The sequence below is a fragment of the Neorhizobium sp. LMR1-1-1.1 genome (genome assembly GCF_040675795.1).
Taxonomy (GTDB): Bacteria; Pseudomonadota; Alphaproteobacteria; order Rhizobiales; family Rhizobiaceae; genus Neorhizobium; species Neorhizobium cellulosilyticum.
Map to the genome: position 1 here is coordinate 1 of NZ_JBEGHE010000020.1, position 91247 is coordinate 91247.

The 91247-nt window shown below is 57.2% G+C and carries 97 protein-coding genes, 10 pseudogenes and 1 other annotated feature; of the genes and pseudogenes, 52 read left to right on the forward strand and 55 right to left on the reverse strand.

Going from position 1 to position 91247, the window contains the following annotated elements; all coding sequences use genetic code 11:
- The first annotated feature begins 156 nt into the window (after positions 1 to 156).
- The gene (locus tag MRBLMR1_RS11185) at positions 157 to 288 is read left to right on the forward strand and encodes a DUF2934 domain-containing protein (protein ID WP_500064759.1); all 132 of its coding nucleotides are present in this window, start codon (positions 157 to 159) and stop codon (positions 286 to 288) included.
- 127 nt (positions 289 to 415) lie between these two features.
- Entirely contained in the window at positions 416 to 712 is a 297-nt protein-coding gene (locus tag MRBLMR1_RS11190) for a PRC-barrel domain-containing protein (RefSeq protein WP_206828246.1), read from the forward strand.
- A gap of 826 nt (positions 713 to 1538) precedes the next feature.
- On the opposite strand, the gene MRBLMR1_RS11195 is transcribed toward MRBLMR1_RS11190, so the two are convergent.
- Positions 1539 to 2540 (reverse strand): LacI family DNA-binding transcriptional regulator, encoded by a 1002-nt coding sequence (locus MRBLMR1_RS11195; RefSeq protein WP_500064760.1) that lies wholly within the window; start codon positions 2538 to 2540, stop codon positions 1539 to 1541.
- Between the two features lie 195 nt (positions 2541 to 2735).
- Here MRBLMR1_RS11195 and MRBLMR1_RS11200 point away from each other — a divergent pair, with 195 nt between their 5' ends.
- The 8 genes from MRBLMR1_RS11200 to MRBLMR1_RS11235 all read left to right on the forward strand — a co-directional run bounded on the left by MRBLMR1_RS11200 (position 2736) and on the right by MRBLMR1_RS11235 (position 12219).
- Entirely contained in the window at positions 2736 to 3761 is a 1026-nt protein-coding gene (locus MRBLMR1_RS11200) for an ABC transporter substrate-binding protein (RefSeq protein WP_500064675.1), read from the forward strand.
- Between the two features lie 78 nt (positions 3762 to 3839).
- A complete protein-coding gene (locus MRBLMR1_RS11205; protein WP_500064677.1) occupies positions 3840 to 6071 on the forward strand; it encodes an ABC transporter permease in 2232 nt (743 codons plus the stop codon).
- Positions 6068 to 7126 (forward strand): ABC transporter ATP-binding protein, encoded by a 1059-nt coding sequence (locus tag MRBLMR1_RS11210; RefSeq protein WP_148142981.1) that lies wholly within the window; start codon positions 6068 to 6070, stop codon positions 7124 to 7126. Before MRBLMR1_RS11205 ends, MRBLMR1_RS11210 begins: the two co-directional genes overlap by 4 nt.
- Positions 7127 to 7136: 10 nt before the next feature.
- The gene (locus tag MRBLMR1_RS11215) at positions 7137 to 7958 is read left to right on the forward strand and encodes an inositol monophosphatase family protein (RefSeq protein WP_148142980.1); all 822 of its coding nucleotides are present in this window, start codon (positions 7137 to 7139) and stop codon (positions 7956 to 7958) included.
- 105 nt (positions 7959 to 8063) lie between these two features.
- Positions 8064 to 9368, forward strand: coding sequence for a sn-glycerol-3-phosphate ABC transporter substrate-binding protein UgpB (gene ugpB, locus MRBLMR1_RS11220; protein ID WP_500064680.1), 1305 nt, complete (start codon positions 8064 to 8066; stop codon positions 9366 to 9368).
- Positions 9369 to 9436: 68 nt separating this feature from the next.
- Entirely contained in the window at positions 9437 to 10318 is an 882-nt protein-coding gene (gene ugpA, locus MRBLMR1_RS11225) for a sn-glycerol-3-phosphate ABC transporter permease UgpA (RefSeq protein ID WP_148142978.1), read from the forward strand.
- A 9-nt stretch (positions 10319 to 10327) separates the two neighbouring features.
- Positions 10328 to 11176, forward strand: a complete 849-nt coding sequence (ugpE, locus tag MRBLMR1_RS11230; RefSeq protein ID WP_500064682.1) for a sn-glycerol-3-phosphate ABC transporter permease UgpE — start codon at positions 10328 to 10330, stop codon at positions 11174 to 11176.
- The gene (locus tag MRBLMR1_RS11235) at positions 11176 to 12219 is read left to right on the forward strand and encodes a sn-glycerol-3-phosphate import ATP-binding protein UgpC (RefSeq protein ID WP_500064684.1); all 1044 of its coding nucleotides are present in this window, start codon (positions 11176 to 11178) and stop codon (positions 12217 to 12219) included. Before ugpE ends, MRBLMR1_RS11235 begins: the two co-directional genes overlap by 1 nt.
- Positions 12220 to 12244: 25 nt before the next feature.
- On the opposite strand, the gene MRBLMR1_RS11240 is transcribed toward MRBLMR1_RS11235, so the two are convergent.
- The 10 genes from MRBLMR1_RS11240 to iolG form a co-directional block, all read right to left on the reverse strand.
- Entirely contained in the window at positions 12245 to 13036 is a 792-nt protein-coding gene (locus MRBLMR1_RS11240) for a TIM barrel protein (protein WP_500064686.1), read from the reverse strand.
- 24 nt (positions 13037 to 13060) lie between these two features.
- Positions 13061 to 13858 carry a 5-deoxy-glucuronate isomerase gene (gene iolB, locus MRBLMR1_RS11245; RefSeq protein WP_183687062.1) on the reverse strand — a complete coding sequence of 266 codons (798 nt, stop codon included), beginning with the start codon at positions 13856 to 13858 and terminating at the stop codon, positions 13061 to 13063.
- A 23-nt stretch (positions 13859 to 13881) separates the two neighbouring features.
- The gene (iolE, locus tag MRBLMR1_RS11250) at positions 13882 to 14778 is read right to left on the reverse strand and encodes a myo-inosose-2 dehydratase (RefSeq protein WP_183687060.1); all 897 of its coding nucleotides are present in this window, start codon (positions 14776 to 14778) and stop codon (positions 13882 to 13884) included.
- A 10-nt stretch (positions 14779 to 14788) separates the two neighbouring features.
- Positions 14789 to 16621 carry a 3D-(3,5/4)-trihydroxycyclohexane-1,2-dione acylhydrolase (decyclizing) gene (gene iolD / locus MRBLMR1_RS11255; protein WP_500064689.1) on the reverse strand — a complete coding sequence of 611 codons (1833 nt, stop codon included), beginning with the start codon at positions 16619 to 16621 and terminating at the stop codon, positions 14789 to 14791.
- Entirely contained in the window at positions 16618 to 18543 is a 1926-nt protein-coding gene (locus MRBLMR1_RS11260) for a bifunctional 5-dehydro-2-deoxygluconokinase/5-dehydro-2-deoxyphosphogluconate aldolase (RefSeq protein ID WP_500064691.1), read from the reverse strand. Before MRBLMR1_RS11260 ends, iolD begins: the two co-directional genes overlap by 4 nt.
- 5 nt (positions 18544 to 18548) lie before the next feature.
- Entirely contained in the window at positions 18549 to 19673 is a 1125-nt protein-coding gene (locus MRBLMR1_RS11265) for a Gfo/Idh/MocA family protein (RefSeq protein ID WP_500064695.1), read from the reverse strand.
- Positions 19674 to 19683: 10 nt separating this feature from the next.
- A complete protein-coding gene (locus tag MRBLMR1_RS11270) occupies positions 19684 to 20463 on the reverse strand; it encodes an ATP-binding cassette domain-containing protein (protein WP_148142969.1) in 780 nt (259 codons plus the stop codon).
- Positions 20464 to 20465: 2 nt separating this feature from the next.
- Positions 20466 to 21572, reverse strand: coding sequence for an ABC transporter permease (locus MRBLMR1_RS11275; RefSeq protein ID WP_148142968.1), 1107 nt, complete (start codon positions 21570 to 21572; stop codon positions 20466 to 20468).
- 67 nt (positions 21573 to 21639) lie between these two features.
- Positions 21640 to 22563, reverse strand: a complete 924-nt coding sequence (locus MRBLMR1_RS11280; RefSeq protein ID WP_148142967.1) for a sugar ABC transporter substrate-binding protein — start codon at positions 22561 to 22563, stop codon at positions 21640 to 21642.
- A 145-nt stretch (positions 22564 to 22708) separates the two neighbouring features.
- Complete coding sequence (iolG, locus tag MRBLMR1_RS11285; protein WP_148142966.1) at positions 22709 to 23698, reverse strand: inositol 2-dehydrogenase; 990 nt, start codon at positions 23696 to 23698, stop codon at positions 22709 to 22711.
- A gap of 168 nt (positions 23699 to 23866) precedes the next feature.
- Here iolG and MRBLMR1_RS11290 point away from each other — a divergent pair, with 168 nt between their 5' ends.
- Positions 23867 to 24889: a LacI family DNA-binding transcriptional regulator gene (locus MRBLMR1_RS11290; RefSeq protein ID WP_148142965.1), complete on the forward strand. Its 1023-nt coding sequence runs from the start codon at positions 23867 to 23869 to the stop codon at positions 24887 to 24889.
- A 991-nt stretch (positions 24890 to 25880) separates the two neighbouring features.
- Here MRBLMR1_RS11290 and MRBLMR1_RS11295 read toward each other — a convergent pair.
- Positions 25881 to 26084 (reverse strand): hypothetical protein, encoded by a 204-nt coding sequence (locus MRBLMR1_RS11295; protein ID WP_148142964.1) that lies wholly within the window; start codon positions 26082 to 26084, stop codon positions 25881 to 25883.
- Positions 26085 to 26237: 153 nt separating this feature from the next.
- Here MRBLMR1_RS11295 and MRBLMR1_RS11300 point away from each other — a divergent pair, with 153 nt between their 5' ends.
- Positions 26238 to 26453, forward strand: coding sequence for a hypothetical protein (locus tag MRBLMR1_RS11300; RefSeq protein WP_206828225.1), 216 nt, complete (start codon positions 26238 to 26240; stop codon positions 26451 to 26453).
- On the opposite strand, the gene MRBLMR1_RS11305 is transcribed toward MRBLMR1_RS11300, so the two are convergent.
- The gene (locus MRBLMR1_RS11305) at positions 26447 to 26638 is read right to left on the reverse strand and encodes a hypothetical protein (RefSeq protein WP_148142962.1); all 192 of its coding nucleotides are present in this window, start codon (positions 26636 to 26638) and stop codon (positions 26447 to 26449) included. The two genes, MRBLMR1_RS11300 and MRBLMR1_RS11305, sit on opposite strands and share 7 nt — an antisense overlap.
- Before the next feature lie 192 nt (positions 26639 to 26830).
- Between MRBLMR1_RS11305 and MRBLMR1_RS11310 the strand changes: the two genes are divergently transcribed.
- The 3 genes from MRBLMR1_RS11310 to MRBLMR1_RS11320 all read left to right on the forward strand — a co-directional run bounded on the left by MRBLMR1_RS11310 (position 26831) and on the right by MRBLMR1_RS11320 (position 28028).
- Complete coding sequence (locus MRBLMR1_RS11310; RefSeq protein WP_500064704.1) at positions 26831 to 27280, forward strand: hypothetical protein; 450 nt, start codon at positions 26831 to 26833, stop codon at positions 27278 to 27280.
- A gap of 149 nt (positions 27281 to 27429) precedes the next feature.
- Positions 27430 to 27702, forward strand: a complete 273-nt coding sequence (locus MRBLMR1_RS11315) for a hypothetical protein (RefSeq protein WP_500064706.1) — start codon at positions 27430 to 27432, stop codon at positions 27700 to 27702.
- 50 nt (positions 27703 to 27752) lie between these two features.
- Entirely contained in the window at positions 27753 to 28028 is a 276-nt protein-coding gene (locus MRBLMR1_RS11320) for a BON domain-containing protein (RefSeq protein ID WP_206828220.1), read from the forward strand.
- 57 nt (positions 28029 to 28085) lie between these two features.
- Here MRBLMR1_RS11320 and MRBLMR1_RS11325 read toward each other — a convergent pair whose 3' ends face one another.
- Positions 28086 to 28382 (reverse strand): hypothetical protein, encoded by a 297-nt coding sequence (locus tag MRBLMR1_RS11325; protein WP_500064708.1) that lies wholly within the window; start codon positions 28380 to 28382, stop codon positions 28086 to 28088.
- A gap of 324 nt (positions 28383 to 28706) precedes the next feature.
- Between MRBLMR1_RS11325 and MRBLMR1_RS11330 the strand changes: the two genes are divergently transcribed.
- Positions 28707 to 28862 carry a hypothetical protein gene (locus MRBLMR1_RS11330; RefSeq protein WP_183687111.1) on the forward strand — a complete coding sequence of 52 codons (156 nt, stop codon included), beginning with the start codon at positions 28707 to 28709 and terminating at the stop codon, positions 28860 to 28862.
- A gap of 182 nt (positions 28863 to 29044) precedes the next feature.
- Here the strand turns inward: MRBLMR1_RS11330 and MRBLMR1_RS11335 are convergent, their stop codons facing one another.
- The 3 genes from MRBLMR1_RS11335 to MRBLMR1_RS11345 form a co-directional block, all read right to left on the reverse strand.
- Positions 29045 to 29224 (reverse strand): hypothetical protein, encoded by a 180-nt coding sequence (locus tag MRBLMR1_RS11335; protein WP_206828218.1) that lies wholly within the window; start codon positions 29222 to 29224, stop codon positions 29045 to 29047.
- A 352-nt stretch (positions 29225 to 29576) separates the two neighbouring features.
- The gene (locus MRBLMR1_RS11340) at positions 29577 to 30023 is read right to left on the reverse strand and encodes a hypothetical protein (protein ID WP_500064710.1); all 447 of its coding nucleotides are present in this window, start codon (positions 30021 to 30023) and stop codon (positions 29577 to 29579) included.
- 68 nt (positions 30024 to 30091) lie between these two features.
- The gene (locus MRBLMR1_RS11345; RefSeq protein ID WP_500064712.1) at positions 30092 to 30304 is read right to left on the reverse strand and encodes a hypothetical protein; all 213 of its coding nucleotides are present in this window, start codon (positions 30302 to 30304) and stop codon (positions 30092 to 30094) included.
- Positions 30305 to 30419: 115 nt separating this feature from the next.
- Here MRBLMR1_RS11345 and MRBLMR1_RS11350 point away from each other — a divergent pair, with 115 nt between their 5' ends.
- Positions 30420 to 30758: a ribosome modulation factor gene (locus tag MRBLMR1_RS11350; RefSeq protein ID WP_148142955.1), complete on the forward strand. Its 339-nt coding sequence runs from the start codon at positions 30420 to 30422 to the stop codon at positions 30756 to 30758.
- A gap of 341 nt (positions 30759 to 31099) precedes the next feature.
- Here the strand turns inward: MRBLMR1_RS11350 and MRBLMR1_RS11355 are convergent, their stop codons facing one another.
- Positions 31100 to 31375 carry a glycoside hydrolase family protein gene (locus MRBLMR1_RS11355; protein WP_404946248.1) on the reverse strand — a complete coding sequence of 92 codons (276 nt, stop codon included), beginning with the start codon at positions 31373 to 31375 and terminating at the stop codon, positions 31100 to 31102.
- Positions 31376 to 31604: 229 nt separating this feature from the next.
- Positions 31605 to 32930, reverse strand: a complete 1326-nt coding sequence (locus tag MRBLMR1_RS11360; RefSeq protein ID WP_500064715.1) for an aminotransferase-like domain-containing protein — start codon at positions 32928 to 32930, stop codon at positions 31605 to 31607.
- A 103-nt stretch (positions 32931 to 33033) separates the two neighbouring features.
- Between MRBLMR1_RS11360 and MRBLMR1_RS11365 the strand changes: the two genes are divergently transcribed.
- The 5 genes from MRBLMR1_RS11365 (at position 33034) to MRBLMR1_RS11385 (ending at position 37956) form a co-directional block, all read left to right on the forward strand.
- Positions 33034 to 34017, forward strand: coding sequence for a substrate-binding domain-containing protein (locus tag MRBLMR1_RS11365; RefSeq protein ID WP_148142953.1), 984 nt, complete (start codon positions 33034 to 33036; stop codon positions 34015 to 34017).
- Positions 34018 to 34082: 65 nt separating this feature from the next.
- Positions 34083 to 34970 (forward strand): ABC transporter substrate-binding protein, encoded by an 888-nt coding sequence (locus MRBLMR1_RS11370; RefSeq protein WP_500064717.1) that lies wholly within the window; start codon positions 34083 to 34085, stop codon positions 34968 to 34970.
- Positions 34967 to 35893 (forward strand): amino acid ABC transporter permease, encoded by a 927-nt coding sequence (locus MRBLMR1_RS11375; protein ID WP_148142951.1) that lies wholly within the window; start codon positions 34967 to 34969, stop codon positions 35891 to 35893. The genes MRBLMR1_RS11370 and MRBLMR1_RS11375 overlap by 4 nt, the downstream gene beginning before the upstream one ends.
- Positions 35890 to 36684: an amino acid ABC transporter ATP-binding protein gene (locus MRBLMR1_RS11380; RefSeq protein WP_500064720.1), complete on the forward strand. Its 795-nt coding sequence runs from the start codon at positions 35890 to 35892 to the stop codon at positions 36682 to 36684. Before MRBLMR1_RS11375 ends, MRBLMR1_RS11380 begins: the two co-directional genes overlap by 4 nt.
- A gap of 72 nt (positions 36685 to 36756) precedes the next feature.
- Entirely contained in the window at positions 36757 to 37956 is a 1200-nt protein-coding gene (locus MRBLMR1_RS11385; protein ID WP_148142950.1) for a M20 aminoacylase family protein, read from the forward strand.
- Positions 37957 to 38632: 676 nt separating this feature from the next.
- On the opposite strand, the gene MRBLMR1_RS11390 is transcribed toward MRBLMR1_RS11385, so the two are convergent.
- A complete protein-coding gene (locus tag MRBLMR1_RS11390) occupies positions 38633 to 39349 on the reverse strand; it encodes a pyridoxamine 5'-phosphate oxidase family protein (protein WP_500064722.1) in 717 nt (238 codons plus the stop codon).
- 80 nt (positions 39350 to 39429) lie between these two features.
- Between MRBLMR1_RS11390 and pdxR the strand changes: the two genes are divergently transcribed.
- The gene (gene pdxR / locus MRBLMR1_RS11395; RefSeq protein WP_500064724.1) at positions 39430 to 40875 is read left to right on the forward strand and encodes a MocR-like pyridoxine biosynthesis transcription factor PdxR; all 1446 of its coding nucleotides are present in this window, start codon (positions 39430 to 39432) and stop codon (positions 40873 to 40875) included.
- Between the two features lie 215 nt (positions 40876 to 41090).
- On the opposite strand, the gene MRBLMR1_RS11400 is transcribed toward pdxR, so the two are convergent.
- The gene (locus MRBLMR1_RS11400; RefSeq protein WP_500064726.1) at positions 41091 to 41576 is read right to left on the reverse strand and encodes a hypothetical protein; all 486 of its coding nucleotides are present in this window, start codon (positions 41574 to 41576) and stop codon (positions 41091 to 41093) included.
- Between the two features lie 1288 nt (positions 41577 to 42864).
- Between MRBLMR1_RS11400 and MRBLMR1_RS11405 the strand changes: the two genes are divergently transcribed.
- The 3 genes from MRBLMR1_RS11405 (at position 42865) to MRBLMR1_RS11415 (ending at position 46103) form a co-directional block, all read left to right on the forward strand.
- On the forward strand, positions 42865 to 43365 hold the full coding sequence (locus tag MRBLMR1_RS11405; RefSeq protein WP_148142947.1) for a YciE/YciF ferroxidase family protein: 501 nt from the start codon (positions 42865 to 42867) through the stop codon (positions 43363 to 43365).
- Between the two features lie 69 nt (positions 43366 to 43434).
- Positions 43435 to 45567: a catalase gene (gene katE, locus MRBLMR1_RS11410; RefSeq protein ID WP_183687028.1), complete on the forward strand. Its 2133-nt coding sequence runs from the start codon at positions 43435 to 43437 to the stop codon at positions 45565 to 45567.
- Between the two features lie 365 nt (positions 45568 to 45932).
- Positions 45933 to 46103 carry a DUF2934 domain-containing protein gene (locus MRBLMR1_RS11415; protein ID WP_148142945.1) on the forward strand — a complete coding sequence of 57 codons (171 nt, stop codon included), beginning with the start codon at positions 45933 to 45935 and terminating at the stop codon, positions 46101 to 46103.
- A 509-nt stretch (positions 46104 to 46612) separates the two neighbouring features.
- Here MRBLMR1_RS11415 and MRBLMR1_RS11420 read toward each other — a convergent pair.
- On the reverse strand, positions 46613 to 47212 hold the full coding sequence (locus MRBLMR1_RS11420) for an IS110 family RNA-guided transposase (RefSeq protein ID WP_500064730.1): 600 nt from the start codon (positions 47210 to 47212) through the stop codon (positions 46613 to 46615).
- On the opposite strand from MRBLMR1_RS11420, the pseudogene MRBLMR1_RS11425 reads away from it, so the two are divergent.
- Positions 47168 to 47399, forward strand: a pseudogene (locus MRBLMR1_RS11425) (LysR family transcriptional regulator); the annotation flags it as partial. The gene MRBLMR1_RS11420 and the pseudogene MRBLMR1_RS11425 overlap by 45 nt on opposite strands.
- A gap of 67 nt (positions 47400 to 47466) precedes the next feature.
- On the opposite strand, the gene MRBLMR1_RS11430 reads toward MRBLMR1_RS11425, so the two are convergent.
- The 7 genes and pseudogenes from MRBLMR1_RS11430 to MRBLMR1_RS11460 all read right to left on the reverse strand — a co-directional run.
- Positions 47467 to 47673, reverse strand: a complete 207-nt coding sequence (locus tag MRBLMR1_RS11430) for a hypothetical protein (RefSeq protein WP_500064732.1) — start codon at positions 47671 to 47673, stop codon at positions 47467 to 47469.
- A 31-nt stretch (positions 47674 to 47704) separates the two neighbouring features.
- On the reverse strand, positions 47705 to 47995 hold the full coding sequence (locus MRBLMR1_RS11435; RefSeq protein WP_500064734.1) for a Cif family virulence factor: 291 nt from the start codon (positions 47993 to 47995) through the stop codon (positions 47705 to 47707).
- 199 nt (positions 47996 to 48194) lie between these two features.
- The gene (locus tag MRBLMR1_RS11440; RefSeq protein ID WP_500064736.1) at positions 48195 to 48908 is read right to left on the reverse strand and encodes an amidohydrolase family protein; all 714 of its coding nucleotides are present in this window, start codon (positions 48906 to 48908) and stop codon (positions 48195 to 48197) included.
- Between the two features lie 100 nt (positions 48909 to 49008).
- Positions 49009 to 49440, reverse strand: coding sequence for an HD-GYP domain-containing protein (locus tag MRBLMR1_RS11445; RefSeq protein ID WP_500064761.1), 432 nt, complete (start codon positions 49438 to 49440; stop codon positions 49009 to 49011).
- A gap of 180 nt (positions 49441 to 49620) precedes the next feature.
- On the reverse strand, positions 49621 to 49887 hold the full coding sequence (locus MRBLMR1_RS11450) for a hypothetical protein (RefSeq protein ID WP_500064738.1): 267 nt from the start codon (positions 49885 to 49887) through the stop codon (positions 49621 to 49623).
- Positions 49888 to 50030: 143 nt separating this feature from the next.
- Positions 50031 to 50159 (reverse strand): annotated as a pseudogene (locus MRBLMR1_RS11455) (anti-sigma factor); the annotation flags it as partial.
- A pseudogene (locus MRBLMR1_RS11460) lies at positions 50156 to 50308 on the reverse strand (sigma-70 family RNA polymerase sigma factor); the annotation flags it as partial. The pseudogenes MRBLMR1_RS11455 and MRBLMR1_RS11460, both read right to left, overlap by 4 nt.
- Before the next feature lie 69 nt (positions 50309 to 50377).
- Here MRBLMR1_RS11460 and MRBLMR1_RS11465 point away from each other — a divergent pair.
- Positions 50378 to 50645 (forward strand): annotated as a pseudogene (locus MRBLMR1_RS11465) (DUF4394 domain-containing protein); the annotation flags it as partial.
- Between the two features lie 95 nt (positions 50646 to 50740).
- On the opposite strand, the gene MRBLMR1_RS11470 reads toward MRBLMR1_RS11465, so the two are convergent.
- The 5 genes from MRBLMR1_RS11470 to MRBLMR1_RS11490 all read right to left on the reverse strand — a co-directional run bounded on the left by MRBLMR1_RS11470 (position 50741) and on the right by MRBLMR1_RS11490 (position 55152).
- Positions 50741 to 51298: a fasciclin domain-containing protein gene (locus tag MRBLMR1_RS11470; RefSeq protein WP_148142941.1), complete on the reverse strand. Its 558-nt coding sequence runs from the start codon at positions 51296 to 51298 to the stop codon at positions 50741 to 50743.
- A 552-nt stretch (positions 51299 to 51850) separates the two neighbouring features.
- On the reverse strand, positions 51851 to 52858 hold the full coding sequence (locus tag MRBLMR1_RS11475) for an alpha/beta fold hydrolase (protein WP_206828194.1): 1008 nt from the start codon (positions 52856 to 52858) through the stop codon (positions 51851 to 51853).
- 3 nt (positions 52859 to 52861) lie between these two features.
- Complete coding sequence (locus MRBLMR1_RS11480; protein WP_206828193.1) at positions 52862 to 53578, reverse strand: anti-sigma factor; 717 nt, start codon at positions 53576 to 53578, stop codon at positions 52862 to 52864.
- Positions 53575 to 54117: a sigma-70 family RNA polymerase sigma factor gene (locus MRBLMR1_RS11485; protein WP_148142986.1), complete on the reverse strand. Its 543-nt coding sequence runs from the start codon at positions 54115 to 54117 to the stop codon at positions 53575 to 53577. The genes MRBLMR1_RS11480 and MRBLMR1_RS11485 overlap by 4 nt, the downstream gene beginning before the upstream one ends.
- Positions 54118 to 54702: 585 nt before the next feature.
- Entirely contained in the window at positions 54703 to 55152 is a 450-nt protein-coding gene (locus MRBLMR1_RS11490) for a DUF4172 domain-containing protein (protein ID WP_500064742.1), read from the reverse strand.
- A 378-nt stretch (positions 55153 to 55530) separates the two neighbouring features.
- Between MRBLMR1_RS11490 and MRBLMR1_RS11495 the strand changes: the two genes are divergently transcribed.
- Positions 55531 to 55674, forward strand: coding sequence for a hypothetical protein (locus tag MRBLMR1_RS11495; protein ID WP_183687016.1), 144 nt, complete (start codon positions 55531 to 55533; stop codon positions 55672 to 55674).
- A gap of 64 nt (positions 55675 to 55738) precedes the next feature.
- On the opposite strand, the gene MRBLMR1_RS11500 is transcribed toward MRBLMR1_RS11495, so the two are convergent.
- The 4 genes from MRBLMR1_RS11500 to MRBLMR1_RS11515 all read right to left on the reverse strand — a co-directional run bounded on the left by MRBLMR1_RS11500 (position 55739) and on the right by MRBLMR1_RS11515 (position 59601).
- Entirely contained in the window at positions 55739 to 56980 is a 1242-nt protein-coding gene (locus MRBLMR1_RS11500) for an FAD-dependent monooxygenase (RefSeq protein ID WP_148142938.1), read from the reverse strand.
- Between the two features lie 53 nt (positions 56981 to 57033).
- Positions 57034 to 57483: a MarR family winged helix-turn-helix transcriptional regulator gene (locus tag MRBLMR1_RS11505; protein WP_148142937.1), complete on the reverse strand. Its 450-nt coding sequence runs from the start codon at positions 57481 to 57483 to the stop codon at positions 57034 to 57036.
- A gap of 1201 nt (positions 57484 to 58684) precedes the next feature.
- Complete coding sequence (locus MRBLMR1_RS11510; protein WP_148142935.1) at positions 58685 to 58981, reverse strand: DUF982 domain-containing protein; 297 nt, start codon at positions 58979 to 58981, stop codon at positions 58685 to 58687.
- A 152-nt stretch (positions 58982 to 59133) separates the two neighbouring features.
- Positions 59134 to 59601, reverse strand: coding sequence for an Hsp20 family protein (locus tag MRBLMR1_RS11515; protein ID WP_148142934.1), 468 nt, complete (start codon positions 59599 to 59601; stop codon positions 59134 to 59136).
- Between the two features lie 456 nt (positions 59602 to 60057).
- Here MRBLMR1_RS11515 and MRBLMR1_RS11520 point away from each other — a divergent pair, with 456 nt between their 5' ends.
- A complete protein-coding gene (locus tag MRBLMR1_RS11520) occupies positions 60058 to 60219 on the forward strand; it encodes a hypothetical protein (protein WP_183687014.1) in 162 nt (53 codons plus the stop codon).
- A gap of 145 nt (positions 60220 to 60364) precedes the next feature.
- On the opposite strand, the gene MRBLMR1_RS11525 is transcribed toward MRBLMR1_RS11520, so the two are convergent.
- Entirely contained in the window at positions 60365 to 61426 is a 1062-nt protein-coding gene (locus MRBLMR1_RS11525; RefSeq protein WP_148142932.1) for an SDR family oxidoreductase, read from the reverse strand.
- Positions 61427 to 61521: 95 nt separating this feature from the next.
- Between MRBLMR1_RS11525 and MRBLMR1_RS11530 the strand changes: the two genes are divergently transcribed.
- The 13 genes and pseudogenes from MRBLMR1_RS11530 (at position 61522) to MRBLMR1_RS11590 (ending at position 69354) form a co-directional block, all read left to right on the forward strand.
- Positions 61522 to 61935, forward strand: coding sequence for a winged helix-turn-helix transcriptional regulator (locus MRBLMR1_RS11530; protein WP_404946231.1), 414 nt, complete (start codon positions 61522 to 61524; stop codon positions 61933 to 61935).
- A gap of 485 nt (positions 61936 to 62420) precedes the next feature.
- Positions 62421 to 62648 carry a hypothetical protein gene (locus MRBLMR1_RS11535; RefSeq protein WP_183687109.1) on the forward strand — a complete coding sequence of 76 codons (228 nt, stop codon included), beginning with the start codon at positions 62421 to 62423 and terminating at the stop codon, positions 62646 to 62648.
- Positions 62629 to 62772: pseudogene (locus MRBLMR1_RS11540) on the forward strand (IS110 family transposase); the annotation flags it as partial. The gene MRBLMR1_RS11535 and the pseudogene MRBLMR1_RS11540, both read left to right, overlap by 20 nt.
- Before the next feature lie 575 nt (positions 62773 to 63347).
- Entirely contained in the window at positions 63348 to 63638 is a 291-nt protein-coding gene (locus MRBLMR1_RS11545) for a hypothetical protein (protein ID WP_148147859.1), read from the forward strand.
- Positions 63638 to 63904, forward strand: coding sequence for a DUF1488 family protein (locus tag MRBLMR1_RS11550; RefSeq protein ID WP_148147860.1), 267 nt, complete (start codon positions 63638 to 63640; stop codon positions 63902 to 63904). The genes MRBLMR1_RS11545 and MRBLMR1_RS11550 overlap by 1 nt, the downstream gene beginning before the upstream one ends.
- A gap of 411 nt (positions 63905 to 64315) precedes the next feature.
- Entirely contained in the window at positions 64316 to 64543 is a 228-nt protein-coding gene (locus MRBLMR1_RS11555; protein WP_148147861.1) for a hypothetical protein, read from the forward strand.
- 479 nt (positions 64544 to 65022) lie between these two features.
- Positions 65023 to 65271 (forward strand): DUF4167 domain-containing protein, encoded by a 249-nt coding sequence (locus MRBLMR1_RS11560; RefSeq protein WP_148147862.1) that lies wholly within the window; start codon positions 65023 to 65025, stop codon positions 65269 to 65271.
- Between the two features lie 442 nt (positions 65272 to 65713).
- Positions 65714 to 66344 (forward strand): annotated as a pseudogene (locus tag MRBLMR1_RS11565) (glycosyltransferase); the annotation flags it as partial.
- A gap of 764 nt (positions 66345 to 67108) precedes the next feature.
- Positions 67109 to 67426: a PepSY domain-containing protein gene (locus MRBLMR1_RS11570; RefSeq protein WP_500064743.1), complete on the forward strand. Its 318-nt coding sequence runs from the start codon at positions 67109 to 67111 to the stop codon at positions 67424 to 67426.
- A gap of 29 nt (positions 67427 to 67455) precedes the next feature.
- Complete coding sequence (locus MRBLMR1_RS11575; protein WP_148147864.1) at positions 67456 to 68058, forward strand: general stress protein; 603 nt, start codon at positions 67456 to 67458, stop codon at positions 68056 to 68058.
- 68 nt (positions 68059 to 68126) lie between these two features.
- Entirely contained in the window at positions 68127 to 68663 is a 537-nt protein-coding gene (locus MRBLMR1_RS11580; protein ID WP_148147865.1) for a YciE/YciF ferroxidase family protein, read from the forward strand.
- 85 nt (positions 68664 to 68748) lie between these two features.
- Positions 68749 to 69006 (forward strand): annotated as a pseudogene (locus MRBLMR1_RS11585) (catalase); the annotation flags it as partial.
- A gap of 177 nt (positions 69007 to 69183) precedes the next feature.
- Positions 69184 to 69354: a DUF6894 family protein gene (locus tag MRBLMR1_RS11590; RefSeq protein ID WP_500064744.1), complete on the forward strand. Its 171-nt coding sequence runs from the start codon at positions 69184 to 69186 to the stop codon at positions 69352 to 69354.
- A 64-nt stretch (positions 69355 to 69418) separates the two neighbouring features.
- Here the strand turns inward: MRBLMR1_RS11590 and tnpC are convergent.
- The 5 genes and pseudogenes from tnpC to MRBLMR1_RS11615 all read right to left on the reverse strand — a co-directional run bounded on the left by tnpC (position 69419) and on the right by MRBLMR1_RS11615 (position 73226).
- A pseudogene (gene tnpC, locus MRBLMR1_RS11595) lies at positions 69419 to 71009 on the reverse strand (IS66 family transposase).
- A gap of 74 nt (positions 71010 to 71083) precedes the next feature.
- Positions 71084 to 71428, reverse strand: a complete 345-nt coding sequence (gene tnpB / locus MRBLMR1_RS11600; protein WP_500064745.1) for an IS66 family insertion sequence element accessory protein TnpB — start codon at positions 71426 to 71428, stop codon at positions 71084 to 71086.
- Positions 71425 to 71775, reverse strand: a complete 351-nt coding sequence (locus MRBLMR1_RS11605; RefSeq protein WP_500064746.1) for a transposase — start codon at positions 71773 to 71775, stop codon at positions 71425 to 71427. Before MRBLMR1_RS11605 ends, tnpB begins: the two co-directional genes overlap by 4 nt.
- A gap of 119 nt (positions 71776 to 71894) precedes the next feature.
- Positions 71895 to 72245, reverse strand: coding sequence for an NAD(P)-binding protein (locus MRBLMR1_RS11610; protein WP_500064747.1), 351 nt, complete (start codon positions 72243 to 72245; stop codon positions 71895 to 71897).
- A 12-nt stretch (positions 72246 to 72257) separates the two neighbouring features.
- Entirely contained in the window at positions 72258 to 73226 is a 969-nt protein-coding gene (locus MRBLMR1_RS11615; protein WP_148147867.1) for a DUF707 domain-containing protein, read from the reverse strand.
- A 220-nt stretch (positions 73227 to 73446) separates the two neighbouring features.
- Positions 73447 to 73501 (reverse strand) — a sequence feature (sul1 is cis-regulatory element that is thought to sense ions involved in sulfur or methionine metabolism; They are found in Alphaproteobacteria).
- 316 nt (positions 73502 to 73817) lie between these two features.
- Between MRBLMR1_RS11615 and MRBLMR1_RS11620 the strand changes: the two genes are divergently transcribed.
- A complete protein-coding gene (locus tag MRBLMR1_RS11620; protein ID WP_500064748.1) occupies positions 73818 to 73970 on the forward strand; it encodes a hypothetical protein in 153 nt (50 codons plus the stop codon).
- Between the two features lie 92 nt (positions 73971 to 74062).
- Positions 74063 to 74248 carry a hypothetical protein gene (locus tag MRBLMR1_RS11625; protein ID WP_500064762.1) on the forward strand — a complete coding sequence of 62 codons (186 nt, stop codon included), beginning with the start codon at positions 74063 to 74065 and terminating at the stop codon, positions 74246 to 74248.
- Between the two features lie 407 nt (positions 74249 to 74655).
- Here MRBLMR1_RS11625 and MRBLMR1_RS11630 read toward each other — a convergent pair whose 3' ends face one another.
- The 8 genes from MRBLMR1_RS11630 to MRBLMR1_RS11665 all read right to left on the reverse strand — a co-directional run bounded on the left by MRBLMR1_RS11630 (position 74656) and on the right by MRBLMR1_RS11665 (position 83609).
- Complete coding sequence (locus tag MRBLMR1_RS11630; protein ID WP_500064749.1) at positions 74656 to 75267, reverse strand: nucleotidyltransferase family protein; 612 nt, start codon at positions 75265 to 75267, stop codon at positions 74656 to 74658.
- A 12-nt stretch (positions 75268 to 75279) separates the two neighbouring features.
- Positions 75280 to 76317: a GTP 3',8-cyclase MoaA gene (gene moaA / locus MRBLMR1_RS11635; protein WP_500064750.1), complete on the reverse strand. Its 1038-nt coding sequence runs from the start codon at positions 76315 to 76317 to the stop codon at positions 75280 to 75282.
- Positions 76314 to 77213 (reverse strand): XdhC family protein, encoded by a 900-nt coding sequence (locus MRBLMR1_RS11640; protein WP_500064763.1) that lies wholly within the window; start codon positions 77211 to 77213, stop codon positions 76314 to 76316. Before MRBLMR1_RS11640 ends, moaA begins: the two co-directional genes overlap by 4 nt.
- A 73-nt stretch (positions 77214 to 77286) precedes the next feature.
- Positions 77287 to 79485 (reverse strand): aldehyde oxidoreductase molybdenum-binding subunit PaoC, encoded by a 2199-nt coding sequence (gene paoC, locus MRBLMR1_RS11645; protein ID WP_500064751.1) that lies wholly within the window; start codon positions 79483 to 79485, stop codon positions 77287 to 77289.
- 3 nt (positions 79486 to 79488) lie between these two features.
- A complete protein-coding gene (locus tag MRBLMR1_RS11650) occupies positions 79489 to 80439 on the reverse strand; it encodes an FAD binding domain-containing protein (RefSeq protein WP_206829090.1) in 951 nt (316 codons plus the stop codon).
- Entirely contained in the window at positions 80436 to 81074 is a 639-nt protein-coding gene (paoA, locus tag MRBLMR1_RS11655) for an aldehyde dehydrogenase iron-sulfur subunit PaoA (protein WP_148147872.1), read from the reverse strand. Before paoA ends, MRBLMR1_RS11650 begins: the two co-directional genes overlap by 4 nt.
- A gap of 310 nt (positions 81075 to 81384) precedes the next feature.
- Complete coding sequence (locus MRBLMR1_RS11660) at positions 81385 to 82632, reverse strand: cation:proton antiporter (protein ID WP_500064752.1); 1248 nt, start codon at positions 82630 to 82632, stop codon at positions 81385 to 81387.
- 62 nt (positions 82633 to 82694) lie between these two features.
- Complete coding sequence (locus MRBLMR1_RS11665; protein WP_500064753.1) at positions 82695 to 83609, reverse strand: EthD domain-containing protein; 915 nt, start codon at positions 83607 to 83609, stop codon at positions 82695 to 82697.
- A gap of 691 nt (positions 83610 to 84300) precedes the next feature.
- On the opposite strand from MRBLMR1_RS11665, the gene MRBLMR1_RS11670 reads away from it, so the two are divergent.
- Positions 84301 to 84531, forward strand: a complete 231-nt coding sequence (locus tag MRBLMR1_RS11670; RefSeq protein ID WP_206829086.1) for a DUF6894 family protein — start codon at positions 84301 to 84303, stop codon at positions 84529 to 84531.
- Between the two features lie 11 nt (positions 84532 to 84542).
- Here the strand turns inward: MRBLMR1_RS11670 and MRBLMR1_RS11675 are convergent, their stop codons facing one another.
- A complete protein-coding gene (locus MRBLMR1_RS11675) occupies positions 84543 to 85286 on the reverse strand; it encodes a Crp/Fnr family transcriptional regulator (RefSeq protein ID WP_500064754.1) in 744 nt (247 codons plus the stop codon).
- Between the two features lie 264 nt (positions 85287 to 85550).
- Between MRBLMR1_RS11675 and MRBLMR1_RS11680 the strand changes: the two genes are divergently transcribed.
- Together MRBLMR1_RS11680 and MRBLMR1_RS11685 are read left to right on the forward strand one after the other, a co-directional pair.
- Positions 85551 to 86765 carry a sensor histidine kinase gene (locus MRBLMR1_RS11680; RefSeq protein WP_500064755.1) on the forward strand — a complete coding sequence of 405 codons (1215 nt, stop codon included), beginning with the start codon at positions 85551 to 85553 and terminating at the stop codon, positions 86763 to 86765.
- The gene (locus MRBLMR1_RS11685) at positions 86762 to 86917 is read left to right on the forward strand and encodes a hypothetical protein (protein WP_500064756.1); all 156 of its coding nucleotides are present in this window, start codon (positions 86762 to 86764) and stop codon (positions 86915 to 86917) included. The genes MRBLMR1_RS11680 and MRBLMR1_RS11685 overlap by 4 nt, the downstream gene beginning before the upstream one ends.
- Before the next feature lie 175 nt (positions 86918 to 87092).
- On the opposite strand, the pseudogene MRBLMR1_RS11690 reads toward MRBLMR1_RS11685, so the two are convergent.
- Together MRBLMR1_RS11690 and MRBLMR1_RS11695 are read right to left on the reverse strand one after the other, a co-directional pair.
- Positions 87093 to 88409: pseudogene (locus tag MRBLMR1_RS11690) on the reverse strand (IS3 family transposase).
- 75 nt (positions 88410 to 88484) lie between these two features.
- Positions 88485 to 88808 (reverse strand): oxidoreductase, encoded by a 324-nt coding sequence (locus MRBLMR1_RS11695; RefSeq protein WP_183687000.1) that lies wholly within the window; start codon positions 88806 to 88808, stop codon positions 88485 to 88487.
- Positions 88809 to 88923: 115 nt separating this feature from the next.
- On the opposite strand from MRBLMR1_RS11695, the gene MRBLMR1_RS11700 reads away from it, so the two are divergent.
- The 4 genes and pseudogenes from MRBLMR1_RS11700 to MRBLMR1_RS11715 form a co-directional block, all read left to right on the forward strand.
- Positions 88924 to 89094 (forward strand): hypothetical protein, encoded by a 171-nt coding sequence (locus MRBLMR1_RS11700; protein WP_500064757.1) that lies wholly within the window; start codon positions 88924 to 88926, stop codon positions 89092 to 89094.
- A 230-nt stretch (positions 89095 to 89324) separates the two neighbouring features.
- A complete protein-coding gene (locus MRBLMR1_RS11705) occupies positions 89325 to 89948 on the forward strand; it encodes a hypothetical protein (RefSeq protein WP_500064758.1) in 624 nt (207 codons plus the stop codon).
- A 179-nt stretch (positions 89949 to 90127) separates the two neighbouring features.
- A complete protein-coding gene (locus MRBLMR1_RS11710; protein WP_206829098.1) occupies positions 90128 to 90343 on the forward strand; it encodes a DUF982 domain-containing protein in 216 nt (71 codons plus the stop codon).
- A gap of 276 nt (positions 90344 to 90619) precedes the next feature.
- A pseudogene (locus tag MRBLMR1_RS11715) lies at positions 90620 to 90950 on the forward strand (IS66 family transposase); the annotation flags it as partial.
- Positions 90951 to 91247 lie beyond the last annotated feature (297 nt).

Here is a 91247-nt window from a genome sequence, read left to right on the forward strand (position 1 = left end):
AGAAGTGGTGCGATGACGGCCCATTCTTCGTCGCTCAATTCGTGACGGCGCATGGCAATCTCCTTTCAAGGAGAGTGAATCACACACCGTCAACAAGATGAACCCCGTTTATGGGGACGCGGCCTAGCGGATATCTATGGCGGAAAGACAGGGTGGATCGCCAGACGGGCATATGAGATTTGGGAGCAAGCTGGTCGTCCGGACGGACAGGACAAAAAGCATTGGCAGCACGCCAGCGCGACATCATGCCCGCTTTGCGTGAAGCCGCGTCCCGGCAACGTGGACTAGACGAATTGCGGCATGACCCGATTTGATTCAAAAGGATTTTTTTGTAATGACCATCGCAAATAGCCCAGGAACAAACCAGCGAATTCGTGGTTCTTTCCCCGCAAACAAAACGCACGGAGGAAACGACATGGACCACACCAATCACGTTCGCCTGAACCCAGCGGAACTGACACCAGCTGTTCTCGAAGGTGCAACCATATATGGCGCGGACGACCATAAGGTCGGAAAGGTCGACCATATCCATGGGACAGGTCCCGGCAGTTCTGCAGTCATTGATGTCGGCGGTTTCCTTGGGATCGGCGCAAAACCTGTCGCTGTTCCGCTGACGGATCTTCAGTTCATGCGCGATCAGGATGGCGACGTCCATGCCGTGACTGCATGGACGAAGGATCAGCTCAAAGAAATGCCTGAGCATCATCACTGACTGACATCCACATGCAGGCCCGGCTCCAAAGCCGGGCTTTTTCTACATTCTTTCCCAAGTGCAATATTTCGCTCGGTCGGTCCTGCCGCCTTCGCTTTCGGAAGACTTGAAATTAGCCCTAATTATCAAAGTGGCAAATGTCGTGACCGATAGAACAATAGCAGTATCGAAGGCACCGAGCGCCACAGGGGCGCCAATTGCGCCGGTAGCCCGTAAACTCGCAACAGCCGCTGTCCCTCGGGTTCGCTTTTCCGACCAGGATCGCGCCACCGGCGATAAACCCGACACCTTTGACAAGTCCCTCGACTATGCGCAGTTGCCTCAGCGTTACCGGCCGTCACCGTCTCAGCCACTTGAATGAAGCCACAGGCCGCGATCGCCACCAGTGGAATGTTCACAAACCTGCACTTCGTTCCTCACGCGTTCGATCCCAACCGATAGGCAGAGCGAGCGGATGAGCAAAAACCAGTGCCGCAGATGAGGCATAGAATCGAGTTCTAGCCTGTGGCCCTGAACCGAAACGATCATTGCAATCCATCTCTGTAACAAAGCGACCGACTCCGCGGGTCGCAGATGTTGTAAGCGTACGATCAATCAGAAATGTTCATAAAAGTGGCTCGACTATAGTGAGGAGCCCCCGCATGGCTATCGAGAAGTTTGGGCCGGAGGATTGAAGGACAGCAATGGGCATGTCGACACAAAGCGAAGCTATTCGGAAAGGATAACGCATTCGAGACGAACTAATATCGTTGATCTTCACGCAGTTTCCTTGATTTTGGTTTTTAGGTATGCGGATAATTTAGCTGTGCGGTTGAAGGACAATTCTCTAACCACCGCGCACAGACCCGCGCCAGACCAGTTCCGGGGAAATCTGGGAAGCAATGCTATCCGTTTTGGCTGGATGCGTAAGCCACGAGACCGCCTCCTTCGCTATTTGGTCGACGGGTTGTGCGAATGTCGTCAGATCATAAGACGACCATGAGCACTGCTCGATGTAATCGAAACCAATTACACAAATGTCGTCAGGCACAGTGAGTTTAAACTGGTGACGGGCGGTATCCATAACACCGCAGGCAAGAAGATCGTTGGCGCAGAAGATCGCATCCGGGCGCGCTTCTCGCGTGAGAAGGCGTTGCGCCAGAATAACGCCGCTCTGATAACGGGTCGGACCGAAACGCTCTACGATGACCTCAACGCCGGCTTCGATCGCGGCAGCAACAAACCCTTCCTCACGAGCCATTAGACTTGGTGTTCCGACATCAGAATTCGCGAAGGCAACACGGCGACACCCGGCGCGCTGAAACGCGATAAATGCGCGGTGTGCGGCCTCCCGGTCATTTAGATTGATCATCAGCGCCCCTTCGCGCTCCTCGTCGCGATTGATAAGCACAAGCCGCTGACCGCTTTTCACACAAAGGTCGGTGATCGATTTGTCCGGCATTCCGGAGAGAATGATGGACCCATCGGCGCGATAGCTGATCGCCAGCCTGAGCGCATCATCGACGCTTTTATCGGAACGATCCGTGTTGATCAGCATGGCGATCTTGGAGACGGCTTGCAATTGATGGGAAATCGCCCGAATGAGGCTTGATCGATAAGGCGTGTCCATCTCAGAGACGATGAGACAGACAAGGCCACTTTCGTTGCGCATCAGCCCTCGAGCGAGGTGATTGACGTGATAGCCCAAGGCCTCCGCAGCCTCAATCACACGTCGCCGCGTTTCCTCCGAAACACTCGCTCCAGGCGTGAACGTGCGCGAGACGGCCGAACGCGACACGCCGGCACGATCCGCCACTTCCTTGGCGCTCACGAAGATCTTCTGGTTCACGTCTGCTTTCTCCCGCAAATTTTTCTGCCTCTTTTTGCAATCGCGTGCAACAATTTCGTGACGCATGGCGCGTATTAAAGCGCATTTTATGCAGTATTTCTTATTGACAATCCACAGATATGCGTGGAACCATTGCACACGCTTGCAAGAGCGGGATGATGTGGAGGCGTCATCCAAAAATCTGGGAGGATTATTATGCGTCTTGCTTTGATGGCATCGATCGCGGCTGCCGGCCTTTTGATGAATGCACCGGCATCGAAGGCTGCCGGAGACCTCAATCTCATATGTTCCGCCGATGTGGTGATCTGCGAAATGATGCAGCAGATGTTCGAAAAGGACACCGGCATCAAGGTCAACATGGTGCGCCTGTCGTCTGGCGAAACCTATGCGAAGGTCCGCGCCGAGGCCCGCAACCCGAAAACCGACATCTGGTGGGCCGGCACCGGCGACCCGCATCTTCAGGCCGCGTCGGAAGGACTGTCGCAGGAATACAAGTCGCCGCATCTCGATGAACTGCAGGACTGGGCAAAGAAGCAGGCGGAAAGCTCCGGCTACAAGACCGTCGGCGTTTATGCCGGTGCGCTCGGCTGGGGTTACAACACCGATCTCTTCAAGCAGAAGAACTACAAGGAGCCCAAATGCTGGGCCGACCTTCTCGACCCTTCGCTTAAGGGCGAGATCCAGATGGCCAACCCGAATTCCTCCGGCACGGCCTACACGGCGCTCGCATCGCTCGTGCAGATTATGGGAGAGGACAAGGCGTTCGATTACCTGAAACAGCTCAATGCCAATGTCTCGCAATACACGAAATCCGGCTCTGCACCGGTGAAGGCGGCAGCCCGCGGAGAAACCGGTCTCGGCATCGTATTCATGCATGATGCAGTGGCCCAGACGGTCGAGGGCTTTCCGGTCAAGTCGATTGCGCCCTGCGAGGGGACCGGCTACGAGATCGGTTCCATGTCGATCATCAAGGGTGCACGCAATCTGGACAATGCCAAAAAGTGGTATGACTGGGCGCTGACGGCGCAGGTGCAATCTCACATGAAGGACGCAAAATCCTTCCAGCTTCCGTCCAACAAGACGGCCGAGGTCCCGAAGGAATCGCCGCGCTTCGAAGACATCAAGCTGATCGATTACGACTTCAAGACCTATGGCGATCCGACCGAGCGCAAAAAGCTGCTCGAACGCTGGGACAAGGAAATCGGCGCCAACGCCAACTGATCCCATTTGTCTCTGCCGCGCTCGGCTGAAAGGGGCGCGGCATGATCGACTTGTCCTTTGATGAGGTCGCATCGAACCATGAACAATCGCAATCGCAGACTGGATATCGTGCTGGCGCTTGGCGCTGCCGCGATGCTGCTCCTTCCCTGGTATCGAATCGAACAGGGGTTTTATGCGTTTACCTGGCTTTCCGATTTCCCCGGAGAGCCTGCGGCAGCACCCGGTTTCCTGCAGATTTTTCTGCATGGCCGTGTCTGGTTGATCGCGGTCCTTCCAGCTTACGGATTGGCGCTTGCAGCGCGGTTCATTGTCGATCCAATGCGGCGTGGCAAAATGCTTGCCCTTGCCGGTGGTTTCGGCGTCGCCTTGCTTGCCCTGCAGGGTCTGGCGATCGGGGCCACCGGTTTCACCTGGACAATTAGCGAAACGGTCTTTGGTCCGCTTGCCGACGGCCAACCGTCGATGGGAGCGGGTGCGGTTCTTTCCGCCATCTGCTTCGTGCTGATGTTTGCCTTCGGCCTTGCCGAACGGGGCGTCATGCGCGGTGATGCCTTCGTGGTCGCCACCATTTCCATGCTGGTCTTCCTCGTCGCCGTCTTCGTGTTTTATCCGATCGGTTCGATGTTCATCGGTGCCTTTCAGGATTTCGACGGCTCGGTGAGTTTCGACGGTTTTTCCCGCAACATTGTCGATCCATCGATCTGGAGCCTCGATTGCGTCCTTGGCGGCGCGCGTTGCGGCGTGGCATGGCGCACGCTGTTTCTGGCCATCATGACGGCGGCGGGTTCGACAGCACTTGGCCTTGCCTTCGCGCTTGTCGCCACCCGCACGCGCTTTCCCTTTAAGAAGGGCCTTCGGCTTCTGACCATTCTGCCGATCATCACGCCGCCCTTCGTCATCGGCCTTGCCCTCACCCTCCTCTTCGGCCGTGCCGGCATCGTCACGCAGGGTCTGTCTTCGACATTCGGCATCGAACCGAGCCGCTGGCTTTATGGCCTGACCGGCATCTGGATCGCACAGGTTCTGTCATTCACGCCGATTTCGTTTCTGGTGCTGATCGGCGTGGTCGAGGGCGTCAGCCCGTCGATGGAGGAGGCTTCGCAAACATTGCGGGCCGATCGCTGGCGCACCTTCTGGCGAGTGTCCTTGCCGCTGATGAAACCCGGTCTCGCCAACGCATTCCTGATTGGCTTCATCGAAAGCATGGCTGATTTCGGCAATCCGCTCGTGCTTGGCGGCAGCCACGGCGTGTTGTCGACTGAAATCTTCTTTGCCGTCGTCGGATCGCAGAACGATCCGGCCCGTGCGGCCGTGCTCGCCATGATCCTGCTCGGTTTCACGCTGTCGGCCTTCCTCGCCCAACGCATCTGGCTGTCGGGCAAGAATTTTGCCACCGTAACCGGCAAGGGCGATAGCGGCGCCCATATCGCCCTGCCCCGGCCCCTGTCGATCGGCGTACATGCCGTGGTTATTCCGTGGATGATCTTCACGCTCGTCGTTTACGGCATGATCCTGTTCGGCGGTTTCGTCAAAACCTGGGGTCTCGACAACAGCCTGACGCTCGCGCATTACGCCAAGGCCTTTTCCATCACCTTTCGCGATCGCTCGCTGGTCTGGACCGGCGTCGCCTGGAACTCGTTCTGGACGACGATGGAAATAGCGTTGATCGCCGCCCCGCTGACAGCGATCGTCGGCCTTGCCACGGCTTACGTGATCATACGGCAGAAATTCGCCGGGCGCGAACTGTTCGAATTTGCGCTAATGATGAGTTTTGCCATTCCCGGCACGGTCATCGGCATCAGCTACATCATGGCCTTCAACCTCCCGCCGCTGGAAATGACCGGGACGGCAGTGATCCTAATCGCCTGCTTCGTGTTCCGTAACATGCCGGTCGGCGTGCGCGGCGGCATCGCAGCGATGAGCCAACTCGACAAGAGCCTCGACGAAGCCTCGATGACCCTGCGCGCCACCAGTTTCCGCACCGCCCGCAAGGTCATCCTGCCGCTTTTGCGTCCCGCCATCACGGCCGCACTGGTCTATTCCTTCGTGCGCGCCATCACCTCGATCAGCGCCGTCGTGTTCCTCGTCAGCGCCCAGTACAACATGGCGACATCCTATATCGTCGGGCTGGTGGAAAACGGCGAATACGGCGTCGCGATCGCCTATTCCTCCATGCTGATCGTGGTGATGATCACCGTCATCATAGGGTTCCAGCTTCTGGTCGGCGAGCGGCGATTGCGACGCGAGAACCGCATTTCGGCGTCCCGCGTCCGCCTTCCGACTGCTCAGGCCAAGGAGAAAACCGCATGAGCAAAAATGCCGGTTCGGTCACGTTCCAGAATGTTCGCAAATCCTTCGGTTCCTTCACGGCCATCCATGACCTGTCGCTGACGGTTCAGCCCGGTACGCTGGTGACGCTGCTCGGCCCTTCCGGCTGCGGCAAGACGACGACGCTGCGCATGCTCGCAGGTCTGGAACACCCGACCTCGGGCCGCATCCTGATCGGCGGCAAGGATGTGACCATGCTGCCGGCCAACGAGCGCGACGTCTCGATGGTGTTCCAGTCATATGCACTGTTTCCGCATATGAACTCGCTAGACAATGTCGCGTATGGCCTGGAATCCACCGGTCTTTCGAAAAAGGATGCGCGACAGAAGGCGGAACACGGGCTCGAACTCGTCGGCCTTGCCGGCATGGGCGGCCGGCTTCCGGCAGAATTGTCCGGGGGCCAGCAGCAACGCGTGGCGGTTGCCCGCGCGCTGGTTCTCGAACCGCAGGTCCTGCTTCTCGACGAGCCGCTTTCCAATCTCGACGCCCGCCTTCGCCGCCGGGTACGCACGGAAATCCGCGAGCTTCAACAACGCCTGCAATTCACAGCCGTCTACGTCACCCACGACCAGGACGAGGCATTGGCCGTATCGGACCAGATCATCGTCATGAAGGACGGCGAGATCGCCCAGCAGGGATCACCCCGCGAGCTTTATGAAGCCCCGGCCTCGCCTTTCATTGCCGATTTTATTGGCGAAGCGAACGTTGTACCCTGCGAGATCATCGATATCAGCGGCAACGAGGCAACGATCAGCATTGGAGGCCTCCAACATGTCGTGCCGGCGCGCGGAGCAAGAACCGGCAAGAGCCAGCTTGCCGTGCGCCCCAGTGCCATCACGCTGGAACCGGCGGAAACGGCTGCCTTTCCGGGGCGGATCAGCCATGCGGCCTATCTCGGCGATCATATCGAATACGAGGCGGAAACGAGCGGCGGGACCCTGTTTATCGTGGACCCGTCGGTCGACCGCCCGCTTGCCCCTGGAACGCGCGTCGCCATCGGCTTGAAAAACCGTGGCATCGCCATTATCGCGCAGTGAGGAACGCCCCATGACATCGGAACAGGACGAGATCGTCAAACGCCACAAGCTGGCGGAAACCATCGCCGTCGAAGCCGGCAAGCTGGCGCTCGGTTATTATCAGCGGCGCGATACGCTGGTCATAGAGATCAAGGGCGACCCGCAGGATGTGGTGTCGATCGCTGATCGCAACGTCGAGAACCTGATCCGGGAAAGAACGGGGGAGGCCTTTCCCGCCGATGGTTTTCTCGGCGAGGAATACGGGCTGACCGTTGGCGATAGCGGTTATACCTGGGTGGTCGATCCAATCGACGGCACCAGTCCTTTCGTACACGGGATGCCCAACTGGTGCGTCTCGATCGCCGTTCTCTATAAGGGCGAGCCCGTGATCGGCGTCATCCATGTCCCCTGCCATGACGAGCTTTATTCGGGCGCTTCCGGCATGGGCGCGACGTTGAACGGTAGGCAGCTGGAGCTCGAGAGCACCAAAACGATCCGTAACGCCGTGACCGGCATCGGCGCCAACCATCATGTGACGCCGGCATCGGTCGGGAAGATCGTCGAGGATCTGCTGGCAGGCGGCGGCAATTTCGTGCGGCTCGGCTCGGGCGCGTTAATGATTGCGTATGTCGCGGCCGGTCGTCTCGTGGGCTACTACGAGCCCTATATGCATGCTTGGGATTGTCTCGGCGGCTACTGCCTCGTGCGCGAAGCCGGCGGCTGGTTCCTGCCATTTCCAAGCGAAGGCGAAAGGCTGACGAAAGGCGCGCCGGTTCTGGCAGCCGGTCCAGGCGCGATTGAGGACCTATGTCGGATCGCCGGCATCGGCTCGGATGGCGTTGCCGCCGCCTGATCGCGCACCATGTGAATATACGCTGCAAATGACGGGACCGGGGAGGGTTCCGGAAATACCGCCGGACGTCGGCAGGCCAATTCATGGAAAGGGAGGAAATCGACCATGAAAACCGCTTTCGTATCAGTTCTTTCAACCGCAGCCTTGGCTCTGATGGCATCGAGTGCGCTCGCCGCCACCGAGATCTCGTGGTGGCACGCCATGACCGGCGCCAATAACGAAGTCGTCGACAAATTGGCCAAGGAGTTCAATGAAAGCCAGTCCGACTACAAGATCTTGCCGGTCTTCAAGGGCACCTATCCGGAAACGCTGAATGCCGGCATCGCCGCCTTCCGTGCCAAACAGCCACCGGCCATTATCCAGGTCTTCGATGTGGGAACCGGCGTGATGATGGGCGCGCAGGGCGCCGTAGTCCCGGTGGCGGAAGTGCTGGAAAAGGGCGGCTTCAAGTTCGACAAGGCCCAATACCTGCCCGGCATCGTCTCCTATTATTCGAAACCGGACGGCACGATGCTGTCCTTCCCATACAACTCATCCTCGCCGATCCTCTATTACAACAAGGATGTGTTCGAGAAGGCAGGGCTGAATGCCGATACGCCACCAAAGACATGGCCGGAAGTCTTTGAGGCGGCAAAGAAGATCAAGTCGAGTGGCGCCGCCAATTGCGGCTTCACCTCGACATGGCTGACCTGGATCCAGACCGAGAACTTTGCTGCATGGAACAATCTCTCCTATGCGAGTGACGAGAACGGTCTCGGTGGCACCAACGTGAAACTCGCCTTCAACTCCGAGCCCTTCGTTAAGCATTTCCAGTCAATCGCAGATCTCGCTAAGGACGGCACCTTCCGCTATGGCGGTCGCACGTCGGAAGCCAAGCAGCTGTTCACTTCCGGTGAATGCGGCATCCTGACGGAATCCTCCGGTGGTCTTGGCGACATCATCAAGTCCAATATGAAATACGGTATCGGCCAGCTGCCCTATTACGAGGGCGAAGGACGGCCGCAGAACACCATTCCGGGCGGCGCAAGCCTGTGGGTATTCGGTGGCAAGAGCGATGCGGAATACAAGGGTGTCGCCACCTTCTTCAATTTCCTGTCGCAGACAAAGATACAGGCCCGTCTGCATCAGGTCTCCGGCTATATGCCGGTCACGATGGCGGCTTATGAAGAGACCAAGAAATCCGGTTTCTACGACAAGAATCCGGGCCGCGAGACCCCGCTTCTGCAGATGATGGGCAAGGCGCCGACCGAAAACTCCAAGGGCGTTCGCCTCGTCAACCTGCCGCAGGTGCGCGACATCATGAACGAGGAGTTTGAGGCGATGCTCGCTGGCAAGCAGGACGCCAAGGCCGCTCTCGATAAGTCCGTCGAACGCGGTAATGCGGCGATCCAGCAGGCGCTTGGGAACTGACATTGGTCTTTGCCGTCCGCATGAGACAAACATGCGGGCGGCTTTCCTGATCCTCAAGGAGCCTGCCCGTGCAAAGCACCGTCTTTCCGAACAAGATCCTTCCCTATTTTCTGGTCGCCCCGCAGATCGTGCTGACCATCGTCTTCTTTTTCTGGCCGGCCAGCCAGGCGCTTTACCAGTCGGCTATGCGGGAAGACCCGTTTGGGCTGCAAAGCACGTTTGTAGGCCTTGCCAATTTCACGACGATCCTGTCGGACGCCAATTATCTCCATGCGCTGCGCGTCACCGTCGTCTTCAGTATCGCCACGGCCGTGCTTTCCATGGGCATCGCGCTGCTGCTCGCGACCGCCGCAGATCTCGTCGTGCGCGGCAAAGGCTTTTACCGCACGATGATGATCATCCCCTATGCGGTGGCGCCCGCGGTCGCCGGCATGTTGTGGCTGTTCATGTTCAACCCGGCCATGGGCACATTCGCCTATATCCTGCGCCGCAACGGCATTGCCTGGGATCCGCTCCTGAATGGCGATCAGGCCATGGCGCTGGTCGTGGTGGCCGCTGCGTGGAAACAGATCAGCTACAATTTTCTGTTCTTCGTCGCTGGCCTGCAGGCGATCCCGAAATCGCTGCTGGAAGCGGCGTCCATAGACGGAGCGCGCGGATCTCGTCGGTTCTGGACCATCGTCTTTCCGCTTCTGGCGCCCACCACCTTCTTCCTGCTGGTGGTCAACACCGTCTACGCCTTTTTCGACACCTTTGGTATCATTCATTCTGTCACCGGCGGAGGTCCGGCCAGAGCTACGGAAACGCTGGTCTACAAGGTCTATAACGACGGTTTCGTGAACCTCAATCTCGGCTCGTCGGCCGCCCAGTCTGTCATCCTGATGGTCATAGTCATTGCGCTGACCGCCTTCCAGTTCCGCTTCGTCGAGCGGCGCGTGCATTATGCGTGAGGTGAAAAGATGATCGAAAACAGACCGATTGCGAGCCTGATGGCGCATCTGATGCTGATCCTTGGCATCATCATCGTCGCCTTCCCGATCTATTACACCTTCATCGCCTCGACGGAGCCATCAGGCGCCATCATCAGGCCGCCGCTGTCGCTTCTGCCGGGCGGTCACATGGTAGAGAATTATTCGGAGTCCATTTCCGGCGGCGTCGAGCGTGTCGTCGGCGTCAGTCTCGAACGACTGCTGTTCAACAGTTTTGTTGTCGCGGTCGCCATTGCCATTGGCAAGATCGTTATCTCTTTCCTGTCGGCTTTCGCGATCGTGTTTTTCCGCTTTCCCTTCCGCATGGGCTTTTTCTGGATGATCTTCATCACGCTCATGTTGCCGGTAGAAGTGCGCATCCTGCCGACCTACAAGGTGATCGTCGATCTCGGCCTGTTAAACACCTACGCGGGCCTCACCTTGCCGCTGATGGCATCGGCGACGGCCACCTTCCTGTTCCGGCAATTTTTCCTCACCATTCCCGGCGAGATGGTGGAGGCCGCGCGCATCGACAATGCCGGACCATTTCGCTTCATGAAGGATATCCTGCTGCCGCTGTCGATGACCAATATCGCGGCGCTGTTCGTAATCCTGTTCATCTACGGATGGACGCAATATCTCTGGCCGCTGCTTGTTACCGACAGGGCAGACATGAACACGATCATCATCGGCCTGCGCCGCATGGTGGATTTCGCAGATGCTTCGACACCGTGGAACTACGTGATGGTGACGGCGATCCTGGCAATCATTCCTCCCGTCATCGTCGTTGTGCTGATGCAGCGATGGTTCGTCAAAGGGTTGGTGGAGACCGAAAAGTAATGGCAACGATTGAACTGAACGACGTCCGCAAGACCTATGGCATCAATATCGAGGCGATCAAGGGCGTATCGCTCGATATCAAGGATGGCGAGATGATCGTGCTGGTCGGCCCATCGGGCTGCGGAAAATCCACGCTTCTGCGTATGGTGGCCGGGCTCGAAAGCATTACCGGCGGTGACGTGACGATTGCCGGACGGCGCGTCAACAATCTGGAACCATCGGAACGCGATATCGCCATGGTGTTCCAGAACTATGCGCTTTACCCGCATATGACCGTTCGCCAGAATCTCGCCTATGGACTGAAGAACCGCAACACGCCGAAGGACGAGATCGACCGGCGTATCACGGAAGCCGCCCGCGCTCTGGAAATCGAACCGTTCCTCGAACGCAAACCCCGCCAGCTCTCTGGCGGCCAGCGCCAGCGCGTTGCCATGGGGCGTGCCATCGTGCGCAAACCGGCGGCCTTCCTTTTTGACGAACCGCTCTCCAATCTCGATGCGAAACTGCGCGTGCAAATGCGGGTTGAGATCCGGAGGCTGCAGCGCTCGCTCGCCACGACCTCGATCTATGTGACCCATGACCAGATGGAGGCGATGACGCTGGCCGACCGGCTGGTGGTGCTGAATGCAGGACAGATCGAACAGGTCGGAACGCCAATCGAGCTCTACGAAAAACCGGCGACGACTTTTGTCGCGACCTTCATAGGTTCTCCATCGATGAACCTGATGAAGCTTGGCGATGGCTCAGCGTGGACAGGAGGAGATCGATCCGGGTTGCCTAATAACGCTGCCACTATCGGGATACGGCCCGAGGACCTCGTTATCGCTAAAGGATCCTCGCCTACCGGATTCAGCACCAGGGTGGAGGTCGTCGCAGTAGAACTCGTCGGAGCAGAAAGCTACGTCCATGGCGCGGCTGAGGACGGCAGCGCGATCGTCTTTCGCGTGTCAGGCAGGTCGATAATCGCAATCGGAGAAACGCTAGATCTGATCGCCGACCGCGAGCGGTTTCACTTGTTCGACCAGCAGGGCAAGCGGATTTAGCAACGACATCCGTATCAGGCAGCATTCATGCTGTGTTCAAAGTGAAAGCTGTCCGAAATGCCCCAAGCGCTTTTTCGGCATCGCCTTTGGCATAGGCTTCCAGACCGACGGGCCCGCGATATCCCATGTCGTAAAGTTTCTGCGCGATCATGGAATAATTGATTTCTCCGGTTCCCGGCTCGCAACGCCCCGGCACGTCCGCCACCTGCACCTCGCCGATCCATGGCAGGCACTTGCGGCAAGTCTCGATCAGGTTTCCCTCGCCGATCTGCACATGGTAGAGGTCGAGATTGAGCCTGAGGCGAGGGTGATTGACGCTAGATACCAGCGCCAGCGTCTCCTCGGCCCGGCCGAAGGGCGTGCCGGGGTGATCGACGGGTAGATTGAGGTTTTCGAGCGTGAACACCACGCCCTCTTCCTCGGCCATGTCGGCAATGCGCGCCAGCGTATCGCGCGCCTTCAGCCACATCCGCCCCGTCACCACCTCGCTGGGGCACACCGGAAGCCCGCCTTCGCCGAGCCCCGTGCCGTGCAGGTTGAGACGGGCGACTCCAAGCCGTTTGCCCACCTCAGCCGTCGCGCGCGCCGAGCGCAGCAGCTCGTCGGCGCCCTCGTCGTCGGCTAGCCGTCCGGTCAGATAGCCGTTCATGATCGAGAAGGTGGCGCCCGAGCGTTCGAGCGCGATCAGATCGTGCTCCGGCCAGTTCCACAAGCCCACATCGAAGCCCATCTCCTTGAGCCGCGCGCAGCGCCATTCGATCGGCCGGTCGCGCCACAGCATCTCCGCGCAGGCGGCCAGTGTAAACGGTTGATCCATTGTTAATGTCCGTGTCTTGAGAGGTCAGCGCATCAGGTGTTCGACGGGCTGAGCCGCCACGAACCGCCATTTGCGCAAGGGGCCGGCCATGACGTTGAGGTAGTACATCTCGAACCCGTGTACCGCGCCGCAAGGGTGGTGTCCGCGGGGTACGCAGACCACGTCGCCGTCATGCACCGCCATCGTCTCGTTCAGTTGCAGGTCGTCGGTATAGACCCGCTGTATGCCGAACCCGTCGGCCGGGTTGAGGCGATGGTAGTAGGTCTCTTCCAGATAGGTGATGCGGGGAAAGTCGTCCTCGTCATGCCGATGACTCGGGTAACTCGACCAGTGGCCGGCCGGAGTGAACACCTCCGTCACAAGCAAGCTGTCGCAATAGTCCTCGTTTTCCATGGCGATATTATTGATGTAGCGGGTGTTGGTGCCCTCGCCGCGCTGGGTAAGCGTGATGCCGTCAGGCCCGATGCGCCGCGCCTGGTGACCTTGCCTGCCCGGCGCCGTACACACCGCAATGATGCAATCGGTCTTGGCCGACGCCTTCCAGTCGCTGCCATCGGGCAGATAGAGGCAATGCGGCGGCGTCTTCTCGAATACGTTCATGCGTTCGCCGAGCACACCCCAATCACGGCCCGCTCCCTCGAATGTCGCCTTGCCTTCTACCATGACCAGAATGACTTCCCTGTCACCGGTCGCCTCCGCCGCCGTCTCCCCTGCTCTCAGGTGGTAGAGCGAGAAGCCGACATAACGCCAGCCGGCACTCGCCGGCGTAATCTCGTGAACCTTGCCATGACGGCCGAAGGGGCGATGGAGAAGATGAGGCATCGGAAACTCCTGGATTTATAAGGTCAGACGAGGCCGGTTCCGGCAGCAGCAGCCTTCAGCGTCTTCAGGCCGAGCGATTGATACTCGAAGGGGTTGCGTATATCGGGATCCTGCTCGGCCTCGATGACGATCCAGCCATCGTAGCCGGCATCTTTCAGGATCTGCAGCAGAGGCTCGAACTCGACCCCGCCTTCCTCGTCTCCCGGCACGGTAAACACGCCGGCCCGAACGCCATCCATGAAGGACAACCCCTCCTCGCGCACCTGCCGCATCACTGTCGGCCGCACGTTCTTGGCATGGAAATGACTGACCCGGTCGACGTAACGAGACAGGACCGGCGACGGATTGCGGCCGTTACCGCCAAAATAGCAATGACCGGCATCGAAGAGCAGCCGTGTTTCGGGACCTGTCACCGCCATGAAGGCGTCGATCTCTTCCGGTGTCTCGACCACGGTTCCCATATGGTGGTGATAGACGAGCTTGATGCCCTGGCTTGCCGTGAACGCAGCAATCTCCTCGACCTTGCCGCCGAAGGCCTTCATCTCCTGATCCGAGAGCACCGGGCTCTGCGACAGCGGCGCCTGCAGGCCCTGCACACTGTTGGAGGTCTCGCAGACGATGCACACCCTGCAGCCATTGTGCTTGAGCTTATCGAGATGCGGCTGAATCGCCTTCTTCTCTTCCTCGACGGATTGCACAAGAAGGTTCAGCGAGTACCAGCCCGAAACGAAGGCGAGGCCGTAAGAACCGAGCAGCTCCTTGAGCGCCTGCGGATCGTCCGGCCAGCGATGGCCGTTCTCGATACCGTCGAAGCCGATCTGGCTCGCCTCGCGAAGGATCTGTTCAGTCGGAATGTTGGCGCCGAGGCTCTGGTCGTCGTCGTTTGCCCAGGCGATGGGATTGGTGCCAAAGCGGATCATTTCTCTTCCCTCAATTCACGGTGTTCTGCTTGGCGGCGCTTGTCAGATAGCGCGCATAGGCCTGTTTGAGTTTTTCGGTGGTTCCAACTTCCGGCACGGCGACATCCCACCAGTGGCCGGCATCACCGAAGCCCGGACCGTCGGTCGGATCGGTGTCGATGACGATGACGGTCGGAATGTCGCGATCCCGGGCCGCGGCGATCTGGACCTCCAGATCGGCAATATCCTTTGCCTTCACGGCAAAGGCCCCCATGGAACCCGCATGGGCGACAAAATCGATCTCGGGCTGCTGCTCGATATTGCAGTCCTTGTAGAGATTGTTGAAAGCCTCGCCGCCAGTGCCGCGCTGCAGCCGGTTGATGCAGCCATATCCGCGGTTATCGGTCAAAACGATGGTGAACGGCACCTTGCGCATGACGGCAGTCGCCAGTTCCGAATTGGCCATCATATAGGATCCGTCGCCGACGAAGCAGATCACCTCGCGCTCCGGCCGCGCCAGCTTCAGCCCTATGGCGCCGGCAATCTCGTAGCCCATGCAGGAATAGCCATATTCCATGTGATAGCCACCCTGGCTCGGCTGCCACAGAAGCTTCAGCGCCCCCGGCATGGTGCCGGCTGCACACATGGCAATCGCCCTCTCATCCGTTGCCCGTTGTACCGCGCCGATGACCTGCGCATCGTTGGGCAAACCGGCCCCGGCGAGCACTGCGCAATGACCGTCGACGGCGGCAAGCCAGGCACTCCGCAAGGCGGCATCCGGTTCGGGCGCACGGTGGGTGCCGAGTTTTCCGGAAAGCGCCGCCAGCGCCACTTTCGCGTCGGCAACAAGGCCGATCGCGCCGTGCTTGTCGGCATCATAGGCCTGCACGTTGATGGAGACGAGCTTGCGGCCGTCCGCTTCGAACAGCGACCAGGAGCCGGTGGTAAAGTCCTGGAAGCGCGTACCGACACCGATGACCAGATCCGCCTTGCGGGCAAGCGCGTTGGCGGCAGCCGAACCATCGACACCGGCTGCGCCAAAGTTCATCGGATGTTTTTGGGCAAGCGCCGACTTGCCGGCCTGGGTTTCGATCACCGGAATGGCATGGCGCGTGGCAAAGTCGGCGAGATCCTCTTCCGCACCGCTATAGATCACCCCGCCTCCGGCGACAATCACCGGATTTTTTGCCGCGCGAATAAGCTCAGCTACGGCTTCGAGGTCATGGGCGTCGGCTTCCGGCCGGCGGATCCGCCAGACCTTCGGCTCGAAAAAGGCTTCTGGCCAGTCATAAGCTTCCGCCTGCACATCCTGGCAGAAGGAGAGCGTCACCGGCCCGCAATTGGCCGGATCGGTCATCACCCGCAGCGCCCGCGGCAGAGCGGTCAGTAGCTGTTCCGGCCGGGTTATGCGATCGAAATAGCGGCTGACCGGGCGGAAGCAGTCATTGGCCGATACCGTACCGTCGTCGAAATCCTCGACCTGCTGCAAAACCGGATCAGGTCGGCGATTGGCGAAAACGTCACCCGGGATCAACAACACCGGCAACCGGTTGACATGCGCCAGCGCTGCCGCGGTCACCATGTTGGTGGCGCCCGGACCGATCGACGAGGTGACGGCCTGGACGCGCTGGCGTTTCTTCGCCTTTGCATAGGCGATCGCGGCATGCGCCATCGTCTGTTCGTTCTGGCCGCGCCATGTCGGCAACCCGTTACCGGCCTTCTGCAGCGCTTCGCCGAGCCCGGCGACATTGCCATGGCCGAAGATCGCCCAGATCCCGTCGACGAAACGTTCTCCCTCTTCGGTCATCTGTGCGGCCAGCCATTTCACCATGGCCTGCGCCGCCGTCAGTCTGAGCGTGCTCATGCCGCCTTCTCCCCTGCCTTTTGCCGCGCCGCGTCCCAGATCTGGCAGAGACGCTCGTAACGTCCGGCCATGTCCTCCACCGCTTGCGCATCCCTGATCTCATCCGCCAGCCAACGCCGTGCGGCATCGCCAAAAATCGTGCGGCCGACGGCAAATCCCTTGACCAGATCGAACCTTGCCGCGACCTCGAAACTCGCTGAAAGTTCGGCTTCCGGCGCATCAAGCCCCAGCACGACGATGCCGCGCGTGAACCGGTCATGCGCCTCGATGGCGGCAATCGCATTTTTCCAGCCGGCCGCAGTCTTCATCGGCTCCAGTTTCCACCAGTCGGGATAGATGCCGGCTGCATAGAACTGACGGATCAGCGTTGCGACCGCATGATCGTCGGTCGCCCCCACCTTTGAGGGAATGATTTCCAGCAGGAACTCCAGCCGGTTGCGCCGCGCCGCCTCGAACAGCCGCTTGACCGTCTGTTCCTGTGCCGCGCGTGTTTCTGCATCGTCATCCGGATGGCAGAAGCACAGAACCTTGACTACATCCTCACGCGCCCATTCCGATAGCGTGCCGCAATCCGTGCCAAGCTCGGGCTCCAGCGTCAGTGGCCGCGAACCCGGCCACTCAGCGGGACGTCCGATCCACAGGCCCGACCCTGAAGCGCGATGCAGCGCCGAACGGCCGATACGGCTGTCGCAGAGAATGCCGTAACCGGGTTTGCCCGCCTGCACGCGAAGCGCGGCCTGCAAGCACAATTCCTTGAATGCCGCTCCCTTCTGCAGCGTATAACCGGGCATCTGCTCCAACTGCACGCGGTGGTCGAAGGCGAATACCCGCATGGTCGACCAGTCGCCATCGACGCGCCTCTGCCGCGTGGTCGACCAGTGCAGCTGTTCGAGCTCGGGATCATTGCGCAGATCAGGTCGCAGGACACCGCGCTTGAGAAAGAAATGCAGTTCCTCGAGGCTAGGATAGGCGGGCGTGCAGCCATGGCGGCTAACCGCAAACGCACCGCAGGCATTAGCGAATTTGAGCGATGTCGGCCAGTCCTCACCCGTCATCCAACCGCGCAATAGCCCCGAGAAGAAGCCGTCACCGGCGCCCAGAACATTGAAGACCTCGATCGGGAACCCCTCCCCGCTCTGCCCTTCGTCGAGACTTGCGGGAACGGCGTGTTCGAAGGAGACCGCCCCGAGCGGGCCGCGCTTGCAGACCAGGGTCGCAGCGCTGACGGCCCGCACCGCCCGAAGCGCTTTGACCGTATCGGTCGAACCGCCGGCAATATGGAATTCCTCTTCCGTGCCCACGATCAGGTCGAACAGATTGAGCGTCCTCTGCAGCTTGGCCGTCACCTTGGCGCTTTCGACGAACCGGCTTTCCCCATCGCCGTGACCCGCAACACCCCACAGATTGGGGCGGTAATCGATATCGAGCGCGGTGCGCAATCCGTGCTTGCGCGCCAGCGTGAGCGCCTTGATCACGGCGGCTTCCGTACGGCTGTTGCTCAGATGCGTGCCGGTGACGACGACGGAACGCGCTGAGGCAATGAAATCCTCGTCGATATCGTCGTCGCAAAGCGCCATGTCGGCGCAGTTTTCCCGGTAGAAGATTAGCGGAAACTGCGTGTCGTCGCGAATGCCGAGGATGACGAGCGCCGTCAGCCGGTCGGGATCGGTCTTCACGCCTTCGGTCGAGACCCCCTCGCGCTTCAGCTGTTCGAGAATGAAACGCCCCATGTGCTCGTTTCCGACCCGGCTGATCAAGGCCGTCTTCAATCCGAGCCGAGCGCTCCCACAGGCGATGTTGGTGGGTGAGCCGCCGATATATTTCTCGAACGAGCCCATATCCTCCAACCGCCCGCCGATCTGCGCGCCATAAAGATCGACGCCGGCGCGGCCGATCGTGATAACATCGAATTTCTTCGTCACGGCTTTTACCTTTCGATACGGACAACGCTACCGTTGGAGGCCGCCATGGCGTGGATGATCCGTTCGATCTCCAGGCCGTGGGCGAAATCAGGTCCGGCATTCGCCCCGCCGGCGATGGCGCCGAGCAGGTCGCGCGCCTCGATGACCTTCTGTTCGTTGAAGCCGAAGTTGTGGCCCGGCGCCGGGCAGAAGGCGGCAAAGTCCGGCTGGTCAGGTCCGGTCAGGTGGCGCACGAAACCTGCTTCGCCTGCCTTGTGCACCCAGAGCTCGTTCATGTTCTCCTGATCGAACACGAGTGTGCCTTCGCCGCCGTGCACTTCCCATTGCAGCCGGCATTTGCGGCCGCGAGCGACGCGCGAGGTAGCGAACGAGCCATGCGCGCCGGAGGCGAAGCGCAGCATCGCGAGCGCGCTGTCCTCGTTTTCGACCGGCTTCGGCCCGTCCGGCGACGGACGCGTGGGAACGGCGACCTGGGTCTGGGCGACCAGTTCGGTCACCGGGCCCATCAGCGCCAGCATATGGCTCACGAGGTGGCATCCGAGGTCGCCGAGCGCGCCAAGACCACCGCCTTCGTGAGTCATCCGCCACGACCACGGGAGGTGCGGGTCGGCGGAATAATCCTCGTCATAGACCCCGCGGAAGGCAAGCGGGCTGCCGATCGCACCCTCGGCGATCCACCTGCACGCCGCCTGGAATGCGGGACTTCTCAAATAGTTGTAGCCGAGCATGGTGGCCTGGCCCGGATAGGCTGCGGCGGTCGCCGCCATCGCTTGCGCATCGGCAAGCGTCAGTGCCATCGGCTTTTCCAGCCAGACATGTTTTGCGGCTTTCAATGCTGCCTCGGCCATCGGGCGGTGCATGCCGTTGGGGGCGGTGATCGACACCACGTCCACCTTCGGATCGGTGACAGCTTCCTCCCAATGAGCGGTGGCGCGGGCAAAACCGAACTGGTCCGCGAACTTTTGGGCGCTTTCCGTTGTGGCGTCGGAGAGGATTTCGAGCCGGTGATGCGCACCGCCGAAAACGGCGGCGACATTGCGCCAGGCCATTGCGTGGCATTTGCCCATGAAGCCGGTGCCGATCAAGGCGATGCCAAGCGGACGATCCGGCAGAGTTGCAGTCTGTACCATTAAAAACGCCTCAGATCGTTCCGCCGAGCGAGCCTTCCAGCTCGGCCATTTCCTGTCCGCCTGCCATCATGTCCTGAAGCTGGGCGGGGTTGATCTCGCCCCGCGTGGCGGTGCCGAGTGTCTGGCCACGGTTCAGAACCGTAAACCGGTCACCGACCGCCATCGCGTGACGGACATTGTGGGAGATGAAGACGACGCCGATACCCTGCTCACGCACGCGGTTGATCGTGGCAAGAACGTTGGCAGTCTGGCGCACGCCGAGCGCCGAGGTCGGCTCGTCGAGGATGAGCACTTTTGCCCCGAAATAGACAGCGCGGGCAATTGCAACAGTCTGCCGTTCGCCGCCCGAAAGCGTGCCGACAGCCTGGTCTGGACCACGCAGGTTGATGCCCATCTTGCGCATCTCCGCCATGGTGATCTCGTTGGCGGTATCGATATCGAACCGCTTGAAGATGCCCCTGCCCTTGGTCGGTTCGCGCCCCATGAAGAAATTGCGCGTCACCGACATCAGCGGGATCATGGCGAGATCCTGAAACACAGTGGCGATACCTGCTTCCATTGCATCGCGCGGGCTGCCGAAGGAAAGCGGTTTTCCTTCGAAGGTGATGGTTCCCTCCGTCGGCTTGTGCACGCCCGACATGGTCTTGATGAAGGTGGATTTGCCGGCGCCGTTATCGCCCAGAAGACAGTGGCACTCGCCGGCACGCACGTCAAAGGTGACACCGTTGAGTGCAATGACATTGCCATAGTGCTTCTTGATGTTTTCCATATGGATGATCGGTGCGGACATTTTTAACGCTCCCCGGTCACACGTCGACGGATGACGTTGTTGAAGATGACGGCGAGCAAAAGCATCGCGCCGAGGAAAACCTGGAACCAGTCCTGGTCGAACTTGGTGTAGGTCAGGCCGATCGTGACCATGCCAAAAATAATGGCGCCGAAGAATGCACCGATGGCTGAGCCGTACCCGCCGGTCAGCAGGCAGCCGCCGATAACGGCCGCGATAATCGCCTCGAACTCCTTCATGAAGCCGCGGCGAGCATCGGTGGAACCGGCATCTATGACGGTGATGATGGCGACGAGTGCGGCGGCCATGGCGGTCAGCATGAACAGCGAGATCTTCACACGACGGACAGGCACGCCGGAATTTTTAGCCGCGAGCGCATCGCCACCGGTTGCAAAGATCCAATTGCCGATGGGCGTGCGCAGGAGGATGTAGGTTGCGATCGCGGAAAAGGCGACGAACCAGATGATCTCGACCGGAATGCCCGGCACTTTCGGCACGCCCGACTTGAAGCTGTCGACGATGCCCGCTTCCACCAGCCAGCGCATAATGAAACCAAAGGCATCACCGGAGAAAATCGGCGCCAAAAAATCGCCTTCCACGGCTTCGCGAATGCCGCGCAGCTGGGTCGAACCGCCTGTGAAAAGTTTGAGGCCAACGAGCGCTGCCCCACGTAGCACGAAAAGGCCGGCCAAAGTGACGATGAAGGACGGCAGGCCGGTGCGCAGCACGATCATGCCGTTGGTGGCCCCGAGTGCGGCGGCCAGAGCGAGCGTCAGCGGGATGGCAATGATAAGCGGCATGCCGACATTGACGGTGAAAACGCCAAAGACCATACCGGCAAATGCTACCATGGAGCCGATCGACAGGTCGAATTCACCACCGATCATGAGCAGCGCCGCCGCGATGCCGAGAATGCCGAGCTGGGCGGCAGGCGTCATGAAATTCATCACGCCCGACAGGGTAAACATCGTCCTGTCGGCAGTGATCATGAAGAAGATTGTCACGAGGACCACGCCCCCGATTGCGCCAAGTTCCGGCCGTTTCATGAGTTTGGCGAGAAGAGGCTCGGATTTGATGCGCTCGTCACTATGCGCCAGCGTGTCTGTCGACATGGGTCTGTCTCCTGGAGGCGATGGCCGGGCCGCGGCGAAAGCTGCGGCGGCCCGGAGGAGGATTTGCTTAGCGGATGCCTTTGGAGGACAGGTCGATGACCTGCGCTGCGGTTTCCTTGGTCACGAGGTTCGGACCGGAAGCGACGTCACCACCGGGCATCAGCCCGTATTGCGCATGCAGCGCCAGGAAGGAGACTGGCAGGTAGCCCTGCAGATACTGCTGCTGGTCGATCGAAAATGCTGCCTTGCCGTCCGCGATATCCTTGAGGAAACCGGCAGACATATCGAAGGTAGAGATTAACACCTTGTCGCGACCGAGTGCCTGGGCCGCCTTGACGGCAGGTTCACCCACCAGAGAGGCATTGAGCGACAGAATGACATCGAGATCCTTGTCGGATTCCAGCGCCGCGCGCACCTTGGATTCGACCTCGGTCGGGTCATTGGTGGTCGGCAGTACCTTTACTTCCTTGCCGAAACCTTCGGCGAAACCGGCGCAACGCTGGTCGAGTGAGACGTTGCCGACCTCCTGGTTGACGCAGATAGCTTTCTTGCCGCCCATCTCCGCAAGCCTGCCTCCGGCAACCTTGCCGGCATCGAATTCCGACTGGCCGACGTGCAGTTTGGCGCCCAGCTTGTGGGCAACATCGGAGCCGGAATTCATCGAGATGACCGGAATGCCGGCATCGACGGCGCGCTTGATCGCCGGACCAAGCGCGTCGCCATCCGGTATCGAAACCACCAGGCCATCGGGATCCTGATTGACGGCGGCGTCGATCAGTTGGCCCATGGCCACCATGTCAAAAGTTTCCGGCGAGCGGAACTCGACATTGACGCCGGTATCCTTGGCGGCCTTTTCGGCGCCGTTCTTGACCACCGACCAGAATGGGTCGTTGGCCTGGCCGTGCGCGACGACGATGATATCGGTGGCGAGCACCGGGGTGGCGGCGGCAACGAGCGCAATCGTCGCTGCGGCTGCAAGCAATTTCTTCATGACTTCCTCCCAGTTGAATACCGGAACGCCACTCCCAGGCGTCCGTCATCCGGTCATGCGGGACCGGCACCGAAAGTCCGCGGCACACTCCCCTGCTCCGCAGCAATCCTTTTTCGCGCCGGCATAGACCGGCGTATGTGACCAATCAGGCCAGCGAAACCGTCTGGCCGGATTTTGCCGATGCGGTCGCGGCCTCGGCCAGCGCCAGCGCGGCAACACCATCCTTGAGCGACACGGGAATGGCAGCCCCATCGAGAATGGCAGCGACAAACGCATCCCATTCTGCCGCGTAGGCGCGCATATACCGTTCAAGGAAAAAGAATTCCGGTTTGGCGCTGATCACGCCCTGCTTCGTTGCCTTCGAGACCGTATTTTCAAGCACGTTCCCGGCAGAGAGCAGCCCTTCGGAGCCGAGGACCTCTACCCGCTGATCATATCCGTAAACTGCACGTCGGCTGTTCTTGATTACGGCAATGCGGCCATCGGCATAGGTGAGCGTCACCACGGCAGTATCCACATCACCAGCCTTGCCGATCTCGGGATCGACGATCGAGGTGCCGGCGGCGTGCACCGTCTTCGGCAGATCGCCCATCAAGAAATTCGCCATGTCGAAATCATGGATCATCATGTCGCGGAACAGACCCCCCGACACTTTGACATAGGCCACTGGCGGCGGGGCTGGATCGAAGGACGTGATTGACAGTAGTTCAGGCTTGCCGATCTCGCCTGATGCAATGGACGCCTTGATCGCGGAAAAATTCGGATCGAAACGACGATTGAAGCCGATCATGACAGGAACATTGGTCTTGATCACCGCATCGAGGCAACGCTGCGCCCGTTCCAGCGAAAGGTCGACAGGCTTTTCGCACAGCACGGCCTTTCCGGCGGCGGTCGCCTTTTCGATCATGTCCGAATGGGTATCCGTCGAGGTGGCGATCAGCACCGCATCGATCGAGGCATCCGACAGGATCGCCTCAGAACTGGTGGCCTTTGCGCCATAGGCATCCGCCAGCGAACGCGCCGCGACCTCGTTTACATCCGACACGGCAGCTAGCTGGCTGCGGCCGTTACCGACAATGTTTATGGCATGCACGCGACCGATGCGGCCCGCGCCGAGCAATCCGATTTTCAGCACTCTCATCCTCCCGAAAGGCGTCTCCCGACTGCCCTGGATTTGACCATTGCAATTTTTGCTCGCGCGAGCAATAGCAATTTGCACGCGGGGGCAAATTTATTTCCCGAGGGCTCAATAAAAACGCTATGTATGGGATGAACCGACCCACAGTGGATTCGGGAGAGAGCTATGGCCGACGGAAAGAACCCTGCATTTGCGGGAAACATCACTGCCGACGATGTGGCGGCCGAAGCCGGCGTTTCTCGCTGGACGGTCAACCGCGCCTTTCGCAAGGACGCGTCGATCTCGCCCAAGAGCCTCGAGAAGGTGCGGATCGCTGCTGAAAGGCTCGGCTATGTTCCGGATCTGCGAGCCTCCAGCTTGGCTTCAGATCGTTCCAATCTGGTGGCTCTGCTGATCGATGATTTCGCCAATCCGCATAAACTCGTGATGATGGAACGACTGACGCGCATCCTGCGGCGCGAAGGCTGGGACATACTTCTTGTCAACACGCTGGATCGCGCAGATGCAGGCCATGCCCTTCTCAACGCAAGCCAGCGAAGGGTCGATGCCGTGATTCTGATCGGTATCCAGTTCGACGACGAGGTTCTGGATACGGCGCTGCATGCGCGGCGTTTTCGCAAGCTGATAATTTTTGCTCGCACGTCGCGCAATCCAAATACGATCTCGATTGCGGTCGATGATGTTCATGCCATGAAGGAAATCGCCAACTATGTGCATGCGCGTGGTTTCCGCAGCCCGCTTTTTCTCGCGGGCCCGCGAACATCTTCCGCGCATCTGCTGCGCAAGGAGACTTTTGTCGACTACTGGCGCCTGCATTTTGGCAACGAACCGGAAACCATTTCCGTGACGGCCTACGATCCAGCGCTTGCGGGAGGCATAGTCGAAAATGCGCTGGCCGGTCGCAACAAGGCGACGCTGCCGGATATCCTCGTTTGCGAGAACGATGCACTCGCTATCGGCGCCACAGATGTAATCCGCCATAGGCTAGGCTTGCGTATTCCTCAGGACATAGCAATTACCGGGTTCGACGACGTGCCGCAGGCGGAGGGCGCCAATTATCGCCTCACGACATACCGCCAACCGTTGACCGATATGGCCGAATATCTCGTAAAAGTTCTCGGCAGTGAGGAAAACCGCGATTTCGACAAGCTATTTCAAGGCAGATTGATGATCCGCGAGAGCGCGTGATACACGCTTTTTTGCTCAATCCCGAGATGCACGAACTGAATAGCCCCTAGCCTCGAAATGTTCTACAACCCGAAACGCCAGCACGTCAGAAACGGAATGCCTCGCCCGTCGAGTTCGGGGAGTGGCAGTAAATCTAACCCGAGGGTATCTACGAAACTCGGGGCTATTCACGTATGCGTCTCCTGCATACATAGTGTTCGGCGGCCTTAGCTTACGGACCTTTTTGCGTTGAGGGAACCAATCGACGCAATCGCCGCTGTTGCTGCACGCTCTGGCTTCCCCCTTCGCCCAGCGGCTCAAACTAGACCCCGCTGCACCCTTCCTCCCCGACATCGCGGCGGGGTTTTCATTTATCAAAATTTGCTCGGAACAAATCGCAAAAAGTCGTGGTTTCGCGGACAGCCGATGCCTTCGCATGGACGTCGGCTGTCCGTGTACTGCTCCCCTCACCGGCATAGTCCGGTCGGGTTGCGGCAACCAGAATACAAGAAAACAGCGAACCCGCATGGCATACAGCAGACTACGCACTCTAATCATGGCTCTTGGTCCACGCGCATTCAAAAGCTTGCCCGATGGTGTCGGGTTAAAGACAGCGATCCAAGCTGCGAACGAAGGTCTGGTCGAAGCTGATGGCGAATTCTCTGCCACCTCGAAATATCGACTGACGGCAGCTGGCATCGCTAAAAAGACCCTATATGGCGGACCTACAAAGCAAAGATCCACGTATCCGGTACAAAGCTGAGTTCCGCTCGGTTTCCCAATACCAAGGAGACCTTATGCCTATCTCGCTGGCGGCCAGCCGACCAAAGCCCAACAACCGCAAAAGCCTGTTACGAGATATCGCAGTTTGATCTTGGCAGTCATGTCAGTTGTGTTCGTTGTTGTTGGTGTGCTGAGCGTTTGCGTCCTGTCCGTCACAACGGCCTGACAAGCGTCACTCTGTTCGCATCGAGCACCCGCAACTGTTCGAGGACAGCTTCGATCGTTTCCATTATCCTTCTCGTTGAAACGATGGCGTCCAGCCACGAGCAGCACCATGGCTGAGATACAGGCTTGCCGTTTCAAGCTGCTCACACAAGAATTCAGCATCGGCGATGACCGATCGCAGAGCCGCCAGCGCATTGCCACCGAAGGCATCCAAAACTGCCTGAGCCTGATCGATCTCAACTTCTTCGACGCGGTGAACAGCGGACATAACAGCCTCCAAATAGGATTATGTTCCTGGTATGTTCTCATTATGCGATGGAGTCAACATCGATGAGGACAATCACTTGTAAGCTATTGCAACTTCTCGCATCTTTCCGCTTACGGTTCGTCTCTGGTAAATTATGGAAAACGGGGCAATTGCATGTACTCCACGGCTTTTGAAGCGCTAGAAACAGCCGATCTTGATCTGCTCAGGACGGTACTCGAAGATGTGCGCTTGGATCGCGGCATCGTGGCTCCTGATGGGAGCTTGGACGAATTGGCGTGCGATCTGGTGAATCTTTGGCTTGCCGGTTTTCGCGGCTCTGAAGAACTCAAAGCCATGCTGAAGCCAATCGACCTCCATCTCTGTCAGTGACGAATTCGGGACTTGATGCGGGCGTTCATCAGAAGCTCTTGCTTTGTAGCGAACATCCCGAATAGCTTGGTCAGACGCAATTGCTCATCGCTCGTCAGTTTATATTTTAGCGCAAAATCAGTGATCGTCATCACCTCTTGAGCGCCTTCTATTTTCAAATCAGCTTTATCAATATGCTTTGACAACTTACCACTCCCGCGTTGGCGTTGATAACGCGCGGACGCCCCCGGCGTTGCGGTACGATATCGTACCAAAGGCTTGCATCGGAGTGGAGATTGGCGGCGCTTACCGCGAATATTCGAAGAGCATACATTAAGGCTTACTTATCAACGTGAATAATGGGGCGGGATAAAATATGCGTTTGGAGAAGACGCATATTGTGGACCTACCAAGGTGAGCCGTTCACCAGCGCCCGATATCGGCGATTACGTCGGGTTCGTTTACATAATCCGAGACCGGCACACCAACCGGGCCTAAATCGGCAAAAAGACGTTCTCTGGTTCACGAAGATCCTGCCGCCTTTGAGGGGCCACACGCGGAAGCGGAAGAAATGGTCGTTCCTCACAACAGGCGATCTGACCGAAGTGGGCGACTTCGTTGCGGGCGTATTCTCACCCCTCGCCCTAATCTGCCTCTTCTTTTATCTCGATGTGAAAAAGTCCAGTCTGCACGTCGATCCTGTCAAGGGCGGTGGACCGCCGATGGAAGAGCATTGCTTAGCGGTTCGCAATCACGCAATGTCACAAAAATCCGGTCTCGTCGCTTCTATCAGTGAAACGTCCTTGAAGGAGGTCATGTGGGACTCAATGCGCGTGAGCGATGAATGACATTGCCGCCACATAGGCATGTTCGCCCAATTCCACCTGTACGCAATCATAGCCCTTATCATCGCTGTCGTCGTCCTTGGTAGCGGCTGGTACATCTCTCACCGCGTCTCATCGGCTGAGATCAACAACCTCAGTCAACGCAATGTCGTTTGACAAACGGTGTCGAACAGAACGAACGCACGATCGCCACCTTGATTGCCGATGCGCAGGTTCTTGCTGCGTCAAATCAAAAGCTCACCAGCCGGATTGGTGCCGCCAGAATGGAGCATGTCGAAGCGTGGCACACGATCGATGCGCTGGACCTGGAGTTCGATACCGGCGATGCGGCTGTGCTAGAGGCGCGTGCCAACGACACTTTCGCCGCATCGATCGACGCACTCAGGATGCGACAAGAAAATAGTCTCATCGCGACAGGAACATAAACGTCGCACAACGGTTTGTTCATCGTGCATTCATGTTCGAGGACAACAAAATGTTTCTTTCGACCCTTCAGCCTTCCGCCACTTTCGAATTCGCCCGCGATCACGGCATCTCCATGGAGAAGACGGCGATCGAAACCGAACTCAGCTATCTCGCCAATTTTGACGGCAGAGATTTATCGGTCGAAGTGACAGGCGATTACATCGTGCTCGAAGGCGTTGTTCACTCATCCAGCGATCAGGCCCGCGCCCTCCGCGTCGCCCGTGAAATCGTCGGCTATGACCGCGTTCTGTCCCGCATCATCATCGTCGGCGAAGCTGCCGCCTAATCGGCGCTGTATTCGAATAAACGAAAGCCCGCCATAACGCGCGCGGGCTTTCTCGTTTCAGGCTGTGGCTCGATGATCAGCCGAGACGGCTCTCGATGATGTATTCGCGATATCGGCGAGAATGGCGTGAGGCACATACTCATCTGTCATCAAGCCGTGCAGCGTCTTCAGAGCTTCGGTGCGGACTTCGGCATCATCGATCTGTTCAGCTTCTTCAGCCTTAACAGCGTCCGTGAAGACGGTGGAAATCGCGGCGGTGTTAGCTGTGGTCCGCTTCAGTTCGGTGGCATCAGCGTTCCTCGCAGCTATACCCCTCTCCAATGCCGTAAATGCAGCCAGAATGCGTCCCGGCACGCGATAGTCTTGTTCCGCTCGAATGAGCGTTTGGCTTCGTCAGCTAGGAATTCACCTTTGTTCAGCCATTCGAGGGCGTTTGCATCGCGAACTAGCTTGCCCTCGGCTGGCGGGGTTTCAGATCAGATGGGTGGAGCGAAAGGATTTTGGGCCTTTGAAAAAATCTTCTGAAAATATGATTTTGTAGGGAAAAGGTTGGCTGACAGGCGGCTAGTCTCGCCTGTCTCTGTGGCGTGTTGGTATTTATGAAATCTGCGGGCTAAGCTAGGCAACTAATATGGGCGTCGTCCGTTTTTGCGTCGTCAAAAACAGCAAGGATCAACGATGAGCACTGGAAGCCAAGCACGTTCGCGCATGTACATTTTCGTCGCTGCAATCTTTGTGTTGGGCCTCATGCTTGCGGGCTATTACACATTTTTCCAGACGCCCGGTGAGATCAACGATGCGCCCGCTTCAGAGGTGGTAAACCCGAAGTCGTAAAGCATTCTGAGAATTGGTTGCTGCTCACCCACGATCCGAAGATCATATATCGCCCGTCACCGGAGGCTCTATGCTAGGTCAGCTTAACGGAGCCATACGATGCGCCTGACGATCTACAACTTTGTAATGTATGCTTATTTGGTGCTCGTGGAGGCATACGTCTACGTCTTCGGAACCGCGTTTTAGCGGACGTCGTAGCCCCAAATCTTCAGGGTGGAAGTGTTGCCACCGGTGTAGGTGGTCGTTCCGGCTGTATCGTTAGACATTCTAACGAACAGGAACGGATCAGCTGGCATCGTCGCGTCATAAGCGATCCGGACCACCATGCGCCAAAATCCACCAGCATCTTGTGTCACCGTCATGCTTTGATGAACCTGTGCAGTGCCATCATCGCCGGTTGTGCGGGCACAGCGCCTGTCGCAAGGTTGATGCCGTATTTCATGGAAGCATAGTTGCCGCCATTCTTGCTAATCTCAACGACGCATTCCTTGTCTCTGTTCCGCGTGCGATGCTGACCGAGTATTCTTTTGCCATGCTCGCAAGGGAGATCGATGAAGTAATCAGGATTTGATGGCTTGGATCAGTGGACAGCTCACGGATTTCCGCTGCTTTTAGCTTATGTTCCGGAGAATAAACGCCTTGCGCTGTACGTGCGGTGCCAGCACCCAAGCTCCAACCGGCTTTTGTTCAGATAGATAGCGCCAGTCGCAAGCATCACACCAGCATTGACCGCCGTCGCACCAGTGATCTTGGACGCGACGTTGAAGTTTGCACCGTTCGCGCCTTCTTGTCACTGGTCGCATTCGGGAAAGCGCTAGCTGAAGCGACGTTTGCACCGGCTTTGGTTTGAAGAACTGTGATCCTCTGGACACCGGTCGCATCGATCGTGGCGGTTCCGCCTGTAGAGCATTCGCCGTAACCAGCCGATGCGCCATAGTGCGGAAACCACAGTTGGAAGCTGCCATCCGTGATGTCTTCATATGCCACGCCGTGGACCGTGCCGCCGACAGCCGGTGAAGCTGCACCGAGACCCTGACCACCACTGTATTCATTGCCGAGTGCCTTGATGTAAGACAGCGGGCGAAGTCGCTCTAACGCAGCGCCAGCGGGCTTCAGAAACCGACGTTCGAGAAGCCGAAACCTAGACCGAAGTCCACCCATCAGGCTGATACGATCGTTTCTTTCACGGCTGAGCGAATGGAGAACGGGAACGATTGACCGGCAGCGATCTAGATGCGCGGAGTAACGGCGGCATTCGGGGCGGCTGCACCGCTCGAAAATGCGACGTAGATGTCAACCAATGCGGTGATGATCAGATACTTCTTAGATGTAGAGGCGAAGGTATAGCCCTGCCCTGCGTCCAATTCCTGGCTTTGAAAGTCGCAGGACGTGACTGCGGCCTCGAATTTGATGATAGATAAAACGAGTTGGGCAACAGCCATAAATCGGGCCTCAATAGCTAGTGTTTTAGCTATTTAAGCCGCACAATCGATGCGATCGGCTGGAACGAAAGTCACTTTATTCGGTTAAGCTGCATCCTCAACGCGGATCGCTCAAATGTCGCAAGATGATGTGATTTACACGAAGTGCTTTGATGAAGGGCGCAGAGCCGGACGAATCGGCATGCCGCAAGCGACAAATCCTTATCGTGACGCCGGAACTGAGCGCAGCGCATGGCATGACGGTTATGCTGCAGTTGATTTTGACGATCTAATCGCTATCGAACGCATCCATCTCTTTCATCTTGGAAGAGAAGCTGGCGAACGCGGGGAAACGGCAACACGGTGTCCGTTCGTTCACGACCAGAACCCGGAGCGAATGGAAATATGGCTGCTGGGCTATGCGCCCCAAGCGGACGGGGAACCGATCCAGAATGACAACGTTCGATCTTCATGAAGTTTTTAGATCGCCGCCCACTCGTAACAACATTCCTTATTCTCAATCGCGATCTTTGCGTCGGTTTACGTCGTCCAGACTTGGATGACTGACCGCTTCGGCTATGTGGACGGAAAAGCCCCGATCACTGAACCGCCGACTTGAACAGATCATATTCCGCCTGACGGCGGATTGTCAGCCCTCGTGGCGGGGTCACGGCGCCATTAACACGGGCTTTGTTCCATTGAAGCCAACAGGCTCCAATGTCTTTCAGAGGCGCCCTCATATTGATCCGCTGTAGCAACGGAGACGATGCCAACGCTCCCGTCCTAGATTGTAGCGAAGGATACGAGCGCCGCGATTTAATCATCGGTGAGCGGGACTTTGACGAGCGTGGCAACATCCCGTCCGAAGCCAGCTAGATCGTCGCGCAATAGGCGTTCAGCTTCGGCTTTGGTGATGGTCTGCTTTCGCTGACCATCGACTTTAGTGACGGTCTCTGTGTTTCTAAACCCAATCGTCGGGACACCAGCGGGGCAGTAGTAGGCGGTCAGTTCTTCGCTGTTAGCCTTCTTTATGAAGGCTAAGGCTCTTGTTGATGCGGTAGGCACTAATTTCAGATCTTCGTTTAAAAACAACTCTTTATTTGAATGTCTTCATTGATATTTTCGGCGGATCTGATAAAATCAGGGTACCCTGTTTGATATGGTAGTACGACGCTAGTCGAGGGGTTAGACTGGCTATTCAATCCATAGATGGCCCAACCCTTTTTTTGGCAAGAGGGAACGTCCCACAGCTGGCGCTAACTCTATAGGCCTCGGCAACGTCGGCCTAACCCCCCTTTGTTGAGGCGCCGTCAGCGCGCTTTTATGGACTACGCGCCAAAGCAATTGCATGGGCGACCTCATCAAACCCTTCTTTTAGCATCGAGGTTGCCACCCGAATGTTCGCGCTACTGCCCACGCAAAACTTGCTGCCCGAATTAACCGCGATATTATGAGCAGCAAGCGTCACCATCGCGAAAGGTTCCGATTCCACGGGCACCCATAGAGCCAGACCGTGCCCCACTTGGACCGTCAGACCACGCTCACGAAGAGCGTCTGCAAGCCTGTTTCGCCGTTCGTCATAGGTGATCCTGGCCGCGGCGATGCAGTCTGCGGTTTCAGGCTGACGCAAAAGCCATGTGCCGGCGGCTTGTAGAACCCGACTGGTCCAGGCAGCACTGAAACTGCGATAGGACTGCACCTGTTCGACGATTGCCTTGGTACTCGACAACACAGCCAGGCGCAGGTCCGGCCCAAGCGTTTTGGACAGCGATAGGACATGGATAACCCTGTCGGGAAACTCCCGGCCAAGCGAATGACGTTCCGCGGACGAGATGTCTCCCATACCATCATCCTCGATGATCACCGCGTCGCTGTAGCGCAAGACGTCGGCAAGCTCGCCAAGCCGCTTCGGAGTTACCGTCCTGCCGGTAACCGAATGCAATCTGGGTTGGAACAGGAAGACGACGGGCTTATAGAGCATAGCTTCGTTCAATGATGATGGCAGCGGCCCTTGCTCGTCGCATTTCACCGGAATGATGCGGGCGCCCTGATGTTCGAGAATATCGAGCAGACGCATGGCGGTCGGCTCCTCGATCGCCACCGGCGCGCCGGGCGTCACCAATGCGTGGATCGCAGTGTAGACCGCGTTATAGCCGCCATTCATCGCCAGAAATGCCTCCGCCTCATACGGCCAGGTCTTGCGGACCTCGGCCTCCAGTTCCGGCAGAATTCGGCTGCGTTCATAGCTGTTGAGGTTTTGCGCTAAAGCACCGTAGGCAAGCGCCCTTTCGAGCGGCGGCAGCAAGGCGGGGTCCGGCACGGCCATGGTGAGATCTAGAGCGCCGGCGCCGTAATGTCCCGAACTCGCCAGCCGTTCAGGCTTGGCGATGAAGCGATCGCCGCTCACCCAAGTACCGTTCCGCCCCCTGCCAGTGATGATCTTTTGCCTGCGAAGGTCGCTCCAGGCCTCGGAAATGGTTGCCGGGCTGACACCGAGCGAAAATGCCAGGTCACGGATTGGAGGCAATTTCGCGCCAACCGGCAGAGCGCCGGCACGGATCAACGCACTGGTTTCCAAGGCAATTCCGCGAATTGTGCGGTCGCTTAATTTTTCGGCAAACCAAGTCGAATTATAGGCGTCGCTCATTTTATCACCAGATTTAATGTTCAATAACGTAATAACATTTGATCATTTCAAAATGAACATTTTAATCTCAGTACATCAGCATTTTCTGACATGAGTAGCTCGAATGACACTGCGCCTTAGAATTGCACTGCGTGACTGGGACTACATGACGCCGCTGGTTCTCGGTGACGTCTCCTCCGATAAGCTCGACCTTGAGGTCGACCGCATCGGTACGCTGGTCTCGCATGTGGGCAAGGATCCCGACCACGATGCGGCCGAAATGTCGTTCAGCCGCTACTCGCAGCTGCGCCATGACGGCGATGACAGTGTCGTCGGCATACCCAATTTCATCATGCGCGGTTTCCGCCATCGCTGCATCATGACCATGGCCGATAGCGATATCACAACACTAGGCCAGCTCAAGGGCAAGCGCATTGGCGTGACTGGCTGGCGCGACAGCGGCAATACCTGGACACGCGCCGCCATTCGCCGTGAAGGTGTCGAGGTCACGGACGCCATGTGGTATGCTGGCCGCCTGACCGAGGCGCATCCGATCACCGACCGCCTCGATGGCTTTGGCCAGCCTGGCCTTATCGAAGCATGTCCCGGAGAGAAGCCGATGGTGGACCTTCTGCGTGACGGTGGTCTCGATGCGATCTTCACCCCGTTCATGCCGAACGGCTATTTCGAGCCGGGCTCGCCCTTCCGCCAGGTCCTGTCGGATTTCCGCGACGAGGAACAGCGCTATTTCGATGATGTCGGTTACGTCCCGGGCATGCACCTGATCGGCATCAAGGCCGGGATCGTTGCCGAGAACCCGTGGGCGATCGCCGAAGTCAGTCGCCTGATCGACGAGTCGCAGAAAATGTGGACCGAGAAGCGCCGCAAATATGCCGAGACCACACCTTGGATGTTCGACGAGGTGCTGAAAACCTCGCGCGATCTGCCAAAGGGCTGGGACGCCAGTGGCTTTGCCGTCAACCGTAAGATGATTGATGACTTCGCCGGCGAACTGCATGCCCAGGGCATCATGAAACGCCACATGACGCCTGAAGAGCTTTTTGCATACGACACCGACGGAAGCCGTATCGGTTTATCGATAACCTGAAACCGTAACACTGCAACAGACGTCACTTCATCAGATAAAAACGTCACCTAAAAAGGGGAATGAACATGTCGCATAAGAAACTCACCGCTCTGGCGCTCGCCGGCATTGCCTTTGCCGGCGTTGCGAAGGCGCAGGATGCTTCCATCAAGCTGGAAGTGAACAAGGAACTGCATGATCGCCTGCCGGAAGATATCAAGTCCGCCGGCAAGATGATTTCCGTCAACAACGGTTCGTTCCCTCCCTATGAAATCGTCACCGGCACGGTCATGACGGGCGCCAGCGCCGACCTGACCGACGCGCTCAGCCAGCTTCTCGGGGTCAAGATCGAACACGCAACCGTCGGTGGTCTGCCGGCTCTGCTTGCCGGCGTCAATTCGGGCCGTTACCAGTTCGCCTTCAGCCCGGTGGGTGACTACAAGGATCGCGAAGCCGCCAACGATTTCGTCGACTGGGTTCAGGAATTCGTCGTCTTCGCCACGCTGAAGGGCAACCCGAAGGGCATCACATCGCTCGATACCTCCTGCGGCCAGCGCGTCTCCGTCATGGCCGGCGGTTCGGCCGAACGCGTGATCAAGGTCCAGTCCGACAAATGCGTGGCCGACGGCAAGGCCGCCGTCGAAGTGCAGTCCTATACCGACCAGCCCGCCTCGATCCTCGCGGTCCGCTCGAAGCGTGCCGATGCGTTCTTCTCGTCTCAGGCACCGCTCACCTATTTCGTCTCCCAGGCCAACGGCCAGCTGGAACTGACCGGCGTCGGCCAGAGCAACGGCTTCAGCGATATCTTCCAGGGCGCCGTCGTGCCGAAGGGTTCGCCGCTCGGCCCGATCTTCGTCGACGCCTTCAAGGTGATGATGGCGGACGGCACCTATGCCAAGATCATGAAGAAGTGGGGCCTTGAGAACAACATGATCAAGGAACCCGGCATCAACCTCGGCGGACAGCTTCCGAAATGAGCAACAATATCACAACCAATGCAGCGCCTTCGGGCGCTGCTGACTTTCGCGATGTGGCAACCGCCCACACGCCGTTCCGCACCTGGCGCCTGCTTCTCTGGCTCGTGATCGCCATCGTCGTCGTCGACTTCGGCTGGATTGTCGCCAATAACGAGAATTTCGGCTGGCCGGTCGTCGCCCAGTATTTCTTCGACCCGACTGTCATCCAGGGGCTTTATGTCAGCCTCGGCTTGACTGTCGTCGGCATGATACTCGGCGTTATCGTCGGTCTCGTCATAGCCATCATGCGCATGTCGAGCGACCGGCTGGCGAGCGGTTTTGCCTCTCTGTTCATCTGGTTCTTTCGCGGCACGCCGCTGCTGGTCCAGCTAATCTTCTGGTACAACATGTCGACGCTGTTTCCGAACCTGTCGATTGCCATTCCCTTCGGTCCGACGCTTGCCAGCTGGGACACCAATTCGGTGATCACCCCGATGACGGCGGCGATTGTCGGCCTTGCTCTCAACGAAGCGGCCTATATGGCGGAAATCATCCGTGGCGGCCTCATCTCGGTCGATCGTGGACAAGCTGAAACCGCGGAAGCCTTCGGCATGACAAAGGCGCGTGCCCTGTGGCGGATCATTATTCCGCAGGCGATGCGCTCCATCGTACCGCCGACCGGCAACCAGCTGATCAGCATGATCAAGGCGACCTCGCTCGTCAGCGTTATCGCTATGGCCGACCTGCTCTACTCCGTACAGTCGATTTACAACCGCACCTTCGAGATCATCCCGATGCTGCTGGTGGCTGTTCTCTGGTACCTGCTGATCACCTCGATCCTCAATATCGGTCAGAACTATATCGAAGCTTATTACGGCCGTAGCGACCGTCGTAATGCCGGCGCCCCAAAACCGGTCGCAGTTACCGAGGAGGCAAGCCATTGACCGCATTTGTTCAATCAGATGGCATTAATACAAAGCCTCTCGTTCAGGCCCGCAACGTTCACAAGGCCTACGAGCATCTGGAAGTCCTGAAAGGGATCGATCTCAATGTCATGTCCGGAGAAGTCGTGGTGATCCTTGGGCCGTCCGGCTCGGGCAAGTCGACTTTTCTGCGCTGCATCAACCACCTCGAAGCCATCCAGAAGGGCTTTATCGAGGTGGATGGCGAGCAGATAGGCTACCGGGTCAAGAATGACCGACTGGAAAAGCTTTCCGCCAATGGTATCGCCAAGCAGCGCCGCAAGATCGGCATGGTGTTCCAGCAGTTCAACCTCTACCCGCACATGACGGTGCTGCAGAACATCATCGAGGCTCCGGTCGGCGTTCATGGCCATAACCGCAAGGAAGCCATCGAGACGGCGAAAGGCCTGCTGCAGCGCGTCGGCCTGTTGGAAAAGGCGGATAACTATCCGCGCCAGCTTTCCGGTGGCCAGCAGCAGCGTGTGGCGATTGCCCGTGCCTTGGCGATCAAGCCGAAACTGATGCTGTTCGACGAGCCGACCTCCGCACTCGATCCGGAACTCGTCGGCGAAGTACTGGCGACGATGAAGGACTTGGCGAAACAGGGCCTGACCATGATCGCCGTTACCCACGAGATCGGCTTCGCCAGGGAGGCTGCCGACCGCGTGGTCTTCATGGATGGTGGCGTCATCGTCGAGCAGGGCAAGCCGGAAGAGGTGATCGGCAACCCGCAGCATCCACGCACGCAGGCCTTCCTGTCGCGTTTCCTTTAGAAGCTCCTCCCCGCCTAGCCCCGGCCGAAACGCCGGGGTCTTTTGTTTGATTTCGAAAAGTCTGGATAAGCGATGCCCACCCAAGACAATCTGCCCAAAGACAATCTATATGCCCGCGTTGCCGATTTCGACGCGATGGAAGCCGAACTGAAGGCAACCCGCCATCATCTGCACGCTCACCCTGAACTCTCCTTCGAGGAGGCACAGACGGCACGCTACGTGGCCGACAAGTTGGAAGGCTGGGGTTACGAAGTGAGTCGTAACGTCGGTGGCCACGGTGTTGTCGCCACCCTGAAAAACGGCACCGGCACGAAAAGCATCGGCATCCGCGCCGACATGGATGCGCTTCCTATTCTGGAAGAAACCGGCGCTTCATATGCAAGCACGATTTCCGGCAAAATGCATGCCTGCGGCCATGACGGCCACACGACCATGCTTCTGGGGGCTGCCGAATATTTGGCCCGCACCAGGCGTTTCAACGGCACGGTCACACTCATCTTCCAGCCGGCAGAAGAGGCAGGCAAGGAAAGCGGTGCGCAGAAAATGATCGCCGACGGGCTGTTCGCGCGCTTTCCGATCGATGCCATCTTCGGCCTGCACAACCATCCGGGCATGCCGGCGGGGGCGCTGTTGACACGGCCCGGTGCGATCATGGCGGGCGGCAACACGGTCAGGATCACCATAAACGGCAAGGGTGGCCATGCATCGCGTCCGCATCTGACGATAGACCCGGTTCTGATCGCATGCAATCTCGTCATGACGCTGCAGTCAGTCGTATCACGCAATGTCGATCCGACCGAGACAGCCGTTCTGACCGTCAGCACCATTCATGCGGGCGAAGCGTCCAACGTCATCCCGAACACTGCAAAGATCTCGATGAGCGTCCGCTATTTCGACCCAGCCGTGGCGGAGCTTATTGAGGAGCGCATTCGCAAGCTGACTGCAAGCGTGGCCGAAGGCCATGGCGCGACGGCAGACATCGAATATGAATACGGTTATCCGGTCGTCATCAACTCCGAAGCGGAAACCGCCTTCGCCAATGAAGTAGCGCAGGAACTGGTCGGCAGCGACAACGTGTCCATCTGCCCGCCGCTTCCAGGCAGCGAAGATTTTGCCTATTTCCTCCACCACCGCCCCGGCAGTTTCCTGCGTCTGGGCAACGGCAAGGGCTCACCGATCCTGCATTCGTCGAAATACGATTTCAACGATGAAAACCTAACGATCGGCGCGGCCATGTGGGCAAGGCTGGCGGAACGTTATCTGAACGCGTGACGATTCAGGTGGCAGTGAATCCCAAGGCAGGCCGACATCGTTGGCCTGCTTTTTATGTAGGGAAGATCGGGGCTCATCCATTTGCTGATTTCGGTCGACGGCAACAGCGATGGGTCGAGCAGCTCCCATCTGCTTGCCCCGGTGTTCAACACCATAAGAAGTACTGTCTGATCGCAGCTGGCGCATCGCTATTATATCTATCTGGAGTATCGCGCCGGGTGCATGCTATTCTTCGTGATCTACGTCAGGCACCGCAGGATGGGGCTCGCTTCCAGTAGCGTCACGTTCCCTCAGCTTCCATCAGATCATCACGGTGGTGCATAGTAATCGGCACGAGGAATACAAAGCTGCATTCTGCCATAAACCAATCCGGCCAACTTGACGTTTCAGCATACTCCAAGTTATTGATAACCACATGAAAATCATGGCGACGGGCAACAAGTTTTCTTTGATTTAGTCGATCAGGATCAAATTATTGCGCATCGATGAGACGCTGCGCAATGTTGCGGTAACCCATGTCCTCGTTCCGATGAGCCTCGGCCGAACATCGAGCAACAAGTCTTGCCGCCCTTCCTACGCTTAGGATCGGTCCCTGCGCCTGCGCTGCCGTCATCATTGCAAGTGAGCGTGCCACGTCACCGACGTCCATCTCAAGCTGATGGGGCCTTGCGGGGCTTTAGCCGTAGGTGAGCCCGTGGGCTTCTAGCAAAGCCTCTTCAAGAAGCCGCCCCTCACGATATGACCCAAGCGTCGTCGGGCGCTCAACACCAGGCCTAATGCGGGGACAAGGCTCGGGGCCACCAATCACCGTGCGGATTGGCAGGCGTTCGGCATAGACAGGCAGGGCATAATCCTCCTCGTCATCAATAACGCCTTTCGCACGGATCTTGGCTGAAGCCTTTTCGATTTCCATTACGATCACCGCCGTCGCCTTCGTCTCTTGTCTAGTCGTCGCTCGGAGGCCAGCAGTCCTCTCTGGGAAGAACCGGTCCACCATCATCGTCAGTGCGCGATCCTTTTCGAGCGCATCTGTTACCAGGCGAGCCTTTCCGAAAGCCATCACCGCGCGGTAATCGGCGGAATGGTTGAAGCCCGAGCGCGCCAAGACGATACTGTCGAAATGTGTGACGGTAAGGCATGCAGGCTCCCCTTTTGAAAGATTGCGTAACATCCTGCTCGCACTGCTGCCATGCCAATAGAGACGCGTTTCCTCGCGCCAGAAGAGAGTTGGAGTGCAGAAGGGCTGCCCATCGATCACGTAGGAGACATGAGCAAGCGCAGCGGAATCCAGCAGTTGATGCACCGTGGCTTGATCGTAAAAGCCGCGATCATGGCGACGTTTGACCTTGTTTATGGGATCAACGGGGTAGTTTACTGAAGGCTGCTGGGGCATGAACCGGTTCCTCACAATGATTGTTGTGACCACCTCACACAGGTAGAGTGGTTTCATCTAGGTCCAGTTTGAGACAAAACATGCCAACCACCTCAAAGCTCGAAACTTTCGGACCGGTCATTGCGACCGGCCCGATGGAACAGCTTCGTCTCGATCCGTTAATCCGTAATCAAGCGCAGCGGGTGCATAGCGCGCTACGCATAGCAATACTCGACGGCCTCCTAACCTCCGGTACGGCTCTGCCGTCCAGCCGGGCTCTGTCGCGTCAGATCGGTATCGGCCGCAATACCATCGTAGCTGCATATGAGCTATTGGTGAGCGACGGACTTGCCGAAGCCCGCCACGGTTCCGGCACCTTTGTCGCCACCGTCCCGCCTCTGCAGGCAAACATTAACGTAACGCCCGTGATTGAGCCCCGCTCCCCTCCCGGTCCTAAGAAGCCGTTTGCGCTTGGTCAGCCACGTGTGGAACCGGCGCTCCTTAACCGTCTGGCCGCAGCTAGTCGTCGGCGTATTTCTGACGCTGATCCCTTCGATCTCGGCTATGGGGATCCGCGTGGCAGCCTGCATTTACGCCGACAGATTGCCGCCGCCCTCGCGATCGACCGAGGCTTGCGCTGCGATCCTGATTGCATTGTTATAGTCAGCGGCACTCAGCACGGTTTACGTCTATGCATGGATGCACTGGTTGAGCCCGGAGACCGTGTCTGGATGGAAGAACCCGGGTATGCGGCTGCTCGTACCACACTCTTGGCTTCTGGTGCCGTTCCCGTTCCCATTAATGTAGATGAAGAAGGGCTAGATATTCGTGCTGGCCGCCAACGCGCACCTGATGCGAAGGCAGCGTATGTTACGCCTTCGCATCAGTTCCCGTCTGGGGTCAGGATGTCTATGAGCCGTCGCGTAGAACTTCTCGACTGGGCCGAAAATGCAAGCGCGTGGGTGTTGGAAGACGACTACGATAGCGAATTCCGGTATACCGGGAGACCGCTTACGGCGCTTGCCGGCCTTTCACCCACGAGGGTAATCTATCTCGGAACCTTTGCAAAAACCTTGTTTCCTGCATTACGGATTGGCTACGTCGTGGTGCCGCCGGACGTTCTCGGCCGAGTCCTGGCTGCCCGCGCCGCCATAGACCGGTTTCCGCCCGCGTTTATGCAGGACGCCCTCGCGGATCTAATGTCCAATGGCACCGTCTCGGCCCATCTGCGCCGAATGCGAAAGCAATACCGCCACTCGCGCGACCGGATTGCAAGGATCCTTATCGAGGAAGCTGCCGGTGTGCTCACACCCATTGTGCCTGAGCAGGGCTTGCATATGATTGTCCGCTTAGCTTCAAACCTTGCGAGTGGCGCTGGCTGCAAGATCCGCGCCGAGGCTGGGGTCGAGGCGTTGTTATTGTCTGAGACGCAAACCGTGACGACCGGCATCGAAGCATTCGTTCTCGGCTTCTCTGGTTTTGCGCCTGAAGTCCTATCGGAGGCTGCAAGTTCGTTAGCGCGAGCCGCAAGAAAATTGGTTGAGTAGAGAAGAAGCTGACTTTCTCAGCTCTGAGTTCCCGGAATCGCAAAAACAAAAAGTTAGGTGGGTCCATAGTTTATCCCGCATCAACCAACTCTCCCAGTCTCAACCATCGACCCGAAGCCTTCGCCGAGGGGATAGGAATTGGGCACCAGCGCATACGGTTGCTAGGGCATTCCACGGGTAGCCAGCATTCGTTTACAACTGATGATGCCCACCAGTTATGGAACCGGCCAGCGCCCTAATAAGAACGTGATCTGGTCGTGAAGACGTGCTCCGGTATCGTTGCCATCGCGGACCGACTGTTCAACGAGCACAGGGTGATAGAATGGCGTGAACGCAGTCATTACGTTTCTAGCTTCACGCCTTGGATCCGCGGCTCGGAATTCGCCGGATTTCATCCCGTCCCTCACGATTGCCTCGATGATCCCGACATCCTCATTGGTATGCGCCTTGTTGATCTCCCAGTTTTTGCACGCCGCGGCAACTAACGAATCATGTACGGGCTTTTCTTCAACACACGTTGTCTTGGCATTGCTCCGCGCCGAGTCTCTACGCCGCGTTCTGCAGCAAAGCAGGACTGTACCGTGAGGCGCTGGACCACTATTTTGGGATACAGGGTGCACTGACCGATCTCGGCGTCGCGACAGATGTGCCACAAGCTGTCGAGAGAATGCTGCGCAACGCAGTGGCCGCGGTGACATCATCTGAGGGGGAACGAGGTTGTATGGTGTCGAGTGGAATGCTGCAGAGTGCGCCAGAACATTCCGAGCTAGTTGGAGAATTGACCGCGCGGCGAGACGATATGCGGCACGAAATCTCCCAAGCCCTGCTTCGCTGGATGGATCCGGCTCGCGCTGAGACCCTCGCCCGCTATCTCGTGACCGTGCTGCAGGGGCTTTCCGTGCAGGCTAGAGACGGTGCGACGCGTGACGAATTAGAGCGGGTCGTCGACCAAGTCATAGCAGGGATTCGCGCGACGTTGCCACTCAAACCAGCTGTGTAAAACGCCGTCAGGTATCAGTGATGCATACCGCGAGCTAAGTGCGGCCAGTCCAAAGTGGCTGGCCGCACTTAGCGGAGCTGCTATCCTTCGCAGCGGCGTTAGGCACGTTTACGTGGACCAAATCTGGTCAGTCCGCCACTGCAGAAATACAACTACAGCTCACACCAGTTCAGCAAGTGTGGCAGCGTCGAAGCCCTTAATCTCTGCCCAATCACCCGATCTTACCTTCTTGACCCAGGCAGGATCAGCAATGAGCGCTCGACCAACAGCTATGAGGTCAAACTCAGCACGCTCCATCCGCTCGAGGAGCTGGTCCAGTCCCGCACTGGTCGACCCCTTACCACTAAACGCGCCCATACCGTACGTCCGCAGAATGCCGCGTCAGCATGTGGAACAATTGTCAGCATCAGTGCTTAGCCTCTTCAGTCCAAGGCAGTGGATTAACGCCGCGGCGTCGCGAGGAGGAGAAGAGCGCTATGACACACGACCCTAATCTCAGCTCACCCGTACGAGTTGAGGATCTAGAAACGAAGGAGCCGGCCATTCCAGTATCGGCTGGTAGTCCCTCTACGCCAGTTCCCGGTCCGCTCCACACTTCGGATGCGCCACGAGTCGATCAGGCGCTGAATTCCGTTCTTGAACATCTTAACGACCCTTATGTTGAGCCGAAGGAGACACTGTCGGCACTGAGAGAAGAGGTCGATACTCTTCGGTACCGGGCGGCAGACGAAGTTCGCTTTCAAATCCGCAGGAATCCCTGGCAGGCAGTCGGGATTGGGGTCTTCTTCGGCTTTCTGATCGGGATCACACGATGATCTTGCGCCTCCGGCGCTCGCGCCGTTGGGAGGTAGCTGGCGAGACGCCGCAGGTCGGCGTTCATGGTACGGTGGCGTACGGGAACCGTTCATTCGTATGAGACATTCCACGCCGTCAGCGGCGGCGCCGCAGTCGGTGCCACACGCATCATTTCAAAATCGATGGAGTAAAACATGGCAAACGCCAAGACACTCGACGACTTGTTTCTGGACACGCTGAAAGACATTTACTTTGCAGAAAAGCAGATCCTGAAGGCGCTGCCGAAAATGGCGCGTGCTTCGCAGTCTGAGGAGGGGAAAGAAGGCTTCCTGCAGCATCGCGAAGAAACTCAGGGACAGATCGAGCGCCTTGAGCAGGTGTTCGAGCTTCTCGGCAAGTCGGCACGCGGCAAGACCTGCGAAGCCATCCAGGGCATCATCGCCGAAGGCGAAGAGATCATCGAGGAGTTCAAGGGATCGCCAGCGCTCGATGCCGGTCTCATCTCGTCTGCTCAGGCCGTCGAACATTATGAGATCGCGCGCTACGGCACCCTTATCGAATGGGCCGAACAGCTCGGCCTGAAGGATGCAGTGCCGCTACTCGAACAGAATTTGTCGGAAGAAGTGGCGACCGACAAGAAGTTGACGGCACTGGCAAAAGCTTCCGCCAACGACAAGGGCAAGAAAGCTGCCTGATTGACCGGAATGACGAGAGGCCGCCCGCAAGGCGGCCTTTTTCTGTTTCTTTAACATGAGGACGGGCAAATGGCCAAGAAGACACAATCATCAACGGATCGAGTCACCAACCACGATCAAACTCTCACGCGTGGCCAAGGTGGCGAGCTTCATCAGACGGCCGAAGATGGCTTCGAAGTGCTAACGACATCGCAAGGCGCTCCGGTCGCCGACGATCAGAACACATTGCGTGTAGGTCCTCGCGGACCCGCTTTGATGGAGGACTTCCATTTCAGAGAAAAAATCTTCCATTTCGATCACGAGCGAATTCCAGAGCGCGTCGTGCATGCGCGCGGGTATGGTGCGCATGGCTATTTCGAGACGTATCAGTCTCTTGCTAAGTACACCCGGGCAGACGTGTTCCAGCGGGCTGGTGAGACGACACCAGTTTTCGTCCGCTTTTCCACGGTCGCCGGCAACAAAGGGTCGGCCGATCTCGTGCGCGACGTCCGCGGTTTTGCCGTCAAGATGTACACCAAAGAAGGCAACTGGGATCTGGTCGGCAACAATATCCCGGTCTTCTTCATCCAGGACGCCATCAAGTTTCCTGATCTCATCCACGCGGCCAAGCAGGAGCCGGATCGCGCCTTCCCGCAGGCTCAAACGGCGCACGACAATTTTTGGGACTTCATCAGTCTGACACCTGAAAGCATGAACATGGTCATGTGGATCATGTCCGACCGGACCATACCAAGATCGCTGCGCTTCATGGAAGGATTTGGGGTTCATACGTTCCGCTTCATCAACGGCAAGGACCAGTCCACCTTTGTAAAGTTTCACTGGAAGCCGAAGCTCGGCCTTCAGTCGGTCGCCTGGAACGAGGCGGTTAAGATCAATGGCGCGGATCCTGACTTCCACCGTCGCGATCTCTGGCAGTCAGTCCAATCAGGCAATTTTCCGGAATGGGAGCTCGGGGTCCAGCTCTTCGATCAGGACTTCGCCGACAGTTTCGATTTCGACATCCTCGACCCGACCAAGATCATCCCGGAAGAGGTCTTGCCTGTACAGCCGATCGGGCGAATGGTGTTGGACCGCATGCCGGACAACTTCTTCGCCGAGACAGAACAGGTCGCGTTCATGACGCAGAACGTTCCCCCGGGCATCGGTTTCAGCAATGACCCGCTCTTGCAGGGCCGTAACTTCTCCTATCTCGATACGCAACTGAAGCGACTTGGCGGCCCAAACTTCACCCATCTGCCGATCAACGCCCCCAAGTGCCCCTTTGCGCATTTCCAGCAGGACGGTCACATGGCAATGCGCAATCCAGTCGGGCGGGTGAATTACGAACCGAACTCGTTCGGAGAAGGTCCGCGGGAAAGCAAATCGCGCGGCTATCGCCACTTCCCAGCGGAGGAGTCAGGCGCGAAGGTGCAACTCCGTCCCGAAAGTTTCGCGGATCACTACAGCCAGGCGCGACAGTTCTTCATCAGCCAAACACCGCCGGAACAGCGTCATATCATCATGGCGCTCACCTTCGAACTCAGCAAAGTCGAGACAGTTGCGATCCGCGAGCGCATGGTGTCCCATCTGATCAACATCGATGAGACGCTCGCTTCCGAGGTCGCTCATCGGTTGGGAATGGCCGCCATGCCAAAGGCAGCACCGGCGGCCGTGGCAACACGACAAGATCTTGAGCCGTCTCCGGCGCTCAGTATCGTCGATCGTGGGCCGAAGCGTTTCGAAGGACGCAAGCTGGGCATTCTCGTTACAGACGGTGTCGATGCAAAACTGTTGACGGCTCTGACGAGCGCTGTCTTGAAAGAAAAGGGCTTGGTCGAGCTCATCGCACCAAAGGTCGGCGGCGTGACAGCTTCCGACGGCAGCTTCATCGAGGCGCACCATATGATCGACGGTGGCCCCTCGGTGCTCTTTGATGCTGTCGCACTCCTTCCATCCGATCCAGGTTTGGAAGATTTGCTGAAGGAGGCGACAGCACGGGATTTCGTGGCAGACGCGTTCCAACATTGCAAGTTCATCGGCTACAGCGACGTTGCCCTGCCATTGCTCGAAAAGGCCGGGATCGCGGAGGACGTTGACGAGGGTGTTCTGGAGCTCTCCGGCGGCACCACTGTGGCAAGTTTTGTCGAAGAGCTTGGCAAGCTTCGCGTCTGGGGACGTGAGCCGTCAGTAAAGCTCGGCTCGGCATCGGCAACTGCAGCTTAAACACAATCATTCGGCGCGGGTCATAGGCTCGCGCCGATATCTTTGACGTCGACATCGCTACCGGGATGGCCGCCAGATTCGCCGTAAGACTCCCGGCGTCGCACTTCTCTAGCGATCGGCCCATACGCGAGCCACGTGCCGCGGAGAAAAATCTGTGGCCGCGTCGGTACGGCATCGTACCCTCGACCTGATTTTCTCTATCGTCAGGAACCCACCCAAAGACGCCAACGTTCTACGCCCGCTGTTCCTTTGGGAGGTGTCGCGCCAGGGTATAATAGCTCGCGGTTCTGATCGGATCAGCAGATTGAGGATGACAACAATTTGGTTGGCGAGGGTGACCTCGTTTTTCCTGCAGGGAGGTTGAGATGGACGAAAATCGTGACGAATGGATTGCCCGTCGCGCCTACGATTTATGGGAGCAAGCTGGTCAGCCTGACGGCCAAGAGTGTGAGCATTGGTCCCAGGCTAGTGCCGAATGGGATGCTCGACCCAGGGGAACCGGACCTGAACACCTATCATGGGACGACGACGAGTAATTTATATTGAGATGACTAGGCGGGTGATGACCTCACCCGCCGTGGCATGTGAATTTCTTACTCAAGCTGAGTATGTTAAACCTCACTTCATCGACTGCAAAGCCAGATGGCGCAAGGCTAGCGCGCTGAAACCGAAGTTGCATTGCTGATCATCCGGTGGCCCAGCAGAGCGTCGCCCTAAACAGCAGAAAATATGAGTCAGAGCCAATTCTCAATGGAAATATCAGGCCGCGCCGGGCAGTTCTCATGTTTGGATGCCCCGTTCGATGCAAGGACTTTTTTGACCGCTAGAGCGAGTGATCGGGTGAGTACATGTTTCAGACCTCATGTTGCGGCCATGACATGCCGCGGGCCGGTATGGTGATACGCGGACTGGACTCCAAATCAGTGGAACGAGCTAAAAGCTCCCTGAGAACTACTGGTTTGCCCAATCCCGATCTGTTCGATCATTTGCCCATGCGGATCATGTCCTCCTCACATCGCGGGCACTCCAATTAGAACGTCTACCTTCAGCAGACCGCTCCGCTTGGATCTCGGTATTCTTGATTGCGCGAGAGCATTGCCCAGACGATCCGCGACAGCTTGTTTGCCATCGCAATCGCCACCAGCATGCGTGGCTTTCGGCCCAGCATATTCGAGAGCCAAGAACCCGGTCTTCCACCGCCTCGGCCCTTCCAATGCACAACAGACATCGCGCCTATAATCAAAAGCCCTCTGATATCTCGTTGGCCCATCTTCGAGGTGCGGCCAAGCTTTTGCTTGCCTCCGCTCGAGTGCTGTCGCGGGACAAGGCCAAGCCAGGCTGCAAAATCGCGACCACTTCGGAATGCCTCCATAGGCGGCGCGAAGGCAGTGATTGCCATCGCGCAAATCGGTCCGATCCCTGGCACTTTCTGGAGCCGTCGAACGATATCGCTTTGTTTTGCTTCCGCTGCGATACGACGATCGATGTGATCAATCTCTTCGTGCAACTGAGTGATCTGGCTGAGATAAAGGCGTCCCATGGTCCGTACCAACTCAGGCAAATCGTCCGCCGCAATGAGCGTCGCGAGCCGCTCAACGTTGGGGTGGGTCTCGCTTATCTCCCGGAACCACTCGTCGCGGATCACATCGCTTCAGGAGCGCTGGTCGCCGTCATGAACCGATATCCTGTGCCCCCGGCGGGAATATTCGTCGTGCGGGCGCCCCAGTCCCTATCCGTCGGAGAAAGTGAAGACGCTCACGGAGATGCTTATTGAATGTTTCGATCGTCCACACCTGGACAGGCAGCCTTCGGGCGAGAGCGGCGCAATTTGATGCCGCTCTCTCATGTTCAAGGTGGCATTCTTGCCGCGACTCCAGAGGTCGATAGCGCAGCTTGAATTCAATGCGGCAGCGGATTGGTTGTCGCAAAGGAATAGCGGGCTATTCTCCACTGATTACCAACGTCCTTTTGGAAAATGAACAGCTCGTGGTTGGCGTCTGGAACGCGTTGCTCGATGGCCTTGACGGTGACGAACCCTTTCGAATTCGTCCGTACGAAGGCCCACTCTGGAGCGGTCTGCACAACTTCCGCCACAGTCAGTTCCATGTCGAAGGTGATCGTCTGAAATATGCCGTCATTAGGCCCTTTGGATCGCATCTAGGCCGATAGCGGAAGGATTGTTCGGCGCCATAAACGCGGCGTCGGCCACGAACATTTCAGCGACGGCGGTGGTGTCCGAAGCATTCAAGGCGGCCTCATATTGCGCGAGCGCCTTTCCGATTTCCAGTCGGACCGAGGTGGCGGCTGCGTCTTCACCTGAAGGCTTGATAGAGGGTTTCATATAATCGATCTCCGTGAGTTGATGATGTGTGGTTTCGTGCCGGGACGAACGCTTTTCTGGGAGCTGCACGCATTTCCGCCCGATCATCGCTTCTTTCCGGAACTGGCGAAGTTGCCATCGTCCGTCATGTGAGTGCAGCCCTTGCGGGAATGCCCTCCAACCGTCGCGCCGCCATGTCAGCAATTCAAAGGAAGCTGCGAGCTCATTTCTCTCCGTAGTACGTTCCGAAATACTTGACGGGCGACCACGCAGGCAAAATCGGCGGAAGGTTCGGCGAAAGGGCGGCTTAGTCCTTTGCACCGAAGACCACCCTGCCGTCCATGACGGTGAGCACCGACGACACTGACTTGATCTGATCGTCGGGGACCGAGAAGTCGTCCCGGTCCAGGATGGCGAAATCTGCAAGGTTGCCAGGAGCAATTAAGCCCATCTCCGATTCCGTGTTCATGAACCAGGCGCCCCCCTTGGTGAAGAGTTTCAGGGCTTCGTCGCTGGTGAGCCTGTTTTCCGGAGCAAGCACCTCGGATCCCGACACAGACCTGCCGGTGACCATCCAGCTCAGACCGACCCAAGGATTGAACGTGGCGGCACGAAATGCATCGGTGCTCATTGCAAGCGGAATAACGCTATCGACAAGCTGGAGTAGACGCGTCGTCCGCAAGGCCTGATCCAGTCCACGGCTCTTTATAAAAACGTCGCCGTGAAGTGCCATTTTGTGGTCCAGCGCGATGCCTCCGCCCAGCTTCTTTACCCGTTCGATGTTTTCCGGGGTAATGGTCTCGGCATGCTCGAGGCTCCACCGCAGTCCATTGAAAGGGATCTCCCGGTTGAGGGCTTCCAATGCGTCGAGGAACGGCGTGATGTTCTCGTTGTAGCTGATATGCTCGCGAAACGGCATCCGCCTCTGGACGAGTTTCCTGATTTCGCGGTCAACCAGCCGATGCATTTGCTCGGGAGGAATGATGATGGCCGGACGCTCGAAGTTCTCATGATCGTGCACCTCCGCCTCCAGGACTTCGCCTGCGCCTCGCCGATCGGCTCCGACCAACCTTATCGGCCGATGCCGTCAATGACGGGTTGTGAAGGCGGACAGCGGCTTATCATGCCGCCTGTTTGAGAGCCGTTTTGGCAAAGGCCCGTTTGAGAGCCTCGATACAGATCGGATCGTGTGACTGGCCTTGGCCTTCCCATAGGATGGCGATTACCTTTTCGATCGGCAAGGCTGACCGATAAGGCCGGTCGGCTGTCAGAGCGTTGAATACGTCTGCCGTTGAAACGATCCTCACCTCTATGGATATCTCTTCGGCCAGCAGCCCGCGAGGATAGCCCTTTCCGTCCAGTCGCTCGTGATGTGCTCCACCGATGACAGCGGCGCTCGAAAAGGCACGGATCTTCGAAAGGATATGCTGGAAGAATTCGGAATGGCACTTCATCTGCATGGATTCCAGATCGTCCAGCTTGCCGGGCTTGTCGAGTACGCTGTTACCGACACCGAGCTTTCCGATATCATGCGGCAGGGCCGCGCGTTTCAGGAACCTGCACCCCTCGGGCCTAACTTCATGCTTCTATGATTTGCGCCAGGCGGATGCGAATACCCGTCATGAAATCAGCCCCGCGGCACGCTTGCGGCGTTGCGGAAGGATTGCGTCGGTGAGCGTCGAATTAAATGATGGTTATCGATATATAGCATAATCTAAATAGCGCGAAGCGGTTCACGCTTCCCCCCGCACGAAATTCCACAACGCTCTGTCAGGAGCAGCCGGTCTGATCAGGTCCGGCATCGATTCCAGGCTGGAAACGAGTTGTTCGAGACCATTGACGCTCGACAGCAAAGGCACGAGATCGGGCGATAGGTCTCCTGCAACATCCACACAGAACCCTTGGATCACACCGAGCTCGATTGAGTTTCTCGGTGTATAATCCCATGCCATGGAGATGACCTGAGCCGTCAATTCGCCTAATGTCAACAAGCCGAGCATGATAACGTCCTCCCGCTTTACAGGGTTGATTTCCTGTGGCCGATCAAGCCGACCTGAGTCGGAACTGGCGGCTCATACTAGATGTACGGAGGACGCAAACTTTCAGTTTCAGATTACCGCAGAAATAGTGGCCAGCTCCTCGCTTAACGCGGCAACTTCGCTAGGCCCTTGGCGAGGATCGGCCCGGTCGGACGCTCGGTCGGCTTTCCGCCGGCCTGTTCCAGCGTGATCACGTGGAGCTGATCGTTTCTTGGAGTTGGTAATGTCGGACCTCTTCGGCAAGCTCGCGGCGCTTGACGATGCGCTCGGCGACCGCAATCAGACGCCCCGGCTTACGATCGAAGACCAAGCATAGCGCATTGCGATCACCCTTGGCGCAGGCGGCAAGTGCCGTATCGAGATCGTCTGGCCCAGAGCCCATCAGCGTCAATACCTTCTCCCAATACCGATAGCGGAGACTGTCTCCTTTGAAACCTATACCTGGACGGGAAACATCGACGCCACCATCGCTCTAATCCAGCAGACCAAAGCGAATGACGGTGCACTGAAGGCGATCGGCAAGCTCGGCACCAATGAAATGCCGGCCACCTAGGCCTTTGACATCCACGGCGAGGAAGGCGGTAAGAACACGGGCTTACCATGCTGCAAACAAGACGCTCTACACCGTCAACCTCGAGACCGGCGCGGCCACCGAAATAGGCCCGGTCACCGGGCTCGACAACGAGGTCCGCGATATCGACATCCTGCCGGCAATGTAAATCCGGAGAGTGCTAAGCAGGCCACCACCTGTGAACAGTGAAAAGGCCGGCGTCCATTGAAGGGCCGGCCTTTCTCATGACGCAATCGAGCCAGCTCACATCTTGGGCAAAAGAACCTTGTCAATGACATGAATGACGCCGTTGGACTGTTTGACGTCAGCGATCGTCACATGGGCCACGCCGCCCATTTCGTCCGTAAGCGTAATCTTGCCCATGCTTTCCTTGGCTTTCAGGATGCATCCGCCGACCGTCTTGACGTCATGGGTACCCTTATCGTCCTTGATCATCTTCGCGATGGTCTTGGACATGGCGTCTGCGGCAACGACGTGGCAGGTGAGAACCTTGGTAAGCTGGGCCTTGTTTTCCGGCTTCAGAAGCGTGTCTACAGTGCCCTTTGGGAGGGCTGCGAAAGCTTCGTTGGTCGGCGCGAATACCGTGAACGGACCCTTACCTTGAAGGGTTTCGACAAGGCCGGCGGCCTTCACTGCGGCGACGAGCGTTGTATGATCCTTGGAATTCATCGCGTTTTCGACGACGTTCTTGTTTTCGTACATAGCCGCGCCGCCGACTTTCGGATTGGCGGCATAGGCGCTGATGGCCGTTGCGGATACGATGGTCGCGACTGCAATCGCGCGAAGTGCGAACTTCACCATGATGGTTTCCTCTTCCTCTAAACGCCCCGGCGCGAATGCGCGCCTTCCAAGGCCGTCCCCTGATGGGTGACGCATCAAGAGACGAGCGCATGACGAAAAGAGTTTCAGCCAAAATGCGGTTTTTTCGAATTTTCCTCAAACGATCGCAGAGCTATGTCTTGGCTCGCCTGAATAGCCAGTTGAGGACTTTGGCTACGAAGAGCGCCATCCAGACCAAAAGAGGCGGTAAGGGCAATCGGATGAGGTGGTAGAGCCACTGCGACAGTAAAACGTTCTCGGCCCCAAGGCGGTTGATAGCTTGCTTGATATCGGCCGGAAATACGCAGACGGCATAGAGCGCCAAGGCCAATGCAGGCAGCTTTCCGCAGCCGTGGCACAAAAAGCGCAACCGCACCGGCGATCTAGTGCAGCCCAGTCAGGAAAATGACGGTTTCTGGATCGGGAACCCAGGCACCGGTAATGCCAACAAATGGTTTGGGCAGGGCGATATGCAGAATGCCCGCGAGACCGTAAAAAGCGTATAATCCCCAACGGCGACGTCGTTGCCAGACATCAGTTCTTTCCATCACGCGCGATCCGCCCTTCGACATCCCGCCTTGCGCCAGCCAGATTCACCTTGCGGCCAGCGACTGTCTCGATCGCCGCAATTGCCAGATCGCTGGCGACGAAATCGGATTTGTGCCCGAGATTGTGTACGACGATGAGACGTGCACCGGGTATATCGCGAGCAAGGTGCCTGGAATGAACCTCTGGTGAGACAACCCCGTCCGTATCCCCAGTGATGATAACTGTCGGCGCTGTGATCTTGCGGTAATCTACGGAAGCGGCTCTGGCCCAATCGCTCAAGGCGGCTACTTCTTTCGCATTGTGCCGGAACGCGACTGGTCGTAGCGCCTGCCTTGCTTTGGTCTTTTCGACATAGCCGGGCGGAATCCGGTTCGGCGCAAAGACACCTTTCGTCGCGCGATCGATCGCTACAATGCCGATGGGTGGCACGATCAGGGTACTAAATAAAGCCCCTGTCACCGGGGCACTTGCAGCCTCGTAGTACCAGGCGATCCCGCCGTTCCATGGATAGACGGCCGGAGACAGGAAAACGAGGCCAGAGACCATTTCCGGATGGCGAACCGCGAAGGACGCAGCGATGGCCCCTCCAAAGGAATGGCCGACGAAGATCGCTTTTGCGATACCCCGCTTCTTCATCAGGACGGCGATGGCGTCTGCTTGACCATCGGGCAAAATGTTCTGGTCGCCGCCGATGTCGGATTTGCCATGGCCCGGACGATCGACGAAGAGCAGCTCTGCCCGACCCTGCAGCTTCGCGCGAAACGAAAACATTGGGTCGTAGAGGCTGGCGCTGGCGCCATGGATGAAGATAATCGGTGGAAGGTCTGCCCTCCTGCTCGGCTCAACCAAGACGCTATTGAGCTTGAAGCCGCCGACATCGATACGGACCGGTCGGTCGTCATGGCTTGGCGCAGCAACTGCGCGCGACGTCACGAAAGCGACGGAACCTATGGTCAGGAATGCGGCGATCAGGCAAAAAAATCGAACCGGCATGGGTTAAAGTTGCCGCGCTATGCCGCTGGCAACGATTGGACCGGTCGGCAGCCCGGTCGGCGAACCGCCGAATGGCTCCACGCTGACGGCAAGCGTGGAACCGGCGCCGATGGTCTGGCGCAAATCCGCCGGGATCAGCAATTCACCCTCTGTATTCGGCTGAACGACGCCGAGCGACTGTGGATTGCCACTTCCCGGCACCAGCCAAAGCTGCAGGGATTTCTCTCGGGCTCCGCCGGCCGCGACGGGGACGATCCTCAAGCGACCGCTGGTCGCATCGAATGAAGTCAGCAGACTGACGGGATTGTCGGGGGCTGAAAGCTGCGCCACCACCAGTGCGCGCGACGAGGATGGCTGGAATACGCCGGATGCGTAGACAAGTGCTGCAACAGCTATGGCTGACGTTCCGAGAGACATCCAGCGCCAGAAGCTTGCGGCGTTCCAAAGCCTGGCCGAAATAGGCGACGATTGCGCACCAAACAGTCGTCCTTCGATCTGCGCAAAAACTGCCGCTCCTGGCGTTGCCTCCCGATAATCCTCGTTGAAAGAGGAGAGGTCCGACTGCCAACGTTCGACCAGCAGCGCGAAAGACCAGTCCCTCGAAATCCGTTGCTCGACGCGCCTGCGGGCTTCTTCGGACAGCACACCCAAGACATATTCGCCCGCAATGATTTCGTCCTGCGCCCGGCCGCCGTCTTGAATGTGATCGCCTGGTGTCATCGCTGCATGCACTCCCTGAGCTTCAACAGGCTTCGGCGCAGCCAAGTTCTAACGGTGTTCAAGGGAACATCCAGGTGATCGGCCAATTCGAGATAGCTAAACCCTTCCACGTAAGCACGCCTGACGGCTTTGGCATGGGTTTCGTCCAGTTCGCGCATGCAGATGTCGATGCGGCGTCCCTCGTCGGCAATCAGAATGTGCTGCTCTGGTGTCGCGATAGTCTCGTCTGCGAGATCGTATGCCTCATCGATATCATCGGTTACCGGTTTACGGGCACGGATGACGTCGATCGCGTGGTTTCGGGCAATCGCGGAAAGCCAGGTTAGTGGCGAACCCGAACCGGTGGCAAAGGTTTTGCTTCGTTGCCAGACCTTGATATAGACCTCCTGTAGCGCTTCTTCCGCGTCTGGTCTGTGCTTCAGGATCCGAAGGCAGATCGCGAACAATCTCGGATTGGTGGCCTGGTAGAGAGACGCAAATGCGGATCGATCTCCGATGGCGACCCTATTGATCAAATCTGCGATGTCACTGGTTTGCATCCGGTAAAACCTTGTCGCCGACCTTTTATAGAGATCATGGAGTTGGAAAGACAAGGAGGCTCGGTCAATAAATCTTGGCAGGGACCGATCAAGACGAAACGAGATGGTCCTAAGCGGGCGATCGTCGATTATCAGGATAGTCCTGACACCGGGCCACTGCCCCAAAATGCGCACATTGCGATTAAGCAAACTATCGAGACAACTTTCTCCGAAAAGAACTGTTGCCCAAAGGAAATCCGCAAGAACGACATCAATGTCTTTGTCGCGATATACCATATTTCCTCCGGCTGACATGGAGCTCAAGTTTCCAACATAGAAGCAAGGACGGTTCGTCGAATGATAAAGTTTCTGCACCGCGCACATTATTTTCAGGCTGTGCGGACGGATTTGAACCCAAATCCCACACAAGCGCTTTGGCCAAACATCTGAAACTTTGTAACATCTTGTGCAGATTGGCCAGACAGCGGATATAGACATCCGGCGATGTTCCGCTGTCGCTTGACGCCTCAACTTATAGCGAGCTGCCCCATCAGCGGGTGACGATCGGCGGGTTCTGATAAACTATTGTCGGATAGCTTCGGGTGGCTAGAGATTGCGCCATTGAGATACCAGTGACCTGCAGCTTGGCAGAACGGAATTCCGTACGTTGAGCGTATCGAAGAGTTCGGCAAACAGGCTCAGACGGTCCCTGCCCAAACGATTATTGGCAAGATTACGTTCCAGTTCGGATATGCGGGCACGATTTCGGCCAAGTCGCTCAGCCAGTGCCGGTTGGCTCAAGTTACGCTTTTTCCGAACGGCGAGGAGTTGTGCACCCAATGACTGAAAAACAGTAGAGATCATGCGGAATTCCGCTGTCATTGTGAAGACAATGCGGAAATCCGTGCGAAGTTGATTGCTGTCATCCTCATTGAAATGCCGGACGGCACCAATGACCTCGCCGGCAGACTGCAGGAATTTCTGTTCCAACGGTCTCACGCTTGCTGCGTCATACCTGAAATTTGGCCATTTGGCATTCTGCCAGTTCCATTTCATGAGCTATAGGCAGCCTTTCTATAGCTCATGGTTATTGCCATAAATGAGTTATTGCAAGTCCACCTATCGCTCAGCACCGCATCTGTATCCCTCGATCCAAGCAGCAGTGATCGAAAGGCTATTCGCGAAGAGGCCCGCATCGTTGAACGCGCTATCGGTATTGGGCCGAGCGCGCTTACCGGAATGGTGGCAATGCTCCAGCAGAATCGCGACATCAAATCCGCGTGACTCAAGCGTACGAAAACCCCTTCTCAGCCATCCGGAATATTCGCAACAGAACCGTCGAGGCAGCCTTCGAGCGCATCCAGCAAGACGAACGAAAGATGTGTCGCTGCTTGCCTTGGATTCAATCGATCCCGGTCTTTTCCGAATTGGGTAATGGGCTTCATCGGCACATCGGACATCCTCGCCAAGCGCTTTGCCGGCATTGGCGCCTCCAGTGGTTTTGACCCTTCTCGCCTGAGTGGCGACGAGATCCATGCCCTGCTGAGAGAACTTGCGATCGAGGAGGAGGCCGCCTGACTCGATCGCGATAGATGATGGAGAGTTATCAGGCGCTTTGCCCAACGATCAGCGCATTTGAAATCTACAGAATTTCGACGCCTTGATTGTTTGAGTCCATTTGTTGGTTGCGCACCATTAGCTCATCATAACGCGAAAGGTCGGGTGTCTTCGGTTCGTTTGCAAACAGTTTAGTAGCAAGGCCGCGGATAGCTGGCATGCTCGCGATGTCGAGGACGCTGTGCAGGAGGTTGATGCCAAGTCTGGTATGGGGGTTCATCAGGCGAGGAGCAATCTTTGGTACGCCCTGTCCCTTTTCGATCATTGGCCGCATGGCTTCCTCGTAAGCCGAGAAAGACTGCCCAATATCGCTGCTGCACATCAATTCGCTGGCGAGCACGTAGCCGCCGGTCACCGCGAGCGTAGCGCCTATGCCTGCAAGCGGTGTCGCGCACCAGGCGGCGTCGCCTGTCAGAACGACGCGCCCCTTCGACCATCGCTTCATTCGCACCTGGCGTAGCACGTCGAAGTAGAAGTCTTTGGTTTCCTCCATGGCAGCCAACACCCTATGCGCCTCCCAGCCAGCGTCCAAAAAGCGTTCATGCAAATAGGCTTTCTGCCGTTCGACGCTCCATTCCTGCTCGCCATTTGGTGGCTGTTGCAGCGTCAGCATGGCCCGCGTCGTTCCATGCGTGTCAGGTCGCAGCGATATGCTCCGGCCATCTGTCGCGTGGTACCAGCGCCACATCCGATCGTCGTCGGCCTGCCGCGGTATGGTGAAATATGCAGTCGTGAGGTCCATCCATCGCGGCACGTTTTCTTGAGGGAAAACGAGCTCGCGTGTCGATGAGCCTACGCCCTCCGCTATGACGACCGCATCATAATGTTCAGTCTCCCCACTGGTGAAGGTGACAGAGACAGCATCTGCACCATCTTCAATCCGATCTATGGAATCGCCGAAGCGAAACGTCGCGCGTTCACGGGCTGGCTCATAGAGTAGGCGAGCGAGATCTCCACGCAGGATTTCCATCTCCGCTGTTGGGCCGTCACTACCGAGCTCGGAGGTAACAAATTTGGCAACCTCTCCGCCCTGCTCATCGATCCAGACGGTTCCCTCTTCCCCTGTCCCATGATCGATCGCCATCTGTTCAAGTCCCATCCGGTGAAGCACTTCACGGCCGACACCTCGAATGTCAATGTTCTGACCGCCATCTCGAAATTCGGGGCTGCGTTCGACGACGGTCACATCGAAGCCATAGCGGCCGAGCCACCAGGCAGAGGTGTTGCCGGCGACGCTTGCACCGGTGATGAGGATGCGACGGGACATACAATGATCTCCTTTTCGCAAAGAACATCACTAATGATATATTTGTTCCGTCGTTAGCTTTCGAAATTGTCGATCAGCCGTTGTAAGAGCTGTATCAACGTCGCCGCATCTTTCGACGAAAAGCCTTCAAGCCCTTTGGCATTCGCAGCCAAGAGCGCGTCGCGTCCGCGCAAGGCCGCCTCCTGCCCCTTGCTCGTCAACTCCACCATTGCCGCCCTGCGATCGGTAAACGAAGGTGATCTGCGGATCAGGGCCATTGCTTCCAGCTTGTCCAGAAGCGCGACCATCGCCGGTTGTTTGACGGCAGAGGAACGCACGAGGTCGCGCTGGAGCATCGGCCCTTTCCACGACAGGAGCATGATCGGAGCAATCAGAGAAAGTGACAGCCCGTACGGCCGAAGGGCAGTATCTATCAAACGGTTGAACACCCGGGCAGCGTGGTTAGCAAGATAGCCGGGAGCGACGGTTGCGTCTGGGTGGATATGGTCGTCCTGTTCTGGCATAGGTCTTTCCTTAGGCCAAGGACGACTAGGTTGCCAGAACAAGATTTTTGATGCACGACCCGTTGAGCTCGAAATCATGAAGCAACTAACTCAAAGACTGAGCTTTGCCGAAGCAACTTCGCTACGCTTGTTTCTCTAAGGCGCCATCAACGTCATTGTGGAAATCTTCCGCCCCTCAGTTGGTGATGATTGGCGATGGAGGTTAAAAGCCTAGAAGCCCAGGTCACCGAATGAAATGGATCCTTTCTCGTCTGCGCGCGAAGCATGGGAAGAATTCATATACGTCGTCAATACGGAATGTCTCGCGGTCTTTCTTTAGACGCCTTCATGACGGGAGATACGGTCTGGTGATCGACAGCGACAGACGGTGAATGATTTTCGAACAGGTTCGCACCAAAGCGGCGTTGCGGGGAACGGCCATTGACGACGCCCCCCCGAGTTCCTGGGATGGGTCGTGCTATGGATCAGCGGCGAGTACGACATTTCTGATTTAAGCTCTCGATACAACGACCTAACTGCCCGCCGGGCGCAACGACTGCGGTCTGTCGCTGGCGCAGTGGACCCGAACGTACCCGATGCAAAACCAACCGACATCCCTGACGCCGATGGTGGTTCTATCAACCCATCGTCAGGAATGCCTACTGAAACCTGACGGCGTCTCTTCCGGCCGCCCTCGCATTATAAAGAAGCGCGGCGGCCTCCTCGAGGAGCTGTGTCACATCGCGCTTTGCGTTCGTCCAGGTTCCGCCAATGCTCGCACGGACGTCAGCGACTCGACCAGCAATTGCAATCGGCTCCCGGACCCGCTCGAGAATAATGCTTGCAGCCGCCTCACCTGCGGATCGGTCACCTGCGATACCCTCGGCATCGCGCGTCGCGGCGCCGTGGATCAGATCCGCTTCAAAATCCTCTGGATAAATGAAGTCTCTAAAATGTGTTCCAAGAACCTTATAGGAAGCGAAAGACGCTTGGCGAAAGCAGCGTTGCCGCGGATAATGCAGCCCTCAAGATCAACGAGTGCGATCGGCGCGTTCTCGAAGGCAAAGTCGAAGAGCGCCAGACGAGTTTCGGGATCGTCGGCCGTACAGGGTTCCGCTACCGTTTTCCTCCAAAGACAAGAGCTTCACCGCGATAGGTCCGTTTTAGGAGATGATAATCAGGGTGCCGGTTTGATTCCGGCACCAAGGAGCTAGGCCGGCACTTACATTCCGCCGATCTTGGCGCCGGTGTCGCGCCGGAGGTGCGGTGGGACGTCCTCGAGTTCGGCAAGTTTGCCATTCTGCTTAAGAAACACTCGAAAGTTCTCGCGAACCGCGTCGATTGGCCAGCGACCGTTTGCCGCCTCGCGGCAATAACGGACAAGCGTGTCATAAGCGAGGTTGCGCTTCTCGTGTGGCCACTCGTCGAGGAAATCGAACACATCATCCAGCCCGGTGATTTCTTGCACGAAATACCGACGCTGCGCATAGAGCGGTTTATCGAACAGAGCGAGTAACATCGGAACCTCCTTCTTTGCTCTGCATGAAAGGGGAAGCCGGCCCCGATGAGGCCGGCCGAGCTGTAGGTTATACGAGACCTTCGGTCAGATGTGACCCGATCACGATCAGAGGCCTATCAACCGAATGCCCCCGCGGGCTGCCGCCTTCTCGTTCAGGCAACTTGACGGTCAGTTTCCAAGCGAAGCGGTTCGTTAGACGGTGCAACACCGATCTCGATCTTACGGGGTTTCATAGCTTCCGGCACCTCGCGCTTCAAAGTAATCGTCAGCAGGCCGTGCCTGAGATCAGCACCGTCTACCCTTACGTGATCCGCAAGCTCAAACTTACGCTCGAACGAGCGACCGGCAATGCCGCGGTGGAGATATTCGCCCTGGAGCTCTTCAGCTTTGCCGCCTTTGATCACCATGACGTTGCGCTCCTGGGTGATATCCAGATCGCCCTCGCCAAAGCCGGCCACGGCCATTGTGATGCGATAGTCGTCTTCTCCGGTCTTGACGATGTCGTAGGCAGGCCAGGTATCGATAGCATTGAGGCGCTGCCTATTGCTCAGCAGGTTGAACACACGGTCGAAGCCAATGCTCGAGCGGTACAGCGGTGCAAAATCAAGCTCAGTTCTCATAACCATATCCTCCGCAAAGCAACATGGAAGGAGGCGATGTGTCCGCTTCCTTGGTCAACCGACTCCCTCATTGGGCCGTCGGTGCCGAACGATTTGGTTTCTCGGATTTCTCCGTTCAAGACCTCATCGGAAAATTTTTCCAGTGAATTTGACGGCTCTTGTTCGTCGCAAATCTCATCCTATTTCGATGCTCAATCCTCGACTTGGGAGCATCGAGATGGACGGCTCAGCAATTCACACGTATTCAGACGCAGACTTGGAAATCCTAGCGCCGGAGCAAACCACTGAAGGCGAAACGTCCATCTGCGCTTGTTGTTGTCGCCAGCGCCTACGCTCGATGATGGACGAAGATGGCTGCGGCATTTGCGACGAATGTCTGGCGCCTTGACGACCCCACGAGAAAACCAATGTTGAACCTCCAGCGTCCGCCTGCGACCGCGGACGAAAGGAAACGGCATGGCTAGTATCGCCGATTGGCTTGCTATTGAGGAAGCAGAGGATCTGGCTGCTCGGCATGCCGGCGTCGTCCTTTGGAACCGGGAGGGAGATCCGGTCGTCGGAGAGGAAGGTGATTCTGAAATCGTCTTCCGATCAGGCACGATAGGCGACTTCGACTAGGAAGTTACCTTATAGTGGCAGTAACAGCCATCCTTCGGATAGCGGAGATTGCAGGCGATCGTAGGTAGGCCTACTGCCAATCCAACACGACGAGGATAGGACGCCCTCGCCTGACAAGTGGGTGTCCTATCCCGTTACGCCTGCGTTACGGAATAATGCGATCAAAACGCAGCCGCTCGAACAGATCAAAAAACGCGTCGTCTGTTGCCTGGTAATCGAGAAAGCCTAGTTTCCGGCTCCTCGACATATCCGTCAACACCTCGATCGGTCGCCCGAGGTCCGCATCTGTATGCCAGGGAGAGGTTAGGCGGGACAGATCGCTTTCCACCAGCTCATACCGGCCGGCGATATCGCGCCAGATTTCGGAGTCATTGGCCATTTGCTCCTGCAATGGTCTTATCTGTCCATCGAATGCTATAGGCTCGATTCCGAACCACTTCGCGATCCGCGTCCACATCCAGCTCCACCGAAAAACATCGCCGTTTACGACATTGAAGTCCTTGTTGGTCGCATCCGACGTCGTTGATGCCCAGAGCATATGTCGACCCAGCAGACGTGCGTCTGTCATGTCGGTAAGACTGTCCCATTGGGCTGCCACTCCCGGGAAACGGAACGGCCGGCCTGTCTCTTTGCAGATCGTTGCGTAGACGGCCAACGTGGTGCCCATGTTCATGGCATTGCCAACCGCTTTGCCAACGACCGTATGGGGGCGATGGATACTCCAGTTGAAACCATCCTTCTCGGCCGCAGCAAAAACCTCGTCTTCCTGGGCGTAGTAAAAATTGTCGACCTCGAGCCTGCCCTGCTCTTCCCGAAATGGCGTTTGCGGCAGCGCGCCTTTTCCGTAAGCTTCGAATGGGCCGAGATAGTGCTTCAGACCGGTGACGAGCGCGACGTGGCGGACTGATCCTACGGGGCGCAGGGCATCGAGGAGGTTTCGCACCATCGCCGAATTGACGCGGATGTTTTCCGCCTCAGTTGGCTGCCGCAGCCAGCTTGAGATAAAAACGTGTGTCGGATCGAGGCCAGCGAGCGCATTTACCAAGCCAGCGGAATCCAGAAGATCTGCTGGGACAGGAACTGCATTCCCTTGCTGCGATGGCTTGCGAGCCAGACCCCAAACCTTCCAGCCGTCATTGTGCAGGACATCCGCCGTTGCGCTGCCGATAATACCGCTCGCGCCAACGATCAGTGCTTTCTTCGTCATGTTTGCTCCTTTGCGTCAGCCTCTGATCTAGGCTGAGAGGCCGAGATGCGCTAGAAGGCACCCTAACGGGACATAGACACCCAGAGGTAACCACTATGCGGGCAGGATCACCGGACAGCGAATGGCGCGAGGACTGCGCCCCCCGCCGTGTGCTTGAAATTTTCTCGAGCAAATGGACAAGCATGATCCTGCATGTGCTCGATACGAGACACGGGGGCCGCGCCCGCACTGGCGTACTCCAGCGTAGCCTTCCAGGGATATCGAAGAAGATGCTCACGCAAACGCTGCGCGACATGGAAGCGGACGGGCTGGTAACACGGCGCGTTTACGGGACAGTGCCGCCGGCAGTCGATTATACGCTGAGCCCACTAGGTAAGCGATTTGTGGAGCCGCTGGAGCTACTCTATGGCTGGGGTCGAGCAAATTCCGATGCTTTGGACCAGCTCGCATTCAATCGGGGGATGGAGAGACCACCCCGCGAGAGCTCAACGCGCGATACTTCGCCTTGAAGGTATCCGGACCTGAAACCTGATCTTGCTTCGCTTCCATTCCCGATTTTTCAAGAAAGTCAGGGACTTAAACCCCAGTTCTTGGTCGCCATCTCAATCCCTGTGAATTCTAAAGACGGTTTCAGCTTCTGGCGGCAACCATTCTCAAACATCTTCTTTTGTCTGGCTGCCGAAGTCTGGATCCGCTCTATTGTAGACTTGCGAACCGCCTGAATCACAACCAGCGGCTAGATGGACCAAGCGCCTGATCGAAATTGGATGGAAACGGATGAAAGAACGGAAACTCTAAATACTACGACCGTCCGCATCACCCCCGAAATCCTCTCCTTGATTGCCGAAATCGACGAATTAAAAGCGCTTGGCGCGCGATCGGCCGGATCGCGCCAGAGCGGTTATCCAGCCTCCGGCGCGTCGCGACAATTGAGAGTGTCGGTTCCTCCACACGTATCGAAGGAGCGCGCCTCACCGATCGAGAGGTCGAAAGGTTGCTTGCAAACATTCGCCTGGGGTCCTTTACGACGCGCGACGAACAAGAGGTTGCCGGCTACGCGGAAGTGATGGAGACAATCTTCAGTGCTTACGACGCAATCTCGTTCACTGAGAACCATATCCGTCAGCTCCACCCCGACCTTCTTGCAGATTCGACCAAGGATGAACGGCATCGCGGCGCCTACAAAAAACTCTCCAACAACGTTAAAGTCCTGGGGGCTTAAACTGCGTGAGCGGCTGGGCTTCAAACGTGCCGCGGTTGCTGTTGCGCGAAAACTTGCTGTCATCATGCATAGGATGCTCAAAACCCGAGAAGCGTTCCATCCATTGGCCGGTGCTACCGCATAGGCGAAAATCCGGCCTACCTGCCTCAGTGCCTCAACCCAATTGAGATACTGGGCGTCCCTGCTGTGGACGTGGGTTGGGTCATTCCGTCGAATCGGTGGCAGCTCATGTAGACTGCGTCTTGAACACAGGAAGACCCGCCCTTCGAAAACCCATCATGCGGCGACCGTATGTCGACCGCGGAGCAAACCGTGCCCACGGCGCCGGACGAATTTAATAGCGATGCGAATCCAATAAACGTGAAAAAAGCTGTGATGCATAAGCTTGCAGCACGGCAACGAAATATATCGTCTGAAATCCGCTTGACCTCATACAGGCGATTACACAACAGGTTCGGAGCCGTTGCGCTCACTTAGAATAACTAAGCATCTAAATCGCTTACGAGTAACTGCCGACTACTGTTTGAATTGCGCCGAGCAACCGTGCCTCCTTCTCATTCGCGGTTTCGAGGGCGATCAATTACCACGGCTCAGCCTTGTAATCGAATATATTAGCACGACTTATAGTGCAGCGACGGTTTGTCTTCAGGGCGCTGTCGCCAAGGTCGCAAATCCTTGCCCCAACTAAAGGAGGACAGCATGTCTTCCAATCCACCAGCAGCAGCGCAGATCGACAACGACGGCTTCAAGCTGATCCGGGACGTCTTGAGGACTGCCGGTCTTCGTGGCGTCGAAACCGATGCGAGTTCCGATATGAAGCGCGACGCACTGATCTTTCTCACCTCCGAATTTCGCGGTGGGGTCAGGACCAAAGCCAAACTATTGGACGCGCTCACTCGGCGCAGCCGGTCTTCAACGGTCGGCGCCCGGTTCGGCCGTTTTTCGAAAGAAGATGCCCTCGACCGGTGGCGGGACGAAGGTGGGCGTTGATGGGTATTAGGTTTCCGAATGAAGCTCGAAGTTTCGATGACAAGAACCGCTGTGTTCGATTTAGCGGGTACGACGGGATGTTTGAGGTCAAATTCTATCTCGCGACTGACGTACTCGCCTGTGGTAAAGCGCACAGACACGCAAGCGAGAGCGACTACCTGACCACGTTCGATGCGTCACGACGGAGAATTCTAAAAGTGGCCACAAATGCTTACTTGTCAGCGCAATCGAATTCTATCTCCTTGAGCTTACGGGATTTCGGTTGAGCAGGCTGTCTTCTTAAAGGATATGACCATGCGTCAGCCAACCATTCCAGGAACCAGCCCACCCGGCACAGCGAAAATGGTTCTGGTCAGCGACTTCGCAAGACGGTTTCGACTTGATCGGGTCGAGGAGAACAGATTACGGAAGCTTCTCGGACCAATCGCCAGAGAGACAGATCTTCTCAGAAACGCGGGCCGATAGGCGCGGGTTGTGAAGGGTTGGTTCGCCCTTACAGGACGGATCGCATTTTCACTTTGACAGCGGCGACTGCGATGACCTTGCAGGACTTCGTGATTGTCACAGCGCATCGGGCTGGAAATAGCTCCAAAAACCGAGCGCCTTGCAAACCATGAAGGCGCGATGCGGATCACGGCTTCACTGGACAGTTCCATCTCAAGAAACGGATCTCAGCCATGAAGACTACTATAAAAACGGTCACCATCGATCGACCGTTCCAACTGCCTCGGATGGCCGCACCACATCCGCCAGGGACGTTCGAGCTCCAAATCGACGAGGAACCTCTCGATGTGGTGTGGGAAGCCTATCACCGAACGATGACACTGTTCCTGACCTCGGATGGCCTGACCGAGGCATGGCCGGTGTCTGAAGAAGAACTGGACAAGGCGATGGCGTCGCATTGATTCTTACCCTCTGTTTTGGCCGCCTCACACAAGACCTTCCGGTCGGCAGACCGAACTCGGCAAGCTGCGCGTCTGGGGTCGCAAACCGTCTCTGAAACTCTGGAAGGCATCCACGCCGTTCAGGTGAATTAAAGGGGCGAGGCGTTGAATTTGCGCCCGTTGCACTCCGCAAACAATACAAGCCGAACCTGGAGGGAAGTATGTCGGGCATTCCGACAGCGCTCTGACGGGCGCTGGCAGTCATTTTCTTAAACTCGTCGCGAATGAGTTAAGCGCAACAGATAATCATATGTCGTGCGAGTTTATTATCGTTGGGCGGACACAACATTAAGCCGCAATGAGAGCTTAGTCTCTTCAGCTCATGACGCCGCGCCGATGCGGCTATGTCATTGGCGCGTTCGCCGACATTCGTGGCACTCAATCATTCTCAGGAATAATTCCGTTTAAGAGGCAAGCCTTGTGAGGCTTGAAGTGTTCTTTTGAATTCATCACGCCAAAATTCCCGCCCATCGACCATCAGGCCTGCAAAGGCTCGCCTGACCGCAACCGAAACTCCTAACTGGCAGAGCCTGACCAAGCGATATGAGCAATACCTAGCTCTGGCGCGGGAAACTGCCCAGGCGGGAGACAGAATCGAGGCGGAGAATCTTTATCAGCACGCAGAACACTTCTATCGGACGGCAGCCCTCCAGAAAGCGCGTAAGCAACAATTAACATCAAGCAGCTGAAACCGGCCCGTAGGACTTTCAGGAAAAGCTTGGCTACAGATCGTCACGAGATATCGCAATCCGTATGCTGGCAACGGACTGGCGCAGCTGCCCCTTTCGTCAGCCTCTGGACGCTGCCTTAGCTGACGGTTGATTTCGTCTTCTGGTAGGGCATGACTTTGATCATTCCGGCGGCGGGGTTTCTGCTTCGGCTACTCATGATCCAACTGCGACCACTGCGCCTTCTTCGACCGCCGGTGCGTCAATGATTGAACAGGCTAAGTTCTCGGTATCGTCACTCACGCCTTATGACTACGGGTTGAGAGTACAGATGTTTATGATTTCAGCGCAAAAGCCTAGTAAAACCCGCTTGTCGCTCCATATACTGCTTACGCTGTTCTTGTGCATTAGCAACGCCCTCGTGAGCGGATGCTGGCGTCCTACGAAATATCTTGCTGGACTGGTGCTTAGCACAACAAAGAACACTCCAACGCGTATAGCGCAAGTCGCACCACTGGCGGAATCAGTTCCGCCCAAACTCTATGGCGGCACCGAGCGCGTCGTCTCCTGGCTCACGGAAGACCTTGTCGAGCAGGGTCACGATGTTACCTTGTTTGCCAGCGCAGACTCAGAAACCTCTGCTGAACTCGTACGGGCCGTGCCCCAGGGCCTGCGCCTGGCGGGCATACGTGATCACACCGCAAGTCTCCTCGTGATGCTGGAAGAGGTTCGCCGCCGGGCTTCGTCATTCGACGTCATCCACTTCCATGTGGACCTACTTCAGTTTCCTAGCTTTCGAGATTCTTCGACACGGCGTTTGACGACGTTACACGGGAGGCTTGATCTGCCGGATTTTCATCCGGTCTACCGTGCTTTTCCGGAGATGCCGCTGGTCTCCATCACAAGGACCTGCGCCAAAAAATAAACAAAAGCGTGATTATCTCGCCTTTCTAGGCCGAGTAGCGCCTGAGAAACGGCCGGACCGCGCAATCGAGATTGCAAAGCGAACCGGAATTCCGCTGAAGATTGCTGCAAAGGTCGATCCAACGGACCAAGACTACTTCGATCACGTCATTCGTCCGCAGCTCGACCACCGGACGCTTGCTCAGGGTGAAGCTCGATATAATCCTATGTCATACCATAACGGGTCTATATGGCCGATGCAATGCCGCGATCGCAATCGGCTTTGCGCAATACGACCTTAAGGAGGGGCGGTGCGCGTGTTCGAAGGACTTTTTGACGCTACCAAAGGGCAGGAGATGCGGCGTCTGCCTGAGTTATTTTGTGGCTTTATCAGAAACCAGGTCGAGGTCCGACGCCATATCCGGTTGCCTGCTCTTCGCAGGCATGGGCCGCTTCAGCCACCTCCAGAATTCTGGGGCCGTGTCTTGGTCTCGGGCAGGCCAACAGTTAGAATGAAAACCGCTTCCGTAAACCGACCATGCCACATTCTTAGATGAGATGTCCGGCGGAATGTTCAGATCGGCTCATCTTCAGCCGATTTTCGAATGCATCGGTACGGAAACGACGTGGCAACGAATGTTTGGATCGATGGGGAGATGCTAAGATCCACATCGTTAAGTATCGCGTTGGTAGTGGCATACTCTGGATCGTATTCTCCCGGTCAGTGTGGTGCTGCCATCAAATGTAGCGGCAAGCCTACAATCCTGATCGTGGTAGAGCGATAAGAGCTGCCCCCCTCCGTGAGGCGGGCGGGCAGCCCTTTGCGCAGAAGATGCTGCAGGCTCTAGTCGCGACGGCAATCACAATTTCCGGTTTATTTCGGAACGAAACTGCTCGGCAGAGGTTAGATGCTCACGGGTCTGTGAATACAGGTCCGATACGAGAGGAAGCATCAGTGAAAAACATAATTCTTGCCGCGGCGCTCATCAGCGCGTCCGCTTTATCTGCGCATGCCCAGACGACACCGTCCGCTAACTCGAGCGGTGACACCCCGGCCGTAGCAACGCCCGATTCCAAGAATGCGATCGCACTTGTCGAGGGCGCCAATAGCTTCACCCAGGATCAGGCAAAATCCCGCATTGAGAAGGCAGGCTTCTCCGACGTCAAGAACCTGAAGAAGGACGACAAGGGCATCTGGATGGCTGCCGGCATGAAGGACGGAAAATACGTCAATGTCGCGCTCGACTACCAGGGCAACGTCGTTGCCAAATAATTCAACACATTCAATAGGAAATTTTGATCATGAAAACTGTAACAGGACTTTTCGACGACTATTCCGACGCTAGTGCCGCTGTCAGCGCGCTCGAATCCGCCGGCGTGCCATCCAAGGATATCAGCATTGTTTCCAACAATGCCGATAATCGTCACGCCGACACGTCGAACGCGACAGAAGGTGCCGGCACAGGCGCTGGTATCGGCGCAGCCGTCGGCGGGGCGGGCGGTCTTCTAACAGGCCTCGGCCTGATGGCCATTCCCGGTGTTGGACCCGTTGTAGCGGCCGGTTGGCTGGCGGCTACCGCGGTAGGAGCGGTCGCGGGTGCGGTTGCAGGCGGTGCGACGGGCGGTATTATCGGCGCGCTGACAAGCTCTGGCGTGTCTGAGGACGATGCGCATGTCTACGCCGAAGGTGTTCGCCGCGGCGGTTCGCTGGTAACCGCAAAGGTGGACGATGCACTCGCTCCCGAAGCCGAGGTAATCCTGGAGCGCTCGAACTGGGTTGATCCGGCTGAGCGCCGCGCGTCCTATAAAGAGCACGGCTGGACCAGGTTTGACGATACGCTCGATCCTTACAAAGCTAACGAAGTCGAAGAGGAACGCGGCCGTTACCGCAACGCTGCACTGTGATCCAGATCGCGTCCCTTACGGCCGCAACATCTAGCGTTCGCATAGATTTTCAACCTAAGGATACTCAAATGGCTACCGAAAAGACATTGAACGACCTCTTTCTTGACACCCTCAAGGATATCTATTTTGCGGAAAAACAGATCCTGAAGGCTCTGCCAAAGATGGCGCGTGCCGCTCAGTCGGAAGAAGGCAAAGCCGGCTTCCTGCAGCACCGTGACGAGACCCAAGGCCAGATCGAACGTCTCGAACAGATCTTCGAACTCCTCGGCAAGCCGGCCCGCGGCAAGACCTGCGAAGCCATCCAGGGCATTCTCGCCGAAGGCGAGGAAATCATGGAAGAATACAAAGGCACCGCTGCGCTCGATGCCGGCCTCATCTCTTCGGCTCAGGCGGTAGAGCACTACGAGATCGCCCGCTACGGCACGTTGAAATCCTGGGCCAAGCAGCTCGGCATGAAGGAAGCTGTCACCTTGCTCGATGCCACCCTGCAGGAAGAGATCGCCACCGACCAAAAGCTGACGGCCCTCGGTGAAGGGACAGCCAATGCCAAGGGCATGGGCGACGCCTCAGCCAGCGCCAAACCTGCGCTGAAGAAGGCCAGCTAAACTCCCTTAGCAAATGATCAGGCCGCCTTTCAAGGCGGCCTTTTTTGCTTTCAAGTCGCCCATTTTCACACCCCTGTCCAGGAGCTTGACCCATGGCCAAAAACCAGCCACTGCGTCCGCAGATTCGAAGTTTATCACCGCGACTATCCACGATCAGAAACTGACGCGTGGTACGGGTGGGGAGCTTCACCAGACCGCCGATGGCGACACGCCGGTGATGACACTGCCCAGGGCGGGGCCGGTGGCCGACGATCAGAACTCGCTTCGTGTCGGTCCACGTGGTCCGCTTGTCGTCGATGACTTTCATTTCCGGGAAAAAATGTTCCAACACGACCACGAGCGAAAAGCATTTGAAAGGGGAAATCTGCAGCGAACTCGATCGTCTCGAATTGTTGCTCACACAAATCGAACATCATTTCGTCCGCTACCGTGCAAATGGAAATTTGTCCGCTACCGTCCAATGACTTCTTCTCTCCTTCAAGTCACGATGAAGGTCGCGGCTGGTTAGACGGGAGCTGGTATGCCTCGGTACTTTTTTAGTTTTGATTTCGCTGAGGAAACGATTGCCGATCCAGATGGCGGTGAGGCTTCCGACTTAGAAGCGGCGCGAGATGATGCTCGAGCAGCCATCCGCGAGATCGCAGCTCAATATCTCAAGGCAGAGATGATCTTCGGCGCTTATGACCGGTGATCGAGGAAGTGCGAGCGAGGCGAGATATGACATCACATCTTCGTAAGCGGGAAGCTGAGGCCGTTTAGGCCTGGTAAGTCCATGGCATGAGAGCGTCGATCTCGCTGCTGGGGCCATCCCTTTGCGAGGCGCTCCAGCGTTTGGGTGAGCCAAGCTTGGGGATCAACAGCATTCATCTTTGCCGTTTGCAGCAGCGTCGCGACCGTCGCCCACGTCCTGCCTCCGCCATCGCTGCCAGCGAAGAGGCTGTTTTTTCTGATGATAGCTTGGGGTCTGATTGCCCGCTCAACAATGTTGGAGTCGAGCTCGACGCGGCCGTCCGTCAGAAAGCGCTCGAAGACGTCGCGGCGCGAGATGGCATACCGAAGTGCCTCGGCGAGCTTAGATTTTCCCGAGACCCGCGGCAGTGTCGCCTGCCAGAGTGTGAAGAGGTCACGGACAATAGTCGCCGAACGTTCCTGACGCGCTGCGACGCGGGCGTGAGGATTTTGGCCGCGGACGGTTTCCTCAATCTCCCACAGCTCAGCCATGCGCTCGACCGTTTCTGTGGCAACCTTCGAGCTCTTGGCGACATGCAGTTCATAGAACTTCCGGCGGCTATGTGACCAGCAGCCGGCCAGGACAACGCCGTCATTGCCTCCATCATTACGAACAAGCTTGCTGTAGGCACCGTAGCCATCGACTTGCAGAATCCCGCGATAGCCGCTGAGATGCCGTGCAACGCATTCGGTCGCTCGGCTGTCCTCGAAGCGATAGGCCACCATCGGCGGACCGTTACCTCCGAATGGCCGGTCATCCCTGGCATATGCCCATAGCCACGCCGTCTTTGCAGACCCGGATCCTGGCGCAAGCGTCGGCAAGGTCGTTTCGTCGGCAAATATCCGTTCGGCCTTCTTGATCTCGTTCAGGATATAATCGGCGAGGATGTCGAGCTCGAACCCTAGCTTGCCCATCCACTGGGCCATGAGCTTGCGGTCGAGTTCGACCTTGTCCCGCGCGTAGATCGCCTCCTGCCGATAGAGAGGCAAACCGTCGGCATATTTGGAGACTGCGATCTGGGCCAGGAGCGCCTCTGTCGGAATGCCACCTTCGATGATGTGTGGCGGGGCCGTGGCCTGTATGACGCCGTCCTCGTTCCTAAAAGCGTATTTCGGACGGCGCGTGACGATGACACGGAACTTGGCCGCGACAACATCAAGCCGCTCGGAAACGTCTTCTCCGATCAGGATCCTCTGCTTGCCCGCGTGTTCCGGCAATTCCTCGGGCTCGATCACCACCTCGACGCGTTCAAGATGCGGCGCGAAGCCCTTACGTGGACGCGGTGCGCGCTTGCCATCCGGGTTCGCACCACCTTTCGTGACCGGGGCCTTTATCGCGGCAATACCGGTCTCGATTTCTTCAAAGACAAAGGCATGCTGATCGTCATCGACTGTGGCGACGAGCTTTTCCGAGCGACGGCCGAAGCGAGCCCGATCAAAGGCTTTGAGGATCTGGGTCAGCCGCTCGATGCGCTCATCGGCATCAGCATTCCGGGCCTCGAGGTCATCGACCTGCTTTTCCAAGGCTTCGACGCGCGATGCCTTTTTGGCCATGGCAAGGACCATGGCCTTTAGGGCCTCAACATCATCCGGGAGCTCGATCTCGGGTCGCGTCATGGACCTGATCAGAGCATATTTTGCCGTGATCCGCCCGCAGTTTCACGGCCCTGATTCATTTCGCCGCAGTGGTTTTACCCAACAATCTCGGGCGGCTTGACAGGCGTGAAGCGAACCCGCTTCCAGTCCATTCCGTCGACCAAAGCCAAGAGCTGGGCATGATTGAGTTGGACCCGGCTGTGTCCGATGCGTGGCCAGCAGAACTGCGCTTTCTCCAGCCGCTTGGCGTAAAGGCAAACACCTGAGCCATCCCACCATACGATCTTGATCCGGTCCCCTCTTTTCGCCCGGAAGATATAGAGAGCTCCGTTGAACGGATCACTGCCCGCATCGCGCACCAACGACAGCAAGCTATCTGGCCCCTTACGAAAGTCGATTGGGTGGCTTGCGAGAAAGACTTTCACGTTCGATGGGATCATGCCGACCGCACCGTTCTGATTACTAGACGCAGGTGTGCTTCATCGACATCCACTCCCGCCCGGACAATCATGTCGCCGATAACGATCTCGATGACCGAGCTGCTCGCGATCACAGATCCCGGCTGACTTTCGCCCGGCACCAACGGCTTCGGGGCGCTATCGTTTAGAAGATCTCGCCGCCACCGATAAAGCTGCGAGGGCGTAACACCGATCCGTCGTGCGATCGCCGAGATGTTCACTCCAGGTCGGCATGCCTCCTCAACGGCCCCGAGCTTAAATTCGTCGGACCAGAAACGGCGCAACTGCCGGGGAGACCCTTCAAGTCGATCCGGTACGGCCTCAATCATATGGATCATTCTAGGGCTAGCCGTAGGCGTAGACATAGATCCTCACAACCAGAGAAATCAGATGCCTGATGCCATAGCCTGATGGCCATTAGCCCTGCCAGATGGGGTATGCTTGCCGCTTACACATCTTCTGGTGCATTAAGCTGTGTACCGAAGACGGCATTAATAGTATCGAGGTTTACGGGTAGCGGTACCTTGCGGTCGTTGTCGAGAAGCGCCACAACTCGGTGCTCATAAGGCAGCCACCCGGTGAATTGGGATAGCCACGCGACGACCCGATCGTTGGAAGTATGAAAGAGATGTGGCCCGTACCGGTGAACTCGCACACCACAGTCATGCACATAGTCAAAACAGTTCCCGGCGATATGGTCGCGCTTTTCTATGACATCGACCTCGTGACCGGAAATCGCCAGCTCTCTCGCATAGACCGCACCAGCGAAACCAGCGCCCACAACCAGAAGTTTGGCCACAGCCTTATCCTTTCAGATATGCGTAAAAGACTGGAGGATACCCGCGACCGGCAAAATGACATTTTGGCTTAGAAATCCAGCCTTCACAGCATGTTTGGATGCCGCGAACCATTTGACGGGCTGGGACTTGTTGGTGAAGCGGTATAACAAGTCAAACCAGACCTGACGCGCGAGGCGCAGCCCTCTGAGCTGGAGTCCACCACGAAGGGTTCCGGAAAGGATCCGAATGCGGGGGACGCTGACACCGTTTATACGTGCCCCACGGGCATCGTTGACCCATTCCATCGTAACACCCATCTCGTCCCTGGCGCTATGTCTTTGGGTGTCACGCATGAACTGATGAAGATTGCCACCAACGGGTCTGGTGTGACGCACCGTGATCGTGTCTACGACTGCGACGCCACAGTAGGCGTCACCTTTGATCTCGCGCACCATCTGAGGCCAGAGAAAATCAAGCCCGAAGCCGCTGGCGGTCTTCTCGATAAACGGAAGCGAGCGAATGAGTACCTCGCGGCTTATGAACGGTACCATCACTTCAACGAAATTTGTGTACCGGACCTCGAAGCTCGGGTGCTGAAGGGTAATGACATGCGAGTAGTAGGAATGTTCATCCAGGGACGGCTGGTAGACATGATATTCATTCTCTATGCCGAGCGCGAAGAGGCTGTCGATATCTGCCGCAACTGCAACGATGTCATCATCTGGAAGCCAGAAGTAATCATAGCGATCGAGGACTCCCGGAAACTTTTTGAAGAAGCTGAATAGCCCATCCCATTTTCCGCCTTTACAATGATGTACGTAGTCGGCTTCCGGGAATTCTAGCGTTGAGTTGGACCCATAATAGCTGATGCCAACATCGAAGTTTCGTCTACCCGAAACCCAAGTCCGGTGGAGAGTGTTCTCCCCGCAACGGACAACGGCCAGGCCGCGTGGCGACTTTTCGGTAGTTTTCAAGCCGTCCACTTTGCCGCCGGCGGGCATAAACTGACTTCTCATAGTTCACCAAATATCTCCCAAGGCCGCGTCAATTCGCTCCTTGGTCGCCAAAGTAGATGTGAGAGGCTGTTAACCGAGCGACGATATTTACCGGGCACCGGCTCGCAGCTGGTAAAAATTAATTAGCGATGTGTCAGGGCCATCGAAAAACCCGTCGATTAAATCTCGAGCAACGTTTCAGCAGATCGCTGAAAAAGAGAGATCAGGTTGCCCAGCGGATTGGCGGCTGGGATAGCCACCCACATGATGTGGAGTCCAAGTTCTAATACAGAATACATAATACGCCGCTTACAGCAAGTAATATATCGGAAACATCTCTTCTCGCTGCTCGCATTGAAAATTACAATGCGACTTTATTTGACTTTCCAAATTTCGCGAAACTCTAACATGGGATCAGTATTGATGACCCCTGAGGTTCGTTAAACGAATCCACGGCGTCATGACCATTGATTCAGTGTCCGAAAGGCCCGGACAAGCCCCACATCAGCAATGTGTAGGAGATGGGGTGGTTGCCGTCCTCCCCCAGCGGCATCGCATGGTGCCGATGGTGCAAACCGCAAAGCAGAGAGACGGCAGATGGGCGACACAATGATCGGCGTGGACTTGGCAAAGTATGTTTTCCAGCTTCACGGGGCGACGATGACAGGCGAAGTTAATTTCGCAAAAGGCTGGCACGAGGAGAGTTTTTACGCTTCATGGCAGGGCAAGTGCCTGCAGTTGTCGTCATAGTAGCCTGCGGCAGCGCCCATTATTGATTCCGAGAACTCGTCAAGCCGGGCCATGAAGTCAAGTTGATTGCTCCGCAATACGTGCGCCCGTTCGTGAAGCGACAGAAGAACGACGCAGCCGATGCCGTAGAAATCATCATTGCAGCTCGGCAGCCCGAGATGCGTTGTGTCTCTCCCAAGACATCGGATCAGCAGGCTCGCGCGATCTTGTTTCGGGCGCGCGAACGTAGTGTCCGTCAACAGACGGAACTGATGAATGCACTGCGTGCAGTTCTTTAAGAGAAAGGCCTGACAGAAGACCGCACTCGATCACTCGCCAAAAGAGGTCAGAAGCTACTTGCGGAACGGGCGGCAACCTCAGAAGTAATGTTGGTAATGTGACTGGTAGCAATCTTTAAAATGGGAGTTCTTTCGGGTCCGGAACGTCGGTGACTTTAGAACACGGCCGGGACGCTGGCGGTCACCCATGTTGTTGCGGTACGAGCGGGCTCCCGATCCGGCAACCAAGAGAGTTTCTCCGAGCACTTTCGAGGGCCTGCCTTGGTAAACCGCCTTCGTTGGCCAATTAAGCTCTTGAGCGTATTCGAACCCGCGACCTATACGCTCTTGAAACAAGCAAGCCGCTGAAATCTTTGAGCCGACGGCAGAGGCATCCTTATCAACTTTGCCTGAAAAGTTGGCTGCAACTACTCACCACGACCACAGAGTTCTCCTCCTGCAGCCACTAGGTCCTGAACGGTATCAATGTCTTTCAGCGCAGCATTTCCAATATCGATCATCCTGACGGGGACTTTTTGACGTTGAAGCACTTCTTTTGCTCCTTTGTCGCCATCTAGTTTTTGCATCTGCGAAAAAATTGCGGATGGGACGACAACCGGGTGCCCTGGCTTATCACCATCCGCGCCGCGCACGAGCGCATCTTGGCCTGATCGAAAAGCCATCAAGAGTTTGGTGATATGTGCGGTCGTGATCTCCGGCATATCGGCGAGCATAACAAGAACACCATCACAATCCGCAAAGGAGGCATGCCTAAATCCACAGGCTAGCGACGCCCCCATCCCTTCTTCGAAATGCTTGTTGTACGTTGTGGAGAGCGGCAATCCCTTCAAGGCCATTTCGATCTCTGACGATCGGTGTCCGGTCACGACAGTTAAAGATCCCAGGTCAGAACGCAGCATCGTCTCCGCGGATTTTCGTACCAGTGGAACTCCTTCGAACTCGGCCAGAAGCTTGTGACAACCTTCCGGCATCCGGCTCGATCGACCCGCTGCTAAAAGTAAACCGCCGACGGTCTTCATCTTCAATTTTCCTTAGCCGCCTGTCACGCTCATATGCCGCGATACCGCCGGCCTGTTATTCCGGTCAATTATAAAATCATGGCCCTGTGGCTTGCGCGCGATCGCCTCGTCTATGGCCGCAGCCAAATGGGCCGGATCGTTGCTTTCGCGAATTACTTCACGCAGGTCGGCGGCATCGTTCTGGCCGAGGCACATGTAAAGCGTGCCGGTGCAGGTGAGACGGACGCGATTGCAGCCCTCGCAGAAATTATGGGTCATCGGCGTGATGAAGCCCATGCGGCCGCCTGTCTCGGCCACTTCGACATAACGGGCTGGGCCACCGGTCTTAAAGGGGATGTCCCTCAAGGAGAATTGTTTCTCGAGATTTTCGCGCAATACCGATAGCGGCAAGTAGCGATCGGTACGATCTTCCTCGATCTCGCCCATCGGCATAGTTTCGATAACGGTGAGATCCATGCCGCGACCATGCGCGAAAAGCAACATGGCGGGGATTTCGTCTTCGTTGAAATCCTTGAGGGCAACGGCGTTGAGTTTGATCTTCAAGCCAGCTTTCTGGGCAGCGTCAATGCCTTCCATGACCTTGGAGAAATTGCCCCAGCGGGTGATTTTCTTGAATTTCTGCGGATCGAGCGTATCGAGCGAGACGTTGATACGGCGCACGCCAGCATCGTACAGTTCCTGCGAGAAGCGGGCGAGCTGCGAGCCATTGGTGGTGAGCGTCAGTTCGTCGAGATGGCCGGTTTCGATATGGCGGCCGATCGAGCGCACCAGATGCATGATGTTCTTGCGCACCAGCGGTTCGCCGCCGGTCAGTCGTAGTTTTCGGACACCCTTGGCCACAAAGGCGGAACATAGCCGGTTGAGTTCCTCCAGCGACAGAATATCCTTTTTCGGCAGAAAGCTCATGTTTTCCGACATGCAATAAGTGCAGCGGAAATCGCAGCGGTCTGTGACGGAGACGCGTAGATAGGTTACGGCCCGACCGAACCTGTCGATCATGTGCGCCTGCTGGTTTTGGGATAGCACCCTGTCCAGTAGCATGGCAGTCATCCAAAGTTCTCCAGTCTTGCAGCGGCAATGTCTGCGAGCACCGAGAGCGCCAAAGAAGCCGAGTCTCGTGTCGGACCAAACAAGCCAATTGGAGCTTTTATTCGATCAAATGCTTCTGAAGATACACCAGTCGATCGCAAGCGATCGATGCGTCGACGGTGCGTCCGGGTGCTACCAAGAGCTCCTATGTAGAACGCAGAGGACGCTAGGGCTTTGGTGAGCCAAACTTCCTCCAGATCCAGATCGTGATGGAGCAGCGCGACAGCGGTGAACGCATCTATATCAATGATCTGCGATGTTGATTTGGAACCAACAACGTCAACCGCATATCCGGACGCTTCTGCCAGCCGGCGGACTGCCTCCGCCTCCCCCGTTTGGCCAGAAATAACCACGCGTGTCTTGGGCCGATAGACCGAGATGAAATCCTCACCGCACCAACCCGATCGCAAGGGAACTTTATCGAGGGGCGCAAGTCTCTGAAGGTCCGGGCTGTAGGCCAACGCCACCGATTTACGACAAGCCAACTCTTTCAAAGCATCGTCCAACACGTCCGTATTGCGCAGGACATGGATGGCTATGGTGATGCCGCCGCCGCAGGGCAGCGTGATGTCGAAGAATGGTGAACCCTCACCAAATTTCACCATCCGGTCCCGGCCATCGGCAATGGCTTGCAATGCCTCGGTTGCCACCGCTGCTTCGACGCAGCCACCTGACACATAACCGCAAAACCGCCCGTCGGACGCAACGGCAACATGCGCTCCGAGAGCACGTGCCGCACCGCCCCGTATCTCAACGAGAGTTGCAAGGGCTGCGCCGCCGTACTGCGCAGCCTCGATAGCAAAACAAAGAATATCATCAGGGTTGTCTACCGACTTTGCCCGCACCGGGTTAGACATGGTCGTGATTACCGTGTTGCTCAACTTATGTCCTCTGGAGAGTGCGGTGGCCGTGATCGGCCACCGCCTTTGATCAGGCGACGTCCGGCAAATCGCCAATCAGCTTGTCGAGCGTGATCGGGTAATGCCGCACACGCACGCCGGTCGCGTTGTAGATCGCGTTGGCGATCGCCGCTGAGACGCCGCACAGCCCGAGCTCGCCCACGCCCTTCGCCTTCATCGGCGACGAGTATGGATCCGTTTCGTCCATGAAGACGACTTCCTGATGCGGAATGTCCGCATGCACGGGCACCTCGTAACCGGCGAGATCGTGGTTGACAAAGAACCCGCGGCGGGTATCGACCGCCAGTTCTTCCAACAGAGCACCACCGGCACCCATCGTCATCGCGCCGATAACCTGGCTGCGGGCTGTGATCGGATTGAGGATGCGGCCCGCCGCGCAGACGGCAAGCATGCGACGAATACGGGTCTCACCGGTCGCGATATCGACACCAACCTCGACAAAGTGGCCGCCGAAGGTGGACTGCTGGTGCGTTTTGGTGAGATCGCCCCACTCGATCATATCCTCGCCGACAAGACCCTCGTGCCCTGCCGCTTCCGCAAGCGCGACAGCGCGGTTGCCGGAACGAACTTCTCCGTTCTCGAACACGACATCCGCGGAGTTGAATCCCAGCTTGCTGGCCACCGCGTCGCGCAGCTTGACGCATGCAGCATAGACGCCCGAAGTGGCGGAGTTCGCCCCGAACTGCCCGCCCGATCCCGCAGAGACAGGAAACCGGGAATCACCGAGTTGAACTGCGACCTTATCCACACCGACGCCCATCATCTCGGCGGCGGTCTGGGCGATGATCGTGTAGCTGCCGGTTCCAATATCGGTCATATCGGTCTCGACGGTGACAATACCCTCCTGATCAAGCCTCACCCGCGCCCCGGACGGCATGACCAGATTATTGCGGAACGCCGCCGCGACACCCACGCCAATCATCCAGTTTCCCTCGCGTCGTGTCGCGGGACGTGTCCGTTTGTCCCATCCGAACTTTTCTGCACCAAGTTTCAGACACCCGATGAGATCGCGATGCGAGAACGGCCTCTCCGGGTTTTCTGGATCGACTTGGGTATCGTTCTTGATGCGGAACTCGATCGGATCCATGCCGAGCTTCTCCGCCATCTCGTCGACTGCGATCTCGAGCGCCATCAGACCCGGTGCTTCGCCGGGGGCGCGCATGGCGTTGCCTTCCGGCAGATCCAGCGTTGCGAGCTTCATGGCGGTCATCCGGTTTTCACCGGCATAGAGCAGACGCGTCTGCATCACCGCCGTCTCCGGCCCACCACCCGGCAGATCGCCTGACCAGCTTTCATGTGCAATCGCAGTGATCTTGCCGTCGCGCTCCGCACCGATGCGGATCCGCTGGATCGTGGCTGGACGATGGGTGGTGTTGTTCGGGATCAACGGCCGCGGCAGCGTGACCTTGACCGGGCGCCCGACCGCTTTGGCCGCGAATGCCGCCAACACCGCATCGACGCGCAGAAACAGTTTACCGCCGAAGCCGCCACCGATAAAAGGCGACATCAGATGCACCTTCTCCTTGTCCATGCCGAGCGTGATGGCGAAATCCGAACGCCACCAATCAATCATCTGGCTAGACGTCCAGACCGTAACCTCATCGCCGTCCCACGCGGCGATAGAGGCATGCGGCTCCATCATCGCATGCGACTGGTCGGGGGTTGCGTATTCGGCCTCGAGCGTCACCGGGGCTGCCGCAAAAGCTGCCTGGAAATTACCAGCCGAACTGTCCGGTTCCGTGGAAGGATCCGGTGTCTCGGCATTGGCCATCTCAGCCTTGAGGTCGAAGGCACCCTTTTCCGGCGCGTAATCGACCCGGATCAAAGCTGCTGCCGAACGCGCCTGCTCGAAGGTTTCGGCCACGACGACGGCGATGGCCTGATGATAATGTTGTATCTCGCTTCCACCGAACAGTTTGGCGGTGTTGAGCTTGCCTTTCTGTAGATCGCCGACATCGAGCGCGGTGACAACGCCAAGAACGCCGGGCGCCTTCTTTGCGGCGGCACTCTCGATCGATGTGACCTGTCCCTTAGCAATGGCGGAGCCGACGGGATAACCGTAGGCATAGCGCAGTTTCGGATCATGCCACTCATAGGCGTACATGGCGCGACCCGTGGTCTTCAACTCGCCGTCGATCCTGTGAATGGGCTTGCCGACGACCTTGAGCTGATCGATCGGATTGGTCGTTGCTGGTTTGTCGAACTGCATGGCTTATCCCCTCGCCTCTGACAGGACGGCGCCTATCGTGCGCTCGGTCAGCCTGATCTTGAACTTGTTCTGCTCGGTCGGCCGCGCATCCGCCAGAAGGGCGGATGCCATGGCGCGCGCGCCCTTCGGGAGTTCGGTCTCGGCGGCTTCTACGCGCCACGGCTTGTGGGCGACGCCGCCGACGGCAACCTTGCCGCTGCCATCGGGCTGGATGACGGCTGCGACCGAGACCAGCGCGAACGCATAGGAGGCGCGGTCACGGACCTTGCGATAGATCTGCTTGCCACCAACCGGAGCCGGCAGAGTGACGCCGGTGATGAACTCGCCCCGCTCCAGCGCCGTTTCGATATGCGGCGTATCGCCTGGCAGGCGGTGGAAATCGGCGATCGGGATCGCGCGCTTGGCGCCATCCGGCTTGACGGTTTCCACCATCGCATCCAGTGCTCGCATCGCCACTGCCATGTCACTCGGGTGGGTGGCGATACAGGCATCGCTCACCCCAACGACGCCGAGCTGGCGGGTGACGCCACCAATGGCGGAACAGCCGCTGCCCGGCTGGCGCTTGTTGCAGGGCTGGTTAGGATCGTAAAAATAGGGACAGCGCGTGCGCTGAAGCAAATTTCCGGCGGTTGTCGCCTTGTTACGCAGCTGACCAGATGCGCCGGCCACCAGCGCGCGGGACAGAAGGGCGTAATCGCGACGTACCGTCTCATCAGCGGCGAGATCAGTGTTGCGCACCAGCGCGCCGATACGCAAGCCGCCATCCTGCGTTTTCTCGATCGAGCCGAGGCTAATGCCATTCACATCAATGAGATGCGACGGCTTCTCGATCTCAAGCTTCATCAGGTCAAGAAGATTTGTACCGCCGGCGATGAACTTTGCATCAGGATTTTGCGCCGCCGCCGTTGCCGCAGCTTCAACCGTAGATGCCCGTTCGTAGGTAAACGCTCTCATGCCCGCACCCCTGCAACTTCGTTGATCGCATCGAGAATGTTGGAATAGGCCCCGCATCGACAGATATTGCCGCTCATGCGCTCGCGAATTTCTTCCGAGGTAAGCGCCGCCTGCTGGGTGAGATTTTCGGTGACGTGGCTCGGGATGTTTGCTTTGATCTCCTCGAGCACCGCCACGGAGGAACAGATCTGTCCGGGCGTACAATAGCCGCACTGGAAGCCGTCGTGCTTGACGAAGGCCGCCTGCATCGGGTGCAGATTGCCGGGCTGGCCAAGACCTTCTATGGTGGTGATCTTGTCGCCCTCATGCATGACAGCGAGTGACAGACAGGAATTGATGCGGCGGCCATCGACGATCACCGTGCAAGCGCCGCACTGGCCATGGTCACAGCCCTTTTTCGTTCCTGTTAGATGCAGGTGCTCACGCAAGGCATCGAGCAATGTTGTGCGGTTATCCAAGATCAGACTCTGGGATTCTCCGTTGACCTCAAAGGCGACTTCTGTGATGTTTTGCAAGGTTTTTCCCCTCGTGTCTGCCGCACGGACACCCGTCGCGGCTCCAGCGACCGCTAGTGTTGCGGATGATGACACAAGCAGTTTTCGTCGGGAAAGTTCCAATTGGATTGGTGTTGGCATCTCAACCTCCTGGCTAATGGCTCCGGCACGTCAGTCACAAACCTCGCCGTCGCTTTCCAAATAGAGGCGCGTTCGAACGGGACTACCCCTTCAGATCCGCATGCACCTATTAGCGAAACGCATGAATGCGCTTAGGTCCTGCAGCCCAAGCAGTAAAAGCTGCGGACCGCGAGCTTGTTCCAAGAGCTATGTCGTGCTGGGAGCGCGATTTTTCACGGACATATGCCAGCCGACAAAGCCCTGTGTAACAACATTGGCAAGTCGTTTGAATGTGAAAATAAACGAACCCTTGACCCGTACCTCGAATTCGCTATGCCTTGATTTGTCTGTTTGACCGTCGATCATCGATCCACTTCATCGTCGGCGTGACGGCAATGCCATGAACAACAATTGACACAACAACGATTAACAGCACGGTCGCCCAGACGGTCTCCGCAGCCTGGAATTCCGCATGCGCAGTCGCATAGGCAAGATAATAGATCGACCCAAGGCCGCGGATGCCGAATACAGCGATTATGATCGCCTCGCCGTGAGGATGTCCTGATCCTATCAAGGATATCCAACCCAACAACGGGCGAACCAGAACAAGCGCAAGGACAGCGACAACGATCACCCGCCAATCGATGTGAGCGAGAAGCTGGCCACTTACTGCAATGGACCCAAGGCAGACGAGGAGTACCATCATCAGCAATCGCTCGATCTGTTCGGCAAAATCATGTAGCTGTTCATGGAAAATACTTTCCCGTTCGCTTGCTCGGAAGGCGACTGCGGCGAGAAAAACGGAGACAAAGCCGTATCCACCGGTAAGTTCGGTTAGACCATATGTCGCGAAGGTCATTCCCAGCGCAACGAAGCCGTCCTGGGTCTTTGCCAGGCTGCTCCCATGCATCTTAAAAGCCAAAAAGCCGAAGAGCTTTCCAAGCGTCCAGCCCATAGCCACTCCGGCTGCCAGCCTCCAGCCTACGTCAACGACAGCCCAATGCTGGTACAGTTCGCGGGCTCCTGCACTCCCAACTGCCATGGCGATCGCCAGGTGTACGAAAGGAAAGCTCAGACCATCGTTCAAACCCGCCTCAGACGTAAGAGCGAACCGGACCTCGTCCTCCTCGCCTGTCTTGGGCGGCCCAACCTGGATATCGCTGGCGAGGACAGGATCCGTTGGCGCTAGCGAGGCACCAAGCAAGAGAGCCGAGGCCGCAGTCAACCCAAGGATCCAATACCCTAAGAATGCGAGTGTAGCGATGGTCAATGGCATGGCGATCCCGAGTAGCCGCCACGTCGTCTCCCACCTCTTCCATCCAATCGGGCGGTCCAGCTTCAGACCGGCGCCCATGAGAGCGACGATGACGACGACCTCCGTCATCCGCTCAGTGAACTCGCGGTTCTCCAACGGATTTAAGCGAGTCAACAGCGGAAAAGGAGACCATGCCAACATCGCGCCAATGGCGAGGCAAGCAATGGGCAGCGATAATGGTAGGCGCCGCATCATCATCGGCAGCCATGCGGTCAGCAGAACGACGAAGCCGAGTATGGTCAGCGTAACAAGGTAGATATCCACGCACGCTCACTTTCTGCAGTGGTCTCAGCGACTCAAACATTTGACCAATCAAGGCCAGGGACTCAAATCCTGCCCGTCAATAGAAGATTCCGAACGTCGTCCACGATTTGATTTGTCGCGCCGAGCGCATCGATCAGTTGCGCCGGCCTGCTGCCCCGCAGTCCCGCGGTGGTAAGTTTTTTGTCCCGGACATAAGTGTAGATACCGCTGACCGCAAAGGCGGCATAGTGGCTAATGTTGGTGCTCTGCCCGGTGAGTGTGCTGCGGAACAAGTCGCCACCGTAGAATGACCTGCACGCAATCGGGTTTGCGAAGGCGAGTTCGAGAATAGCGATAAGTTGCCGTTCTTCTGTCACCATATGGTCAACGTCAGGTGCGGGCGGCGCGGGTTTGGCGTTATCGTAACGATCAGGCAGGTGTAGGCGAACTTTCAAGACGGCGGTGTCAGATGCCAGCGTCTTTGAGAATGCTCCCATGAATTCCGCAAATGCGGCTGGATTAGACGTTTGAGACCCGAAATGAATGTGCATTCGGTCAAGGCCATCGTCCCCGTTGGGAACGGGATCCGCAACGCGGTCGACAAATGTCTGCGATCCTCCGGGAAGAGAATAAGCCACAGTGGCGGCGAACATGTTCTGCTCGTCGGCAAACAGGATCGAGCATGCTTGGTTAAAAGCCTCTTGATCGGCCCTCGACTGGAAGCCGATCTCCACACCACCGTCGAGGACGTAGTTCTCGAAAGGCTTGATGCCTTCCACATCAGGCCAAAGATGCGCGTCCTGTTCACGATGGAAATGGTTCTGCACGTACCAACCGAGACCTGGGATACGCGAACACAGAGGTCCATGGACGTCGCGCCAGTAGGTCGCAAAAACCTCGTGCGGCACCCTCGGGCGTCGAAGAACGGTCGTGTAGGAGTTTATCGCGATCGCTTCATCCCGCGCGGCATAATTCTGGTCGGCTGATATGATGGTCAAGTCATGCTCTTGGTTAGTCAGGAGAACATTCGCCGTCTCTCGTTGTTCCGCATCCGCGGTGCAACTAAGCGATACAATCCGCAAATTTGCTGTGAAGAAACCGTCTTTGCCTACCTCGGACTGAGTCGACACACACCGACGACCTGAGAGACATAATGCAGTGCCTCCCCATCATTAAATGACGGCTAAAGGTCATTACCGGGTAGATGATCCTGGAATAAAGCAATGAATTTCCAGTGCTGTCACGAAAGCATCGGCCGACGGTCATGACCAGCTTCCACTTCTTCGACGCGTTCGCCACGCGATATTCCGCGGTATAGGGTAGGCCGACCCTGACGGCTTTGGATATCAAGCTGGAAAGTATTCCCTGATCGGCCACATGGACGCGATCGATATACGATAAGATTGGCAGTCCCTTCATTGTCTGTAGAGGATCAAGACCGACAGAGCCGCAATCGCGGTGTTTCGTAGAGACGATCGCTGCTGAGGCCCCAAGTGTAAATCCCAGCTTCTGGCTCATCGCCGAGTAGATTGTCGAGATTGATCATTCAGCTACTCCGAGCATCACCACCCTATCATATGTGCTAGACGTATTCGGCAGTCGCGTGTTTTCATAAGACATCATCGGCATCCTTTCCGGCAGTTGTTGACAGAGAGACACAGCGCTCCCGCCAAAATGAAGGAGCAATCTATGGCGCGGTATTTCTTTCACATCATGAATGGCAAGGTCATTGTCGACGAGGTTGGTATGGAGTTGGCTGGAATGGATCAGGTGCGAATAGAAGCCATTCGCTCGGCGGGGCAGATGCTGAGTGATGGACGACACGCCTGGAAAGGCCAGGCATGGCAGATGATTGTCGCCGACGCGGATAACACTATCGTATTCGGAGTGAACTTCTCGGTGGACCGACACGGTCTCTGATCGATGCTGAATCAGCTTCGTTGTGCCGAGGTCCGAAGGTCTTGCGGCCAGCGAAGGTGAAGATAACTAGGATCGAAATCCGAGTAGTCCTTGAGGCGCTGGACGTCGGAGATCACAATTCGTTCGTCTTTCAGGCTCACCAAGCCGGCTTCAAGCAGCTCTTTCAAACTTCTGTTCACATGAACGACTGATAATCCCATGGTGTCGCTGAGTTCTGCCTGCGTCAACGGCAGTTCGAACGTGCCGTCATTGGTGAGGCCAACCGCCTTCATTCTTTCATGTAGTTCGCTGAACAGATGCGCTATCCGATGTGGTGCGGATCTTTGCCCCAGGTTGACAAGCCATTCCCGTAACGTGGCCCCGTCCACAAGCGAGCACATCCAAAGCGCTCGCGCGAGTGAAGGACGTCGCTCCGTAAGCTCTAGTATGGTGCCAGGTGACAGCTGGGCCACGCGGCATGGACTAAGCGTTGCGATGGTGTGATCCATCTTCCGTAGAAGTGCGACGTGGAGATCGCAGAAATCGCCTGGGATCAGGTAAGCAAATATCTGCCTTCTGCCGTCGGACGTCATTTTGTAGCGCATGGCGAAACCATCGACGATCACCAGAACGTTTTCCGGGTTATCGCCTTCCTTAATCAAATCCTGGTCCGCGCCAACCAGTCTGGTGTGAGCTGAGACAGACGCCAACCATTCTCGATCGTCACTGCGTAGCGGCTCAAAACTGCCGAGCTTGCGGATGAATGCGTTTGGCACAGCTTGCCTTTCATCTGGTCCGTATCGTCGGGATAAAACATCAGAAAACTCGATGGACTATTAACTATGTGAAGGCGGTGGCTGTATTTCCGCCTAATCCTGCAGTTCAGAAGTGGCTTCGGGGACGTAGAGGTCGCTGCGTGCTCTATTAATCGATTGGACCGAGGCATGAGTGAATTCCTGCGAGCAGGTGGCGCAATGGCTCATGCGATCCGCGACCACGCCTAGGCCAAAACAAGCGTTGGTTCGATCGACGAATGGCCATTGGCATTGAAAGCTGTCGTGCAGACGATGCTACACCAACGTCATGCGATCTGCCTGTTCTGGGGGCGCGACCTCAACATCCTGTATAATGATGCATATAAACCCTTTCTCGGGGCAAAGGAACCCGGGGCCCTTGGCAAACCCTTTTCGGTCATTTGGTCGGACGTGTGGGAGCACGTACAAGGGTTCGTCGAGGACGCTCTCTCTGGACGAGGAACCTATATCGAAAACATGCGTCTCATCATGGACCGCAATGGATTTCAGGAGGAAACATTCTGGACATTCTCCTACAGTCCGCTCTTCGATGACGAGAACAATGTCGCCGGCCTCATCGACGTCGCTGTGGACACAACCGCTGTGGTCCGTAGTCTACAGATCCAGGAGGTTCTTCGCCACGAGCTTGTTCATCGCGTTAAGAATTCGATGGATGTCACCACCGCTGTGGTGAATGCGACCCTCCGGCATGCCGAAACGCTGGAACAGGCTCGCGAGACAATCCATCATCGGATTACCGCTCTTGCCAAGGCACAGAGCATCTTGAACGACGTGCCGATCGACATTGATGTTGAGGACACCGTGCGTCAAAGCATCTCAGCCCACATGGACAATCCGGAACGTTTCCGGATCACCGGGCCGAAACTCCATGTTTCTTCACAGCAGGGCATTGGCCTGTCACTCGCCGTTTACGAACTTGCCACCAACGCCGCGAAATACGGCGCACTCTCCAGCGAGACAGGATCGGTAAGTATCACTTGGAAGACATCCGGGTTACGGGGTTTCGAGTTTGTTTGGCAAGAGGCTGGAGGCCCGCAAGTCCAACCTCCCACGCGAACCGGCTTTGGTTCTCGTGTGACAAACCAGATCGTCGCCTCGTATTTTTCTGGCAAGGGTGAGACGACCTATGCGGCCGACGGCGTGAGGTTTGTCCTGCAAGGGAGCTACCAAACGGAGATCGAGGTTCCAAAACCACAACCCGACCTATCATGGAATACTTGGGAACAGATGCAAAAAAAATCTGGGCAGAGTCATTGGATAAAAAAATCACTAGACACAGCGGAAGAGCTCCTAATGCCAGAAGACAAAAAGGATTACACAAGCGATGCCTCGCGAACCGGTTCCCAGATGGCGGATAGCGATCGACAAAAGCTGCTAGAGGACGCCCAACGGGCGCTTTCAGATAATGGGGATTTTCCATCCGGCGGAACCCATTCATGAGCATCGAAGCAAAACCGCGCATCGCTATGGCAATCTTCGTGGTCGTGATTTTCATGGCTGCTATCGCGATTGTCGGCTTTTACCCGGCTTTCTGGACGCCTGGTGACACGTCGCGCCAGTCTTCCCCGCACGCTATCGACAAAACAAACTGACATCTGGGTTCCGATGGAGGCTTGTGCTTGGAGAGCACGTCTCGCCCGACCGGGTACGACCCATTGACTAAAGAAAAAGCCCCAGATTATGAACTGACCCCATAAAGTTGGACGGTTGAATCGCTGAAATGATCTGGGGCTAGGTCCTGTATTGCACAGGACTCAGCCCTTTGAGTTACATCCGGATACGATCGTTGTTGTAGGAGTGGATGTAGTCCCCGACGCCCTGACGCAGGCTATCAATGCTGTCGAAGCGGTTTGGATAGAGGAACTCGGACTTGAGCGTGGCGAAGAAGCTCTCCATTGCGGCGTTTTCGAAGCAGTTTCCCTTGCGTGACATGCTTGCTGGGATATTGCGGCTTTCGAGCATCCGGCTCCATTCCGGCATCTGATACTGCCAGCCCTGGTCTGAATGCAGGATCGGCCTGTCCTCGTCATTGAGGCGGCTCACTGCCTTGTCGAGCATATCCTTGACCAGTTTGAAAATGGGTCGCCTCGCGGTCTCGAAGGCGATGATCTCGCCGTTGTGTAGTTCCATGACCGGCGACAGGAACAGCTTTTCGCCGGCGACACTGAACTCGGTGACATCGGTCGCCCACTCCTGGTTCATGCGCTTCACCCAGAACTGACGTTGCAGCAGGTCGGGTGCCACCTAGCCAGCCTGACCCGTGTAGGACCGGTACTCCTTGGGTCGGACCAGCGACTTCAGTCCCATCTCAACCATCAGCCGCTGGACGGTCTTGTGGTTGACCGCGCCTCCACGCCCACGTATCGCCGGCGTCACCCGGCGATAGCCGTAGCGGCCCTTGTGTTCGTCGAAGATCGAGCGGATCGTTGACTTCGAAGCCTTATGCCGTTCGCCCGACGACAGCACCTTGAGTTGATAATAGAACGTGCTGCGCGCCAGGCCGGAAAGCGCTAGCAGCCCGTCAAGGGGATGGAGCGGCCTTAAGGCCTGGACTGCTTGCGTCCGCTCAGTGCGCGACGCGCCTGCGTTAAGGCCTCCCGTTTTTTTAGGTATGCATTCTCCATCCGCAGATAGGCCAGTTCAGCCAGCAACTCCTCGCGGCTTCTGACTTCATCACTTGGTGGTCCATCCCCGCCGGTGTTCGTAACCGGGGCGGAGCGACAGGTGGTTTGGGCATGGAACGGGACCCGCCTCTTGGAGGCGGAGCCAAGGCTTCAAGCCCGCCGCGCTCATATTGCCTCTCCCGGACCGAGAGGCAGCCAACGCTGCGAATGTCGAACAGCGCTGCCGCCTGCCGACGGGACAGGCCATCCTTCCACATCCGTTCGAGGACCGATAGCCTGAACTGAGCATCGTGATGGCTCTGCTTCCGCGATGAGCCAGCCACGCAAAGGGCCGCGTGGACCCACCCGCGGACCATGGAATGGTCAGCCCGAAACGCAAACCAACCTCTCGGTAGCTGTGCTTGCCGTCGCAGTGATACGAAACGACCTCCTGCTTGAACGTGCCGCTGTATTTGGACATGCAAAACCCCGAAGTTGGGTGTCCAACTTTCGGGGGTCAGTTCATTCGGCGGGCCTCTGGAGACCTCGCTCATTGTTAGCAGGAAGTTCCTGCCTGACCAGCGCCGGGATTTGTGCTGGTGTTGTTGTTCTGTTCAGACTGTGCCGCGCCCTGCGTGCCACCGGGAGCACCACAATTGGTGTTCGAGCTACCCATGTCCTTGCCACCATTGCCGGAATTGCTCATTCCACCAGAATTGTTCGCACCAGAAGAATTGGTGTCGCTGCTGGTCCCACTGCTGTTGCCGCCGCTTCCGCTGTTATTGCCTCCGCTGCCATTGTTGCCGCCGCTTGAACTCTGAGCCATCGCTGACGTTGCCAGACCAATAGACAGCGCCGTTACCGCAAGAATTTTCATCATTTTGGTTGTTTCCTTTATACCCTACACAAAGCGAACCTCTGATGCGGAGTAATGTTCCACGCCGTACAGGAACCATCCGCCGTTCGTCGTGTTAGCCTCCGAACAGGAGAACAACATGCGACCACAAGACGAGCCAAGCCTACAAAATCATACCGAGCCGGTAGCGAAGCAGCGGCAGAAAGCGGTTTTCGGCCGCTCTGCGTTGACACTTCTTGCGGTCCTAGCCGTCATCGCCGCTATCATTTGGATTGGTATCGCGGTCTATGGCATCAGCACAGGCACGTAGGGATGGATAGCGACCTCCCACCTAAAAAGGGGTACGGGCGCGGTTTGGTCGTGCTCGTACTTCTCATACTGCTCCTGATCGCGATCGCCGGATTCTGGATCGTCTTTTTACCTCAAACGACCTGATCCAGGTGCATCAAGCATTTGATTTATACTTGGCCGACTACGGGGCGGTGGGTTTGTTCTGCCGACCAGAAGACTGGGACGCGATTCAACTAGAGACAATCCTGAATGTTTGTACACACCGCTTTTAGGCTCGTCGCGTTGGCGGCTTTCCTTGCTGCCTACACACTGTCGTCTCACCTACCCAATTGGACTAGTTATGAAAACGGCCCAATTGAGATGGCCCAAAACCTTGTTCTTTTGATCGGCGGCCTTCAAGCGATATCCTACGGTACCCAAGCGAAAGAGCCGTGGCGCTATCTATGGTTTGCGGCAGCTCCAGTGTGGTTCATTTGCCTGGGCCGAGAACTCAGTTGGGGAGCTGTTTTTTTGCCGCCGATCAAATTCGCTGCCAGCGGGCCTTTCTACACTAGCGCCGTTTTGCCCTACAAGGCTCTGGTCGCTCCCCTCGTGGGGTTGCTGCTTTTGTTTTCATTCGGGCTCTTTGTTCGGTTTAAACTCTGGACGGTAGGTCTCCTTGCGTCGAAGTCTCGGCAATTACCGGTAATTGAGGTTGCGATGGCTGGCGTAGCGGTTCTGCTCATGACCGCGGCTGAGAACCACATGAATCTTTCGCTAGAGGCCTATCTCAGTTACGGCCAGATATTTGAGGAAACCATAGAGCTTTCAGCCTATCTTTTTCTTCTTGCGGCCCAGCACCGGCTTCGATTAGTAGCCGGGAACAAGTGGTGAGTGAGTTTGAGGGCGTTGAGACTTCAAACATTTCTTCTTTAACCAGCGGAACTCTGGCCATTTTGGTCTGTTAGCGAGTCCCCCACTCGATCATCGAGTGGGTCGTTTGCCGAATCAGACTTGGTTGAAAGGATACTTTCTTGGAATATGAGGCTTCACATGCTTTTCAACCGCTTCAATTGACTCAGTATAATAGTAACCGCGGCAGCATCGTCAGTTCCGTAGAAGACGCCGCCCTAGCGCTCTTGACGGATTGGCCAGGGGATGAGGGTGACCGGTTCTACGAGGCAGTGAAGGCTTGCCTCGATTGCCTTGATCATGTCGTGGAACCAGCATCAGCACGCATAGCTTTCATTCTGGCTGCACAGGAAGCAGGTAACCTCGTCGAATACTAGGTGCGGAGTGTTACACCCATATCAGGGCGGTTAACCTTGGACATTTGTTCCGTAACCCACGGAACTACACCAGTTTGGGCAAGTTACTGATCACTCACCTGGGCCATGGAGACAAGGGCTCGCCATATTACCCGAGCGAGCCTTCGACTCCCGAATTCCGCCTAAATATTTGGGCTGCCGAAACAGCAGGCCCAAGGCTTAACCCCTCTGCGGGAGAGGTCAGCGCTCCGCCCCGCCGTCATCGCTGGCCGCGTTATAGGACGTTGATGATAGGACGTTGATTACATGCTCAAGCGATGGGACGGCTTCACGTCGTTCCTAGACGACGGCCGGATTTGCCTGACGAACAACGCCGCCGAGCGAGCCTTGTGAGGCTTCGCACTCGGCAGGAAGTCCTTGGCTCTTCGCTGGATCAGATCGGGGCACTGACCGGGCCGCACTCGTGGCCACATTGATCATGACAGCAAAGCTCAACGATATCGATCGGTAGGCGTGGCTGTTCCAAGTTCTTGCCTGCATCGCTGACACGCCGATCACCAAGATGGAGAAACTGCTACCTTGGAATTTGACGACGGCAGCGCAGACGCTCAAGCAGCATGATCTCTAAATGTCACGTCTCGCTGCTCTACCTCACTGATCCATTCTTGCTGTGAACGCACCAAATCCCTTTTGCTTGGAGATCGTAGGGCGGATTCGCCGCATCGCGGGCAGATATTCGCAACAGAGCCAGTCCTGTAGATTATTGCGCACCTATCATCGCGAGCAGGAAACCATTCTTCTAGGACGCGGACTCATTAGCTGATGCGATCCATATCCTCGTCGCTGCAAGTTTGAGAGCGGCGAGATAGTTGTCGGCACGTCGGTCATATCGGGTTGCTAGGCCCCGCATCTGTTTGATGCGATT

Bases quoted from the DNA above. Each gene is read 5' to 3' on its own strand.
- MRBLMR1_RS11190 (WP_206828246.1), top strand. From the start codon at position 416: ATGGACCACACCAATCACGTTCGCCTGAACCCAGCGGAACTGACACCA.
- MRBLMR1_RS11200 (WP_500064675.1), top strand. From the start codon at position 2,736: ATGCGTCTTGCTTTGATGGCATCGATCGCGGCTGCCGGCCTTTTGATG.
- MRBLMR1_RS11205 (WP_500064677.1), top strand. From the start codon at position 3,840: ATGAACAATCGCAATCGCAGACTGGATATCGTGCTGGCGCTTGGCGCT.
- MRBLMR1_RS11210 (WP_148142981.1), top strand. From the start codon at position 6,068: ATGAGCAAAAATGCCGGTTCGGTCACGTTCCAGAATGTTCGCAAATCC.
- MRBLMR1_RS11215 (WP_148142980.1), top strand. From the start codon at position 7,137: ATGACATCGGAACAGGACGAGATCGTCAAACGCCACAAGCTGGCGGAA.
- ugpB (WP_500064680.1), top strand. From the start codon at position 8,064: ATGAAAACCGCTTTCGTATCAGTTCTTTCAACCGCAGCCTTGGCTCTG.
- ugpE (WP_500064682.1), top strand. From the start codon at position 10,328: ATGATCGAAAACAGACCGATTGCGAGCCTGATGGCGCATCTGATGCTG.
- MRBLMR1_RS11235 (WP_500064684.1), top strand. From the start codon at position 11,176: ATGGCAACGATTGAACTGAACGACGTCCGCAAGACCTATGGCATCAAT.
- MRBLMR1_RS11240 (WP_500064686.1), bottom strand. From the start codon at position 13,036: ATGGATCAACCGTTTACACTGGCCGCCTGCGCGGAGATGCTGTGGCGC.
- iolB (WP_183687062.1), bottom strand. From the start codon at position 13,858: ATGCCTCATCTTCTCCATCGCCCCTTCGGCCGTCATGGCAAGGTTCAC.
- iolE (WP_183687060.1), bottom strand. From the start codon at position 14,778: ATGATCCGCTTTGGCACCAATCCCATCGCCTGGGCAAACGACGACGAC.
- iolD (WP_500064689.1), bottom strand. From the start codon at position 16,621: ATGAGCACGCTCAGACTGACGGCGGCGCAGGCCATGGTGAAATGGCTG.
- MRBLMR1_RS11265 (WP_500064695.1), bottom strand. From the start codon at position 19,673: ATGGTACAGACTGCAACTCTGCCGGATCGTCCGCTTGGCATCGCCTTG.
- MRBLMR1_RS11270 (WP_148142969.1), bottom strand. From the start codon at position 20,463: ATGTCCGCACCGATCATCCATATGGAAAACATCAAGAAGCACTATGGC.
- MRBLMR1_RS11275 (WP_148142968.1), bottom strand. From the start codon at position 21,572: ATGTCGACAGACACGCTGGCGCATAGTGACGAGCGCATCAAATCCGAG.
- MRBLMR1_RS11280 (WP_148142967.1), bottom strand. From the start codon at position 22,563: ATGAAGAAATTGCTTGCAGCCGCAGCGACGATTGCGCTCGTTGCCGCC.
- MRBLMR1_RS11290 (WP_148142965.1), top strand. From the start codon at position 23,867: ATGGCCGACGGAAAGAACCCTGCATTTGCGGGAAACATCACTGCCGAC.
- MRBLMR1_RS11295 (WP_148142964.1), bottom strand. From the start codon at position 26,084: ATGTCCGCTGTTCACCGCGTCGAAGAAGTTGAGATCGATCAGGCTCAG.
- MRBLMR1_RS11300 (WP_206828225.1), top strand. From the start codon at position 26,238: ATGTACTCCACGGCTTTTGAAGCGCTAGAAACAGCCGATCTTGATCTG.
- MRBLMR1_RS11320 (WP_206828220.1), top strand. From the start codon at position 27,753: ATGTTTCTTTCGACCCTTCAGCCTTCCGCCACTTTCGAATTCGCCCGC.
- MRBLMR1_RS11330 (WP_183687111.1), top strand. From the start codon at position 28,707: ATGAGCACTGGAAGCCAAGCACGTTCGCGCATGTACATTTTCGTCGCT.
- MRBLMR1_RS11335 (WP_206828218.1), bottom strand. From the start codon at position 29,224: ATGACGGTGACACAAGATGCTGGTGGATTTTGGCGCATGGTGGTCCGG.
- MRBLMR1_RS11340 (WP_500064710.1), bottom strand. From the start codon at position 30,023: ATGGGTGGACTTCGGTCTAGGTTTCGGCTTCTCGAACGTCGGTTTCTG.
- MRBLMR1_RS11345 (WP_500064712.1), bottom strand. From the start codon at position 30,304: ATGGCTGTTGCCCAACTCGTTTTATCTATCATCAAATTCGAGGCCGCA.
- MRBLMR1_RS11350 (WP_148142955.1), top strand. From the start codon at position 30,420: ATGTCGCAAGATGATGTGATTTACACGAAGTGCTTTGATGAAGGGCGC.
- MRBLMR1_RS11360 (WP_500064715.1), bottom strand. From the start codon at position 32,930: ATGAGCGACGCCTATAATTCGACTTGGTTTGCCGAAAAATTAAGCGAC.
- MRBLMR1_RS11365 (WP_148142953.1), top strand. From the start codon at position 33,034: ATGACACTGCGCCTTAGAATTGCACTGCGTGACTGGGACTACATGACG.
- MRBLMR1_RS11370 (WP_500064717.1), top strand. From the start codon at position 34,083: ATGTCGCATAAGAAACTCACCGCTCTGGCGCTCGCCGGCATTGCCTTT.
- MRBLMR1_RS11375 (WP_148142951.1), top strand. From the start codon at position 34,967: ATGAGCAACAATATCACAACCAATGCAGCGCCTTCGGGCGCTGCTGAC.
- MRBLMR1_RS11385 (WP_148142950.1), top strand. From the start codon at position 36,757: ATGCCCACCCAAGACAATCTGCCCAAAGACAATCTATATGCCCGCGTT.
- MRBLMR1_RS11390 (WP_500064722.1), bottom strand. From the start codon at position 39,349: ATGCCCCAGCAGCCTTCAGTAAACTACCCCGTTGATCCCATAAACAAG.
- pdxR (WP_500064724.1), top strand. From the start codon at position 39,430: ATGCCAACCACCTCAAAGCTCGAAACTTTCGGACCGGTCATTGCGACC.
- MRBLMR1_RS11400 (WP_500064726.1), bottom strand. From the start codon at position 41,576: ATGATGTCACCGCGGCCACTGCGTTGCGCAGCATTCTCTCGACAGCTT.
- MRBLMR1_RS11405 (WP_148142947.1), top strand. From the start codon at position 42,865: ATGGCAAACGCCAAGACACTCGACGACTTGTTTCTGGACACGCTGAAA.
- katE (WP_183687028.1), top strand. From the start codon at position 43,435: ATGGCCAAGAAGACACAATCATCAACGGATCGAGTCACCAACCACGAT.
- MRBLMR1_RS11415 (WP_148142945.1), top strand. From the start codon at position 45,933: ATGGACGAAAATCGTGACGAATGGATTGCCCGTCGCGCCTACGATTTA.
- MRBLMR1_RS11430 (WP_500064732.1), bottom strand. From the start codon at position 47,673: ATGGAACTGACTGTGGCGGAAGTTGTGCAGACCGCTCCAGAGTGGGCC.
- MRBLMR1_RS11435 (WP_500064734.1), bottom strand. From the start codon at position 47,995: ATGATCGGGCGGAAATGCGTGCAGCTCCCAGAAAAGCGTTCGTCCCGG.
- MRBLMR1_RS11450 (WP_500064738.1), bottom strand. From the start codon at position 49,887: ATGCTCGGCTTGTTGACATTAGGCGAATTGACGGCTCAGGTCATCTCC.
- MRBLMR1_RS11470 (WP_148142941.1), bottom strand. From the start codon at position 51,298: ATGGTGAAGTTCGCACTTCGCGCGATTGCAGTCGCGACCATCGTATCC.
- MRBLMR1_RS11475 (WP_206828194.1), bottom strand. From the start codon at position 52,858: ATGCCGGTTCGATTTTTTTGCCTGATCGCCGCATTCCTGACCATAGGT.
- MRBLMR1_RS11480 (WP_206828193.1), bottom strand. From the start codon at position 53,578: ATGACACCAGGCGATCACATTCAAGACGGCGGCCGGGCGCAGGACGAA.
- MRBLMR1_RS11485 (WP_148142986.1), bottom strand. From the start codon at position 54,117: ATGCAAACCAGTGACATCGCAGATTTGATCAATAGGGTCGCCATCGGA.
- MRBLMR1_RS11490 (WP_500064742.1), bottom strand. From the start codon at position 55,152: ATGAAATGGAACTGGCAGAATGCCAAATGGCCAAATTTCAGGTATGAC.
- MRBLMR1_RS11495 (WP_183687016.1), top strand. From the start codon at position 55,531: ATGGGCTTCATCGGCACATCGGACATCCTCGCCAAGCGCTTTGCCGGC.
- MRBLMR1_RS11500 (WP_148142938.1), bottom strand. From the start codon at position 56,980: ATGTCCCGTCGCATCCTCATCACCGGTGCAAGCGTCGCCGGCAACACC.
- MRBLMR1_RS11505 (WP_148142937.1), bottom strand. From the start codon at position 57,483: ATGCCAGAACAGGACGACCATATCCACCCAGACGCAACCGTCGCTCCC.
- MRBLMR1_RS11510 (WP_148142935.1), bottom strand. From the start codon at position 58,981: ATGTTACTCGCTCTGTTCGATAAACCGCTCTATGCGCAGCGTCGGTAT.
- MRBLMR1_RS11515 (WP_148142934.1), bottom strand. From the start codon at position 59,601: ATGAGAACTGAGCTTGATTTTGCACCGCTGTACCGCTCGAGCATTGGC.
- MRBLMR1_RS11520 (WP_183687014.1), top strand. From the start codon at position 60,058: ATGGCTAGTATCGCCGATTGGCTTGCTATTGAGGAAGCAGAGGATCTG.
- MRBLMR1_RS11525 (WP_148142932.1), bottom strand. From the start codon at position 61,426: ATGACGAAGAAAGCACTGATCGTTGGCGCGAGCGGTATTATCGGCAGC.
- MRBLMR1_RS11530 (WP_404946231.1), top strand. From the start codon at position 61,522: ATGCGGGCAGGATCACCGGACAGCGAATGGCGCGAGGACTGCGCCCCC.
- MRBLMR1_RS11545 (WP_148147859.1), top strand. From the start codon at position 63,348: ATGTCTTCCAATCCACCAGCAGCAGCGCAGATCGACAACGACGGCTTC.
- MRBLMR1_RS11550 (WP_148147860.1), top strand. From the start codon at position 63,638: ATGGGTATTAGGTTTCCGAATGAAGCTCGAAGTTTCGATGACAAGAAC.
- MRBLMR1_RS11555 (WP_148147861.1), top strand. From the start codon at position 64,316: ATGAAGACTACTATAAAAACGGTCACCATCGATCGACCGTTCCAACTG.
- MRBLMR1_RS11575 (WP_148147864.1), top strand. From the start codon at position 67,456: ATGAAAACTGTAACAGGACTTTTCGACGACTATTCCGACGCTAGTGCC.
- MRBLMR1_RS11580 (WP_148147865.1), top strand. From the start codon at position 68,127: ATGGCTACCGAAAAGACATTGAACGACCTCTTTCTTGACACCCTCAAG.
- MRBLMR1_RS11590 (WP_500064744.1), top strand. From the start codon at position 69,184: ATGCCTCGGTACTTTTTTAGTTTTGATTTCGCTGAGGAAACGATTGCC.
- tnpB (WP_500064745.1), bottom strand. From the start codon at position 71,428: ATGATCCCATCGAACGTGAAAGTCTTTCTCGCAAGCCACCCAATCGAC.
- MRBLMR1_RS11605 (WP_500064746.1), bottom strand. From the start codon at position 71,775: ATGATTGAGGCCGTACCGGATCGACTTGAAGGGTCTCCCCGGCAGTTG.
- MRBLMR1_RS11615 (WP_148147867.1), bottom strand. From the start codon at position 73,226: ATGCCCGCCGGCGGCAAAGTGGACGGCTTGAAAACTACCGAAAAGTCG.
- MRBLMR1_RS11620 (WP_500064748.1), top strand. From the start codon at position 73,818: ATGGGCGACACAATGATCGGCGTGGACTTGGCAAAGTATGTTTTCCAG.
- MRBLMR1_RS11630 (WP_500064749.1), bottom strand. From the start codon at position 75,267: ATGAAGACCGTCGGCGGTTTACTTTTAGCAGCGGGTCGATCGAGCCGG.
- moaA (WP_500064750.1), bottom strand. From the start codon at position 76,317: ATGACTGCCATGCTACTGGACAGGGTGCTATCCCAAAACCAGCAGGCG.
- MRBLMR1_RS11640 (WP_500064763.1), bottom strand. From the start codon at position 77,213: ATGTCTAACCCGGTGCGGGCAAAGTCGGTAGACAACCCTGATGATATT.
- paoC (WP_500064751.1), bottom strand. From the start codon at position 79,485: ATGCAGTTCGACAAACCAGCAACGACCAATCCGATCGATCAGCTCAAG.
- MRBLMR1_RS11650 (WP_206829090.1), bottom strand. From the start codon at position 80,439: ATGAGAGCGTTTACCTACGAACGGGCATCTACGGTTGAAGCTGCGGCA.
- paoA (WP_148147872.1), bottom strand. From the start codon at position 81,074: ATGCCAACACCAATCCAATTGGAACTTTCCCGACGAAAACTGCTTGTG.
- MRBLMR1_RS11670 (WP_206829086.1), top strand. From the start codon at position 84,301: ATGGCGCGGTATTTCTTTCACATCATGAATGGCAAGGTCATTGTCGAC.
- MRBLMR1_RS11685 (WP_500064756.1), top strand. From the start codon at position 86,762: ATGAGCATCGAAGCAAAACCGCGCATCGCTATGGCAATCTTCGTGGTC.
- MRBLMR1_RS11695 (WP_183687000.1), bottom strand. From the start codon at position 88,808: ATGATGAAAATTCTTGCGGTAACGGCGCTGTCTATTGGTCTGGCAACG.
- MRBLMR1_RS11700 (WP_500064757.1), top strand. From the start codon at position 88,924: ATGCGACCACAAGACGAGCCAAGCCTACAAAATCATACCGAGCCGGTA.
- MRBLMR1_RS11705 (WP_500064758.1), top strand. From the start codon at position 89,325: ATGTTTGTACACACCGCTTTTAGGCTCGTCGCGTTGGCGGCTTTCCTT.